Origin of the sequence: Variovorax soli (genome assembly GCF_031454625.1) — a bacterium.
GTDB lineage: Bacteria > Pseudomonadota > Gammaproteobacteria > Burkholderiales > Burkholderiaceae_C > Variovorax > Variovorax soli_A.
Map to the genome: position 1 here is coordinate 446055 of NZ_JAVDRF010000003.1, position 114848 is coordinate 560902.

98 protein-coding genes and 1 tRNA gene (2 of these 99 cut by a window edge) are annotated in these 114848 nt (G+C 68.1%); 55 read left to right on the top strand and 44 right to left on the bottom strand.

The genetic code is table 11. The features are described 5' to 3' along the window. From hslU to J2739_RS09345, 18 genes are all read left to right on the top strand, one after another. Nucleotides 1-1137: the 3' portion of an ATP-dependent protease ATPase subunit HslU gene (gene hslU, locus J2739_RS09260; RefSeq protein WP_309900751.1), read on the top strand. The gene continues 186 nt to the left of window position 1, outside the view; 1137 of the gene's 1323 nt are visible here — the last part of the coding sequence; the start codon falls outside the window, past its left edge; its stop codon occupies nt 1135-1137. A 261-nt stretch (nt 1138-1398) separates the two neighbouring features. Continuing rightward, nucleotides 1399-1827, top strand: coding sequence for a division/cell wall cluster transcriptional repressor MraZ (mraZ, locus tag J2739_RS09265; RefSeq protein WP_309900754.1), 429 nt, complete (start codon nt 1399-1401; stop codon nt 1825-1827). Nucleotides 1828-1835: 8 nt separating this feature from the next. Further along, nucleotides 1836-2759: a 16S rRNA (cytosine(1402)-N(4))-methyltransferase RsmH gene (gene rsmH, locus J2739_RS09270; protein WP_309900755.1), complete on the top strand. Its 924-nt coding sequence runs from the start codon at nt 1836-1838 to the stop codon at nt 2757-2759. A 2-nt stretch (nt 2760-2761) separates the two neighbouring features. Further along, nucleotides 2762-3124 (top strand): cell division protein FtsL, encoded by a 363-nt coding sequence (ftsL, locus tag J2739_RS09275; RefSeq protein ID WP_309900757.1) that lies wholly within the window; start codon nt 2762-2764, stop codon nt 3122-3124. Beyond that, the gene (locus tag J2739_RS09280) at nt 3121-4869 is read left to right on the top strand and encodes a peptidoglycan D,D-transpeptidase FtsI family protein (protein WP_309900759.1); all 1749 of its coding nucleotides are present in this window, start codon (nt 3121-3123) and stop codon (nt 4867-4869) included. The genes ftsL and J2739_RS09280 overlap by 4 nt, the downstream gene beginning before the upstream one ends. Continuing rightward, nucleotides 4869-6371, top strand: a complete 1503-nt coding sequence (locus J2739_RS09285; protein ID WP_309900761.1) for a UDP-N-acetylmuramoyl-L-alanyl-D-glutamate--2,6-diaminopimelate ligase — start codon at nt 4869-4871, stop codon at nt 6369-6371. The genes J2739_RS09280 and J2739_RS09285 overlap by 1 nt, the downstream gene beginning before the upstream one ends. A gap of 55 nt (nt 6372-6426) precedes the next feature. Next, nucleotides 6427-7881, top strand: coding sequence for a UDP-N-acetylmuramoyl-tripeptide--D-alanyl-D-alanine ligase (locus tag J2739_RS09290; protein ID WP_309900763.1), 1455 nt, complete (start codon nt 6427-6429; stop codon nt 7879-7881). 25 nt (nt 7882-7906) lie between these two features. Further along, nucleotides 7907-9085 carry a phospho-N-acetylmuramoyl-pentapeptide-transferase gene (gene mraY, locus J2739_RS09295; RefSeq protein WP_309900765.1) on the top strand — a complete coding sequence of 393 codons (1179 nt, stop codon included), beginning with the start codon at nt 7907-7909 and terminating at the stop codon, nt 9083-9085. Nucleotides 9086-9090: 5 nt separating this feature from the next. Next, entirely contained in the window at nt 9091-10932 is a 1842-nt protein-coding gene (locus J2739_RS09300) for a Mur ligase family protein (protein WP_309900767.1), read from the top strand. 61 nt (nt 10933-10993) lie between these two features. Further along, the gene (gene ftsW, locus J2739_RS09305; protein WP_309900770.1) at nt 10994-12289 is read left to right on the top strand and encodes a putative lipid II flippase FtsW; all 1296 of its coding nucleotides are present in this window, start codon (nt 10994-10996) and stop codon (nt 12287-12289) included. After that, nucleotides 12286-13392, top strand: coding sequence for an undecaprenyldiphospho-muramoylpentapeptide beta-N-acetylglucosaminyltransferase (gene murG / locus J2739_RS09310; protein WP_309900772.1), 1107 nt, complete (start codon nt 12286-12288; stop codon nt 13390-13392). The genes ftsW and murG overlap by 4 nt, the downstream gene beginning before the upstream one ends. Beyond that, nucleotides 13389-14837 (top strand): UDP-N-acetylmuramate--L-alanine ligase, encoded by a 1449-nt coding sequence (gene murC, locus J2739_RS09315; RefSeq protein WP_309900774.1) that lies wholly within the window; start codon nt 13389-13391, stop codon nt 14835-14837. Before murG ends, murC begins: the two co-directional genes overlap by 4 nt. Then, complete coding sequence (locus J2739_RS09320) at nt 14834-15805, top strand: D-alanine--D-alanine ligase (protein WP_309900776.1); 972 nt, start codon at nt 14834-14836, stop codon at nt 15803-15805. The genes murC and J2739_RS09320 overlap by 4 nt, the downstream gene beginning before the upstream one ends. Continuing rightward, nucleotides 15805-16596, top strand: a complete 792-nt coding sequence (locus tag J2739_RS09325) for a cell division protein FtsQ/DivIB (RefSeq protein ID WP_309900778.1) — start codon at nt 15805-15807, stop codon at nt 16594-16596. Before J2739_RS09320 ends, J2739_RS09325 begins: the two co-directional genes overlap by 1 nt. Nucleotides 16597-16612: 16 nt before the next feature. Then, complete coding sequence (ftsA, locus tag J2739_RS09330) at nt 16613-17842, top strand: cell division protein FtsA (protein WP_162578612.1); 1230 nt, start codon at nt 16613-16615, stop codon at nt 17840-17842. A 157-nt stretch (nt 17843-17999) separates the two neighbouring features. Next, a complete protein-coding gene (gene ftsZ / locus J2739_RS09335) occupies nt 18000-19205 on the top strand; it encodes a cell division protein FtsZ (RefSeq protein WP_309900780.1) in 1206 nt (401 codons plus the stop codon). Between the two features lie 117 nt (nt 19206-19322). Then, nucleotides 19323-20246: a UDP-3-O-acyl-N-acetylglucosamine deacetylase gene (gene lpxC, locus J2739_RS09340; RefSeq protein ID WP_309900782.1), complete on the top strand. Its 924-nt coding sequence runs from the start codon at nt 19323-19325 to the stop codon at nt 20244-20246. Nucleotides 20247-20261: 15 nt separating this feature from the next. Beyond that, the gene (locus tag J2739_RS09345) at nt 20262-20438 is read left to right on the top strand and encodes a hypothetical protein (protein WP_309900784.1); all 177 of its coding nucleotides are present in this window, start codon (nt 20262-20264) and stop codon (nt 20436-20438) included. Between the two features lie 30 nt (nt 20439-20468). Here J2739_RS09345 and ruvC read toward each other — a convergent pair whose 3' ends face one another. Genes ruvC through J2739_RS09360 form a run of 3 tightly spaced genes read right to left on the bottom strand, consistent with a single transcriptional unit; the run spans nt 20469 to nt 22883 of the window. Continuing rightward, entirely contained in the window at nt 20469-21017 is a 549-nt protein-coding gene (gene ruvC, locus J2739_RS09350; protein WP_309900786.1) for a crossover junction endodeoxyribonuclease RuvC, read from the bottom strand. A gap of 13 nt (nt 21018-21030) precedes the next feature. Beyond that, nucleotides 21031-22107, bottom strand: a complete 1077-nt coding sequence (locus tag J2739_RS09355; protein WP_309900788.1) for a phosphatidate cytidylyltransferase — start codon at nt 22105-22107, stop codon at nt 21031-21033. Further along, nucleotides 22104-22883 carry a lysophospholipid acyltransferase family protein gene (locus J2739_RS09360; RefSeq protein ID WP_309900791.1) on the bottom strand — a complete coding sequence of 260 codons (780 nt, stop codon included), beginning with the start codon at nt 22881-22883 and terminating at the stop codon, nt 22104-22106. Before J2739_RS09360 ends, J2739_RS09355 begins: the two co-directional genes overlap by 4 nt. Nucleotides 22884-22974: 91 nt before the next feature. Between J2739_RS09360 and J2739_RS09365 the strand changes: the two genes are divergently transcribed. Further along, a tRNA-Gly gene (locus tag J2739_RS09365) sits at nt 22975-23050 on the top strand. Nucleotides 23051-23086: 36 nt separating this feature from the next. On the opposite strand, the gene mtgA is transcribed toward J2739_RS09365, so the two are convergent. The 5 genes from mtgA to J2739_RS09390 are packed head-to-tail and all read right to left on the bottom strand — an operon-like array spanning nt 23087 to nt 28308. Next, entirely contained in the window at nt 23087-23887 is an 801-nt protein-coding gene (mtgA, locus tag J2739_RS09370; RefSeq protein WP_309900792.1) for a monofunctional biosynthetic peptidoglycan transglycosylase, read from the bottom strand. After that, nucleotides 23884-24726 (bottom strand): shikimate dehydrogenase, encoded by an 843-nt coding sequence (aroE, locus tag J2739_RS09375; protein ID WP_309900794.1) that lies wholly within the window; start codon nt 24724-24726, stop codon nt 23884-23886. The genes mtgA and aroE overlap by 4 nt, the downstream gene beginning before the upstream one ends. Before the next feature lie 19 nt (nt 24727-24745). Then, nucleotides 24746-25615 (bottom strand): energy transducer TonB, encoded by an 870-nt coding sequence (locus J2739_RS09380; protein WP_309900796.1) that lies wholly within the window; start codon nt 25613-25615, stop codon nt 24746-24748. Further along, entirely contained in the window at nt 25612-27672 is a 2061-nt protein-coding gene (locus J2739_RS09385; RefSeq protein ID WP_309900798.1) for a ribonuclease catalytic domain-containing protein, read from the bottom strand. Before J2739_RS09385 ends, J2739_RS09380 begins: the two co-directional genes overlap by 4 nt. 39 nt (nt 27673-27711) lie before the next feature. Continuing rightward, the gene (locus tag J2739_RS09390) at nt 27712-28308 is read right to left on the bottom strand and encodes a YqiA/YcfP family alpha/beta fold hydrolase (RefSeq protein ID WP_309900799.1); all 597 of its coding nucleotides are present in this window, start codon (nt 28306-28308) and stop codon (nt 27712-27714) included. Nucleotides 28309-28397: 89 nt separating this feature from the next. Between J2739_RS09390 and rodA the strand changes: the two genes are divergently transcribed. The 3 genes from rodA to J2739_RS09405 all read left to right on the top strand — a co-directional run bounded on the left by rodA (nt 28398) and on the right by J2739_RS09405 (nt 32445). Then, nucleotides 28398-29552, top strand: a complete 1155-nt coding sequence (gene rodA / locus J2739_RS09395) for a rod shape-determining protein RodA (RefSeq protein ID WP_309900801.1) — start codon at nt 28398-28400, stop codon at nt 29550-29552. A gap of 96 nt (nt 29553-29648) precedes the next feature. Continuing rightward, entirely contained in the window at nt 29649-31109 is a 1461-nt protein-coding gene (gene tldD / locus J2739_RS09400) for a metalloprotease TldD (protein WP_309900803.1), read from the top strand. Between the two features lie 217 nt (nt 31110-31326). Next, nucleotides 31327-32445, top strand: coding sequence for a 3-deoxy-7-phosphoheptulonate synthase (locus tag J2739_RS09405; RefSeq protein ID WP_309900804.1), 1119 nt, complete (start codon nt 31327-31329; stop codon nt 32443-32445). A gap of 6 nt (nt 32446-32451) precedes the next feature. Here the strand turns inward: J2739_RS09405 and J2739_RS09410 are convergent, their stop codons facing one another. Together J2739_RS09410 and mpl are read right to left on the bottom strand one after the other, a co-directional pair. Further along, complete coding sequence (locus J2739_RS09410) at nt 32452-32952, bottom strand: cupin domain-containing protein (protein ID WP_309900806.1); 501 nt, start codon at nt 32950-32952, stop codon at nt 32452-32454. 4 nt (nt 32953-32956) lie between these two features. Next, the gene (mpl, locus tag J2739_RS09415) at nt 32957-34360 is read right to left on the bottom strand and encodes a UDP-N-acetylmuramate:L-alanyl-gamma-D-glutamyl-meso-diaminopimelate ligase (RefSeq protein WP_309900808.1); all 1404 of its coding nucleotides are present in this window, start codon (nt 34358-34360) and stop codon (nt 32957-32959) included. A gap of 67 nt (nt 34361-34427) precedes the next feature. Between mpl and J2739_RS09420 the strand changes: the two genes are divergently transcribed. From J2739_RS09420 to J2739_RS09450, 7 genes are all read left to right on the top strand, one after another. After that, entirely contained in the window at nt 34428-35021 is a 594-nt protein-coding gene (locus J2739_RS09420; RefSeq protein WP_309900810.1) for a hypothetical protein, read from the top strand. Further along, nucleotides 35018-35548: a TlpA family protein disulfide reductase gene (locus tag J2739_RS09425; RefSeq protein WP_309900812.1), complete on the top strand. Its 531-nt coding sequence runs from the start codon at nt 35018-35020 to the stop codon at nt 35546-35548. The genes J2739_RS09420 and J2739_RS09425 overlap by 4 nt, the downstream gene beginning before the upstream one ends. Nucleotides 35549-35661: 113 nt before the next feature. Then, a complete protein-coding gene (accB, locus tag J2739_RS09430) occupies nt 35662-36126 on the top strand; it encodes an acetyl-CoA carboxylase biotin carboxyl carrier protein (protein ID WP_309900814.1) in 465 nt (154 codons plus the stop codon). A gap of 2 nt (nt 36127-36128) precedes the next feature. Further along, the gene (accC, locus tag J2739_RS09435; RefSeq protein WP_309900816.1) at nt 36129-37478 is read left to right on the top strand and encodes an acetyl-CoA carboxylase biotin carboxylase subunit; all 1350 of its coding nucleotides are present in this window, start codon (nt 36129-36131) and stop codon (nt 37476-37478) included. Between the two features lie 20 nt (nt 37479-37498). Then, nucleotides 37499-38383, top strand: coding sequence for a 50S ribosomal protein L11 methyltransferase (prmA, locus tag J2739_RS09440; protein ID WP_309900818.1), 885 nt, complete (start codon nt 37499-37501; stop codon nt 38381-38383). Nucleotides 38384-38456: 73 nt separating this feature from the next. Next, entirely contained in the window at nt 38457-39746 is a 1290-nt protein-coding gene (locus J2739_RS09445; protein ID WP_309900820.1) for a DUF3426 domain-containing protein, read from the top strand. A 42-nt stretch (nt 39747-39788) separates the two neighbouring features. After that, the gene (locus tag J2739_RS09450) at nt 39789-40691 is read left to right on the top strand and encodes a carbohydrate kinase family protein (protein ID WP_309900822.1); all 903 of its coding nucleotides are present in this window, start codon (nt 39789-39791) and stop codon (nt 40689-40691) included. A gap of 70 nt (nt 40692-40761) precedes the next feature. Here the strand turns inward: J2739_RS09450 and J2739_RS09455 are convergent, their stop codons facing one another. The 8 genes from J2739_RS09455 to J2739_RS09490 all read right to left on the bottom strand — a co-directional run bounded on the left by J2739_RS09455 (nt 40762) and on the right by J2739_RS09490 (nt 50969). Continuing rightward, a complete protein-coding gene (locus tag J2739_RS09455) occupies nt 40762-41238 on the bottom strand; it encodes a histone H1-like DNA-binding protein (protein ID WP_309900824.1) in 477 nt (158 codons plus the stop codon). A gap of 195 nt (nt 41239-41433) precedes the next feature. Further along, complete coding sequence (locus J2739_RS09460; RefSeq protein ID WP_309900825.1) at nt 41434-42657, bottom strand: ribonucleotide-diphosphate reductase subunit beta; 1224 nt, start codon at nt 42655-42657, stop codon at nt 41434-41436. Nucleotides 42658-42808: 151 nt separating this feature from the next. Continuing rightward, nucleotides 42809-45730, bottom strand: coding sequence for a ribonucleoside-diphosphate reductase subunit alpha (locus tag J2739_RS09465; RefSeq protein WP_309900827.1), 2922 nt, complete (start codon nt 45728-45730; stop codon nt 42809-42811). Nucleotides 45731-46097: 367 nt separating this feature from the next. Continuing rightward, a complete protein-coding gene (gene ampD / locus J2739_RS09470) occupies nt 46098-46706 on the bottom strand; it encodes a 1,6-anhydro-N-acetylmuramyl-L-alanine amidase AmpD (RefSeq protein WP_309900829.1) in 609 nt (202 codons plus the stop codon). Next, nucleotides 46684-48198, bottom strand: coding sequence for a sigma-54-dependent transcriptional regulator (locus tag J2739_RS09475; protein WP_309900831.1), 1515 nt, complete (start codon nt 48196-48198; stop codon nt 46684-46686). The genes ampD and J2739_RS09475 overlap by 23 nt, the downstream gene beginning before the upstream one ends. A gap of 4 nt (nt 48199-48202) precedes the next feature. Beyond that, the gene (locus J2739_RS09480; RefSeq protein ID WP_309900833.1) at nt 48203-49897 is read right to left on the bottom strand and encodes a two-component system sensor histidine kinase NtrB; all 1695 of its coding nucleotides are present in this window, start codon (nt 49895-49897) and stop codon (nt 48203-48205) included. Nucleotides 49898-49920: 23 nt separating this feature from the next. Further along, nucleotides 49921-50163: a PP0621 family protein gene (locus tag J2739_RS09485; protein ID WP_309900835.1), complete on the bottom strand. Its 243-nt coding sequence runs from the start codon at nt 50161-50163 to the stop codon at nt 49921-49923. Beyond that, nucleotides 50160-50969, bottom strand: coding sequence for a cytochrome C assembly family protein (locus tag J2739_RS09490; protein ID WP_309900837.1), 810 nt, complete (start codon nt 50967-50969; stop codon nt 50160-50162). Before J2739_RS09490 ends, J2739_RS09485 begins: the two co-directional genes overlap by 4 nt. A gap of 88 nt (nt 50970-51057) precedes the next feature. On the opposite strand from J2739_RS09490, the gene ffh reads away from it, so the two are divergent. Next, nucleotides 51058-52443 carry a signal recognition particle protein gene (gene ffh, locus J2739_RS09495; protein WP_309900839.1) on the top strand — a complete coding sequence of 462 codons (1386 nt, stop codon included), beginning with the start codon at nt 51058-51060 and terminating at the stop codon, nt 52441-52443. A 101-nt stretch (nt 52444-52544) separates the two neighbouring features. On the opposite strand, the gene mdoH is transcribed toward ffh, so the two are convergent. The 6 genes from mdoH to J2739_RS09525 all read right to left on the bottom strand — a co-directional run bounded on the left by mdoH (nt 52545) and on the right by J2739_RS09525 (nt 60445). Beyond that, nucleotides 52545-54536 carry a glucans biosynthesis glucosyltransferase MdoH gene (gene mdoH / locus J2739_RS09500; RefSeq protein WP_309900841.1) on the bottom strand — a complete coding sequence of 664 codons (1992 nt, stop codon included), beginning with the start codon at nt 54534-54536 and terminating at the stop codon, nt 52545-52547. Between the two features lie 392 nt (nt 54537-54928). Continuing rightward, nucleotides 54929-56353, bottom strand: a complete 1425-nt coding sequence (locus J2739_RS09505) for a sigma 54-interacting transcriptional regulator (protein ID WP_309900842.1) — start codon at nt 56351-56353, stop codon at nt 54929-54931. Continuing rightward, nucleotides 56350-56973 (bottom strand): hypothetical protein, encoded by a 624-nt coding sequence (locus J2739_RS09510; protein WP_309900844.1) that lies wholly within the window; start codon nt 56971-56973, stop codon nt 56350-56352. The genes J2739_RS09505 and J2739_RS09510 overlap by 4 nt, the downstream gene beginning before the upstream one ends. Before the next feature lie 72 nt (nt 56974-57045). Next, nucleotides 57046-58473 carry a sensor histidine kinase gene (locus tag J2739_RS09515; protein WP_309900846.1) on the bottom strand — a complete coding sequence of 476 codons (1428 nt, stop codon included), beginning with the start codon at nt 58471-58473 and terminating at the stop codon, nt 57046-57048. Then, nucleotides 58473-59840, bottom strand: a complete 1368-nt coding sequence (gene miaB, locus J2739_RS09520) for a tRNA (N6-isopentenyl adenosine(37)-C2)-methylthiotransferase MiaB (RefSeq protein WP_309900848.1) — start codon at nt 59838-59840, stop codon at nt 58473-58475. The genes J2739_RS09515 and miaB overlap by 1 nt, the downstream gene beginning before the upstream one ends. 131 nt (nt 59841-59971) lie before the next feature. After that, nucleotides 59972-60445 carry a hypothetical protein gene (locus J2739_RS09525; protein ID WP_309900850.1) on the bottom strand — a complete coding sequence of 158 codons (474 nt, stop codon included), beginning with the start codon at nt 60443-60445 and terminating at the stop codon, nt 59972-59974. Nucleotides 60446-60655: 210 nt separating this feature from the next. On the opposite strand from J2739_RS09525, the gene J2739_RS09530 reads away from it, so the two are divergent. Both J2739_RS09530 and J2739_RS09535 read left to right on the top strand, forming a co-directional pair. Then, the gene (locus J2739_RS09530) at nt 60656-61915 is read left to right on the top strand and encodes an efflux RND transporter periplasmic adaptor subunit (RefSeq protein WP_309900852.1); all 1260 of its coding nucleotides are present in this window, start codon (nt 60656-60658) and stop codon (nt 61913-61915) included. Further along, entirely contained in the window at nt 61912-65064 is a 3153-nt protein-coding gene (locus J2739_RS09535; protein WP_309900854.1) for an efflux RND transporter permease subunit, read from the top strand. Before J2739_RS09530 ends, J2739_RS09535 begins: the two co-directional genes overlap by 4 nt. A gap of 9 nt (nt 65065-65073) precedes the next feature. Here the strand turns inward: J2739_RS09535 and J2739_RS09540 are convergent, their stop codons facing one another. After that, nucleotides 65074-65517: a VOC family protein gene (locus J2739_RS09540; RefSeq protein WP_309900856.1), complete on the bottom strand. Its 444-nt coding sequence runs from the start codon at nt 65515-65517 to the stop codon at nt 65074-65076. Between the two features lie 98 nt (nt 65518-65615). Here J2739_RS09540 and J2739_RS09545 point away from each other — a divergent pair, with 98 nt between their 5' ends. Next, complete coding sequence (locus J2739_RS09545) at nt 65616-66509, top strand: LysR family transcriptional regulator (protein ID WP_309900858.1); 894 nt, start codon at nt 65616-65618, stop codon at nt 66507-66509. A 23-nt stretch (nt 66510-66532) separates the two neighbouring features. On the opposite strand, the gene J2739_RS09550 is transcribed toward J2739_RS09545, so the two are convergent. From J2739_RS09550 to J2739_RS09590, 9 genes are all read right to left on the bottom strand, one after another. After that, the gene (locus J2739_RS09550; protein WP_309900860.1) at nt 66533-67480 is read right to left on the bottom strand and encodes an alpha/beta fold hydrolase; all 948 of its coding nucleotides are present in this window, start codon (nt 67478-67480) and stop codon (nt 66533-66535) included. Then, the gene (locus tag J2739_RS09555) at nt 67473-68279 is read right to left on the bottom strand and encodes an alpha/beta hydrolase family protein (protein ID WP_309900862.1); all 807 of its coding nucleotides are present in this window, start codon (nt 68277-68279) and stop codon (nt 67473-67475) included. Before J2739_RS09555 ends, J2739_RS09550 begins: the two co-directional genes overlap by 8 nt. Beyond that, nucleotides 68276-68995 (bottom strand): 4'-phosphopantetheinyl transferase family protein, encoded by a 720-nt coding sequence (locus tag J2739_RS09560; RefSeq protein WP_309900865.1) that lies wholly within the window; start codon nt 68993-68995, stop codon nt 68276-68278. Before J2739_RS09560 ends, J2739_RS09555 begins: the two co-directional genes overlap by 4 nt. An 11-nt stretch (nt 68996-69006) precedes the next feature. After that, nucleotides 69007-74016 carry a non-ribosomal peptide synthetase gene (locus J2739_RS09565; protein WP_309900867.1) on the bottom strand — a complete coding sequence of 1670 codons (5010 nt, stop codon included), beginning with the start codon at nt 74014-74016 and terminating at the stop codon, nt 69007-69009. Continuing rightward, nucleotides 74013-81341, bottom strand: coding sequence for a polyketide synthase (locus tag J2739_RS09570; RefSeq protein ID WP_309900869.1), 7329 nt, complete (start codon nt 81339-81341; stop codon nt 74013-74015). Before J2739_RS09570 ends, J2739_RS09565 begins: the two co-directional genes overlap by 4 nt. A gap of 384 nt (nt 81342-81725) precedes the next feature. After that, nucleotides 81726-82367: a histidine phosphatase family protein gene (locus J2739_RS09575; protein WP_309901109.1), complete on the bottom strand. Its 642-nt coding sequence runs from the start codon at nt 82365-82367 to the stop codon at nt 81726-81728. A 7-nt stretch (nt 82368-82374) separates the two neighbouring features. Next, on the bottom strand, nt 82375-83313 hold the full coding sequence (ttcA, locus tag J2739_RS09580; protein ID WP_309900871.1) for a tRNA 2-thiocytidine(32) synthetase TtcA: 939 nt from the start codon (nt 83311-83313) through the stop codon (nt 82375-82377). A gap of 3 nt (nt 83314-83316) precedes the next feature. Beyond that, nucleotides 83317-83706, bottom strand: a complete 390-nt coding sequence (locus J2739_RS09585) for a dihydroneopterin aldolase (protein WP_309900873.1) — start codon at nt 83704-83706, stop codon at nt 83317-83319. Beyond that, on the bottom strand, nt 83703-84500 hold the full coding sequence (locus J2739_RS09590) for an SDR family oxidoreductase (protein WP_309900875.1): 798 nt from the start codon (nt 84498-84500) through the stop codon (nt 83703-83705). The genes J2739_RS09585 and J2739_RS09590 overlap by 4 nt, the downstream gene beginning before the upstream one ends. Nucleotides 84501-84619: 119 nt before the next feature. Here J2739_RS09590 and J2739_RS09595 point away from each other — a divergent pair, with 119 nt between their 5' ends. Next, on the top strand, nt 84620-85618 hold the full coding sequence (locus J2739_RS09595) for a class I SAM-dependent methyltransferase (RefSeq protein WP_405053863.1): 999 nt from the start codon (nt 84620-84622) through the stop codon (nt 85616-85618). An 88-nt stretch (nt 85619-85706) separates the two neighbouring features. Further along, entirely contained in the window at nt 85707-86591 is an 885-nt protein-coding gene (locus tag J2739_RS09600) for a TauD/TfdA dioxygenase family protein (RefSeq protein ID WP_309900879.1), read from the top strand. Nucleotides 86592-86597: 6 nt separating this feature from the next. Here J2739_RS09600 and J2739_RS09605 read toward each other — a convergent pair whose 3' ends face one another. Then, nucleotides 86598-86984 carry a DUF5329 family protein gene (locus J2739_RS09605; RefSeq protein WP_309900881.1) on the bottom strand — a complete coding sequence of 129 codons (387 nt, stop codon included), beginning with the start codon at nt 86982-86984 and terminating at the stop codon, nt 86598-86600. Nucleotides 86985-87111: 127 nt separating this feature from the next. Here J2739_RS09605 and hisN point away from each other — a divergent pair, with 127 nt between their 5' ends. Genes hisN through J2739_RS09620 form a run of 3 tightly spaced genes read left to right on the top strand, consistent with a single transcriptional unit; the run spans nt 87112 to nt 88552 of the window. Continuing rightward, nucleotides 87112-87894: a histidinol-phosphatase gene (hisN, locus tag J2739_RS09610; RefSeq protein WP_309900883.1), complete on the top strand. Its 783-nt coding sequence runs from the start codon at nt 87112-87114 to the stop codon at nt 87892-87894. A 17-nt stretch (nt 87895-87911) separates the two neighbouring features. Then, a complete protein-coding gene (locus J2739_RS09615) occupies nt 87912-88361 on the top strand; it encodes a helix-turn-helix transcriptional regulator (RefSeq protein ID WP_309900885.1) in 450 nt (149 codons plus the stop codon). Continuing rightward, complete coding sequence (locus tag J2739_RS09620) at nt 88358-88552, top strand: DUF2905 domain-containing protein (RefSeq protein ID WP_086924150.1); 195 nt, start codon at nt 88358-88360, stop codon at nt 88550-88552. Before J2739_RS09615 ends, J2739_RS09620 begins: the two co-directional genes overlap by 4 nt. A gap of 7 nt (nt 88553-88559) precedes the next feature. Here the strand turns inward: J2739_RS09620 and ilvA are convergent, their stop codons facing one another. Next, complete coding sequence (gene ilvA / locus J2739_RS09625; RefSeq protein ID WP_309900887.1) at nt 88560-90113, bottom strand: threonine ammonia-lyase, biosynthetic; 1554 nt, start codon at nt 90111-90113, stop codon at nt 88560-88562. 253 nt (nt 90114-90366) lie between these two features. Between ilvA and J2739_RS09630 the strand changes: the two genes are divergently transcribed. Beyond that, complete coding sequence (locus tag J2739_RS09630) at nt 90367-90816, top strand: OsmC family protein (RefSeq protein WP_309900889.1); 450 nt, start codon at nt 90367-90369, stop codon at nt 90814-90816. Nucleotides 90817-90833: 17 nt separating this feature from the next. On the opposite strand, the gene coq7 is transcribed toward J2739_RS09630, so the two are convergent. After that, nucleotides 90834-91463, bottom strand: coding sequence for a 2-polyprenyl-3-methyl-6-methoxy-1,4-benzoquinone monooxygenase (coq7, locus tag J2739_RS09635; protein ID WP_309900891.1), 630 nt, complete (start codon nt 91461-91463; stop codon nt 90834-90836). Between the two features lie 282 nt (nt 91464-91745). Here coq7 and J2739_RS09640 point away from each other — a divergent pair, with 282 nt between their 5' ends. The 7 genes from J2739_RS09640 to J2739_RS09670 all read left to right on the top strand — a co-directional run bounded on the left by J2739_RS09640 (nt 91746) and on the right by J2739_RS09670 (nt 100233). After that, a complete protein-coding gene (locus J2739_RS09640) occupies nt 91746-92987 on the top strand; it encodes a porin (protein ID WP_309900893.1) in 1242 nt (413 codons plus the stop codon). A gap of 276 nt (nt 92988-93263) precedes the next feature. Further along, nucleotides 93264-94244, top strand: coding sequence for an ABC transporter permease (locus J2739_RS09645; RefSeq protein WP_309900895.1), 981 nt, complete (start codon nt 93264-93266; stop codon nt 94242-94244). Further along, nucleotides 94244-95503, top strand: coding sequence for a M20 aminoacylase family protein (locus J2739_RS09650; RefSeq protein ID WP_309900897.1), 1260 nt, complete (start codon nt 94244-94246; stop codon nt 95501-95503). The genes J2739_RS09645 and J2739_RS09650 overlap by 1 nt, the downstream gene beginning before the upstream one ends. A gap of 26 nt (nt 95504-95529) precedes the next feature. Beyond that, a complete protein-coding gene (locus J2739_RS09655) occupies nt 95530-97128 on the top strand; it encodes an ABC transporter substrate-binding protein (protein ID WP_309900900.1) in 1599 nt (532 codons plus the stop codon). A 59-nt stretch (nt 97129-97187) separates the two neighbouring features. After that, complete coding sequence (locus tag J2739_RS09660; RefSeq protein ID WP_309900902.1) at nt 97188-98099, top strand: ABC transporter permease; 912 nt, start codon at nt 97188-97190, stop codon at nt 98097-98099. 18 nt (nt 98100-98117) lie between these two features. Then, nucleotides 98118-99110 carry an ABC transporter ATP-binding protein gene (locus J2739_RS09665; RefSeq protein ID WP_309900903.1) on the top strand — a complete coding sequence of 331 codons (993 nt, stop codon included), beginning with the start codon at nt 98118-98120 and terminating at the stop codon, nt 99108-99110. Between the two features lie 130 nt (nt 99111-99240). After that, nucleotides 99241-100233: an ABC transporter ATP-binding protein gene (locus tag J2739_RS09670; RefSeq protein ID WP_309900905.1), complete on the top strand. Its 993-nt coding sequence runs from the start codon at nt 99241-99243 to the stop codon at nt 100231-100233. An 81-nt stretch (nt 100234-100314) separates the two neighbouring features. Here the strand turns inward: J2739_RS09670 and zwf are convergent, their stop codons facing one another. After that, nucleotides 100315-101790, bottom strand: coding sequence for a glucose-6-phosphate dehydrogenase (gene zwf / locus J2739_RS09675; protein ID WP_309900908.1), 1476 nt, complete (start codon nt 101788-101790; stop codon nt 100315-100317). Nucleotides 101791-101928: 138 nt separating this feature from the next. Here zwf and J2739_RS09680 point away from each other — a divergent pair, with 138 nt between their 5' ends. Continuing rightward, nucleotides 101929-102594 carry an HAD-IA family hydrolase gene (locus tag J2739_RS09680; RefSeq protein WP_309900910.1) on the top strand — a complete coding sequence of 222 codons (666 nt, stop codon included), beginning with the start codon at nt 101929-101931 and terminating at the stop codon, nt 102592-102594. Here J2739_RS09680 and J2739_RS09685 read toward each other — a convergent pair. After that, nucleotides 102540-103214, bottom strand: a complete 675-nt coding sequence (locus tag J2739_RS09685) for a lipocalin family protein (protein ID WP_309900912.1) — start codon at nt 103212-103214, stop codon at nt 102540-102542. The two genes, J2739_RS09680 and J2739_RS09685, sit on opposite strands and share 55 nt — an antisense overlap. A 107-nt stretch (nt 103215-103321) precedes the next feature. On the opposite strand from J2739_RS09685, the gene tal reads away from it, so the two are divergent. The 3 genes from tal (at nt 103322) to J2739_RS09700 (ending at nt 106241) form a co-directional block, all read left to right on the top strand. After that, a complete protein-coding gene (gene tal, locus J2739_RS09690; RefSeq protein ID WP_309900914.1) occupies nt 103322-104275 on the top strand; it encodes a transaldolase in 954 nt (317 codons plus the stop codon). Beyond that, on the top strand, nt 104272-105819 hold the full coding sequence (pgi, locus tag J2739_RS09695) for a glucose-6-phosphate isomerase (protein WP_309900916.1): 1548 nt from the start codon (nt 104272-104274) through the stop codon (nt 105817-105819). Before tal ends, pgi begins: the two co-directional genes overlap by 4 nt. A gap of 83 nt (nt 105820-105902) precedes the next feature. Further along, nucleotides 105903-106241, top strand: coding sequence for a DUF805 domain-containing protein (locus tag J2739_RS09700; protein WP_309900918.1), 339 nt, complete (start codon nt 105903-105905; stop codon nt 106239-106241). Between the two features lie 78 nt (nt 106242-106319). On the opposite strand, the gene groL is transcribed toward J2739_RS09700, so the two are convergent. From groL to J2739_RS09715, 3 genes are all read right to left on the bottom strand, one after another. Beyond that, complete coding sequence (gene groL / locus J2739_RS09705) at nt 106320-107972, bottom strand: chaperonin GroEL (RefSeq protein ID WP_309900920.1); 1653 nt, start codon at nt 107970-107972, stop codon at nt 106320-106322. Nucleotides 107973-108056: 84 nt separating this feature from the next. Continuing rightward, nucleotides 108057-108350, bottom strand: coding sequence for a co-chaperone GroES (gene groES / locus J2739_RS09710; protein ID WP_309900922.1), 294 nt, complete (start codon nt 108348-108350; stop codon nt 108057-108059). A gap of 130 nt (nt 108351-108480) precedes the next feature. Then, nucleotides 108481-109353 (bottom strand): AraC family transcriptional regulator, encoded by an 873-nt coding sequence (locus tag J2739_RS09715; protein ID WP_309900924.1) that lies wholly within the window; start codon nt 109351-109353, stop codon nt 108481-108483. Between the two features lie 34 nt (nt 109354-109387). On the opposite strand from J2739_RS09715, the gene J2739_RS09720 reads away from it, so the two are divergent. Continuing rightward, complete coding sequence (locus tag J2739_RS09720; protein WP_309900926.1) at nt 109388-109924, top strand: peroxiredoxin-like family protein; 537 nt, start codon at nt 109388-109390, stop codon at nt 109922-109924. A 93-nt stretch (nt 109925-110017) separates the two neighbouring features. On the opposite strand, the gene J2739_RS09725 is transcribed toward J2739_RS09720, so the two are convergent. Beyond that, complete coding sequence (locus J2739_RS09725) at nt 110018-110422, bottom strand: hypothetical protein (protein WP_309900928.1); 405 nt, start codon at nt 110420-110422, stop codon at nt 110018-110020. A gap of 666 nt (nt 110423-111088) precedes the next feature. Further along, nucleotides 111089-112060, bottom strand: coding sequence for a LysR family transcriptional regulator (locus J2739_RS09730; protein ID WP_309900930.1), 972 nt, complete (start codon nt 112058-112060; stop codon nt 111089-111091). A 74-nt stretch (nt 112061-112134) separates the two neighbouring features. On the opposite strand from J2739_RS09730, the gene J2739_RS09735 reads away from it, so the two are divergent. The 4 genes in view from J2739_RS09735 to J2739_RS09750 are tightly spaced (at most 4 nt apart) and all read left to right on the top strand, a layout consistent with a single transcriptional unit that may run on beyond the window. Further along, on the top strand, nt 112135-112704 hold the full coding sequence (locus J2739_RS09735) for a GAF domain-containing protein (protein WP_309900932.1): 570 nt from the start codon (nt 112135-112137) through the stop codon (nt 112702-112704). A 2-nt stretch (nt 112705-112706) separates the two neighbouring features. Then, the gene (locus tag J2739_RS09740; RefSeq protein WP_309900934.1) at nt 112707-114308 is read left to right on the top strand and encodes an FAD-dependent monooxygenase; all 1602 of its coding nucleotides are present in this window, start codon (nt 112707-112709) and stop codon (nt 114306-114308) included. A gap of 4 nt (nt 114309-114312) precedes the next feature. After that, nucleotides 114313-114720 carry a VOC family protein gene (locus tag J2739_RS09745; protein WP_309900936.1) on the top strand — a complete coding sequence of 136 codons (408 nt, stop codon included), beginning with the start codon at nt 114313-114315 and terminating at the stop codon, nt 114718-114720. Further along, nucleotides 114717-114848, top strand: partial view of an alpha/beta fold hydrolase gene (locus J2739_RS09750; RefSeq protein ID WP_309900938.1) — the start only. 660 nt of this gene lie beyond the right edge of the window; only the first 132 of its 792 coding nucleotides appear in the window; its start codon is at nt 114717-114719; its stop codon lies off the right edge, out of view. Before J2739_RS09745 ends, J2739_RS09750 begins: the two co-directional genes overlap by 4 nt.

Below are 114848 nucleotides of genomic sequence, written 5' to 3' on the forward strand. Positions count from 1 at the left end.
ACCGAGATCGCGCGCCGTCTCGCGCGCCTGGCCGACGCACCCTTCATCAAGGTCGAGGCCACCAAGTTCACCGAGGTGGGCTACGTCGGCAAGGATGTGGACTCCATCGTCCGCGACCTGGCCGAGATGGCGGTCAAGCAGACGCGCGAGAGCGAGAGCGCCAAGGTCCGCATGCGCGCCGAGGACGGCGCCGAGGAGCGCATCCTCGACGTGCTGCTGCCCCCGGCCCGCACCGCCGACGGCTCCAACGCAGAGAGCAGCAATGCCACCCGCCAGGCCTTCCGCAAGAAGCTGCGCGAGCACCAGCTCGACGACAAAGAGATCGAGATCGAGCTGGCCGAGAACCGTGCCCCGCTCGAAATCATGGGCCCTGCCGGCATGGAGGACATGACCGAGCAGCTGCGCGGCATGTTCGGCCAGCTGACCCAGGGGCGGCGCAAGACGCGCAAGCTCAAGATCGGCGAGGCCATGCGCCTCCTGATCGACGAGGAGGCCGCCAAGCTGCTCAACGAGGACGAGATCCGCACCCAGGCGATCAACAACGCGGAGCAGAACGGCATCGTCTTCATCGACGAGATCGACAAGGTCGCCACCCGCAGCGAGACCCAGGGCGCCGACGTGTCGCGCCAGGGCGTGCAGCGCGACCTGCTGCCGCTGGTCGAGGGCACGGCGGTGAGCACCAAGTACGGCGTGGTGCGTACCGACCACATCCTCTTCATCGCCAGCGGCGCCTTCCACCTGAGCAAGCCGAGCGACCTGATCCCGGAGCTCCAGGGCCGCTTTCCCATCCGAGTCGAGCTGCAATCGCTGTCGGTGGCGGATTTCGAGAGCATCCTGACCCAGACGCGCGCCTCGCTGGTCAAGCAGTACCAGGCGCTGCTGGCGACTGAAGGCGTGACGCTGGAGTTCGCGCCCGATGGCATCACGCGGCTGGCCAGCATCGCCTACGAGGTCAACGAGCGCACCGAGAACATCGGCGCGCGGCGGCTCTCGACGGTGATGGAGCGGCTCCTGGACGAGGTGAGCTTCGACGCCACCAAGCTGGAGGGGCAGACCGTACGCATCGATGCGGCTTATGTCGACGCTCGCCTTTCGGCACTAAGTCACGACGAAGACCTTTCCCGATTCATTCTCTGAGCGGGGCTTTCGCACTCGAACGGTTCACGCAACACATTCATTGCGTGAGCTAAGTGCTTCATCTGCAACGGAATTCGATGTTTTTGAGACTTCAAAAACACTGCTAAGTCGTTGATTCCATTACAAAAAATAGCCGCGACGCCTGGTTGCAGGGTAGGTGTTTCCTGCTACAGTGCAAAAAAGTGCAGTTAAGTGGGAAAAAGTGTCCGATCGTGCCTCGCCGAGGTGCGCGGCGCCTTCCAAGACAGGGGTTTCGCGGTCGTGTTTCAAGGGGCTTCTTCGCTCAGTCTGGATGCCAAGGGGCGGCTCTCCGTGCCGACCCGGCATCGTGACGTGCTGAGCGCGACCGCGGCCGGCCAGCTCACGATCACGAAGCACCCCCATGGCTGCCTGATGGTGTTCCCCCGTCCGGAGTGGGAGAAATTCCGCGAGCGCATCGCGGCGCTTCCGATGTCGGCACAGTGGTGGAAGCGCGTCTTCCTGGGCAACGCCATGGACGTGGAAATGGACGGCACCGGCCGTGTCCTCATTTCGCCCGAGCTGCGAGCGGCGGCAGGCATCACGCGCGATGTTCTGCTCCTGGGCATGGGCAACAACTTCGAGCTCTGGGACAAGGCCACCTACGATGCCAAGGAGGCCGAGGCGACCCAGGGCGATATGCCCGATGTGTTCCAGGACTTCTCGTTCTGAGGCCCGCAGTGCAAACGCCATGGAGCCATACGACCGTGTTGTTGAAGGAGGCGGTGGAAGCCCTCCTTCCCGGGGACGCGCGCGGCTCCGGCACCTACGTCGATGCGACGTTCGGGCGCGGGGGGCATTCCCGGGCCATCCTGGAAAGACTGTCAGAAGCCGGCCGGCTGATCGCGTTCGACAAGGACGCGGAAGCGGTGGCCGAGGCAGCGCGCATCGAGGATGCGCGTTTTTCCATCCGGCACCAGAGCTTCGATCATCTGAGGGAACTGCCGCCGCGCAGCGTCGCCGGCCTTCTGATGGACCTCGGCGTGAGCTCCCCCCAGATCGACAACCCCGTACGGGGTTTTTCTTTTCGTTTCGACGGCCCGCTCGACATGCGCATGGACACCACGCGCGGCCAGAGCGTGGCCGAGTGGCTGGCAACGGCCGAAGTGCAGCAGATGGCGGAGGTGATTCGTGACTATGGCGAAGAACGGTTTGCTGTTCAGATTGCAAAGGCGATTGCAGCTCGCCGACAGGAACGGGGCCCAATTTCAACCACCGCCGAGCTGGCCGAGCTCGTGGCTGGCACGGTCAAAACCCGCGAGCCGGGCCAGAACCCTGCAACGCGCACATTTCAGGCTCTTCGGATTTTCATCAACGCCGAGCTTGAAGAGCTGCAACAGGCGCTAGAAGCGAGTCTTTCCGTGTTGCAACCCCGGGGCCGGCTCGCGGTGATCAGCTTCCATTCGCTCGAAGACCGCATCGTGAAGCAGTTCATCGCCAGGCACTCGCGCGAGGTCTACGACCGCCGCGCGCCCTTCGCTGCGCCGCGCGTGATGGCGCTGCGGGCCCTGGGCCGCATCAAGCCGTCGCAGGCCGAGGTGGAAGCCAATCCCCGGGCACGCAGCGCAATCCTGCGCATCGCCGAACGCACGGACGAGATCTGACCGTGGTGCGCCTCAACCTCCTCCTGCTCCTGGCTGTGCTGGCCTCGGCGATCTACCTGGTGCACACGCAGTACCTGTCGCGCCAGCTCTTCACGGAGCTGTACCGGGTGCAGAGCGAGACGCGCCGACTGGAGCTCGAGCACGATCGGCTGGAGGTGGAGAAGCGCGCCCAGGCCACGCCGCTGCGCGTGGAGCGGCTGGCGAAGGAGCAGCTGAAGATGCGCACCACCACGCCGGCGATCACGCAGTACGTGCGCGCCGACGGCACGGTGATCCCGGCTGTGGCGGCACCGACACCGGCCCCAGTGACAGGCACCGCAGCGCAACGTAGCGGCGCGCCGGCGACGCGAGGGCCGACGCCGTGAGCCGCCGCAGCGTCCAGTACACCACCAGCCCCTTGCTGGCGAGCAAGACGCCGGTCTGGCGCAGCAAGTTCATCGTCGGCGGCATCGCGTTCGGCTTCCTGGTGCTGGCCGGCCGCGCTGCCTATGTGCAGGTGTTCGACAACGCGTTCTTCCAACGCCAGGGCGAGGTCCGCTTCGCCCGCACGCTGGAACTGCCCGCCAACCGCGGCCGCATCCTGGACCGCAACGGCCTGCTGCTCGCCTCCAGCGTCGTGGCGCCCAGCATCTGGGCCATTCCCGAGGACATCGAGCGCGACGATCCCGAGGTCAAGGCCAAGCTGCGCCAGGTCGCGAAGCTGCTGGGCATGGCGCAGAAGGACTTCGACAAGAAGCTGGAGGACGAGGACAAGACCTTCGTCTGGATCCAGCGCCAGGTCGACGAGCCCATCGCCAAGCAGATCGCAGAGCTCAACATCAAGGGCCTCTACCAGCGCAAGGAATACAAGCGCCAGTATCCCGAGGGCGAGGCCGCCGCGCACGTGGTGGGCTTCACCAACGTCGAGGACAAGGGCCAGGAAGGCATCGAGCTTGCCTTCAACCAGGAGCTGGCCGGCCGGGCCGGCTCGAAGCGCGTGATCAAGGACCGCCTCGGCCGCGTGGTCGAGGGCATCGGCGAACAGGTACCGCCCGTGGATGGCAAGGACATCCAGCTCTCCGTGGACAGCAAGGTCCAGTTCTTCGCCTACCAGAAGCTGCGCGACGCGGTCACCACCAACAAGGCCAAGGCGGGCAGCGTGGTGGTGCTGGACGCCATCACCGGCGAGGTGCTGGCGTTGGCCAACTACCCGAGCTACGTGCCCGACAAGCGCCAGAACCTCACCGGCGAGCAGCTGCGCAACCGCGCGCTCACCGACACCTTCGAGCCGGGCTCGACCATGAAGCCCATCACGGTGGCGATGGCGCTGGAGGCGGGGCGCATCAAGCCGCAGACGCCGATCGACACCTCTCCGGGGCGCTACAGCATCGGCGGCTTCACCATCAGCGACACGCACAACTACGGCCTGCTGACGGTGGAGGGCGTGATCCAGAAGTCCAGCAACGTGGGCGCGCTCAAGATCGCCCAGAAGATGTCGCCGCACGAGATGTGGGACACCTACACCGCGCTCGGCTACGGCCAGAAGCCGCAGCTCCAGTTTCCCGGCGCCGTGACGGGGCGGCTGCGCCCGTGGAAGAGCTGGAAGCCGGTGGAGCAGGCCACCATGGCCTACGGCTACGGCCTGTCGGCCTCGTTGTTCCAGATGGCGCATTCCTACACCGCCTTCGCGCACGACGGCGACATCATTCCCGCCACCATCCTCAAGAATCCCGACCCCGCCGTGGGCGTGAAGGTGTTCTCGGCGCAGAACGCGCTGGCGGTGCGCAAGATGCTGCAGATGGCCGCGGGCCCCGGCGGCACGGGCCAGCGTGCGCAGACCATCGGCTATTCGGTGGGCGGCAAGTCGGGCACGGCGCACAAGCAGGTCGGGCGCGGCTATGCCAGCAACAAGTACCGCGCCTGGTTCACCGGCATGGCGCCGATCGAGAAGCCGCGCATCATCGTGGCGGTGATGATCGACGAGCCGAGCGCCGGCCAGTACTTCGGCGGCATGGTGGCGGCGCCCGTCTTCAGCGAGGTGGTGCAGCAGACGCTGCGCATGATGAACGTGCCGCCGGACCTGGCAGTCAAACCGCTGGTCGTCACCAATGGCGTGGAGGAGAGCTTCTGATGCTGGCGCTCCACAACCCCCTCGAAGCCTCGGCCTGGCTGAAGGCCCGCGTGCGCGGCGCGCTGCATGCCGACAGCCGGCCGGTGGGCGCGGGCGACGGCTTCGTCGCCTGGCCGGGCGCGGCGACCGATGGACGGCGCCACGTCGCGGCCGCACTGGCCCAGGGCGCAGCGGCCTGCCTGGTCGAGGCCGAGGGCGCCGAGGCCTTCGGCTTCGACGCGGGCGACGTGCGCATCGCCGGCTACGCCGGCCTGAAGGCCGCGACCGGACCGATCGCCGCCGCCTTCCACGACGACCCGTCGTCGCGCCTGGACGTGCTCGCCGTCACCGGCACCAACGGCAAGACTTCCACCGCCTGGTGGCTGGCACAGGCGCTGGCGGCGCACGACGCCACGCGCCCCTGCGCGGTGATGGGCACGCTCGGCATCGGCGTGCCGCCCGACCTCGCCTACACGGGCCTCACCACGCCCGACCCGGTGATGCTGCAACGCGAGCTGCGCGCCTTCGCCACGCGCGGCTTCGGTGCCTGCGCCATCGAAGCGTCCTCGATCGGCATCGCCGAGCGCCGCCTCGACGGCACGCGCATCGCGGTCGCCGTGTTCACCAACTTCACCCAGGACCACCTGGACTACCACGGCAGCATGGATGCCTACTGGCAGGCCAAGGCCGAGCTGTTCCGCTGGCCCGGCCTGCGCGCCGCGGTGGTCAACATCGACGACGTTCACGGTGCCAGCCTGGTGGGCAACCTGGTCGAGCGCGGCGAAAGTGCCCCGGATCTCTGGACCGTCTCGGCTGCCGGCGCGCCGGCCCGCCTCGCGGCGACGGAGGTCGGCTACGACGCCGAGGGCCTGCAGTTCACCGTGGCCGAGCGCGGCGTCGCGCCCGAGCGCCTGCGCACCCGCCTGATCGGCCAGTACAACGTGGCCAACCTGCTGGGCGTGCTCGGCACCCTGCGCGCGCTGGGCCTCACGCTGGCGCAGGCGGTGGCGGCCTGCGCCCGGCTGGACAGCGTGCCGGGCCGCATGGAGCGCGTGAGCCTGCCGGGACGGCCGTTGGCCGTGGTCGACTACGCCCACACGCCGGACGCACTGGACAAGGCCCTGGCCGGCCTGCGCCCGCTGGCGCGGCAGCGCGGCGGGCAGCTCTGGTGCATGTTCGGCTGCGGCGGCGACCGCGACCGCGCCAAGCGGCCGATGATGGCTGCGGTGGCCGAGAAGCAGGCCGACCGCGTGGTCCTGACCAGCGACAACCCGCGCAGCGAGAAGCCCGGCGCCATCATCAGCCAGATCCTGCTGGGACTGGCGCGCCCCGAGGCGGCCCAGGTCGAGCCCGACCGCGCCGAGGCCATCCGCCAGACCCTGGCCCAGGCCGCGCCCGAGGACGTGGTGCTGCTGGCGGGCCGCGGCCACGAAGCCTGGCAGGAGATCGCCGGCGAGCGCATCGCGTTCTCCGACCGGGCGCACGCCGTCGATGCACTGACGCGAAGGAGTGGGCAATCATGAGCCGCCGGGCCGTTCCCCAAGCGAACATCGCAGCGCACGTCGTGGAGGCGATCCAATGAGCGCGCCGCACGAAGAAGCACCGATGATGACGCTTCGCCAGGCGCTGGCCTGGATTCCCGGCGCGCGCCTGGTCGGCAATCCGGACGTGGCGGTCTCGCGCGTGCACACCGACACCCGCACCCTGGCGGCCGGCGACCTGTTCGTCGCGCTGAAGGGCGAGCGCTTCGACGCCAACGATTTCCTGGCCGATGCGCGGGCGCATGGCGCGTCCGCGGCCATCGCCCACCGCGGGCTCGAGGCAGCCGGCCTCCCGGGCCTGGAAGTGCCCGACACCCTGGCCGCCCTCGGGGCCCTGGCCGCGGGCTGGCGGTCCCGGTTCGACCTGCCGCTGGTGGCGGTCACCGGCAGCAACGGCAAGACGACGGTCACGCAGATGATCGCCTCCATCCTTCGGGCCGCAGGCGTGGACCGGGCGCTCGCCACCATCGGCAACCTCAACAACGAGATCGGCCTGCCGCTGACCCTGCTGCGCCTGCGCGAGCGCCACCAGCTGGCAGTGGTCGAGCTGGGCATGAACCATCCGGGCGAGATCGCTCGGCTTGCGGCGATCGCGCGTCCCACCATCGGGCTGGTCAACAACGCGCAGCGCGAGCACCAGGAGTTCATGGCCACGGTCGAGGCGGTGGCGCGCGAGAACGGCGCCGTGTTCGCCGCCCTGCCGGACAACGGCACCGCCGTCTTCCCCTACGGCGACGCCTTCAGTGCGCTGTGGAACGAGATGGCGCACGAGGGCGCGCCGCGGCGCTGCCTGAGCTTCGGCGAGCAGCCCGACGCCGACATCGCGCTCGGGCGTGCCGAGTGGAAGCATGGCGCCTGGCACTTCGAGGCCCGCACGCCGCTCGGTGAGATCCGGTCCACCCTGCGCATTGCCGGGCGCCATAACGTGGTGAACGCGCTGGCGGCCGTCGCCTGCGCACTGGCCTGCGGGGTGTCGGTGGAGAAGATCGCCGAAGGCCTCGCCGCCTTCGAGCCGGTCAAGGGTCGCTCGCGGGCGAGCGAGCTGCTGCTGGCGGACGGCCGGGCCATCACCGTGGTCGACGACACCTACAACGCCAATCCCGATTCCGTGCGCGCCGCCGTCGACGTGCTCAGCGGCCTGCCGGGTCCGCGCCTGCTGGTGCTGGGCGACATGGGCGAAGTCGGCGACCGCGGCCCGCAATTCCACGCCGAGGTCGGTGCCTGGGCGGCCGAGCGCGGCATCGAGTCGCTGTTCGCCCTGGGCGACGCATCGATGCACGCCGCCACCGCCTTCACGCGTGCCGGCGGGGCGGATGCGCGCCACTTCGGCGACATCGCTGCGCTCGATGCCGCGGTGCTCGCGCAGCTGCCGCGCATCGCCAGCGTGCTGGTCAAGGGCTCGCGCTTCATGCGGATGGAGCGCGTGGTCAACGCCATCGCCTCCGCTTCGGCACCTCGGAACAACGACAACAACAAGGAGGGCCGGCCGTGATCCATGTGCCGTGCGCGTTCGCACCATGCTGATGAGTCTCGCCCAATGGCTGCAGACGCTCTCGCCGGAACTCGGCTTCCTGCGCGTCTTCCAGTACCTCACCTTCCGCGCGCTGATGGCGGCACTGAGCGCGCTGCTGCTCGGGCTGGGTGCCGGGCCGTACGTGATCCGCCGGCTGGCGGCGCTCAAGATCGGCCAGCCGGTGCGCGGCTATGCCATGGAGACGCACCTGAGCAAGAGCGGCACGCCAACCATGGGCGGCGTGCTGGTGCTGTTCTCGATCGCCTTCGCGACCTTCCTGTGGTTCGACCTGTCGAACCGCTTCGTGTGGATCGTGCTGTGGGTCACGCTCGGCTTCGGCACGATCGGCTGGGTCGACGACTGGCGCAAGGTGGTGCGCAAGGACCCGGAGGGCATGCGCTCGCGCGAGAAGTACATCTGGCAGTCGGTGGTCGGCCTGGTCGCGGCCGTCTACCTGCTCTTCAGCATCTCCGAAAGCTCCAACTGGCGCGTGCTCGAACTGTTCTACGCCTGGGTGGGCTCGGGCTTCGCGCTGGACTTCCCGCCCAAGATCAACCTGCTGGTGCCCTTCTTCAAGGAAGTGAGCTATCCGCTCGGCGGCATCGGCTTCGTGATCCTCACCTACCTGGTGATCGTGGGCGCCAGCAACGCGGTGAACCTCACCGACGGCCTCGACGGCCTGGCGATCATGCCGGTGGTGATGGTCGGCTCCGCCCTGGGCGTGTTCGCCTACGTGACCGGCAGCGCGGTGTATTCGCGCTACCTGCTGTTCCCGCACATCCCGGGCTCGGGCGAGCTGCTGGTGTTCTGCTCGGCGATGGCCGGTGCGGGCCTGGCCTTCCTCTGGTTCAACACCCATCCGGCGCAGGTCTTCATGGGTGACGTCGGTGCGCTCGCGCTGGGCGGCGCGCTCGGCACCATCGCCGTCATCGTGCGCCAGGAGATCGTGTTCTTCGTCATGGGCGGCATCTTCGTGGTCGAGGCGATCTCGGTGATGGCGCAGGTGACCTACTTCAAGTACACCAAGAAGCGCTTCGGTGAAGGGCGGCGCGTGCTCAAGATGGCGCCGCTGCACCACCACTTCGAGAAGAGCGGCTGGCGCGAGACGCAGGTCGTGGTGCGCTTCTGGATCATCACCATGCTGCTGTGCCTGGTGGGCCTGTCGACCCTGAAGCTGCGGTGACGTCGATGCGGCATCTTCAAGACCAACACGTGCTGATCCTGGGCCTGGGCGCCTCGGGCCTGGCCATGGCGCGCTGGTGCGCGCGCCATGGAGCGAAGCTCACGGTGGCCGACACCCGCGAGGCGCCGCCGCAGCTCGAAGCGCTGCGCGCCGAGCTGCCCGATGCGGTCTTCATCGGCGGCCCCTTCTCGGCTGCGCTGGTCGAAGGCACGGGGGTGCGCGCGGTGTACCGCTCGCCGGGCTTGTCGCCGGCCTCGGTGGCCGTCGTGGTCGACGCTGCCAGGGCCGTGGGCCTGCCCGTGGGCGGCGAACTGGACCTCTTCGCGCGCGCGCTGGCGGATCTGCGCGTGGCCAAGCGCGCGGAGGACGCCGTGCCGTCGGCCGAGCCGGAAGCGGCGCAAACGGCGGCGGCGATGCCGCAGACCGCCGCCACGCCGGAAGCGCCGTCTGCCGAGGAGACCGCGGCCGCCAACGAGCCGCAGCTCGTCCCCGCGCCGGACCCCGTCGCCGTCGATGACGATGACGATGCCGAGGCCCCGCCGCCCCCGGCCGAGCCCGTTCCGCCGGCCCCCCAGGGCTACCAGCCCGCCGTGCTGGCCGTGACCGGCACCAACGGCAAGACCACCGTCACTGCGCTGACCGGCCAGCTGGTCGCGCGCGCCGGCAAGACGGTCGCCACGGCAGGCAACATCGGGCCCACCTTGCTCGACACGCTGGCCGCGCACATCGACGCCGGCACCCTGCCCGAGGTGTGGGTGCTCGAGCTCTCCAGTTTCCAGCTCGATGGCGTTCAGGGCTTCGAGCCGACCGCTGCCACCGTGCTGAACGTGACGCAGGACCACCTCGACTGGCATGGCGACATGGCCGCCTATGCCGCTGCCAAGGCGCGCATCTTCGGCAGCAAGAGCACCATGGTGCTCAACCGCGAGGACGAGGTGGTGATGGCGATGAGCGGCGCCGGGACGTCCCAAGCCGCAAAGGCCCTCTCCGGGAGCAGCGACGAAGCGTCGGCGCGAAGCGTGGGGAACAGGCGGCCTCCGACCGCCAAGCTGGCCAAGGGCCAGTCGCCGCGCCCGGTCGTGACCTTCGGCGCCGGCATGCCCCTGCGCCCCGGCGACTACGGCATCGAGCGCGTCCACGGCATGGCCTGGCTGGTGCGCGCCCTCGAAGCCGACGAAACGCAGAAGCGCAAGCGCGGCGCCGCGGTCGAGGAGGAAGAGATCCACATCCAGCGCCTGATGCCGGCCGACGCGCTGCGCATCCGCGGCCGGCACAACGCGCTCAACGCATTGGCCGCGCTCGCGCTCGCCACGGCCGCGGGTTGTCAGCTCGGGCCCATGCTCTACGGCCTGCGCGAATACCGCGGCGAGCCGCACCGCGTGGAGCCGATCGCCATCGTGGACGAGGTCGAGTACTTCGACGACAGCAAAGGCACGAACGTCGGCGCGACCGTCGCCGCGCTGAGCGGCCTGGGCGAGGAGCGCCGCGTGGTCGTGATCCTCGGCGGCGAAGGCAAGGGCCAGGATTTCGCGCCGCTGGCCGCGCCGGTGCGTCAGTACGCACGCGCCGTGGTGCTGATCGGCCGCGATGCGCCGTTGATCGAGGCGGCGCTCGCGTCCGCCGGCGTGCCGCTGCTGCACGCCGCGTCGATGCAAGAAGCCGTCAAGCTCGCGGCCGCGCAGGCCCGGCCGGGCGATGCGGTGCTGCTGTCGCCGGCCTGCGCCAGCTTCGACATGTTCAAGGACTACGCGCACCGGGCCGCGGTGTTCTGCGAGGCCGTGCAGGACTGGGCCGAGTCGCCGCGCGGCGCAGGCGTCGATGCCGGCCTGCCGGAGGGGGGCGCATGAGCCGCCGCCTGGCCGCTCCGAAGGGGGCTCGCACCGCAGCGCGCAGCGCGGAGGTCGCCCTATGAGCGCGAACGCCGCCGCCACGCCCAACAAGCGCCCCGTCTTCTGGCAAGGCTGGTTCAGCCGCGCCAAGAGCGGCATGGACGCCTTGCCCATGCACCTGCCGGTGCGCCTGGGCAATGCCGGCATGACGCAGACCAAGGCCGCGCCGGTGCGCGTGCTCGGCTTCGACCAGGCGCTGGCCTGGGTGACCGTCGCGCTGCTGGCCTGGGGGCTGGTGATGGTCTACTCGGCCTCCATCGCGCTGCCCGACAACCCGCGCTTCGCACGCGCCGGCTACAGCGCCAGCTACTTCCTGACACGGCACATCGCCTCGATCGTGATCGCCTTCGTCGCGGCGCTGCTGGCCTTCCAGGTGCCGATGCGCACCTGGGAGCGCGCCGCGCCCTGGCTCTTCGTGGCTTCGCTGCTGCTGCTGATGGCGGTGCTGATCCCGCACATCGGCATCAACGTCAACGGCGCGCGCCGCTGGCTGCCGATGGGCTTCATGCGCTTCCAGCCTTCGGAGCTGGCGAAGCTCGCGATGATCCTCTACGCCGCCAGCTACATGGTGCGCAAGATGGAGATCAAGGAGCGCTTCTTCCGCGCCGTGCTGCCCATGGGCGTCGCGGTGGTGGTGGTCGGCATGCTGGTGATGGCCGAGCCCGACATGGGCGCGTTCATGGTGATCGCCGTGATCGCGATGGGCATCCTGTTCCTCGGCGGCGTCAACGCGCGCATGTTCTTCCTGATCGCGGCGCTGGTGGTGGTGGCTTTCGGCACCATCGTGGCCAGCAGTCCATGGCGGCGCGAGCGCATCTTCGCCTACCTGGACCCGTGGAGCGAGGAGCACGCGCTGGGCAAGGGCTACCAGCTCTCGCATTCGCTGATCGCCATCGGCCGCGGCGAGATCTTCGGCGTCGGACTGGGCGGCAGCGTCGAGAAGCTGCACTGGCTGCCCGAGGCGCACACCGACTTCCTGATGGCGGTGATCGGCGAGGAGTTCGGGCTGGTCGGCGTGCTTCTGGCCATCGCCCTGTTCCTCTGGCTCACCCGCCGCATCATGCACATAGGCCGCCAGGCCATCGCATTGGACCGCGTCTTCGCCGGCCTGGTGGCACAGGGCGTCGGCATCTGGATCGGCTTCCAGACCTTCATCAACATGGGCGTGAACCTGGGTGCGCTGCCGACCAAGGGACTGACGCTGCCGCTGATGAGCTTCGGCGGCTCGGCCATCCTGATGAACGTCATCGCGCTGGCAGTGGTGCTGCGCATCGATTACGAGAACCGGGTTCTCATGCGTGGAGGCCGCGTATGAGCGCCGCGCAGGGCCGCCTCACCAGGACCGCGCTCGTCATGGCAGGCGGCACGGGCGGCCACATCTTCCCGGGCCTGGCCGTGGCCGAGGCCCTGCGAGAGCGTGGCTGGCGCGTGCACTGGCTGGGCGCGCCGGGCAGCATGGAAGAGAAGCTGGTGCCGCCGCGCGGCTTCGCCTTCGAACCCGTGCAGTTCGGCGGCGTGCGCGGCAAGGGGCCGATCACGCTGGCCCTGCTGCCCATGCGCCTGCTGCGCGCCTTCTGGCAGAGCCTGGCCGTGGTGCGCCGCGTGCGGCCGGACGTGGTGCTGGGACTCGGCGGCTACATCACTTTTCCCGGCGGCATGATGAGCGTGCTGCTCAACAAGCCGCTGGTGCTGCACGAGCAGAACTCGGTGGCCGGGCTCGCCAACAAGATCCTGGCCGGCGTCGCCGACCGCGTCTACACCGCCTTCCCGAACGTGATGAAGAAGGCGCAATGGATTGGCAATCCGCTGCGCGCGGCCTTCCTGGCGCAGCCCGATCCGGCCGCGCGCTTCGCCGGCCGCAGCGGCCCGCTCAAGCTGCTGGTGGTGGGCGGCAGCCTGGGCGCCAAGGCGCTCAATGCGGTGGTGCCGAGGGCCCTGGCACGCATCGCGCCGGAGCAGCGTCCGAGCGTCACCCACCAGAGCGGCGCCAGGCAGATCGACGAGCTGCGCGCCAACTACGCCGCCGCCGGCGTCGAAGGCGAGCTCACCCCCTTCATCGAAGACACCGCGCGCGCCTATGCCGACGCCGACCTGATCGTCGCGCGCGCCGGCGCGAGCACCGTCACCGAGATCGCGGCCGTCGGCGCGGCTGCGCTGTTCGTGCCTTTCCCTTCCGCCGTGGACGACCACCAGACCACCAACGCCCGCTTCCTGGTCGACGCGGGCGGCGGCTGGCTCGTTCAACAAACAGAACTGACGCCCGAATTGCTGGCCGATTTGCTACAGAAGACCGGGCGCCCCGCGCTCATGGAACGCGCCGTGAAGGCCAAGACGATGCAGAAGACCCAGGCCGTCGAGGTCATGGTGCAGGCTTGCGAGGAGCTGGTCGATGCTCCGGCGACTGGAGGCCGTGTATGAAGCATGCCATCAGGCACATCCACTTCGTCGGCGTGGGCGGCTCCGGCATGAGCGGCATCGCCGAGGTGCTGCTCAACCTGGGCTACCGGATCACCGGCTCCGACCTGGCCGACAGCGCCACGCTCAAGCGGCTCGCAGGCCTGGGCATCGGCACCTTCGTGGGCCACGACGCGTCGCATATCGCCGGTGCCGACGCGGTCGTCACCTCCACCGCCGTGCATGCCGGCAACCCCGAGGTGGTGGCGGCGCGCGAGAAGCGCATTCCCGTGGTGCCGCGCGCGCTGATGCTGGCCGAGCTGATGCGTCTCAAGCAGGGCGTGGCCATTGCCGGCACGCACGGCAAGACCACCACCACCAGCCTGGTGGCGAGCGTGCTGGCCGCCGCCGGGCTGGACCCGACCTTCGTCATCGGCGGCCGGCTCAACAGCGCCGGCGCCAATGCGCAGCTGGGCAGCGGCGACTACATCGTGGTGGAGGCCGACGAATCCGACGCCTCCTTCCTGAATTTGCTGCCGGTCATGGCGGTGGTCACGAACATCGACGCCGACCACATGGAGACCTACGGGCACGACTTCGCAAAGCTCAAGAAGGCCTTTGTCGATTTCCTGCACCGCATGCCCTTCTACGGCGTGGCGATCCTGTGCGTCGACGATCCGGCGGTGCGCGAGATCGTGCCCGAGGTCTCCTGCCCGGTCACCAGCTATGGTTTCCGCGAGGACGCCCAGGTGCGCGCGATCAACGTGCGCGCGGTGGGCCAGCAGATGCACTTCACGGCGCAGCGGCGAAACGGCGTCACGCTGCCCGACCTGGACATCGTGCTCAACCTGCCGGGCGAGCACAACGTGCGCAATGCGCTGGCGGTGATCGCGGTGGCGGTCGAGCTCAACGTGCCCGACGAGGCGGTGCAGCGCGGCCTGGCCGACTTCAAGGGCGTGGGGCGGCGCTTCCAGCGCTACGGCGACGTCAAGCTGCGCGGCGCCCAAGGCCTGGGCAGCTTCACGCTGATCGACGACTACGGCCACCACCCGGTCGAGATGGCGGCCACCATCGCCGCCGCGCGCGGCGCCTTTCCCGGCCGCCGCCTGGTGCTGGCCTTCCAGCCGCACCGCTACACGCGCACGCGCGACTGCTTCGAGGACTTCGTCAAGGTCATCGGCGGCGCCGATGCGGTGCTGCTGGGCGAGGTCTACGCCGCGGGCGAAGCGCCCATCGTGGCGGCCGACGCGCGCTCGCTGGCGCGGGCGATCCGCGTCGCCGGCAAGGTCGAGCCCGTCTTCGTCGACGACATCGCCGCCATGCCGCAGGCGATCCTGGACAACGCCCGCGACGGCGACGTCGTGATCTGCATGGGCGCGGGCTCCATCGGCGCCGTGCCGGCCAGGGTGGTCGAGCAGGGCGGTTCTGTTTCTACCGGGCACGCCATGGGCGAAGGGAGGTCCCAGTGAACCCGCAGGACTTCGGCAAGGTTGCGGTGCTGTTCGGCGGCACCTCGGCGGAGCGAGAGATTTCCATCATGTCGGGCACCGGCGTGCTCGAGGCGCTGCGCTCGCGCGGCGTCGATGCGCATGCCTTCGATCCGGCCGAGCGCGAGCTGGTCGAGCTCAAGCACGAGGGCTTCGCGCGTTGCTTCGTGGTGCTGCACGGCCGCCACGGCGAGGACGGCACGGTGCAAGGCGCGCTGGAGCTGCTGGGCATTCCCTACACCGGCTCGGGCGTCATGGCCTCGGCCGTGGCCATGGACAAGGTCATGACCAAGCGCATCTGGCAGGCCGACGGCCTGCCCACGCCGCGCTATGTGCGCCTGGCCTTCGACCAGCAGAGCCGCGAGCAGATCATGGCCGTGCCCGACGTACTGGGCCTGCCGCTGATCGTCAAGCCGCCGCGCGAGGGCTCCTCCATCGGCGTGACCAAGGTCCAGGGCCCGAACGACGTGGACAGGCAGATGCAGGACGCGGTGGCCCTGGCCGTGCGCTATGACACCGACGTCCTGTGCGAGGAGTTCATCGAGGGCGAGGAGGTCACCTGCGCCGTGCTGGGCAGCGGGCTGAATGCGCAGGCGCTGCCGGTGGTGCGCATCGCCGCGCCCGAGGGCGCCTACGACTACCAGAACAAGTACTTCACCGACGATGTGAAGTACCACTGCCCGAGCGGCCTGCCGGAGGCGGAGGAGCAGGAGATCCGGCGCATCTCGCTGGCGGCCTACCACCAGCTCGGCTGCCGCGGCTGGGGCCGCGCCGACCTGATGATCCGCGCCAGCGACCGCAAGCCCTTCCTGCTGGAAATGAACACCTCGCCGGGCATGACCAGCCATTCGCTGGTGCCGATGTCGGCGCGCGCGGCGGGCATCTCCTACGAGGATTTGTGCCTGCGCGTGCTGGCCTCTGCCACGCTCGACTCGAAGGCGGAGGTCTAGTGGCCGATAGCATCCCCGTGCCCTTCGACGTCAAGCTCATGAACGTGACCGCGACCCTGGTGTACGCGTTGTTCGCGCTCGTGCTGCTGGCGGCGGGTGCCTGGTGGGTGCTGCGCCAGCCCTTCTTCCCGCTCGCCGGTATCAAGGTCGATGGCGAGGTGACGCACAACAACGCGGTCACGCTGCGCGCCAACGTCGCGCCGCAGCTGGCGGGCAACTTCTTCACCGTCGACCTGGCCAAGGCGCGCGCTGCCTTCGAATCCGTGCCCTGGGTGCGCAAGGCAGTGGTGCGGCGCGAGTTCCCCAACAAGCTGCGCGCGACGCTGACCGAGCACGTGCCGGTCGCGCACTGGGGCGACGAGGCCGAGTCGCGGCTGATCAACGGCTTCGGCGAAGTCTTCGATGCGAACGTCGCGGAGGTCGACGACGACCTGCCGAGCCTCAGCGGTCCGCCCGAGCAGGCCAGCCAGGTGCTGGGCATGTACCGCGTGCTCCAGCCGCTGTTCGCGCCCTACGAGCTGGCGATCGATCAGCTGAAGCTGTCGAGCCGCGGCAGCTGGAGCGTGGTGCTCGATAGCGGCGCCGTGCTCGAACTGGGCCGCGGACGCAGCGAGGAAGTGGCGGCCCGCACGCAGCGCTTCCTGGTCACGGTCGCCCCGGTCGCCAGGCAATACGGGCGCACCGTCGCCGCCGTCGAGGGCGCCGACCTGCGGCACAACGAAGGCTATGCATTGCGGCTGCGCGGCGTCACCACGGTCACCACAGAGCCGCCACCACCCAGGAAGAAATAGAGAGCAGAGGAACTTCATGTCCAAGGAATACAAAGACCTGGTCGTCGGACTCGATATCGGCACCGCCAAGGTGATGGCGGTGGTGGCCGAGGTGCTGCCGACCGGCGAGCTCAAGCTGGCGGGGCTCGGCATCGCGCCCAGCAACGGGCTGAAGCGCGGCGTGGTGGTCAACATCGACGCCACGGTGCAGAGCATCCAGCAGGCGCTCAAGGAAGCGGAGCTGATGGCCGACTGCAAGATCAGCCGCGTCTACACCGGCATCACGGGCAGCCACATCCGCGGCATCAATTCGAGCGGCATGGTCGCGGTCAAGGACAAGGAAGTCACGCAGGCCGACGTGGCGCGCGTGGTGGAGACCGCACGCGCGATCAACATCTCCAGCGACCAGCGCCTGCTGCTGGTGGAGCCGCAGGAGTTCGTGATCGACGGCCAGGACGTGAAGGAGCCGATCGGCATGAGCGGCATGCGGCTCGAAGCCAAGGTGCACATCGTGACCGGCGCCCAGAGCGCGGCCGAGAACATCATCAAGTGCGTGCGCCGCTGCGGCCTGGAAGTCGACCAGCTGATGCTGAACCCGCTGGCCTCCAGCCAGGCGGTGCTGACCGAGGACGAGCGCGAGCTGGGCGTGGTGCTGGTCGACATCGGCGCCGGCACCACCGACGTGGCGATCTTCACCAATGGCGCGATCCGCCACACGGCGGTGATCCCGATCGCCGGCGATCTCATCACCAGCGACATCGCGATGGCGCTGCGCACGCCCACCAAGGACGCCGAGGACATCAAGGTCGAGAACGGCTATGCCAAGCAGCTGCTGGCCGACCCGGAGACGCAGGTCGAGGTGCCCGGCCTGGGCGACCGCGGCCCGCGCATGCTCAGCAAGCAGGCGCTGGCCGGCGTGATCGAGCCGCGCGTGGAAGAGATCTTCTCGCTGGTCCAGCAGGTGGTGCGCGAGTCGGGCTACGAGGAGGTGCTGTCCTCCGGCGTCGTGCTGACCGGCGGCAGCGCCGTGATGCCGGGCATGGTCGAGCTGGGCGAGGACATCTTCCTGAAGCCGGTGCGCCGCGGCATTCCCAAGTACTCGAGCGCGCTGTCGGACATGGTCGCGCAGCCGCGTGCCGCGACCGTGATGGGCCTGCTCGAGGAGGCGCGCTATGCACGGCTGCGCGGCTTCAAGGTCGCGCAGAAGAACGGGTCGGTGAAGACCGCCTTCGGGCGCTTCAAGGACTTCATCGTGGGGAACTTCTGACGATGAACAGCACACCACTTTGGCTCGTGCGGGGCAGTCCCCCTCGGCATTTCAACGAACGATGGCGGCGCACCGGACCGCCTGGGGAGCGAAGACAGTGACCCTCAAAACAACCCATTCGTACAAACAAGGCAACTGCAAATTGAAGGAGTCAGAAATGGCCATCGAAATGATCGAGATCGAAGAGTTCAACCAGGGCACCCAGATCAAGGTGATCGGCGTGGGCGGCGGCGGCGGCAACGCCGTCTCGCACATGATCGAACGCCGCGTCCAGGGGGTCGAGTTCATCTGCGCGAACACCGATGCGCAGGCGCTCCAGCGCAGCAACGCGCACAAGACCATCCAGCTCGGCACCAACGGCCTGGGCGCGGGCAGCAAGCCCGAGAAAGGCCGCGATGCGGCCGAGGCGGCGGTCGACGACATCCGCGGCGCCATCAACGGCGCCCACATGCTGTTCATCACCGCCGGCATGGGCGGCGGCACCGGCACCGGCGCGGCGCCCGTGATCGCGCGCGTGGCCAAGGAGATGGGCATCCTCACGGTGGGCGTGGTGACCAAGCCCTTCGACTGGGAAGGCGGCCGCCGCATGACCAACGCCGACGCCGGCCTGGCCGAGCTGGAGGCGAACGTCGACTCGCTGATCGTCGTGCTCAACGAGAAGCTGCTCGACGTGCTGGGGGAGGACGTCACGCAGGACGAGGCCTTCGCGCACGCCAACGACGTGCTGAAGAACGCGGTCGGCGGCATCTCCGAGATCATCAACGAGTACGGCGGCGTGAACGTCGACTTCGAGGATGTGCGCACCGTGATGGGCGAGCCCGGCAAGGCCATGATGGGCACGGCCGCGGCCTCGGGCCCCGACCGCGCGCGCATCGCGGCCGAGCAGGCGGTGGCCTGCCCGCTGCTCGAAGGCATCGACCTCTCGGGCGCCAAGGGCGTGCTGGTGCTGGTGACGGCCTCGAAGGGCTCGCTGAAGCTGAGCGAGTCGAAGCTGGCGATGACCACCATCCGCGCCTTCGCGGCGGAAGATGCGCACGTGATCTACGGTGCCGCCTACGACGACAGCCTGGGCGACGAGATGCGCGTGACCGTGGTCGCCACCGGCCTGTCGCGCGAGGAAGCGCGCCGCCAGGCACCGACGCTGGAAGTGATCCGCACCGGCACCGACAACATCCCGTTCAGTGTGCCGACGCTCGGCGGCACGGTGCAGGGCCACCCCAGCCAGCCCAACTACGACGGCATGGCCGTGCCCAGCGTGTGGCGCACCAACCGCACCATGGCCGCGGCCAAGGTGGATGCGCTGTCGACGGGCGGGATGGACGACATCGAGATCCCCGCTTTCCTGCGCAGGCAGGCCGATTGATGGCGCGTAGAGCGGTTGCGCGGCCCGATCCATCATCGTGATCCCAAGATGACGGCTATAGCGGAGATAGCGAGGCGCACGGCGCGCCGGATGCCTCGCGCTCCTAAAATCGCTGCCGTGCTCCAGCAACGAACCCTCAAATCCATCACCCGCGCCGTGGGCGTGGGGCTGCACAGCGGCCAGCGTGTCGAACTGACGCTCAGGCCGGCGCCGGTCGATGCGGGCATCGTGTTCCGCCGCATCGACCTGCCCGAGCCGGTCCAGATCCCGATGCGGGCCGAGGCCGTGACCGACACGCGGCTGGCTTCCACCGTGTCCACCAACGGCGCCAAGGTGCAGACCGTCGAGCACCTGATGTCGGCCTGCGCGGGCCTGGGCATCGACAACCTGATGATCGACATCACGGCCGACGAGGTGCCGATCCTCGACGGTTCCGCATCGTCCTTCGTGTTCCTGCTGCAGAGCGCGGGCATCGAGCTGCAGAACGCGCCGCGCCGCTTCATCCGCGTCACGCGGCCGGTCGAGGTGCGCGAGGGCGAGGGCCACGATCTCAAATGGGCGCGGCTCGTGCCCTACCACGGCTACAAGCTGAGCTTCGAGATCGATTTCGACCACCGCGTGGTCAACGCCAGCGGCCAGCGCTTCGAATTCGACCTGGGCTCGGGCTCCTACAGCCGCGACATCGCGCGCGCACGCACCTTCGGCTTCACCAAGGAAGTCGAATACATGCGCTCCAAGGGCCTGGCGCTGGGCGGCGGGCTCGACAACGCCATCGTGATGGACGACACGAAGGTGCTCAATGCCGGCGGGTTGCGCTACGACGACGAGTTCGTCAAGCACAAGATCCTCGACGCCATGGGCGACCTCTACGTCATCGGCCGCCCGCTGCTCGCGGCCTACAGCGCCTTCCGGTCGGGCCATGGGCTCAACAACAAGCTGCTGCGCGAGCTGCTGGCCCAGAAGGACGCCTACGAGATCGTCAGCTTCGACGACCAGCGGCAGGCGCCGGCCGGCTTCGCCGAAGTCGCGCGGGCCTGGTAGGCGCGACGAGCCGCGATGCTGCTGTTCCGCTGGGCCATCCTGCTGCTCCTGCTGGTGGCCGGCGCTTCTTTCGCCTTCTATGCCGGGACCGGCCAGCCCAAGTACAAGCGCTTCGGCTGGATCGTGCTCAAGTGGACGCTGCTGGCGGCCTTCGGCTTCTTCGCGGTGCTGATCGCCGAGCGGGTGCTCTGAAGGCTCGATCTCCGCATTCAGCAGCCACTGCTAGCGCGTCCGCCCCTTCCGATACATGCCGCTGGTGCTGCGCGTCAGCACCGCGGCCTGCCCGATCCGCGCCATGGAGCTGCCGACGTGCGCATGGGTGATCGCGATGCCCAGCGCGTCGGCCGCATCGCTGCCGGGCACGCCGGGCAGCGACAGCAGTCGCCGCACCATCTCCTGCACTTGCGCCTTCGCGGCGCGGCCATGGCCGGCGACGGCCTGCTTCATTTGCAGCGCCGTGTACTCGGCCACCGGCAGCGCGTGGGTCACCAGCGCCGTGAGACAGGCGCCGCGCGCCTGGCCGAGCAGCAGCGTGGATTGCGGATTGACGTTCACGAACACGATCTCGACCGCCGCCGCGTCGGGCTTGTAGCGCGCCACGATCTCGCCGATGCCGTCGTACAGCACCTTGAGCCGCGCCGGGAGCTCGCCCTGAACCACGCTTCGGGTGCTGATGGTGCCGCTGGCGACGTAACGCAGCGCATGGCCTTCCATGTCGACCACGCCGAAACCGGTGGTCTGCAGGCCGGGGTCGATGCCGAGAATGCGCATGCGGGTCCGTGCCTCAGGCGCCGAAATACCAGCGCACCGAATGGAAGAACACGGGCGCCGCGAAGCACAGTGCATCGACGCGGTCGAGCAGGCCGTTGGCACCCGTCACGCCCACGCCGCGGCGGCCCCAGTTGGGAATGCCGCGGTCGCGCTTGAGCGCCTTCATCACCAGGTGGCCCATGGAGCCGGCCACGCAGGCGAGCAGCGAGACGGCCAGCGCCTGGCCGAAGCGAAAGGGCGTGATGAAGGAGAACAGCGCGCCCACCACGCTGGCGATGGCCATGCCGATGGCCCAGCTGCGCCAGTTGAAGCTGCGGCTCACGTGCGGCGCGGCAGGCGCGTCCCTGAAGAGCCAGTGGCCGACGCGCTTGAGGTGCGCCCCGGATGCGCCGGCGTCCTCCGCTGCCGCCTTTTCTTCTTCGCCGGGCAGGCTCCCGCGCCGCGCGATCAGATGCTGCACCAGCACGCAGGTTTGCACCACGAACACCAGGAAGAACACGAGGAAGGCGCTCTTGCCTTCGTAGCCCGGAAAGGAGAGCAGCAGCAGCGCCGGCACATGGCTCATGCCGTAGACGCAGACCATGATGCCCCATTGCAGCTTGGCGTTGCGCTCGAGAAAGTGGTTCGGATCGTCGGCCAGAGCGCTCACCACCGGAATGGCGAGGAAGACATAGACCGGAATGAACACGGTGAAGAGGTCGAAGCGTGCCGTCGCCACCAGCCAGAACTGGATCGGCAGCACGATGAAGAAGGCCAGGATCAGGCTGCGGTGATCGCCGCGCCGCGTCGGCGACAGCGTGATGAACTCGCGCAGGGTGAAGAAGGAGATCAGCGCGAACAGCACGGTGGCCACGGTCTCGCCCAGGGCCCAGCCGATCCAGAAGATCACCGCCATGAACCAGGTGGTGCCCAGCAGCCGCCGGAAATGCGCAAGCTCGCGTTGCCACCGCTCGTCGCCCCGGGGATTGCGGCGCTCGCGAAAGGTCAGCAGGAACGCCGCGGTGCTCACGACCACGAGCAGGCCGAAGACGATGAAGAACAGTGCCGCGACCTGCTGCGTCGGCGAGAGCTGGCGAAGGTATTCGTTCATACGTGACGCAATGCGATCACCGCTTCGCGGGCGCGATCGAGGAAGGGGCGGCGCTCTTCGCCGTCCTCGAGGCGGATCGGCTCGCCGAAGGTGACCGAGCAGAGGATGGGCACGGGCACCACCTCGCCCTTGGGCATCACGCGCTGCACGTTGTCGATCCAGGCCGGCACCAGCACCGCCTCGGGGAACATCTGCGCCAGCGTGAAGAGGCCCGACTTGAATTTCTGCGGCTCGCCGGTGTGGCCGCGCGTGCCCTCGGGGAAGATGATGATCGAGTCGCCGCTTTGCAGCGCCTCGATCAGCGGCTGCAGCGGCACCAGCGCTTCGGCGCTGCCCGGCTGCGGCGAGGGCGGGGGATCGGCCGGCGGCGATGCCGGTTGTGATGCAAGTGGCAGCTCCCGTTGCAGGGCGTCGACCTGCATCGCCTCCTCGAACATGGGCTCGATGCGCTCGCGGGACGCGGCCGGCACAGGGGCGGCTGCGGGTACGGGGGCGCTGCCGCCGCGCTCCACGTAGATCGCGTTGAACACTTCGGTCGTGATCCAGCGCTTGAAAGGCGTCGTGGCCCAGTAGTCGCGCGCCGCGATCGGCCGCGTGATGCTGCGCAGCTCCTCGGGAAGCGCGGCCCAGATCATCACCAGGTCGAGGTGGCTTTGATGGTTGGCGAAGTAGATGCGCTGCTCGGCCTTGGGCGGGCAGCCCCACCAGCGCGCCTGCGCACCGGTGAGGAGCCGGATCAGGCCCAGCAGCACCCACCCCGTGAACTTTGCAAGCATGGCGGCGATGATACGGGCGGCGCATGCAGGTTTTTCTCCTCACGCGACCGAAGAGGGCACGCGAATCCGTTATGATTTGCACCCTTCAAACGCGGGAATAGCTCAGTTGGTAGAGCGCAACCTTGCCAAGGTTGAGGTCGAGAGTTCGAGACTCTTTTCCCGCTCCAGATTTCCCCCTCCAGCCCCAGCGCTGTCTTGACGAATCAAGGCAGATCGGCCGACGGCATGCGCGCCGCGATGGTGGCCGCGCGGCCTGCAAGATAGGCCGATTGGGGGCGCCGCTCGAAGAACTTCGGGCTGGGCAGCATCACCGCGAGTCGCGCCGCCTCGTTCGCACCGAGCCGCGAAGCGGGCTTCTTGAAGTAGTGCTGCGCGGCTGCCTCGGCGCCGAAGATGCCTTCGCCCCACTCCACGTTGTTGAGGTAGATCTCGAGGATGCGTTCCTTGTCCAGCAGCAGCTCCAGCGCGACGGCGAGCAGCAGTTCCTGGCCTTTGCGCAGCAGCGTGCGCTCGCCCGACAGCAGGAGGTTCTTCGCCAGTTGCTGGGTGATGGTCGAGCCGCCGCGCAACTGGACCGGGCGCGGCTCCTTGCCGCGTGCGCGCATTTGCGCCGCGCGCCGGGCCGCGATCTGCTCGGCCTTCGCATTGCGCTGGCGCGCGCGCTCGATCGCTTCCCACTCGACGCCGTTGTGATAGACGAATTCGCCGTCTTCGCTCGCGATGACCGCGCGCTTCAGGCTGTCGGCGATCTGCGCGTACGGAACCCATTCCTGCTTCCAATCCTCGAAGCGCCCACGTTCCCCACCGGCCTGTCCTCGCTGCCCGCCGTGAGGGCGCTCGCCGTTGCTGCGCCCTTCTGTCGCGAGCTGCCAGGCCTCCGAGCGCTGGAAGGCGGTGGACTGCGGATCGATCACCGCCATCGCTGCAATGCGGCCGATGAAGAAGACTTCGAGCGCGACCGCTGCGAACAGCAGGCACAGCACCCAGCGCAGCAGGGCCTTCACTTGCCTTCGACCAGCGCGCGCAGTTCGGCCAGCACCTGCGACGAAGGGGGCCGCACGCCGCGCCAGAGGGCGAAGGACTCGGCCGCCTGCTCGACCAGCATGCCGAGCCCGTCGCGCGGCACGGCACCGTGCGCGCGTGCCCAGTCCATGAAGCCCGCGGCGGCCGGCCCGTACATCATGTCGACGGCCAGTGCGCCGTGGCGGAGCACGCGGGCCGCCACCGGCACCTCGCCGCCGGCGAGGCTGGAGGCGGTGCCGTTCACCAGCACGTCGAATTCGCCCGGCACCGACGGCAGGGCATGCGCCTCCAGCGTGATGCCGTGCTGCAGCGCGAGCGCCGCATGGCGCTGCACCACGGCGATGGCCTTGGACAGCGTGCGGTTGGCCACCACCACGCGGCGCGGGCCGGCCTCCAGCAGCGGGCCCAGAACGCCGGCCGCCGCTCCGCCGGCGCCCAACAGCAGCAGCTCGCTGCCGGCCAGCGCCACGCCGGCATGCAGCGTGATGTCGGCGACGAGCCCGGCACCGTCCGTGTTGTCGCCATGAATGCCGTCGTCGTCGAAGCGGAGGGTGTTGACCGCGCGCGCGAGCATGGCCCGCGGGCTCAGGTGCTGCGCCAGCGCCGCTGCCTCGAACTTGAAGGGCACGGTGACGTTGCAGCCGCGCGCCGTGCCGGTTGTCTCGGCGCGGAAGGCGGCCACCGCGGCCTCGAAGCCGCCCAGCGGCACCAGGCGGCGGCTGTAGTCCAGCGCCTGGCCGGTGAGCTCGGCGAAGCGCGCATGTATCCACGGCGAGCGGCTGTGCTCGACCGGGTTGCCCATTACGCAGTAAAGGTCCATGGCGTCCGGCTCGGAAGGCTCAAGGCTTGGACGACGAGGAAGAGGAGACCTGGGTCTCGAGCGTCTCGTCACGGGTGAACTTGAAGCGCGAGGGCAGCACGATCTGGTCGGTCTGCCTGCGCATGGCGTCGGTGAATTTGCCGAAGTTGCCGATGCTGCGCACGATGGCTTGCGCGCGCCGGTCCAGCGTCGTGTTGCCCGAGCCCTCGATGATCTCGGTGCCGAGAATGGCGCCGTCGAAGTTGACGGTCACCAGCATCGTGAGCTCGCCGTAGAGCTTCTTGCCCGAGAGCACGGGGAAGTTTTCGGTGCCGCGGGCCTCGATCTTGCGGCGCAGTGCATCGACATAGACGGCATAGGTGGCCTCGCGCGTCGCGGGGCTGAGGTAGCGCTTCTTGGGCCGCGCGTTCTCCTCGTTCACCCGACGCTCGATCTCGGCCAGCATCTCGATCAGCTGGCGGCGCTTTTCCTCGCGCGCCGCGGCCTCGCTGGGGTTGCCCTTGTTGCGCGGGTCGGGCAGCGGCATCGCGGCGAGCTGCTGCTTGATCTGCGCGAGCAGCAGCATCTGCTGGGCCTGCATGGCCTCGACCTGGCGCTGGGCGTCTTCCATCGAGTCGCCGATGGTGGTGAAGGTGGAGGGCGGCAGCGGGCTGGTGGCGCGGCCGCGGTCGAGGTCGCCGCCGCCGGCCAGCGAGCTCTGGGCAATGGCCAGGGCCTTGTCGGGCCGCTCTTTGGTCTTGGCGTTGACCAGGATGACTTCGAGCGGGGACTCGGTGAAGACCCGGTTGAAGGACTCCGGGTCGGCGAAGCGGAACGCGAGCAGCAGGGCATGCGCGGCGACCGAGATGCCGAGCGCGATCTGCAGGCTGCTCAGGTCGCGCAGGTTCATGCGGGAACCTTCTCCGGAGGCGCAGCCTCGTCGCTGTCGGCCAGATCCACCGCAATGGCGATCGGCCCGGCGACCTCTTCTTCCTCGCCTTCGTCTTCCGAAGCCGCCTCGGCCGGCGCCGTGTCGAGGCGCTCGATGACGGTGCCGTGCACATCGAGCGCGATTTCGTCGACCTCGCCGAGCCTGACCCGCACGCGGGCCCCGCGCGCGAGCCCCTGGGTGCCCGTGACCTGGAACACCAGCGGGAGCGTGTCGGCACGCGCGAGGGCGCCGTTGGGCGCGTCCTTGATCAACGTGGCCTCGAGCTCGGTGATGTTCTCCTGCTCCAGGTACTTGAGCGTCCAGAAGCGCTCCATGCCGCCCTGGTGCGCGTTGTAGGCGGCGTAGGCGGCATCGAAGCCGGAGAGGATGGAGAACAGGTCGGCGTCCTTCGGCTTGAACGGCGCAGCCAGCGCGGCGGTCTTGCCGTGGCGTGCGGCCGCGATGATCTGCCACTGGTTCACCAGGTCGGTGTAGCGGCGCAGCGGAGAGGTGCTCCAGGCATAGCTCTTCACGCCGAGGCCGGCATGCGGCAGGGCTCGGGTGCCCATGCGCACCTTGATGCCCGGCGCGAGGCTGGCCTGGCTGCGGTAGAGCGCGGGCACGCCGAGCTCGCCGAGCCAGCCGCCCCAGCTGCTGTTGGCCAGGATCATCGCCTCCGACACGATCAGGTCCAGCGGCGCGCCGCGCTGCCGGGTCGTGATCTGGACCCGCTCGTTGCCGGTGGGTTCGCCCTGCGCGTCGGGCAGTCGGAAGTTGTAGTCGGGCCGGTTGAAGCTTTCGGGCTTGCCGCGCACCACCTCGCGCTGCGCCTTGAGCTGCTTCGCCAGGCGGAACAGGAAGGACAGCGGTTCGCGCAGCCGCACGGCGATCTCCGGCGTGCCCGCGTTGTCGACCGCGGTGTCCTCGAGCCAGGCCTGCGTGATGAAGCCGTCGAGCTGGTCGTGGCGCAGGTTGGCGACGATGGGCACGCGCTCGAGCCGGGTCTCGCTGGCCTTCAGCGCCAGCGTGGCCTCGTCGAAATCGGCATAGAGCGAGACGGCCGGGCAGTCGCGCCCTTCCTGCAGGGTGTAGGTCTCGACCACCTCGTCGGGCAGCATGGTGATCTTGTGGCCCGGCATGTAGACGGTGGACATTCGCGCGCGCGCGACCTGGTCGATCGGGCCGCCCGGCGCCAGCGCCAGGCCTGGCGCCGCAATGTGGATGCCGACGCGCACCGTGCCGCTGCCGAGGCCCGTGACCGAGAGCGCATCGTCGATCTCGGTGGTGTGCGAGTCGTCGACCGAGAAGGCCTGCACCGCGGCCAGCGGCAGCGCGTCGGCGATGGCGGGCGCCTTGAGTGCCGGGAAGCCTGTGCCCTTGGGGAAGTTCTCGAACAGGAAACGCCGCCAGTGGAACTGGTAAGGCGAGTCGATCGCGCCCGCGCGCTGCAGCAGCTCGAGGGGAGGGCGCTGCGTGGCGCGCGCCGCCTCGACGACGGCCTTGTACTCGGGCGCATTCTTGTCGGGCTTGAACAGGATCTTGTAGAGCTGCTCGCGCACCGGCGCCGGGCACTCGCCGGCGCCGAGCTGCTCGGCCCATTCGGCGATCTGGGCCTGCACTTGCTTTTTCTTCTCGATCGCGGCCAGCGCCTGCTGCACGATCTCGGCCGGTGCCTTCTTGAAACGCCCCTTGCCGGCCCGGCGGAAATAGTGCGGCGCCTCGAACAGCGCGAGCAGCGATGCGGCCTGCTGGGCCAGCGTGGGCTGGGCCTGGAAGTAGTCGGCGGCGAGCTCGTCGAAGGCGAATTCACCCTCGGGGGCGAATTCCCAGGCCAGGTCGAGGTCCATGCCGGCAGCGAGCGCGCGTGCCTCGTCCAGCAATGCCGCCGGTGCCGGCTTCTCGAAACGCAGCACGATGTTGGCTGCCTTGACCTTGACGCGCTTGCCGGAATCGAGCTCGACCTGTGCCGAGGCCTCGGCCTCCGACAGCACGCGCCCGCCCAGGTACTTGCCGGCTTCTTCGAACAAAACAAACATGAGGCGGATTGTCCCATGCGCCGCACTGCGCGCCGGCTCTCAGGCAGGGGCGATGAAGGCCATCACCTCGTCCAGGTGGTGACGCTCGAAGTCGGACAGCGCGTGGTCGCTGCCTTCCAGCAGCTTGATGCGGCTGCCAGGGTAGCGGGCCGACATTTCGCGCCAATCCAGCAGCTCGTCTCCCTTGGCGATCACCGCGAAGATGCGTTCCGGGCCTCCCAGCGGGCCCACCTCGAGTGCGCGCAGTTCGTCGATGTATTCGGGGCGGAAGTGGAAGTGCTCGGCCGGCTCGTGCCAGGACGTCTGCTCGCCGATGTGCTTCGCCAGGTCGCGCGCAGGGTGGACGGCCGGGTTCAGCAGCACGGCTCGGCAGCCGGTCATGCCGGCGACGTAGGTGGCATAGAAGCCGCCCAGGGAGGAGCCGACCACCGCCATCGTGTCGCGCGGCCACTGCGCAATGCCGCGCATGATCAGGTCGATCGCCTCGTGCGGGGAAGGCGGCAACTGCGGGCACCACCAGTGCAGCGCGGGGTGCCGCTCCCGGACGCGTCGTGCCACCTGCCGGGCCTTGGTCGACTGCGGCGACGAGCGAAAGCCGTGGAGGTACAACAGATGCGTCGCGGGTGGGGAGTTCATGCCTTTTGTCTTCACCGAGGACTTGCGGATGCTGCCGGGATTGTCCGTGAAGCTGGCGCAGCGCTGCCGCGGGCGGATAATTCGCGCCCATGTCTGCCGTGCTCCACCAGCCGTCCCTCGCGCGTCGCATCGCGCCCGTGTTCCAGGGCTTCGATGGCTTTCTCGCCTTCGCCGTGCTGCTGCTGGCCTGCGCCGGGCTGCTGACCATGTACTCGTCGGGCTACGACCACGGCACGCGCTTCACGGACCATGGCCGCAACATGCTCCTGGCCGGTTTCATCATGTTCGTGGTCGCGCAAGTGCCGCCGCAGCGGCTGATGTTCTTCGCCGTGCCGGTCTACGTCCTCGGCGTGTCGCTGCTGGTGGCGGTGATGCTGTTCGGCGTCACGAAGAAGGGGGCGACGCGCTGGATCAACGTCGGCGTGGTGATCCAGCCGAGCGAGATCCTGAAGATCGCAATGCCGCTGATGCTGGCCTGGTGGTTCCAGCGCCGGGAGGGCCAGCTGCGCACGCTCGACTACGTCGTGGCGACGGTGCTGCTGGCGGTGCCGGTGGGGCTGATCATGAAGCAGCCCGACCTGGGCACCGCGCTGCTGGTGCTGGCGGCCGGCCTGTCCGTGATTTTTTTCGCAGGGCTGTCGTGGAAGCTGATCGTGCCGCCCGTCATCATCGGGCTGGTCGCGGTGTCGCTGATCGTCGGCTTCGAGTCGCAGCTGTGCGCCGACGGCTTCGACTGGCGGGTCCTGCACGATTACCAGAAGCAGCGCATCTGCACCCTGCTCGACCCCACCAAGGACCCGCTGGGCAAGGGCTTTCACATCATCCAGGGCATGATCGCGATCGGTTCCGGCGGCGTGGGGGGCAAGGGCTTCATGCAGGGCACGCAGACGCACCTGGAGTTCATTCCCGAGCGCACCACCGATTTCATCTTCGCGGCCTACTCCGAGGAGTTCGGACTGGCCGGCAACCTGGCGCTGATCGCCGGCTTCATTTTCCTGATCTTCCGCGGACTGGCGATCGCGCTGGACGCGCCCACGCTGTTCTCGCGCCTGCTGGCCGGCGCGGTGACCATGATCTTCTTCACCTATGCCTTCGTGAACATGGGCATGGTCAGCGGCATCCTGCCCGTGGTGGGGGTGCCCTTGCCATTCATCAGCTACGGCGGCACGGCCATGGTGACGCTGGGGCTCGGGCTGGGCATCCTGATGTCGATCGCGCGGGCCAAGCGATTGATGCAGAGCTGAATTCGGAATTGCCCGGCCGTTGCTGTTACCCGCGGTGAGGGCTTGGCGAAGCGGCGCGAAGTACGCGCAGCCCTGGTGCGAGCCTAGAATCTCCCGATGATTTCCCGCGAACCCACCCTCGAGCGCCTCGCCACGGCGCAGCAGCTCCTGCTCACGCCCTTCGGCCTGGACGAATCGCATCTGCTGCGCGCCCTGGCGGAGATCACGGCCCACAAGGTGGATGACGCCGATCTCTACTTCCAGTACACCCGCAGCGAGGGCTGGAGCCTGGAGGAGGGCATCGTCAAGACCGGCAGCTTCAGCATCGACCAGGGTGTGGGCGTGCGGGCGGTCAGCGGCGAGAAGACGGCCTTCGCCTATTCGGACGACATTTCCGAGGCCTCCCTGCTCGATGCGGCGCGCACGGTCCGAACGATTTCCGCCGCTGGACGCCATGGCAGGGTCAAGGCGCCGTCGCGCAAGGTCGCGACCAGCCGCTCGCTCTATGGGGGCGTGGATCCGATCACGACACTCGACAGCACAGCCAAGGTCGAGCTGCTGGGCAAGGTCGAGAAGCTCGCGCGCTCGCGCGATCCGCGGGTGGCGCAGGTGATGGCGGGGCTGGCCAGCGAATACGACGTTGTGATGGTGGCGCGCGCCGACGGCACCCTGGCGGCCGACGTGCGGCCGCTGGTGCGTCTGTCCGTCACGGTGATCGCCGAGCAGAACGGCCGGCGGGAGATGGGGTCGAGCGGCGGCGGTGGCCGCTTCGGTCTTGCCTACTTCGACGAGGCGCGCATTTCTGAATTCGTCGACCAGGCGGTCCAGCAGGCGCTGACCAACCTCGATTCGCGTCCGGCGCCCGCGGGTGAAATGACCGTGGTGCTCGGCCCGGGCTGGCCCGGAATCCTGCTGCACGAGGCGATCGGCCACGGGCTCGAGGGCGATTTCAATCGCAAGGGGTCGAGCGCCTTCTCCGGCCGCATCGGCGAACGTGTCGCCGCCAAGGGCGTCACCGTGCTGGACGACGGCACCATCGCGGACCGCCGCGGCTCGCTCAATGTCGACGACGAGGGCAACGCCACCCAGCGCAACGTGCTGATCGAGGACGGCATCCTCAAGGGCTACATCCAGGACTCGCTCAATGCGCGGCTGATGAAGGTCAAGCCCACCGGCAACGGCCGGCGCGAGAGCTATGCACACGTGCCGATGCCGCGCATGACCAACACCTACATGCTGGGCGGCGACAAGGTGCCCGCGGAGATCGTCGCCAGCATCAAGAAAGGCCTCTATGCCACCAATTTCGGCGGCGGCCAGGTCGACATCACCAGCGGCAAGTTCGTGTTCTCGGCCAGCGAGGCCTTCTGGGTGGAGAACGGCAAGATCCAGTACCCGGTGAAGGGCGCGACCCTGGTCGGCAACGGTCCCGATGCGCTGACGCGCGTCACCATGATCGGCAACGACATGGCGCTCGATTCCGGTGTGGGCACCTGCGGCAAGGAGGGCCAGAGCGTGCCGGTCGGCGTCGGCCAACCCACGCTGCGCATCGACGGATTGACCGTCGGAGGCACTGCCTGAGGCCTCCTTCCACGGTTGTTTCGTTTTTCCTGTGCTACATTCGGCCCCTATGTCTTCGCGCATCGCCTTTTTCTTTTCGTACTTTTGGTTCCCGGACTCCGGCGGACGAGAGGCGAGCGCGTAAAGCACACTGAAACACCTCCCAAGACCGCCGGCGCCCCGAGCCCCGGCGGTTTTTTTATGCCCCGTTGAATTTCATCCCTTGAAGGAACGACCCATGAGCACGAGCAACGTCCCCGCCACCGAGAACTGGTATGCGAGCGTCGAAAAAACCAGCCGAACCGACGACGAACGCATCAAGGACATCACCGTGCTCCCCCCTCCCGAACACCTGATCCGCTTCTTCCCCATCCGCGGTACGCCGGTCGAGACACTCATCACCGGCACCCGCCGCGGCATCCACAACATCATGAGCGGCAAGGACGACCGGCTGCTGGTGGTGATGGGGCCCTGCTCGATCCACGACCCGACCGCGGCGCTCGAGTACGCCCGGCGCCTGAAGGCCGAGCGCGAGAAGTACGCCGGCACGCTGGAGATCGTGATGCGCGTCTATTTCGAGAAGCCGCGTACCACGGTTGGCTGGAAGGGGCTGATCAACGATCCCTACCTCGACGAAAGCTTCCGCATCGACGAAGGGCTGCGCATCGCGCGCCAGCTGCTGATCGAGATCAACCGGCTGGGACTGCCGGCCGGCAGCGAATTCCTCGACGTGATCTCTCCGCAATACATCGGCGACCTGATCGCATGGGGCGCGATCGGTGCGCGCACCACCGAGAGCCAGGTGCATCGCGAACTGGCCTCCGGGCTGTCGGCACCGATCGGCTTCAAGAATGGCACGGACGGCAACATCCGCATCGCCACCGATGCGATCCAGGCGGCGGCGCGCGGCCACCACTTCCTCTCGGTGCACAAGAACGGCCAGGTCGCCATCGTGCAGACCAACGGCAACAAGGACTGCCACGTGATCCTGCGCGGCGGCAAGGCACCCAACTACGACGCGGCCAGCGTGGCCGCCGCCTGCAAGGACCTCGAAGCCGCGAAGCTGCCGGCGACGCTGATGGTGGACTGCAGCCACGCCAACAGCAGCAAGCAGCATCAGAAGCAGATCGACGTGGCCAAGGACATCGCTGGGCAGATTGCGCACGGCAGCCGCAGCATCTTCGGCCTGATGGTCGAGAGCCACCTGAATGCCGGCGCCCAGAAATTCAGTGCCGGCAAGGACGACGTCGCCAACCTCGAGTACGGCAAGAGCATCACCGATGCCTGCCTCGGCTGGGATGATTCGGCGCAGGTACTGGAGCTGCTGTCGCAAGCCGTCAAGGCGCGCCGCGGCTGAAGCGATTCAGATCAGTTCGACCAGGGCAGGCCAGTGGTGACGCAGCAGCGAAGCCTCCTCGCCGTCAGGCTGCATGAACGAGAAGTCGCTGAAATCGAAGCCTGGACCGACAGTGCAATGCACCAGCGTGTAGTCGGGGCCGTCGGGCGCCAGCAGCGGCTTGGCTGCCTGCCAGTGGCCGGCCGGCACGGTGTGCTGCGGATGCGTGCCATGCACGTCGACCGGCCCGAGCCTGGTATGGGCAGGCGGCGTGCGCAGCGCAGCATCGCTGGTCCAGAGCGAGAGCGGGGCGCCTTCGAGGTGAACCCAGACTTCGTCGGAAAGCACCCGGTGCCAACGTGAATGCTGGCCGGCTTCCAGCAGGAAATAGATGGTCGTGAGCGCCTGCCGCGCCGACCGGCCATCGGCCGGCGAAACCTGGGCGGTCGAGCGGAACAGCTCGCGAAACCAGCCGCCCTCGGGATGAGGCGCCAACTGCAGGGTCTCGATGAGCTGTCGCGCGCGCATGGAACTATTGTGCCGCGCGCAGGGCCGACAGAAGCTTTTCGTGGACGCCGCCGAAACCGCCGTTGCTCATGCAGACGATGTGGTCGCCGGGCTGCACTGCGGCCACGATCTGCCCCACCAGCGTCTCGATCCCGCCGGCCACCCGTGCACGCCCGCCCATCGGCGCAAGCGCGGCCGCGGCGTCCCAGTCCAACCCTCCGCTATGGCAGAAGGCCAGGTCGGCCTGCTCCAGGCTCCAGGGCAACTGGGCCGCCATGGTGCCCAGCTTCATGGTGTTGCTGCGCGGCTCAAAGGCTGCCAGGATGCGCTCGCCGCGATGGCCGCCGGCGTCGAGCTTGCTGCGCAGGCCCTCGATCGTTGTGCGGATGGCGGTCGGGTGGTGGGCGAAGTCGTCGTAAACCGTGATCGGCCCACCGGACCGCTCGACCGTGCCGCGCACCTCCATTCGCCGGCGCACATTGCGAAAGCCTGCCAGCGCCGCCGCCGCTTCGGCCGGCGCCACACCGACGTGTTCCGCCGCGGCAATGGCGGCCAGGGCGTTCATCTGGTTGTGGAGCCCGGACAGCGCCCATGCGACCCGGCCGACGGCCTCGCCTTGCCGCAGCACGTCGAACGCGTCGTGCGTCCCCTGCGCCTGCCATTCGCCGCCGGCGCCGAAACGGGCCAGCTCGCTCCAGCAGCCTTGGGCCAGCACCCGCTGCAGGCTGTCTTCGGTCGCGTTGAGCACCACCCGGCCGCTGGCCGGCACCGTGCGCACCAGATGGTGGAACTGCCGTTCGATCGCCGCCAGGTCGTCGAAGATGTCGGCGTGGTCGTACTCCAGGTTGTTGAGGATCGCGGTGCGCGGACGGTAGTGGACGAACTTGCTGCGCTTGTCGAAGAAGGCGGTGTCGTACTCGTCTGCCTCGATGACAAAGAGCTTCTGGGTCCCGCCTCCCAGCCGCGCCGAAACGCCGAAGTCCAGCGGCACCCCGCCCACCAGGAAGCCCGGCGAGCGGCCGGCTCGCTCGAGAATCCAGGCCAGCATGGAGGTGGTGGTGGTCTTCCCGTGGGTGCCGGCCACGGCCAGCACATGCCGGCCCTGCAGCACCTGCTCGGCCAGCCATTGGGGGCCGCTGGTGTAGGGGGCACCGGCGTCGAGGATCGCTTCCATCAGCGGGAACTTGGGCCTTTCGTTCGCGAGCCGGACCCGCGACACCACGTTGCCGATGACGAAGACATCCGGCTGAAGTGCCATCTGATCGGCGCCGAAGCCCTCGATCAACTCGATGCCGAGCGCGCGCAACTGGTCGCTCATGGGCGGGTAGACGCCTGCATCGCAGCCGGTGACCCGATGCCCGGCCTCGCGCGCCAGGGCGGCCAGCCCGCCCATGAAGGTGCCGCAAATGCCGAGGATGTGGATGTGCATCCGGTCGATTCTAGGGACGCCCGAGCGTCGCTCTTCTGCGCACGCCTTCCTTTGTGCAAAATGGGCCATGGATGTGCCCAAGCAGGAAATCGCCGCCGCCGCCGCCCGCCTCATCGTCGAGGAGGGGCTGGAGTACGGTCCGGCCAAACGCCGCGCGCTGCGCGACCTGGGCTTGCCAGCGCGCACGCCGCTGCCGCACAACGACGAGGTCGAGAACGAGGTGCGGGACTACATTCAGCTCTATTGCGCCGACACGCAGCCGAAGGAGCTTCATGCCCTGCGCGTGCTGGCGCTCGAATGGATGGAGCACATGGCGGAGTACCGCCCACATATCGGCGGCGCCGTCTGGCATGGAACGGCCACCCGGCTCTCGGACATTTATATCCAGCTGTTCTGCGACGACCCGAAGTCGGCCGAGATCACGCTGATCGACCATCATGTCGACTATGAACCACGGATGGTGACCGGCTTTCATGGCGAGCAGGTCGAGGCGCTGAGCATCCATGTGGCGAGTCGCGCCCTCGGCGAGGAGATCGGAGTGCACCTCCTGATCTACGATCTCGACGATCTGCGGGGCGCCCTCAAGCCTGATACCCAGGGCCGCGCGCCGCGTGGCAACCTGGCCGCGCTGCGGCGGCTGATCGAAAAGGAAAGCGGATGACTTCGAAGCCAACGCGACGCAGCTGGCTCTACGGCGGCGTGGCTGCGGTGGCGGCGATGGCCGGACTCGGGGGTGCGGTCTGGCATCGGCGCGCCGATGGCGGCCGTGAGCAGCTGGACGCCGCTTTCTGGGGCCAGCGCTTCGAGCGGCCGGAGGGAGGGGAACTGCTTTTCGAATCGCTCCGAGGCAAGCCTCTGCTGATCAACTTCTGGGCCACGTGGTGTGCGCCCTGTGTGGAAGAGATGCCGCTGATCGACGCCTTTTTCCGCGAAAACGCTGCGAACAGCTGGCAAGTGGTCGGACTTGCCATCGACCAGCCCAGCGCAGTGCGGAAATTCCTGACCAAGACGCCCGTCAGCTATCCTATCGGGCTCGCCGGCCTCCAGGGCACGGAAATGGTCAAGAACCTGGGGAACACGGCTGGCGGCCTGCCGTTCAGCATCGTGGTGGATGCCGGGGGCGCGGTCGCGGCGCGTAAAATGGGCAAGATCGAGCCCAACGACCTCCAGGCGTGGCGCCGGGCATAGTTTTCCCAGCTAGAATTCGGCGCCCGATCGGGCATTTGACAGCCGAACGCCGAAGTACACCGCTTTTCAGGCGAAATAATCCTCAAAGCCGGCATGGCCGGCGCTGGAGTCCCATGGATCTGCGCAAGCTCAAGACACTGATCGATCTGGTGTCCGAATCGAATATTTCCGAACTGGAAATCACTGAAGCCGAGGGCAAGGTCCGCATCGTGAAAGGCGGAGTTGCAGCGCCGGTCCAGTATGTGCAGACCGTGGCGGCGCCGGTTCAGGGCGTCGCGACCGCGGCACCGGCAGGCCCCATTGCTGCGGCGCCGGCGGCGGCTCCAGCGGAGGCAGCACCATCCGGGCACGTCGTGAAGTCGCCCATGGTCGGCACTTTCTACCGCTCCTCGAGCCCCGGCGCTCCCGCCTTCGTCGAAGTGGGCAGCCAGGTGAAGGAGGGCGACACCATCTGCATCATCGAGGCGATGAAGATCCTCAACGAAATTGAGGCCGACAAGAGCGGCACCATCACACAGATCCTCGGCGAAAACGGTCAGGCGGTCGAATACGGCCAGCCGCTGTTCATCATCGAGTGATCATGTTCAAGAAGATTCTCGTTGCCAATCGCGGGGAAATTGCACTTCGTATCCAGAGGGCCTGCAGTGAACTGGGCATCAAGGCCGTCATGGTCTATTCGGAGGCCGACCGGGAAGCCAAGTATGTGAAGCTGGCCGAAGAGGCGGTGTGCATCGGCCCGGCATCGTCGTCCCAGAGCTATCTGAACATGCCGGCCATCATCTCGGCCGCCGAAGTGACCGACTCCGAGGCCATCCATCCCGGCTACGGCTTCCTGAGCGAGAACGCCAACTTTGCCGAACGGGTCGAGCAGAGCGGCTTTCAGTTCATCGGCCCCTCGCCCGAATCGATCCGGATCATGGGCGACAAGGTGTCGGCCAAGCAGGCCATGATCAAGGCCGGCGTGCCCTGCGTGCCGGGCTCCGAAGGTGAACTGTCCGACGATGCAGCCATCAACAAGCGCATCGCTCGCGCCATTGGCTACCCCGTCATCATCAAGGCCGCCGGCGGCGGCGGTGGGCGCGGCATGCGCGTGGTGCACACCGAGGCGGCGCTGGTCAATGCGATCCAGATGACCAAGGCGGAAGCCGGGGCGGCCTTCAACAATCCGTCGGTGTACATGGAGAAGTTTCTCCAGAACCCGCGCCACATCGAGATCCAGGTGCTGGCGGACAAGCACAAGAACGCGGTCTACCTGGGCGAGCGCGACTGCTCCATGCAGCGGCGCCACCAGAAGGTCATCGAGGAGTCGCCCGCGCCCGGCGTTCCGCGCAAACTGATCGAGAAGATCGGTGAACGCTGCGCCATGGCCTGCAAGAAGATCGGCTACCGGGGCGCCGGCACTTTCGAGTTCCTGTACGAGAACGGCGAGTTCTACTTCATCGAGATGAACACCCGCGTGCAGGTCGAGCATCCGGTCACCGAATTCACCACCGGCATCGACATCGTCAAGACGCAGATCATGGTCGCGGCCGGCGAGCGGCTGCCGTTCACGCAGCGCCAGATCGAGATGCGCGGCCATGCGATCGAGTGCCGCATCAATGCCGAGGACCCCTACAAGTTCACGCCGTCCCCGGGCCGCATCACCATGTGGCATCCGCCGGGCGGGCCGGGCGTGCGGGTCGACTCCCACGTCTATACCAACTATTTCGTGCCGCCCAACTACGATTCGATGATCGGCAAGATCATCGTGCACGGCGACACCCGCGAACAGGCGCTCGCACGCATGCGCACTGCGCTGAGTGAGACGGTCGTCGAGGGCATCCAGACCAACATCCCGCTGCACCGCGAACTGATGGTCGACGCGAAGTTCATGAGCGGCGGCACCAACATCCATTACCTCGAAGAGTGGCTTGCGGCGCACAAGCGCTGAGCAGCCAGGCGGCCTGCCCGATGTTCGAACTTCGTTTCCTGGTCCCGCAAGACCGTGTCGAGTCCGTCAGCGACGCGCTCGAGGCGCTGGACGCGCTGAGCGTTTCGGTCGAGGATGCCGACGCCCAGACCGATGCAGAGCAGGCGCTCTTCGGCGAGCCGGGAATGCCGCCGCCGAAGGAAGGTTGGCAGCGCTCGCGCGTGATCGGCCTGTTTGCCGAGGAGACGCAGGCGCGCGAAGCAGCGACCGTGTTGGCGGCGCAGGACTTTTTCGACGGCTGCCAGCTGCTGGGCATGGTCGACCTGCCGGAGCAGGACTGGGTGAGGCTCACGCAGTCGCAGTTCGCGCCGGTGGAGATCACCCCGCAGTTCTGGATCGTGCCCACCTGGCATGAGCCCCCGGCCGGGGCGCGGCAGGTGATCCGGCTGGATCCGGGGCTTGCCTTCGGCACCGGCACCCATCCGACCACGCGCATGTGCTTGCGCTGGATCGCCTCACGCGCGGAGCTGGCGGGCCAGCGCGTGCTGGACTATGGCTGCGGCTCCGGGATTTTGGCGATCGGGGCGGCAAAGTACGGCGCCGCGGAGGTGGATGCCGTCGACATCGACGAAGCCGCGGTCGAAGCGACCCGCCTCAACGCCGAGGCCAATGGGGTGCAGGTGAAGGCTGGGCTGAGCGAACTCGCCCAGGGCCGCTACGACATCGTGCTTGCGAACATCCTCGCCACCCCGCTCAAGGTGCTGGCGCCGCTGCTGTGCGAGCACGTGGCGCCGGGCGGGGCGCTGGTGCTGGCCGGCATCCTCGAGCGCCAGGCCGATGAGCTGAAGCTGGCCTATGCGCCGTACGCGGCGCTCGAAGTGAGCGACAGCGAAGACGGCTGGATCCTGATGACTGCTCGCTTCTAGGCCCGCTCTCGGGGGTCGCGCGCGCTTCCCCTGCCGACGCCCCAATGGCGAGCGCCAATACAATCGGCGCCTCATGAGCCTGGTCACCCGCTGCCCCGCGTGCGGCACCACCTTCAAGGTGGTGAGGGACCAGCTTCGCATCTCTGATGGCTGGGTGCGCTGCGGCCGCTGCAGTGAAGTCTTCGACGCAACCCTGGCGCTGCAGGAGGCGCCCCACTCGATCCCGGACTCCGGGCCGCCCGCGCCTATCGGCGCATCGGCAACCCCGCCCTCCCCATCACTGCCCAAGCAACATGCGGCTGCACCGCCTTCGGAAAATGCGGTAGTGGACATGGAGGAGACGGACTTCCTCGACGATGAGCACGAGCACGAGCACGAGCACGAATCGCAGCCGGCCGAACCGCAGGTCGACGCACCCGCGACGCCCGAGGCGCGACGGAAGCCTGAGCCGCTGCCCTTCGCCGGGATCGTCACCGACGAGCCTTGGCCGCAGGCGTCGAACTCGATCGTCGAGCCTGATTCGCACGTAGTACCGCCGTACCCGTCCTTCCCGCCCTTCCCGGATATCGACTTGAACCTCGCGGCCGCGTCGTCTGTCGGCGGCGGAGCGCTCCGGGCAGACTCGGCGCGGCCCGAGTCGAAGACCGCGTCCGCGACCCCGGCCGACGAGGACGCTGCCAATGTGCAGCTGCAGAAGGCCTTGCGCCGCGCGCGTGCCAAGTCCGCCAAGATCGCCCGAGCCAAGGCGCGCGGCGAAGAGCGCGCCGCCCGCGAGTCGGCCCCGGTCGTGCTCGCCGCCAGCGAGCCCGAGCCCGTGCCCGAGACCGCGCGGCGCCTCCCGCGCTTCGCTGCGGCCGCGGAAGGGGCGTCCTTCTGGGAACGCACCGGCGTGCGGCGCGCGCTGGTGGCGATGGCCGCGGCAGCGGCGCTCCTGCTGGTGTTGCAGGTGCTGCATCAGGAGCGCGACCTGATCGCGGCGCGCCAGCCTTCGTTGCGCCCGGTGCTCGCGGCCTTGTGTGGGCTGACGGGTTGCGAAGTCTCGGCCTTGCGGCAGATCGGCGACATCACGATCGACGGCGCCTCGTTCGCGCGCGAGAAGACCGGGGACGCCTACAGGCTGAACTTCACCTTGCGCAACGCGGCGCCTGTGCCGCTCGCGATGCCGGCCGTCGAGCTGTCCCTGCTCGACACCCAGGAGCGCGCCGTGGTCCGGCGCGTGCTTCTGCCTTCGGAGTTCGGCGCGCCGTCCGTGCTGCCGGCGCGCGCCGAGCGCGCGGCATCGCTGCCGCTCGCGCTCAGCGGCCCCGAAGCCTCGGCACTGCCACCGGTCGCCGGATTCCATCTGTTGGCCTTCTACCCCTGAAGCCGGCGCCTCGTTTTTTTCAACCCAACCAGTGGTTCATTCATGGCAGCAGTGATTTGCGGTTCTCTCGCGTTCGACACGATCATGACTTTCGAGGGCCGGTTCGCCGATCAGATCCTTCCTGATCAGCTGCATATCCTCAACGTGTCCTTTCTGGTCCCCGGCCTCCGGCGCGATTTCGGGGGCTGCGCCGGCAACATCGCCTACAGCCTCAACGCCCTGGGCGGCCGCGCGCTGCCGATGGCCACGGTCGGCAGTGACGGCGGCGACTATCTGGAGCGGCTGCGTTCGCTCGGCATCAGCACGGAATTCGTGCGGCAGGTCGACGACAGCTTCACCGCCCAGGCGATGATCATGAACGACCGCGACAACAACCAGATCACGGCCTTCCATCCCGGTGCGATGCAGCAGGCGCACATCACGCGCGTGACGGCGCGCGACGACATCCGGCTCGGCATCGTTGCGCCGGACGGGCGCGAGGCAATGTTGCAGCATGCCGAGCAGTTCAGGGCAGCGAACATCCCTTTCGTTTTCGATCCAGGCCAGGGGCTGCCAATGTTCGATGGCGAGGCGCTGCGGCATTTCGTGGAGCTGGCGAGCTGGGTCGTCGTCAACGATTACGAGGGCAAGATGCTCTCGCAGCGCACGGGGTGGAGCTTCGCCGAAATCTCCGAGCGCGTGCAGGGCCTGGTCGTCACTCTCGCGGCCGAGGGGTGCGAGGTATGGACGCGGGGCGAGCGCGAGCATGTGCTGCCCGTCAAGCCGACGGCGGTTGTCGAGCCCACCGGCTGCGGCGACGCGTGGCGCGGCGCGCTGCTGTACGGGCTGGAGCAGGGCTGGGCGCTGGCGCGCTGTGCCGCCCTGGGCAACCGACTCGGTGCGCTCAAGATCGCGCAGCGAGGCCCGCAGAACTACCAGGTGGATCGCCAGGCGCTCGGGCTCTGAGCCTGGATCTGCCAAGAAAAAAGCCCGGCACGAAAGTGCCGGGCTTTTGCCTTCAACGCTGCTGAGCGACTCAGGGCTTGCTGGCCGTGGGGAACGGCCAGGCTGCCTGGGGGTTCAGCGTCGTTTGCGCTGCGGGCGCAGGCGCAGCGGCAGCGGGCGCTTTCGCGGCCTTCTTGGCAGCAGGCTTCTTCGCTGCTTTCTTGGCGGCGGGCTTCTTTGCCGCAGCCTTTTTCGCCGGCGCCTTTTTCGCAGGCGCCTTCTTTGCTGCGGCCTTCTTCGCCGGCGCCTTCTTGGCTGCTGCCTTCTTGGCAGGCGCCTTCTTCGCTGCGGCCTTCTTCGCCGGTGCCTTCTTGGCTGCTGCCTTCTTGGCAGGAGCCTTCTTCGCTGCGGCCTTCTTCGCCGGCGCCTTCTTGGCCGCTACCTTCTTGGCAGGAGCCTTCTTCGCCGCGACCTTCTTGGCCGGTGCCTTCTTGGCAGCAGCGACCTTCTTGGCCGGGGCCTTCTTTGCTGCGGCCTTCTTAGCCGGCGCTTTCTTTGCAGTTGCCATTTCTCTTTTCTCCTTGATCAAGTTGAAAAAATCAACCTTTTGAAGCACTCCACGCATGTTGGTAGCGTGAAGCGATTCATGGCGTTGGATCGAGCTCCAGCGCCATGAACACCTGCGCCTTCACCGCCGCCGCACTCTCCGGTGCTGGGTCGTGGTGAGAGCTATTCTTGAATTCACTTTTCTTGTCGGAACAATTCAATCCCAGGAGAGCGCGCCACCCGATTGATACTCGATCACACGGGTCTCGAAAAAATTGCGCTCCTTCTTCAGGTCGATCATTTCGCTCATCCAGGGGAACGGGTTTTCCTCGTTCGGGAAGAGCGTTTCCAGGCCGATCTGCTGCGCGCGCCGGTTGGCGATGTAGCGCAGGTAGCCCTTGAACATGGAGGCATTCATGCCGAGCACGCCGCGAGGCATGGTGTCTTCGGCATAGCGATACTCGAGCTCAACGGCCTTCAGGAAGAGGGCCTTGATCTCCGCCTTGAACTCGGCAGTCCAGAGGTGCGGATTCTCGAGCTTCAGCTGGTTGATCAGGTCGATACCGAAATTGCAGTGCATCGACTCGTCGCGCAGGATGTATTGGTACTGCTCGGCAGCCCCGGTCATCTTGTTCTGGCGGCCCAGCGCGAGGATCTGCGTGAAGCCGACATAGAAGAACAGGCCTTCCATCAGGCAGGCGAAGACGATCAGCGATTTGAGCAGCTTTTGGTCGTTCTCGTGCGTGCCGGTGTGGAAGTGCGGGTCGCTGATGGCGTCGATGAAGGGGATCAGGAACTGGTCCTTCTCGCGGATCGACGGCACCTCGTTATAGGCGTTGAAAATCTCGCTCTCGTCCAGGCCCAGCGACTCGACGATGTACTGGTAGGCGTGCGTATGAATCGCTTCCTCGAAGGCCTGGCGCAGCAGGAACTGGCGGCATTCCGGCGCCGTGATGTGGCGGTAGGTGCCCAGCACGATGTTGTTGGCGGCGAGCGAATCGGCCGTCACGAAGAAGCCGAGATTGCGCTTGACGATGCGGCGCTCGTCTTCGCTCAGGCCGTTCGGGTCTTTCCAGAGCGCGATGTCGCGCGTCATGTTCACTTCCTGCGGCATCCAGTGATTGGCGCAGGTGGCCAGGTACTTCTCCCAGGCCCACTTGTACTTGAAGGGGACGAGCTGGTTGACGTCGGTCTGGCCGTTGATGATGCGCTTGTCGGCGGCCTTGACGCGGCGGCCGGCTGGCATCGCCGATGCAGCCGGCTGCGGCGCGGGGGTGGCAGCGCCGTCATCCAGCACGCGTGGATGGGCCGTGGGGGCTGTTTGCGAAGTCGGGAACTCCAGCGAGCGGCCCGCTTGCGCGTCGCTGTTCGATGGCTGCCGCATGCCTTGTTGAAGATCCTTTGGCAAGGAGGGCTTGACTTCTTCGTCCCAGGTCAACATAGAAAAATCCAATGCTCAAATTATGTGAGCAACGATGTGAGTTGCAAAGTGCTCTTCACATCGCGCTCCTATTTATGTTGCCGTTATGTTGTTCGCATGCATCGCCATTTGTCGGGCGATGCCGCGAATCGCTCTCGTCTTCAAGCCGACATCACTGGCACGCTTCGCAGGTCGGATCGTCGACGCCGCAGAAGGCGATGTCGGTTGCAGGCATCGCGCCGAGTTGCGCCTGCGCAGCCGCCGCGGCTGCTTCGAGCGCGCTCATGCCCGATGAAGACGCATCGTTCGAACCCGAGGACACCGCGTTGAGCCGGCCCGATTGCACCGTCGACTTCTCGGCGTGCGTGGCGCTCTGCGTGCGCAGGTAGTAAGTGGTCTTCAGGCCGCGCAGCCAGGCGAGCTTGTAGGTGTCGTCGAGCTTCTTGCCCGAGGCGCCGGCCATGTAGATGTTCAGCGACTGCGCCTGGTCGATCCACTTCTGGCGACGCGCGGCGGCTTCGACCAGCCAGGTGGTCTCGATCTCGAAGGCGGTCGCGTAGAGCGCCTTCACATCCTGCGGGACGCGGTCGATCGGGCGCAGCGAGCCGTCGAAGTGCTTGAGGTCCATCACCATCACGTCGTCCCACAGGCCCAGGCGCTTGAGGTCGCGTACGAGGTAGTGGTTGATGACGGTGAACTCGCCCGACAGGTTGGACTTGACCGAGAGGTTGCCGAAGCAGGGCTCGATCGAAGCGTCCACGCCGATGATGTTGGAGATGGTGGCCGTCGGGGCGATGGCGACGCAGTTGGAATTGCGCATGCCGTCGGTTTTGATCTTCTGGCGCAGCGCGTCCCAGTCCAGCGTCGACGAGCGGTCCACCTCGACGTAGCCGCCGCGCGCCTTCTCGAGCAGGTCCAGCGTGTCGGGCGGCAGCAAGCCCTTGTCCCACAGCGAGCCCTTGTAGCTGGAATAGCGCCCGCGCTCGCGTGCCAGCTCGGTCGAGGCCCAGTAGGCGTGGTAGCAGATCGCTTCCATCGACTCGTCGGCGAACTGCACGGCCTCCTGCGAGGCGTAGGGGATGCGCAGCTCGTACAGCGCGTCCTGGAAGCCCATCAGGCCCAGGCCGACGGGGCGGTGGCGCAGGTTGGAGTCGCGCGCCTTCTTGACCGCGTAGTAGTTGATGTCGATCACGTTGTCGAGCATGCGCATCGCGGTCGACACGGTGCGCTGCAGCTTCTCCTGGTCGACCTTGCCATCCTTCAGGTGCTGCAGCAGGTTGACCGAGCCGAGATTGCAGACGGCGGTCTCGGTGTCGCTGGTGTTGAGCGTGATCTCGGTGCAGAGGTTGGACGAGTGGACGACGCCGGCGTGCTGCTGGGGCGAGCGAACGTTGCAGGCGTCCTTGAAGGTGATCCAGGGATGGCCGGTCTCGAACAGCATCGTCAGCATCTTGCGCCAGAGATCGGTGGCCTGGACCGTGCGGCTGGGCTTGATGTCGCCGCGCGCGGCCTTTTCTTCGTAGGCCACATAGGCGGTTTCGAAGTCGGCACCGAACTTGTCGTGCAGGTCCGGCACGCTGGACGGCGAGAACAGCGTCCAGCTGCCCTTTTCCATCACGCGGCGCATGAACAGGTCGGGGATCCAGTTGGCCGTGTTCATGTCGTGCGTGCGGCGACGGTCGTCGCCGGTGTTCTTGCGCAGCTCCAGGAACTCCTCGATGTCGAGGTGCCAGCTTTCCAGGTAGGTGCAGACCGCGCCCTTGCGCTTGCCGCCCTGGTTGACCGCGACGGCGGTGTCGTTCACCACCTTGAGGAAGGGCACCACGCCCTGCGATTCGCCGTTGGTGCCTTTGATGTGGCTGCCCAGCGCGCGCACGCGGGTCCAGTCGTTGCCGAGGCCGCCCGCGAACTTCGAGAGCAGGGCGTTTTCCTTGATCGACTCGTAGATGCCGTCCAGGTCGTCGGGCACGGTGGTCAGGTAGCAGCTGGAGAGCTGCGAGCGCAGCGTACCGCTGTTGAACAGCGTGGGCGTGCTCGACATGAAATCGAAGGACGACAGCACCTCGTAGAACTCGATGGCGCGCGCCTCGCGGTCGATCTCGTTCAGCGCCAGGCCCATGGCCACGCGCATGAAGAAGGCCTGCGGCAGCTCGATGCGGGTCTTGCGCACGTGCAGGAAGTAGCGGTCGTAGAGGGTCTGCAGGCCGAGGTAGTCGAACTGCAGGTCGCGCTCGGGCTTGAGCGCGGCGCCGAGGCGGCCCAGGTCGTACTGCAGCAGCTTCTCGTCCAGCAGCTCGTTGTCGACGCCCTTCTTGATGAACAGCGGGAAGTAGTCGGCGTAAGCCTGGGCCCGCTCCGCGGCCGGCACTTCGCGGCCGGCGACTTCCTTGAAGATCGTGTGCAGCAGCAGGCGTGCGGTGGCGAAGGTGTAGTCGGGGTCTTTCTCGATCAGCGTGCGGGCGGCCAGGATCGAGGCTTTGTAGACCTCGTCCAGCGGCACGCCGTCATAGAGGTTGCGCATGGTTTCGGCCACGATCGGGCCCGCCGTGATGCTCTCGCCCAGGCCGGAGCAGGCGGATTCGATGAGGCCCTTGAGCTCGCTGAGATCGAGCGCCACGCGCTCGCCGCGGTCGATCACGTGCAGCGTGGAGACGGCGATCGGGGCTTCGAGCTCGCCTTGCTTGGAGCGTTCCTGGGCGCGGCGCTCGCGGTACAGCACATAGGCACGCGCGATTTCGTGATGGCCGCCGCGCATCAGGCCCAGCTCGACCTGGTCCTGCACGTCCTCGATGTGGAAGGTGCCGCCCCCCGGACGCGAGCGCAGCATGGCGCGCACCACGCCCTGGGTCAGGGTGTCGACCGTCTCGCGCACGCTGGCAGAGGCCGCGCCCTGCGTGCCGTGCACAGCGAGGAAGGCCTTCATCATTGCGATCGCGATCTTGTTTGGCTCGAAGGGAACGACGGCGCCGTTGCGGCGGATGATCTGGTAGTTGGCGAGCGCATGGCCGGCGGGCGAGCCGGCCTTGTCTCCGTGGCGTTGCGGCGTCGAGGCTACGGCGCGAGACGTGTCGGTGTAATTCAGGGCAGTTTGCATTCGATCCTCTGTTGGCAAATTCTTGTTGGGGGCGCCGGTGCCGCACTGGGCCGGTTGCATGGCTCGAAGCACCGGAGGCCAGGGCACACTATATCTGGGGTCCAGGAGGGCTACAACCCACTAGATATAGTGTTTTCCTTGTAGATCAATGGTCCCAACCGCTGCGAGGAGGGCACTCGATCGGCGGGTTTGCCGCGCCGTTGCTGAATCACCATAGCGGGTGCCGCTGTTCATGCGCCTCGCGCGAGTTTTTGGGCCTGGAAGGCGCATGGTTGCTGCATGGTTGCTGCAAGGAACGAGTGCACAAGCATCGCCGGCTCGGCCGTGGCGCCCGCGCATCAGCGGCTCCACGGCGATCTAAAAAAATTCAGCGCGCAACGATTGTGTCCGGGAACATCGTGCGTGGCCACGCCAACTGCTGTTGCAGCAGAAGCCAGTCGAAGCCGCTGCCGGGGTCCGCCTTGCGGCCCGGCGCGATGTGCTCGTGTCCCGCGACGAAGGCGATCGCATAACGCTGCGCAATCGCAGGGCAGAGACTGGCCAGCGTTTCGTATTGCGCGAGCTCGAAGCGATCGCCTTCCAGGCCTTCGAGCTCGATGCCGATCGAATCGTCATTGCAGTTGGCACGACCTCGCCAGAAAGATGGGCCGGCATGCCACGCGCGGTCATCGCAACTCACGAACTGCCAGAGCTCGCCATTGCGGCGCACGTAGAAGTGTGCCGAGACCTCGATGCCACGGATGCTCCCGAAGTACGGATCGGCATTCCAGTCCAGCTGGTTCGTGAAGAGCCGCTGCACCTGGTCGCCGCCATAGCGGCCCGGCGGCAGGCTGATGGAATGCAGAACGATCAGGTCGATCTGCGCACCGGCCGGCCGCGGTCCGAAGTTCGGCGAGCGCAGCGATCGGGCGAAACGGTACCAGCCGTCCTGCCAGAGGTCGGCGCCCGTTTCTTTACTCGTCGGCAGCGTTGCCATGGGCGTCGTCGCCGCCCGGCGTTGCAATGCCCAGGCGTGCGATGCGATAGCGGATCTGCCGCAGGCTCAGGCCCAGCCGCGCCGCGGCGGCGGTGCGGTTGAAGCCGCTTTCCTGCAGCGCCCGCACGAGGATCTCTCGCTCCTGCTGATCCAAATAGCTTTGCAGATCGCTGGGTACCGCAGCGGCGGGCCGCGTCGCGGCAGGCGCGGCCTGCGGCTGCTCCGCCGCCTGCGCTGCGGCAACCGGCGGCGCGCTCGCGTGCTCGAGCGGTGCCGCGGCGCTCGAGACGTCGATGTGCAGCACATCGCCATCGCTCAGGGCGACGGCGCGGTGCAGCAGGTTCTCCAGCTCGCGCACGTTGCCGTGCAAGGGATGCTGCGACAGCCGCTGCAGCACCTCGGGCGACAGCGCGGGAATCGGCATGCCGGCGTCACGCGCGATGCGCGCCAGCAGCGCCTCGCAAAGGGCCGGCAGGTCCTCGCGACGCTCGCGCAGCGCCGGCACCGCGATCTCGATCACGTTGAGGCGATAGAACAGGTCCTGTCGGAAGCGGCCGGCCTGCACCTCGGCCTGCAGGTCCTTGTGCGTGGCGCTCACGATGCGCACGTCGACGGCGTCTTCCTGGGTCGAGCCGATCGGCCGCACGCTGCGCTCCTGGATCGCGCGCAGCAGCTTGGACTGCATGGGCAAGGGGAGATCGCCGATCTCGTCGAGGAAGAGCGTGCCGCCGCGTGCGGCCTGGAAGTAGCCATCGCGGTCCTGCGAGGAGCCGGTGTAGGAGCCTTTTCTCGCGCCGAAGAACTCGGCTTCGAGCAGGTTCTCGGGGATGGCACCGCAATTGACGGCGACGAAGGGTCCATCGCTGCGCTGGCTGCACGCGTGCACCGCGCGCGCCGCCAGTTCCTTGCCGGTGCCCGACTCGCCACGCACGAGCACCGGCGCCATGCCGCGCGCCACCTTGGCAATGCGGGACTTGACCAGGCGCATCGGCTCGGAGCCGCCGACCAGCCGTTCGAGCGCCGCCATGCCGGCGTTACTCGTAGTGGCGGCCAGTTTGCTGCCGCTGTCCTCCGCCTGGCGCGCCGGACGCGCGGGGGCGGCCTGTGCCTGCACTGCCGAAGCCACGACGCTGCGGAACTGCTTCAGGTCCACCGGCTTGGTGAGGTAGTCGAAGGCACCCGCCTTCAGGGCCTCGACCGCGTTCTCGGCCGAGCCGTAGGCCGTCATGACCACGCAGCGCTCGCTGCGCTGGTCCTGCTGAATGCGCTGCAGGATCTCCATGCCGAGCCCGTCGGGCAGCCGCATGTCGGTGATCACGGCATCGAAGCGGCCCGCATCCAGGTGCTCGCGCGCCTCCGACACGCTGCCGGCCGCTTCGACGCGATAGCCCTCGCGCAGCAGCGTGAGCTCGTAGAGCGTGCGCAAGTCGGGCTCGTCGTCGACGACCAGGATCTGAGCGGGGCGCGGGGCGGACGGATTGGAACTGCTCACGGCACTATTGTGTCAGCCCGCCTTCGCCCGGCATGAAGGCGACCGCGAATTCGTTGCCCTCCGGCTCGCCTGCACCCAGGCTGCGGCGCTCGTAGCCGATGGTGGCGCCGTGGCGTTCGCACAGCTCCCGGCACAGGTAGAGGCCGAGCCCGCTGGAGCGGCTTTCGGACGAGAAGAAGGGCTCGAACAGGTGGCGCTGCACCGCGGGCTCGAGCGGCGCGCCGTCGCTCCACACCTGCAGGGTGGCGCGGCCGGCGGCGTTCAGCCGGGTCGTCACCTGGATCGAGCCCTCGCGCGCGCCCGCGTAGCGCGCGGCGTTGTCGAGCAGGTTCACCAGGATGCGGCGCAGGTGCTCGATATCGAAGCGCACCACGCTGCCGGCCGCTTCCAATACCAGCAGCACGCCCTGGCGCTGCGTTTGTCGCACCCATTCCTCGGCCAGCGTGCGCACGGTCGGATCGAGCACCAGCTGCTCGCCCATCGGAAGCACGCGCTGCTGGCGGGCGCGGGCGACGTCGAGCACGTCGTCGACGATGCGCGACAGGCGCTGCGCATTCTGCTGGACCATGGTCGTCAGCCGGCGATGGGCCGGATCGACCAAGTCCTCGCCCAGCAGTGCGCTGGCCTGGGTGATCGCGGCCAAGGGGTTGCGGATCTCGTGTGCGACCGCCGCGGACATGCGGCCCATGGCCGCCAGCTTCTCGGTGCGAATGCGCGCCTCCAGTTCTCGCAGGTCCTGCAGGAACATCACGCACAGGCTGTCGATGCCGCGTTCGGCGGCGCGTGTGAGGCGGGTCCGCACGCGTACTTCGCGCGGCGCGCCCTGGGCTTGCGCGATCGGAATTTCGCGTGCCTGCGAGGCGCGCCGTGCGAAGGTGTTGCGCGCGATGGCCGCCAGCGGCGCCCAGGCGGGGTGCGCGCTCAGGGCGAATGGCAGTGCGAGCTGCGCCAGGCCCTGGCCGAGGATCGCGTCGGCCGCCGGGTTGGCCGCGTGCACCTGGCCCTGGGCGTCGACCACCAGCACGCCTTCGCTGAGCGTCTCGATCACCAGGTCGTTCACCAGGGCATGCATCTGCGCCGCGCCGCGGTTGCTCTGCGCCAGCGCCTCCTCGCGCATGAGGCGCCGGGCCAGCTCGTGCGCCAGCAGCGCCACCACGAAGAGACCGGTGCCGGTGAGCGCTGCCTGCACGAAGCGCGCCGAGGGCTCGGCCTGCTGCTGCAGCCAATACCAGCCGGCGTGCGCCAGCAACAGCAGCGTGACCATTGCCGTGGTGCCCAGGCCGACCGCGCCGGTGCCCAGTACGGCCCCCATCAGCACCGGCAATGCGAACAACGGCGTGTAGTTGATGCTGCCCACTTGCAGCAGTTGCAGCGTGCTGAAGACCACCAGGTCGACGCCGATGGTCGACAGCCAGGCCGTGCCGAAGCGCCGCACCGGCGGCTGGAACAGCGAGAAGCGCGCGGTGAGCAGAGTGACGACCAGGTAGCCGCCCGTCAGCGCGACCACGATCGGCTGCAGCACTTGGCCAAGCGCCAGCACCACGGCCTGGAGCAGCAGCAGCACGACGGCGATGAAGCCGCGCGCGGTCATGAAGCCGCGCCACAGGCGCAGCAGTGCCGAGCTTTCGCGGCCGGCCGCCCGATCGAGGGGCGTCCAGTCGGTCCCGGGCTCGGCACGCGACCAGAGGAAGGTGCTCATTGGCGGGTCTCGCTCGTGCCTTCTCAGTGCGTGGCGGCCTGGCGGTGCGCCACGCTGCAATACACCGTGCCGTCGCGGCCGCGCACCGCGTCCGCAGCCGGGAGGTGCAGCCCGCAATGGGCGCAGCGCAGCATGGCCTGCGGCGGCTCAAGCGTGCCCGGTGCTGGAGGCGGCGGCGGCGTACGAGACTGCAGCTCTTCGCGGCGCGCCTTGCGCCAGAGCCAGATCGCCACCAGGACGACCGCGAGGACGAGCAGGTATTTCATGCCGCCACGCGCCCTAGTACCACCTCGAGCACGAAGCGCGAGCCCACATACGCCAGCAGCAGCAGGCCCGCGCCGGCGTAGAGCACGCGTCGCGCGGTGCGGCCGCGCCAGCCGAAGCGTGCGCGCCCGATCAGCAGCACCGCGAAGCTGATCCAGGCCAGCACCGAGAACACCGTCTTGTGGTCCCATTTCCAGCCGCGCGCACTGGCACCGTACAGCTGCTCGCTGAACAGCAGGCCGGCCAGCAGGGTGGCCGACAGCAGCACGAAGCCGGCGGTCACGAAGCGGAAGGTCAGCCGCTCCATGGTGAGCAGGGGCACGCCGGCCTGCGGTTCGGCCGCGAGCCGGATCTGCTTCTCGGCGCGGGTCATGAGCCAGGCATGGATCACCGCCGCGCCGAACAGCCCGTAGGAGGCAATGCCCAGCGCGAGGTGCAGCGGCAGCCAGGGCGAGGCAGACACATGCAGGGGCGTGCCCGGAAAGACCAGCGCCAGCACCACGGCCGCGGCGCCGAGTGCCGCGAGCATGCGGCGCACCTTGAGCTGCGGATACAGGCGGCTCTCGATGGCGTACACCGTCATCACCAGCCATGCGGTGACCGACAAGGCGGGCGCGAAGCCGAAGCGCGGTTCGCCGCCGGCCAGCGCCCAGGCCAGCACGCAGGCGTGCAGCACCCAGGCGAGACCCAGCGTCCATTGCGTGGAAGGCCTTCCGAGCCAGGAGGCCGCGGCGGCCGTCGCGGCGTAGGCGGCGGCGGTGGCGATGCCCAGCGCCACGCCGAGCGGGGAGGGGATCGCTAAAATCATCGCTCGGAGTTTAGCGTCTCGCCCTTGCGTGCTCCTTCGCGAAGGCGCCCCTGCTCCCCACCTACCAGTCCCGTCCGCGGGAAGCACCATGGCCAGCGCCCTCACCGAAAAATTCTCACGCCTCGTCAAGCAGGTCAGCGGCCAGGCCCGCATCACCGAAAGCAATGTGCAGGACATGCTGCGTGAAGTACGCATGGCCTTGCTCGAAGCCGACGTTGCCCTGCCCGTCGTACGCGACTTCGTCGCCCGGGTCAAGGACAAGGCGATGGGCCAGGAAGTGCTGGGCTCGCTCAAGCCCGGTCAGGCGCTGGTCGGCATCGTCAACCGAGAGCTGGCTGCGACCATGGGCGAGGGCGTGGCCGACATCAACCTCGTGGCCCAGCCACCCGCCGTGATCCTGATGGCCGGCCTGCAGGGCGCCGGCAAGACCACCACCACCGCCAAGCTGGCCAAGCACCTGATCGAGAAGCGCAAGAAGAAGGTGCTCACCGTCTCGGGCGACGTCTACCGGCCGGCGGCCATCGAGCAGCTCAAGACCGTCACGAAGCAAGCCGGCGCCGAGTGGTTCCCCAGCACGCCGGACCAGAAGCCGCTGGACATCGCCCGCGCCGCGCTCGATCACGCCAAGCGCCATTTCTTCGATGTGCTGCTGGTCGACACCGCCGGCCGCCTCGCCATCGACGAAGTGCTGATGAACGAGATCCAGCAACTGCACGCAGCGCTGAATCCGGTGGAGACCCTGTTCGTGGTCGATGCAATGCAGGGCCAGGATGCGATCAACACCGCCAAGGCCTTCAAGGACGCGCTGCCGCTGACCGGCATCATCCTCACCAAGACCGACGGCGACTCGCGCGGCGGCGCAGCACTGTCGGTGCGGCAGGTGACCGGAGTGCCGATCAAGTTTGCCGGCACCAGCGAGAAGATCGATGGCCTCGAGGTGTTCGACGCCGAGCGCCACGCCGGCCGCATCCTCGGCATGGGCGACATCGTGGCGCTGGTCGAGCAGGTCACGGCGGGCGTCGACGTGGCGGCGGCGCAGAAACTGGCGGCCAAGGTCAAGAGCGGCGCTGGCTTCGACCTCAACGACTTCCTCGGGCAGCTGCAGCAGATGAAGCAGATGGGCGGGCTCTCCAGCATCATGGACAAGCTGCCGACGCAACTTGCCGCGAAGGCCACCGACGCCGACATGAGCCGCGCCGAGCGGGACATCCGGCGCAAGGAGGGCATCATCAACAGCATGACGCCGCTGGAGCGGCGCAAGCCGGAGCTGCTCAAGGCGACGCGCAAACGCCGCATCGCAGCGGGCGCGGGGGTTCAGGTTCAGGAAGTGAACCGGCTGCTCAACGAGTTCGAGCAGATGCAGCAGATGATGAAGAAGATGAAGGGCGGCGGCCTGATGAAGATGATGAAGCGCATGGGGGGCATGAAAGGTCTGCCCGGGATGGGCGGCGGAGGAGGAATGCCGCGGTTCTGACGAATCGAACTTCCGATGCCCCGACCCTGGCCCTTCCCCGGAGGGGACGGGAAAAGAAAAAAGCCCGCTCATCGAGCGGGCTTTTTCGTGGTGGCAAACCGTCAGGACCGCGCGAGGCGCACCGCGTGCATCCAAGCCCTGCGCAGCACTGCCGGCGAACGTGACTCTTCCGGAATCACGAGGAAGCCCCGATCGCGCATCGCGTTGCCCAGCGAGATCTGGCTGGTCAGCACGGTCAGCGGGATCGCCAGCAGCAGCGGCAGCCCCACCGGCATCAGCCAGGCCAGCGCGCCAACATCGATCAGCGCGATGCCTACCGCCAGCAAGGCGATGACCAAGGTCATCGGCGCCAGCTGAGTGAAGGCGATGCGCCAAGGCACGGCAGCGGCTTCCCGCGGAGGCGACTTCCAGTCCAGCTTGATGCCGGTCAGCGCCACCACCACGAACAGCGAGTGGGCCAGCATGCGCACAGGGGCCTGCACGATCGCCAGGGTGCTCTCCAGCGCGGCGCTCTTGAGCAGGCCGCCGACGCCGCCGTACTGGCGCTGCTCGCGGCGCATCACCACGGCCGCGATGCCCAGGATGCGCGGCAGGAACAGGAGGCACAGCGTCCACAGCCACAGGCCGGCGAGTTCCATCGGCATCACCAGCCAGTGCGCCATCACGCTCGAGCCGGTGAGCCACAGGGCCGTGCCCAGCGTCAGGAAAGCCAGCCACAGCGGCGCCGAGGCGTATGCCATGGTGCCGGTGGCGAACATGGCCCGGTGCACCGGGTGCAGGCCGGGCTCCGCCATCAGACGGGCATTCTGCAGGTTGCCCTGACACCAGCGGCGGTCGCGTTGCAGCTCGGCCAGCAGGTCCGGCGGCTGCTGCTCGTAGCTGCCCACCAGGTCGGCCACCAGCCACACGTGGTAGCCGGCACGGCGCATCAGCGCGGCCTCGACGAAGTCGTGCGACATGATGCCGCCCGACATGCCGCCGGTGCCCTTGATCGGCGCCAAAGCGCAGTGCTGCATGAAGGGCTCGATGCGGATGATCGCGTTGTGGCCCCAGTAGTGCGACTCGCCGAGCTGCCAGAACTGCATGCCGAGCGTGAACAGGCGGCCTGTCACGCGCGAGGCGAACTGCTGGGCGCGGGCGTGCAGCGTGACGTGGCCGATGGCCTGCGTCGCGGTCTGGACGATGCCGGCCGTCGGATTGGCTTCCATCAGTTTGACCATCGAGGTCAGGCAGTCGCCGCTCATCACGCTGTCGGCATCGAGCACCACCATGTAGCGGTAATCCTTGCCCCAGCGGCGGCAGAAGTCGGCCACGTTGCCGGCCTTCCGGTGGGTGCGGCGCTTGCGCAGGCGGTAGTAGACCTCGACCTGCGGCTGGTTCGGGCTGTCGGCCAGCGCGGCACGCAGGTCTTCCCACGCTGCGCGCTCGGCCGCGGCGACCTCGGGCGTGTAGCTGTCGGACAGCACGAAAACGTCGAACTGCTTCGCATGGCCGGTCGCCGCGACCGATTCGCAGGTGGCGCGCAGGCCGGCGAACACCGTGGCCACGTCCTCGTTGCAGATCGGCATGATGATCGCCGTGCGCGCTTCAGGGTTCATCGGATGGTGGGCCACCTGTTTGGCCGACAGCGCATGCTTGTCGCCGCGCACCGACACATAGAAACCCATCAGCGCAGTCACGAAGCCGGTCACCACCCAGCCCGAGAGCAGACCGTAGAGGGCGATCTGGCCATATTCGAGCCAGAGGTTGTCGTAGTCGGGCTGCACGCGGGCGAACAGCGTGGAGGCGATGACCGTGCTGAATACGGTGAGCGCCATGAAAGCCATGCGCCGCTGCTGGGCGGCCCGTTGCCAGGCCTGCGTGGGCTGCGGTGTACGCGACGCCCGGGTCGCCTTGCCGCCGGCGCCGAGCTTGACGAGCAGCGCCGTGCCGATGCTGTTCCAGAAGCCGCGCCAGGGGCGGGGGGTCATCGAGCCGCGGTTGATGGGCGGCGCCGTGACGGAGTTGGGATGGCGTTCCTCACGCAGGATGCTGCGGCGGGAGAAGTCCGCTTCGGTGAGAACGTTGAGCTGGGAGAAGTCGTTGGGCTTCATGCGTGACTCACCACCGTTGCTTTTCGATGGAAGGCGTGTCGCCAATTGCCGGAAGACGCTTGAAGACGCAGTCCGGTGCCGCGCCGCCGGCGCTGGCGAGACCGGCCGGCGGATGACCCGCGGCACGCGACCGCGAGAGGGAAAACTGCTTTTGACGCAGGCCGTCGCGCTGCGGACGCAGTGCGAAAGATGGGCTGGTAAGTGCTGTCATGCCCTTCTAAGGGCAAACCCCGTGCCAGGGCGAAAAATCCTTTGCAGATCAACCGCTTAGCGAGGTCCCGCGCTGCTTGGGCCAGCCTTTGAGGTCTAAAGACCTCCAAAACCACTGAATTTGTCGCCGGAGCCCGACAAGCCTTGTGAACGGCAGGTCAATCTCTAATGAAATCAACAACTTAGGGCCGTCGCCCCTCGGCGACAGGATCGCCGCCCGGCGACGCGGCGTCGGATTTGAAGTGCCCCGGCGTGAGCCCGTGCTTCTGCAGCAGGCGGTAGAACTCGGTGCGATTGCGGTCCGCCAGGCGGGCCGCGTCGGCCACGTTACCGTCCGTCAGCTTGAGCAGGCCCACCAGGTATTCGCGCTCGAAGCGCTGCTTGGCCTCGGCATAGGTCTGGACCTCGACGCTGGGCGAACGCAGCGCCCGCTGCACCAGGGCCAGGGGGATCAACGGCGAGCTGGACAGGGCACAGACCTGCTCGACCACGTTGAACAGCTGGCGGACGTTGCCCGGCCAGGGTGCGGTGGTCAGCGCCTTCAGTGCCTCCGGCGCGAAGCCCGAGAGCCGTTTGCCGTACTTGCTCGAGAGCCGGTGCAGGAAATGATTGGCCAGGAGCGGGATGTCCTCGCGCCGTGCCGACAGGGGCGGCAGGTGGAGTGTCACCACATTGAGCCGGTAGTAGAGGTCCTCGCGGAACTGCCCGGCCTCCATCGCGGCATCAAGGTCGCGGTGGGTGGCGGAGATGATCCGAACGTCCACGGCGATCGATTGCGTCGAGCCCACCGGGCGCACCGCGTGCTCCTGCAGCACCCGCAGCAGCTTGACCTGCAGAGCCGGCGGCATGTCGCCGATTTCATCGAGCAGCAGGGTGCCGCCGTCGGCCTGCTGGAAAAGGCCCTTGTGGTTGGCGACCGCGTCGGTGAAGGCGCCCTTCACATGGCCGAACAGCTCCGACTCCAGCAGAGCCTCCGGAATGGCGCCGCAATTGACCCCCACGAAGGGCTTGTCGGCGCGCGCACTTGCGCGGTGGATGGCGCGGGCCAGGAGTTCCTTGCCGGCACCGCTGTCGCCGCGCAGCAGAACGCTGGCGTCCGACTTGGCCACCATCCGGGCCTCAGCCAGCACCTCGGCCATGCGGTTGCTGCGGCTGACGATCTCCGCGCGCCAGCTCTCGTCGCCCACCTTGCCGCCGCTGGGCGCGGGCGAACCCAGCGCCAGCGCCTGCGCGATCTTGTCGAGCAGCTCGCGAGCGTCGTAGGGCTTGGTGAGGTAGGTGAAGACGCCTCGCGCGGTGGCTTCGACCGCGTCGGGGATGGTGCCGTGCGCGGTCAGCAGGATCACCGGCAGCGTGGGATGGCGCTTGCGGATCTCGTCGAAGAGCTGCAGGCCATCGCGGCCGGGCAGCCGCACGTCGCTCAGCACCAGCTGCGGGTGCTCGATCTCGAGCTGCGTGAGAGCCGATTCGGCCGAGGTCACGGCCGTCACCTGGTAGCCCGCGCCCGTGAGCCGCATCGACAGCAGGCGCAGCATGTCCGCATCGTCGTCCACCACCAGCAGGCGGGCGCCCGGCGGGTCTTTCGCGGCGTCGGGGGTGGCGTTCATGGCGCGGGCTTCGGGGCTGCCGGCGCGACGGGCGGCGGCGGGTTGTTCGGACGCGCGAAGCTGCGCTCGATGGCCCGCAGCGCCTCGATGCGGTCGCTCAACTGTTCGATGCGGCGCTGGCTGTCGCGCAGCTGCTGCGCCTGCCGGTCGCGCTCGTCCTCGACGCGGCGCTGCTCCTGGTAGCGCGCGGCCAGCAGCCGGGCCAGCGGATGCAGGGGCTGAGCGTCGTTCGAGGAGTTGGCGATCACGCGCTGCAACAGGCCGAGCGCGCGCGCGAGGTCGGCCGACGAGCGGGTCTGCGACAGCACCAGCGCCAGCTGCATCTGGACCAGGGGCTGCTCGCCGGGCTCGCCCAGGCGTGAAATTTCATTGGCGAGTTCGTTGCCGCCCAGCGGGCGGACCTTGTCGGCGTACCCGAGCAGGGCCGCCACGGGGCCTTGGGTGAGCTGCGTGAAGACCAACGCCGGCTGCGTCGCCGGCGCCATCGGCTCGGCCTCGACAGGCTGCACCGGCGGCGGGGGAGGAGGTGGAGGGGGCGTCTGCACGGCCACGGCTTCGGCCGGCGGCTTGGGCGGAGCGGCGCATGCAGCCAACAGCAGCGGCATGACGATGGCCGTCATGGCGAATGCGGATCTGCGAGCGATCGAGGGGAAGAACATGGGTCGGGAGAAAACGCTTGGAGCGGGCGATGGTCAGGCGGAGCGCGGCAGCTCGATGCGAAAGCGCGCGCCCGGCCCCTCGGGCAGCAGCGTGATGCGACCGCCATGGGCTGCAATGTACTCCTGCACGATGGACAGCCCGATGCCGGTGCCCTTGACCGTATGCTGGGGTTGGCGCTCACCACGGTAGAAAGGCTCGAAGATGCGGTCGCGGTCGCTCTCGGCGATGCCGGGCCCGGCGTCCTGGATCTCGATGCAGGCGAGGTCGGGCGTGCTCGACACGGTGATCGCGATGGCCCCGCCGCGTGCCGAATAGCGGATCGCGTTGGACAGCAGGTTGGCCAGCGCGGTGCCCAGCTTCACCGGGTCCACCACCAGGGTGAGCGGCTCGCCCTCGGCCCGTACCGTCAGGCCGTTGGCCTGCCATTGCAGGCGTTGGCTCTCGATCTGCTCCTCGATCAGCGGCAGCAGCGGCGTGCGCTGGCGGCGCAGCTCTCGCGCCTCGAAGGCCGCCGCGTTGAAGCGCAGCAGCGCCTCGATCTGGCCTTGCAGCGCGACCGTGTTCTGCTGCAGGATCTGCGCCACCTCGCGCTGCGCCGGATTGAGGGCACCGGTCACGCCATCCTCCAGCAGCGAGACGCCTTCTCGCAGCGCGGCCAGCGGGGTCTTGAGCTCGTGCGAGACATGGCGAAGGAAGCGCGCCTTGTCGGCGTCCAGCTCGGTCAGCCGCAGCCGCAGCCATTCAAGTTGCTGCGAAATGCGGCGCACGTCGGTTGGACCGCCGATGTCGATCGGTTCGTCAAGCCGGTTCTCGCCCAGTCCTACGATGGCGCGTTGCAGCCGCTTGAAAGGCCGTGCCAGCCAGACGCCGAACGCCAGCGCCAGCGCAACGGCCAGCGTGCTCGCGGCCAGCACTTCGCGCATCAGCCGCCGGCGCGCGTTCTCGATGCGCTGCGCCAGCGCATTGTTCTGCGCCTCGATCAGGATCTGCGCCTGCTGCGCGATGTTGGTGTTGAGTGCGTCGAGGTCGCGGAACTGCATCGCCATCGAGCTCTCGCGTGCGAGCGCGGTTTCGGGCGCGCCGCTCATGAGTCCCTCGATCACGGCGAGCTGGGCCCGCCACAGGTCGAGACCGGTGGAGGGCAAGCCATTCGCGCCCAGGCGGTCGAGCGCGTGATGGGCGTCGCGCGCCGCATCGTCGAAGCGTCGGCGCAGCACTGCGTCGTTGAGCACCAGCGACTGGCGCCCGGCGCGTTCCATGGCGGCGCTGCGCTCGGCCAAAGACTGCGCCGCGCCCGAGAGCGTCAGCGCGCGGCCTGCGGCATTGCGGCTCTGGGTCATCAGCACGTCGTACTGGAACACCGAGCGCAGCGCCACGCCCACCAGCAGCGCGGTGATCAGCAGGAACGCGAACAGCAGCAGTTGCTGAAACGAGCCGCGCGCCGATTTCAGGCTCGCCATCAGGCGGCCGGCGCGGCAAGAACTGCCGATGACGCGGTCGATTCCGCCGTGGGGACCTCGCCGCGCAGCGTGTAGGCCATCGAGCGGGTGATGTTCACCTCGATCATCTGCCCGACCAGCCGCGGGTCGCCTTCGAAGTTGACCACGCGATTGCACTCGGTGCGGCCCATCAGCTCGCTCGCATCCTTGCGCGAGCGGCCTTCGACCAGCACACGCCGGGCGGTGCCCACGAGCGCCTGGCCGAAGCGCTTCACGTTGCCGTCGATCGCCGCCTGCAGCTGCTGCAGCCGCGCCAGCTTGACCGCGTGCGGGGTGTCATCGTGCAACTGCGCGGCTGGCGTGCCCGGACGCGGGCTGAAGATGAAGCTGAAGCTGTTGTCGAATTCCAGCTCGTCGATGAGCTTCATCATCTTTTCGAAGTCGGCCTGGGTTTCCCCCGGGAAGCCGACGATGAAGTCGCTGCTCAGCGAGAGCTCCGGCCGTATGGCGCGCAGCTTGCGCACCGTGCTCTTGTATTCCATCGCCGTGTAGCCGCGCTTCATCGCCATCAGGATGCGGTCGCTGCCGTGCTGCACCGGCAGGTGCAGGTGGCTCACCAGCTTGGGCACGCGGGCGTAGGCCTCGATCAGCCGCGGCGTGAACTCGTTGGGATGGCTGGTGGTGTAGCGGATGCGCTCGATGCCGGGGATCTCGGCGACGTACTCGATGAGCAGCGCGAAATCGGCGATCTCGGCCGTGTCGCCCATGCGGCCGCGGTAGGCATTGACGTTCTGACCCAGCAGCGTGACCTCGCGCACGCCCTGGTCGGCCAGCCCGGCGATCTCGACGAGCACGTCGTCCAGCGGCCGGTTCACCTCCTCGCCGCGGGTGTACGGCACCACGCAGTAGCTGCAGTACTTGGAGCAGCCTTCCATGATCGAAACGAAGGCGGTCGCGCCCTCCACCCGTGCCGGTGGGAGCTTGTCGAACTTCTCGATCTCCGGGAAGCTGATGTCGACCTGTGGCCGGCCCGCGCGCTCGCGCTCGTGCAGCAGCTCGGGAAGACGGTGCAGGGTCTGGGGGCCGAAGACCACGTCGACGTACGGCGCGCGCGCGATGATCGCCGCGCCTTCCTGGCTGGCCACGCAGCCCCCGACGCCGATCTTCACACCGCGCGCCTTGAGGTGCTTGACGCGGCCGAGGTCGGAGAACACCTTCTCCTGCGCCTTCTCGCGCACCGAACAAGTGTTGAAGAGGATCAGGTCGGCCTCTTCCACGTCGGTGGTCGGCTCGTAGCCCTCGGCGGCGCGCAGCACGTCGGCCATCTTGTCCGAGTCGTACTCGTTCATCTGGCAGCCGAAGGTCTTGATGAAAACTTTGGGGGTCATGGGGAGGCTCCGTGGAGGTGCCGTCGAAAAGCGGACGCCCGGACGCAAAGGATCCGCGAAGGACGCAAGAAAACAAGAAAAGTCGACGGATGCCTTTCGCGACCGGCGCGCCCGGTATCCGAATTCGACCGCTACTGGCCGTACCTCGGCAACTGGTCGAACGGTGTCTTGCCGTCGTCCCGCGGCCCGGTGTCCGCCACGAAGGGCCAGAAATTCAGGAGCGGCCTCTCGGCGGTCTCGCGCTTGGCCTGGGCTTCCTCGGGCGTCAGGACCCAGACCTCGCTCACCATCCCGGCGGCGTCGCGCTTGTAGTTCACCAGCAGGTTCTGGCCGGTGAGGGCCGCCGGCATCACCAGCATCTGCTGCGCGCTGCGGATGCGGGCGCCCGGCGAGAGCCGTTCGGCCTGCCCATCGAGCTGAATTTCGGGCGCATTCACGACCATGAAGCGGCCGCGCAGCGTGCCGATGGGGAAGTTGCGGCCGCCGAGCGCGGCCTCGTTCTGGGTCTGGACCGGCTCCTGGGCGGCAGCCGGCGCCAGAACGGCGCAAAGTGCTACCAAAACGAGAGCGGACCAGGGGGTGTTGCAGCGGTTCATGGTGTTCATCCAGAGGCTGTGAGGCAGCGGCGATTCTAGCGGCCGCCTCCTGCACGAGCCGGAGAAGGCGGCGCCTACCGTGCGGTGCTTCATATCTGCTTTACTTATCTTTACGGCACCGATGGACGGCAGTCCACGACCCCTGCTCCAATAGCTGTTGTCAGGCAAAAGTGCGCCTCGAAGAACCGTGGCTGGCTTCTACCCAATCCAAAAGCGCTCATGAACAAGAAACTCGTCCTTGCCCTCGCGGGTGTGCTGATCCTGACCGCAGCCGCCGCGTGGCGCTGGGCCGGGAACAGGCCCCAAGGCATGGCGCAATCGGGCACACCGGCGGCGGGCAGCACCGCCGCGCCGGGCGCGGGTGCGAAGCCGGGTGCCGGCGCACGGGCCCTGGTCACCCTGGCAGCGGCGCAGAAGCAGGACGTCCCGATCACGGTCCAGGTCAACGGCAACGTCGTCTCGCTCAACAGCGTCGAACTGCGCCCGCAGGTGACGAACACGGTGCGCGAGGTTCATGTGAAGGAGGGGCAGTTCGTCAAGGAAGGACAGCTGCTCTTCACGCTCGACGACCGCCCCGACCAGGCCAATCTCGCCAAGGCCCGCGCCCAGCAGCAGAAGGACGAAGCCACGATGGCAGACCTGGAGCGCCAGTACCGGCGCAGCCAGGAGCTGGTGGCGCAGAACTTCATCGCCAAGGCGGCCGCCGATGCCACGCTGTCGCAGCTCGAAGCTCAGCGCGCGGCGGTGGCGGCCGACAAGGCCGCGGTGCAGTCGGCGCAGGTCGCCTTGGGCTACGCGACCCTGCGCGCGCCGATCGCCGGCCGCATCGGCGCCGTCAACATCTACCCCGGCACCCTGGTCCAGCCCAGCCTGACGCTGGTGACCATCACCCAGCTCGATCCGATCGCGGTGAGCTTCCCCGTGCCCGAAGGCAAGCTGCAGGACCTGCTGGCCGCGGCGCGCTCGCACACGCCGGTCGAGGCGCTGGTAGCCGGGCGCAAGGCGCCGTTGAAGGGCACGCTGAATTTCGTCGACAACACCGTCGATCCGCTGATCGGCACCGTGCGCGCCAAGGCCGTGTTCGACAACGCGGACCAGGCTCTGTGGCCCGGCCAGTTCGTCGAGACCCGCGTGACCGTGCGCACGCTCGAGGGCGCCACCGTGATTCCCGCGGCCGCCATCATGATGCTGGCCGAGGGCAGCTCGGTCTACGTGGTCGGCGCCGACCAAACCGCGGCGCGTCGCAAGGTCCAGGCGCTGCACACCTTCGGGACGCAGGTCGCGGTGCGCGGCGTCGAGCCCGGCGAGCAGGTCGTCATCGAAGGTAAGCAGAACGTGCGCCCGGGCGGCAAGGTGCGGCTCGACAGTGCCGCCCAGCCTCAGCGCTCCAACGGCAATGCGCCCGAAACAACGCCGGGCAGCGCCGCCTCCGCCACGCCCGGCACCGCCAGCGTGATCGCGGAGCGGGAGCGCACATGAACATTTCCGAGCTCTGCATCCGTCGTCCCGCGATGACGGTGCTGCTCTCTGCCGCCGCGGTGGTGGCCGGCATCTTCGCGTACTTCCAGATTCCGGTCGCGGCCTTGCCGAGCTACAACACGCCGGTCATCAACGTCAATGCGCAGCTGCCGGGCGCCAGCCCGGACACCATGGCCTCCTCGGTCGCGCTGCCGCTGGAGAAGCAGTTCTCCACCATTCCCGGGCTGCAGACCATCAGCTCGGTCAACACCCAGGGCGTGAGCTCGATCACGCTCGAATTCGTCAGCAGCCGCGACATCGACGCCGCCGCGGTCGACGTGCAGGCGGCGCTGCTGCGCGCGCAGCGCCAGCTGCCGGTCGAGCTGACGCAGATGCCTTCGTACCGCAAGGTCAACCCGGCCGATGCGCCGGTGCTGTTCATCTCGCTGGTCTCGCCCTCGATGACGCCGGCGGAGCTCAACGACTACGCCGAGAACCTGATCTCCCCGACGCTCTCCACCATCGATGGCGTGGCCCAGGTGGCGGTCTACGGCCGCAAGGCCTTCGCGGTGCGCGTGAAGGCCGACGCCGATCTCCTCAACGCCCGCAACATCACCCTCGACGAGCTGGCCAATGCGGTGCGCCTGGCCAATGCCAACACGCCGGTGGGCGTGCTCGACGGCCCGCGCCAGACGCTCACCATCCAGGCCAACGAGCAGATGCTCAAGGCGGCCGACTTCGCCAAGGTGATCGTCGGCCAGCGCAACGGCGCCCCGGTGCGCCTCGACGAAGTGGCCACCATCGAGGACAGCTTCGAGTCGGTCAAGACCGCCAGCAGCTTCAACGGCCAGAGCTCGATCTCGCTGGCCGTGCTGCGCCAGCCCAACGCCAACACGGTGCAGGTGGTGGACGCGGTGCGCGCGCTGATGCCGCGCTTCCGCGACGAGCTGCCCCAGTCGGTCGAGATCAACATGGTGAACGACCGCTCAATCTCGATCCGCGAGGCGGTCCACGACGTGCAGCTCACGCTGCTGGGCACGGTGCTGCTGGTGGTGCTGGTGATCTTCCTGTTCCTGCACCGCGTGGTGGCCACGCTGATCCCAGCGGCCACCATCCCGATCTCGCTGATCGGCGCCGTGGCGCTGCTCTACGCCTTCGGCTACAGCCTCGACAACGTCTCGCTGCTGGGCATCACGTTGGCCGTGGGCCTGGTGGTCGACGACGCCATCGTGGTGCTCGAAAACATCATGCGCTACGTCGAAAAGGGCATGGAGCCGATGGCCGCCGCGCTGCGTGGGGCGCGCGAGGTGGGCTTCACCATCATCTCGATCTCGATCTCGCTGGTGGCGGTGTTCATCCCGATCTTCTTCATGCCCGGCGTGATCGGCCTGCTGTTCCACGAGTTCGCGGTGGTGGTGGGCCTGGCGGTGCTGGTGTCGGCGGTCGTGTCGCTCACCCTGGTGCCGATGCTCGCCAGCCGCCTGGTGCGGCACACGCCGCGCGCCGACGGCGCCGACGACCACGAGGACGGCCACCCCGAGCCCGGCACCGCGATCGGCCGCGGCTTCGAGCGCGGCTACCGCTGGGTGCACGGCGGCTACATGCGCACGCTCGACTGGACGCTGCACCATCGCCACACGATGCTGCTGGTCGCGGCCGCGACCTTCGCGCTCACGGCCTGGATGTTCATCACCATCCCGAAGGGCTTTTTCCCCGAGGAGGACATCGGGCAGATCCAGATCACGACCGAGGCCGCCGAGGACATTTCCTTCCCCGCGATGAACGCCCTGCAGAACCGCGTCTCCGATGCGCTGCAGGCCGACCCGAGCGTGGCCTACGTGAACTCCTTCATCGGCGTCGGCGGCCCCACCGCCACGCAGAACGCCGGCCGCCTGTTCGCAGTGCTCAAGCCGCGCGCCGAGCGCCCGCCGATGCCGCAGGTGCTGGAGCAGCTGCGCAAGCGCTTCCGCGAAATCCCCGGCATCGCCGTCTACATGCAGCCCGTGCAGAACCTTCGCCTGGGCGGCCGCCAGAGCAAGGCGCGCTTCCAGTACACGTTGCAGAGCGTGAACGCCGGCGCCACCACGGAGTGGGCCGAGAAGCTCATGGAGCGCATGCGCGCCGACGCGGACTTCCGCGACGTCACCAGCGACTCGCAGAACCGCGGCTTGCAGGCCACGCTGGAGATCGACCGCGACAAGGCCGGCGTGCTCGGCGTCGCGGTCGGCGACTTGCGCACCGCGCTCTACAACGCCTACGGCGACCGCCAGATCGGCAGCATCTACGCGCCCAGCAACACCTACCAGGTGATCCTCTCGGCGGCCGACAACGACCGCCAGTTCGAGGAGGACATGTCGCGCCTGTCCGTGCGCAACAAGGCCGGCCAGCTGGTGCCGCTGTCGGCCTTCTCGACCGTCAAGCGCACGGTGGGCCCGACCTCGGTCAACCACCAGGGGCAGCTGCAGGCGGTGACGGTCTCCTTCAACCTGGCGCCCGATGTGCCACTGGGCAACGCGACCGCGAAGATCGACCGTTTCAAGGCCGAGCTCAAGATCCCGCCCTCGATCATCACCAGCTATGGCGGCGACGCGGCGGTGTTCCAGAGCTCGCAGGGCAGCCAGGCGGTGCTGCTGATCCTGGCGGTGCTGGTGATCTACGTGCTGCTCGGCGTGCTCTACGAAAGCTACATCCACCCGCTCACCATCCTCGCCGGCCTGCCCTCGGCGGCGGTGGGCGCTCTGCTGTCGCTCAAGCTCTTCGGCTTCGACCTGACGCTCATCGCGACCATCGGCATCCTGCTGCTGATCGGCATCGTCAAGAAGAACGCGATCATGATGATCGACTTCGCGCTGGACGCCCAGCGCACGCAGGGCCTGCAGCCCGTGGACGCGATCCGCGAGGCCTGCCGCCTGCGCTTCCGCCCGATCCTGATGACCACGCTGGCCGCATTGATGGGCGCGCTGCCGCTCGCGCTGGGCCTGGGTGCCGGCGCCGAGCTGCGCCAGCCGCTGGGCGTCGCGGTGGTGGGCGGCCTGCTCTTCTCGCAGGTGATCACGCTCTACATCACGCCGGCCATCTACCTCGCGCTGGACCGCTACAGCGGCACCGGGCCGATGCAGGAACTGCCGGACGAGAAGATCACGCACGCGGTGCCGGGCACGGCCGGCTGACCCCCGCGCCTACTTCGCGAACAGCCGGCCGATATCGGCGAAGGCCTTGAGCTCCAGGGCGTTGCCGGAGGGATCGAGGAAGAACATCGTCGCCTGCTCGCCGGGCTCGCCCTTGAAGCGGATGTAGGGCTCGATCACGAATGCCACCCCGTGCGCCTTCAGGCGCGCCGCCATGGCCTCCCAGTCGGCCATCGGCAGCACGATGCCGAAGTGCCGCACCGGCACGCCGTGGCCGTCGACCGCGTTGCGCTGCGTCGCGCCGGTTTCGCCGGGCGCGAGATGCGCCACGATCTGGTGCCCGTAGAAGTTGAAGTCCACCCAGTCGTCGGCGCTGCGGCCCTCGGGGCAGCCCAGCAGCTCGCCGTAGAACCGGCGGGCCTGCGTCAGGTCGTGCACCGGGAAGGCCAGGTGGAAGGGGGACAGCAGGGCGGGGTTGGTGGTGGGGAAGATCATCGCAAGGCCGGTCCGGAATGAGGAGGCGCGATCCTAGGCCTGGATGAGAGAAAGAAAAATCAATATATTTTTGCCATGAGCATCAACAGAATTTGTGAATGATCCGCGAGCTCAGAACGCTCGTCGCCGTCGCCCGCGAAGGCACCTTCGCCGCGGCCGGCCAGAAGATCGGGCTGACGCAGGCGGCGGTCAGCGCGCAGATGCAGCGGCTGGAGACCGAGCTCGGCTTTTCCCTGTTCGACCGCAGCGCCCGTGCGGCTCGTTTGAACGCGGCCGGGCAGGAGACACTGGCCCGTGCCACGGAGCTGATCCGGCTCTATGGCGAACTGGGCTCGCGGCACGCGGCCTCGGGCGCCGCGATGCCGCTCGATATCGGCGCGATCGCATCCGCCCAGCGGGTGCTCCTGGCCGAGGCGCTGGCCAGCTTCCATCGGCAATCGCCGGGCTGCCGCACGCGCGTGATGCCCGGCGTCTCCATGGAGCTGCTCAACCGCGTGGACGCCGGCGAGCTCGAGATGGCCGTCATCATCCGCCCGCCCTTCGCGCTGCAGAGCGACCTGCGCTGGACCACGCTGGCGCACGAGCCCTTCCGCCTGCTGGTGCCGCGGCAATTGCCGGGCAGCGACTGGGTCGAACTGCTGTCCAGCCATCCCTTCGTGCGCTACGACCGCGCCTCGTTCGGCGGGCGGCAGGTGGACCGCTTCCTGCGCGCCACGCACCTGGTCGTGCGGGATGTCTGCGAGCTCGACGAACTGGACGCGATCGTGAGCCTGGTCGCCAAGGGTCTGGGCGTCGCACTGGTGCCGCAGACCGCGACCCACCGGCGCTGGCCCGCCGCGGTGCGCGCCATCGACCTGGGCCGCCACACCTTCCACCGCGACATCGGGCTGGTGCATCGCGGCAGCCGCTCGCCCGCCGGGCCCGCGGGGCTGCTGGCGCGGCAGATCCGCGCCGCCTATGAAAGCCTGGGAAAGACCACGGGCGCGGTGTGAACGGGTCCGTCGTCCACGACAGCTCAGATCACCGGATCCCGCTGCAACGCCACCGCCTGTCTGCTACTGGCGAACTGCCCGCTGGTGCGTGCTGCCGGCGCAGCATGCGGCGAAGAAGCCACCGCCGTGCCCTGCACCACCCGCAGCGCCCAGTCGCACACCACCTCCATGAAGGTTCGCTGCGATTCCATCGAGGTGAGGCTGTGGTCGATGTCGCCGATGAAACGGTACTCGAAACGCTGCGTGAAGGGCTCGCTGGCGAAGGGGCCGAGCTGGTCGCGGCCGCGGTCGACCACGTGCATGGTGCCGGTGTAGAACAGCAGGACCGCGACATTGCGCTCCGCGACCTGCGTCATCGAGCGGCGGAACACCGCGGCCGTGACTTCCGGCGGGTCGGACTCGAAGATGTGCGGCGCGGCGGCGGCGGCGGCCTTGGCGGAGAACTTGCGCTGCAGCCAGCGCGCCGTCTTGCCGATCACCGCCGGGTTGGTCGGCGCGGCGAGCGCGCGGCGGATCTGGCGCTCCAGCTGCACGCGCCGGCCGGGGAAGGCATAGCCGTCGAACATCAGGAGGCCCACCACGCGGGGGTCGGCCACGGCCAGCGACAAGCCATTGGTGGCGCCGGAGCACAGGCCGATCACGATGAAGCGGCGCACGCCCAGCATGGTCTGGATCAGGTTCATGGCCGCCTGCAGGTCCAGCACGGCCTGCGTGAGGAAGTGTTCGGCGCCGCTCGCCGGCCCGCTGTCGCCCAGGCCGGCGAGGTCCATGCGGATGCAGCTGATGCCGCGGCCCGCCATCTCGCGCGCCAGCTTGACGTTGATGCGCCGGGGTCCGATGCGGTGGTTGGCGCCCATGTTGAGCATCAGGCACGCCACCGGCGCCAGCGGCCCCTCGGCTGGCGTGGTGATGATGCCGATCAGCGAACCGTCGGGCCCGAACTGGACGGGTGTCTCTTTGTAGTCACTCATGTATGACCGCCAGCAATCGCTGCAGCGCCTCCGTGGGAACCATCGCATTATTAGGGTGGGGGTCGGACGTCCATATCAGGGGATGCTCGAACGCCGAAGCCCGCACCGGCATGTTGCGCGCGGCCTCCTGAGCCGCCCACTGATGAGCAGCCTGGTCCTCAGCATCGGCCAGGACCACCGTCTCGTGCAGCGCCGTGAGCTGCAGGCTGGCCGGCGCCAGCGCGCGCAATTGATCCCGCATCAGCGGCGACACGCCGAATCCGAAGATCTCCCCGGTGAATGCGTCAGGGTCCCGGGCCAGCTGGCGGCGCCAGGCCGGGTCGGGCACGCAGAAAGAACGCTCCAGCGCATCGACATGGCCGGCGCGCAGCGTCTCGAGGTAGCGCGCGCCGTCCACGATCGGGTCCCACAGGATCAGCCGCGCCGGATCGCAGCGGCCGCTCTTGGCCGCCATCACGGCCAGCGCCGCACCCAGGCGCGCACCGAGCCAGATGATGCGCCGGGCGCCGGTGCGCCGCCGCAGCTCTTCGTGCGCGGTGCAGACGTCGCGCCGCCAGCCTTCGAGGTCGCCGTCGGTGTCTTCGCCGGGCGAGTCGCCGCTGCCGTGGTAGTCGAAGCGAAGCACCGCCACGCCGGCCCGCGCGAGCCGGTCGGACAGCACGCGAAACAGCCGGTGGCCGCGCACGGCCTCCTGGCCGAAGGGCATGCAGATCAGAACCGCGAGCTTGCCTTGGCGCTCGGGTGCGTGGAACAGCCCGAACAGCTGCCTGGAGGCCGGGCCGAAGAGCATCGGGGTCATGCGCAGATCTCTTGGGGGGCCAGGGGCCGGCACGCTGCCGCGGCCGGCTCGCGCGCCAGCACGCGGGCCACGGCGCACAGCGCTCCCTGGACATCGTGGAAGGAAGACAGCGCCAGGCGAGCGCGGCCGTCCGCTGTATCGATCGCTACTTCACGCGCGTCGGGCGAGACGCCCACCTCGAAGCCGCGCGTGTCCACCGACAGGCCGATGCCGGTGGCCTTGAGGCAGGCCTCCTTGCGCGTCCAACAGCAGAGGAAGGCGCGGTCGCGTGCCTCGGGAGCGAGTGCGGCCAGCGCGCGCCGCTCGGCCGGGGTGAAGTAGGTCTCGGCCAGGGCCTCGGCGTCCGGCATCGGGCGCAGCAGCTCGACGTCCGCGCCCACCTCGCCGTCATCGCAGACGGCGATCAAGGCGAGCGACTGGCTGTGGCTGAGGTTGAAGTGCAGGCCATCGTGCTCGACGAGCCTGGGCTTGCCGAAGGGGCCCAGCGCGAACTCCAGCATCGAGGCCGGGATGCCGCATTGGGTGGAGAGCGTCTCGCGCAAGGCAGCATGCGCGGCGATGAAGCGGTTGCGATCGCGCTTGAAGACGAAGCGCCGTGCGCGCTCCCATTCCGCTTCCGAGAGACACGCCACGGCCTGCGGTGCCGGCGTGGCGTCCAGGTCCACCTGCCACAGGCGGCAGCAGTGCGTCGAGGCGGGGAGCTGCACGGTCGTCATGGCGCCTCTCCTCAGCTCTTGCGGCCCCAGCCCAGCACGCGACCGAGCAGGCCTCCACGCTTCGTGCCGCTGTTGGCCGACCCGGCCGCCGCTTCCACCGGGGCGCCGGCGGCGGCCGAGGCCAGCTGTCCCAGGCTCTCGAACACATAGCGCCGGGGCTCCACGCGGAAGCCCATCACCTGCTCGGCCTGCTGCACCACGCGCATCGCCAGCAGCGAGTCGCCGCCCAGGTCGAAGAAATTGTCGTTGGCGCGGATGTCGTTGACGTCGATGGCGAGTGCGCTGGCCCAGATCTGCGCCAGCTTGGCCTGCTCAGGCAGCAGCAGCACCGGCTGTGCCTGCGCCGGGCGCGCGGCCACGGCCTCGGCTGCGCTGGGCGCCGGGGCTGCGCCGGCCGCAAGGCGCTGCAGGTAGATCGCGCTCTCCGAGCCTTCCGGCGCGGAGAGCGCCGCCAGGGTCGCATCGGGCTGCTGGGCCACCTTGCGCAGCAGTTCCAGGTAGCGCTCCTTGAAGGCGGCACCGGTCTCGCGCTGATAGATGTCGGCGTTGTAGACCACGGCGCCTTCGAGGCCCTGCGGCTTGTCCATCAGCCAGATGCCGAGGTCGTCGGTCGCGCCGCGCTGCGGCAGGTGCATCTGCCGGTGCGCGAGGCCGCCGATGTCGCGCGGCCGCTCGCGTGCATCCTGGAAGGAGAACAGCGCCTGGTACAGCCCCACGCCCTGCGCCCGCTCCGCGAACTCGGGCTCGCTCACCAGGCGCTCGAAGGGGATCTGCTGATGGCTCATCACGGCGATCAGCTCCTGCTTCACGTAGCGCATGAACTCGCCGAAGCGCAGGCCCGGATCGACCTGGAAGGACAGCGGCAGGACGTTGTTGAAGAAGCCCATCACCGGCTCCAGCTCGGGCGCCTCGCGGCCGCGCACCGGCGTTGCGATGACGATCGCGCGGCTGTCGATGATGCTGCTCATCATCACGATATAGATGCCCAGCGTCAGCATGTTGAGCGTGACGTCGTTGCGCTGGCCGATCTCGCGCAGCCGCTCGGTGAGCGCCTTGTCGACGTTGATCCAGTGCGCGCCGCCCTGGCCGCTCATGCCGGCCTTGCGCGGCATGTCGGTGCGCGGCGCCTTGGGCGTGGGCGAGTTGGCGAAGCGGTCCTTCCAATAGCGCAGTTGCGACTCGAACTCGGGCTCGGTCAGCCACTTCGCATACCAGTCGGCGTAGTCGCCGTGGGTCACGGCCAGCTCGGGCAGGCCGTGCGGCTCGCCGCGTACCAACGCGCCGTAGATCGTCGAGAGCTCGCTCTGCAGCACGTCGAAGGACCAGCCGTCCCAGATCAGGTGGTGCGGCACGAAGACGAAGGCGTGGTCGTCCTCGGCGATGCGGAACAGCGCCGCGTGGAACAGGGGCGCCCGATGGATGTCGATGGGCCGGGCGGCCAGCGCGTGCATGCGCTCGACCAGCTCGGCCTCGCGCTGGTCCTCGGGCAGCGCGCCCAGGTCGAAGACGGGCAGCTCGTAGGCCAGCTTTTCCGCGATCAGCGCGGCGGGCTCGCCCGTGGCAGGGTCGGGACCGACGGCGGTGCGCAGCGAGGGCTGGCGCTCGATGATCATGGCCAGCGCCGCCTTGAACTTCTGCACGTCCAGCGGGCCGCCGAGTCGATGCGCCGAGGGCGCGTTGTAAGTCGGCCGGCCCGGATGCAGCTCCTCGACGAAGCGGATGCGCTCCTGCATCGGCGTGAGCGGGGCGCTGCGGCGATCGGCCACATGCGCAATCGGCGCGCTGCGCGGCGCGTTGCTGCCGTCCAGGCCTTCGATGGCGGCGGCCAGCCGCTCGGCGGTCGGCGCCTCGAAGAGCAGGCGCAGCGGCACCGTGCGCTCGAACTCTCGGCTCAGCAGCGTCGTCAGCCGCGCCGCCAGCAGCGAATGGCCGCCCAGCGAGAAGAAGTCGTCGCGGATGCCCAGGCCCGGCAGGTTGAGCACGCGCTCCATGGTCTGCAGCACGATGCGTTCGCGCTCGTTGCGCGGCGCCAGGCGCTCGGCCGCGTCCTGGTGCGTGGCGCTGGGCTTGGGCAGGGCCTTGCGGTCGACCTTGCCGTTGGGCAGCAGCGGGATGGCATCCAGCAGGACCACGTGCTGCGGAAGCATGTACTGCGGCAGGCGGGCGCGGAGGTGGCTGTCGAGTGCGGCCAGGTCCACCGTGGCGCCTGGCGAAGCGGCCAGGTAGGCCACGAGGCGCACGTCGCCCGGCTGGTCCTCGCGCGTGATCACCACGCTGCGTGCGACGCCGTCGACCTCGTTGCAACCGGCCTCGATCTCGCCGAGCTCGATGCGGTAGCCCCGCACCTTCACCTGGAAGTCGAAGCGGCCCATGTGCTCCAGCAGGCCGTCGTTGCGCCAGCGGCCGCGGTCGCCGGTGCGGTAGACGAGTGTTCGCTCGCCGTCGATGGGCGTGGTGACGAAGCGCTCGGCCGTCAGCTCGGGCCGATCGAGGTAGCCCAGGGTCACGCCCAGGCCACTGATGCAGATCTCGCCCGGCACGCCGATCGGGCAGGGCTGCAGGTTGGCGTCGAGGATCCAGACGCCGGTATTGGCCATCGGCTTGCCGATGGAGACGCCGCGCGCCGCGACGATCGGGCGCTCCATGCGCCAGACGGTGGACCAGACGGTGGTCTCGGTCGGGCCGTAGAGGTTCCAGAGCTCGCTGGTCCGGTCCATCAGCTCGAGCGCGAGGTCGGCCGGCACCGGCTCGGCGCCGATCCATGCGCGGAAGCCGCGCGGGCCCGACCATTGCGCATCGAGCAGCAGCCGCCACATGCCGGGCGTGGCCTGCAGGATGGTGACGGCTTCGGATTCGAGCAGCGCGCGCAGCCGGTTGCCATCCATCGCGACCTCGCGCTGCACGATCACGATCTCGGCGCCGGCGGCCAGCGGCAGCATGACCTCGGGCACCGCCATGTCGAAGGACAGGGTCGTGACCGCAGCCAGCCGGTCCCCGGGGCCGATGCCGGGCTCGCGCTGCATGGTCAGCAGCAGGTTGGCGACCGCGCGGTGCGGCACGCACACGCCCTTGGGCTTGCCGGTGGACCCGGAGGTGTAGATCACGTAGGCCGTGTCTTCGGCCTGCGCGTCCTGCGCGCTGGCGGGCAGGGCGGTGGCGGGCTGATCCAGCCAGGCGGTGTCGCGGTCCAGCAGCAGCACGCGCTCGGCGGCGTCCTCGCGCCAGGCATGGGGCGCGGCGGCGATGGCGGAGGAAGTCAGCAGCAGGCCGAGCTTTGCATCCTCGGCGTAGTAATCCAGCCGGGCTTGCGGGAAGGCCGGATCCAGCGGCGCGTAGGCCGCGCCGCTCTTGAGCACCGCGAGCAGGGCGACGAACATGTCGAAGCCGCGGTCCAGGCACAGGCCGACGCGTTCGCCGCGGCCCATGCCGCGCGCACGCAGCGCATGGGCCAGGCGGTTGGAGCGTTCGTCGAGCTCGCGGTAGTTCAGGCGCTGGGTGCCGTCGCGCAAGGCGGGGCGTTCGGGCTGCGCCGCCGCCTGCGCCAGGAACCCGGCATGCATCAGCGGCGCGCCTTCGATCGGCGTCGGCGCCGGCTGCAGGGCCGCGAGCTCGTGCACCTGCGCGTCCGACATCAGCGTGAGCCGGCCCACTTGCTGCGCGGGCTGCCGCACCACGTCGCGCAGCAGCTGCTCGTACATGCCGAGCCAGCGGCGCACGGTCGCATCGTCGTAGAGGTCGGCGTTGTACTGGGCCTCCATCTGCATGCCGCCCACCACGGGCGTGATGTTCAGGAACAGCTCGAAGTTCTCGTAGCGCCGGCCGATGGTGCTCTGCTCGACCTTGAGATCGGGGAAGTTGCCGTCGTTGGGCGCCGCATCGCGGTCGACGTTGAACAGCACGTTCACCAGCGGCAGGCGGCTGGGATCGCGCGGCACCGGCAGCTTCTTGAGCAGCGCGCCGTAGGTCAGGGTCTGGTGCTCGAAGGCATCGAGCAGCGTGCTGCCGCATGCGCGCGCCAGCTTGTCGAAGGGCGCCTGCGCATCGACCGCGACCCGGATCGGCAGCAGGTTGACGCAGTGGCCCACCAGCGAAGGCATGTCGCTCGGCATCTGGCCGGCGGCGGCGATGCCGACCACCAGGTCGTCCTGCGCGGTGAGCCGGTGCAGCATGGCGGCGAAGGCGCTGAACATGGTGGCGAACAGGCTGGTGCCGGCGGTGGCGCCGAACTTGCGCAGGCCGTCGATCAGGCCCTGGTCCAGCACGTGGTCGATGCGGTAGGCATTGAAGGTGCGCACCGGCGGGCGCGGACGGTCCAGCGGAAGCTCCAGCACCGGCAGGCTGCCGCCGGCATAGCGCGAGAGCCAGTAGCCGGTGTGGGCGTCCATCTCGGGGCTGTTGGCCTCCTGGATTTCCCAGGCGGCGTAGTCGGAGTACTGCGCGGCCGGCTCCAGCGACGGGCCGGCGCCGATCTGCTCGGCATAGAGCGCGCCCAGGTCCTGGCTGATCACGCCCCAGGACCAGCCGTCGCAGATCGCGTGATGGGCGCTCAGCACCAGCACATGGTCGCTCGGCGAGAGCCGGTAGAGCGCTGCGCGGAACAGCGGCCCCTGCTCGAGGTTGAAGCGCTCGAGCACCACGGCCACGCCGTCGTCCTCCAGGCGGCGCTTCTGGGCGGCCGGATCGAGCGTGCCCAGGTCATGCTCCACCAGCGCGACCGGGGCCGGCTCGCCGATCAGCAGCTGCGTGCCGTCCGGCGAGATGGTGGCGCGCAGCGACTCGTGGCGCGCCACCAGGCGGTCCAGCGCCAAGGTCAGCGCGGGCGTGTCCAGCGGGCCTTTCAGGCGCAGCCGCATCGATTCGTTGTAGGCCAGCGACGCCTCGGGACTCAGACGGTCGCCGAGCCAGACCTCGCGCTGCGCCTCAGTGGTGGGGACGATGCGCTCGATCAGGCCCGTGGCGAAGGGATCGAAGTCCTCGGCAGCGTCCTCGGCGGACAGGATGGCGACGGCAGCGTTGCTCATGCTTGGTACTTGGTGAACTTGCCTTGGGCCTTCGGATCGGGAACGAACCAGGCCGGCTGCCCGTCTTTGTCGCGTCCCAGGCGGGCATTCGGCGTAGGAGGATGTGCCGGATCGAGCGCCATCTTCGGCGCGGCGCGGCGCGGCAGCAGCTCGGCTTCCTGCATCTCGGCGATGGACTCCTTGAAGGCCGACTTGATGGTCGCGATGTCCTGCTGCGTATGCGCGGTGGTCATGAAGCAGGGGAAGTTGTCCAGGATGTGCACGCCGCGGCTGCGCATCATCGCGAACAGCAGGTCCTGCAGCGGATGGTCTTCCAGCCAGCTCACGCGCCACAGCGACGAGAAGTAGCGGATCTCCAGCGGCGCGCCGACCTCGCGGCAGAAGGCCGTGAGCTCGTCGGCCATGGCCGCTGTGTGCAGGTTGAGCTGCGTCTGCAGCTTGTTGTTGTCCTGCTTGAGGTGCTCCAGCGCGGCCTTGGAGGCGGCCAGCGCCAGCGGATGCCGCACGAAGGTGCCTGCGAAGTAGGTCACCCCCACGGTGGGCACGGAGTCGTCCCCGTACTGCCAGGGGCCGCCGTCCAGCGCATCCATGTAGGTGCGCTTGCCGGCGATCACGCCGACCGGGAAGCCGCCGCCCAGCACCTTGCCGTAGGTGGCGAGGTCGGCGCGGATGCCGAACAGCGCCTGCGCGCCGCCCAGGTCGCAGCGGAAGCCGGTGATGACCTCGTCGAAGATCAGGCAGGTCTCGGACTTCTCGGTGATGGCGCGCACCTCGCGCAGGAACTCGCGCGGCTGGAAGTCGGGCCGGCGGCTCTGCACCGGCTCGACCAGCACGGCGGCCAGGTCGTCGGCGTTGGTGCGGATGAATTCGAGCGCCTCGGGCGTTCCGTAGTCGAGCACCCGCACATCGCCGAACATGCCCTGCAGCACGCCGGGCGCGGCCGACATGCCCTTGCCATTGCGGCCGGCGCGCACCAGCACCTCGTCGAAGGTGCCATGGTAGGAGCCGGTGAACAGCACCACGGTGCTGCGGCCGGTGACCGTGCGCGCGATACGCAGCGCCGCCATCACGGCCTCGGAGCCGGTGTTGCACAGGGCCGCGCGGTCGAAGCCGGTGAGCTCGCACAGGAGCCGGGTCACGTCGGCCGCCAGCGGATGCTGCGGGCCGATCTCGTAGCCGAGGTCGAGCTGCTTCTTCACCGCTTCGTTGATGAAGTCGGGCGTCCATCCGAACAGGTTCATGCCGAAACCGTTGAGCGTGTCGACGTACTCGTTGCCGTCGATGTCCCACATGCGCGAGCCCTTGGAGCGCTCGACCACGATCTGGTAGGTGATCTCCTTGGTGGCAGGGCGGAAGCCATTGACCACGCGCGGGTCGGCCATGTGCGGGCGGTTGCGCTCGGTGAAGGCCTTGCTCTTTTGCGTGCGCTCCACGTAGCGCCGCATGAAGGCGGCCAGCCGCGCCTTCTGGCGCTCGGTCGGTTCCTTGCTTTGGGTGTGGATGCGGGCGATCGCGCCGAAGGCCTTCTTGACGTCGTACTTCGGCGCCGGGACCGGCTCCTCGGCCGTCGCCGGCTCAGGGGTGTTGGACGCCGTGGCCGCGGCGGTGGCCATGGGCGTGGGTTGCTCCACCGACGGGACCGGCAGCACAGGGCTGGCCGGCACCATCGGCGCCGCCGACAGCAATGCGAGTTGCTGTTGCATCAGTTGCATCTGTTGCGCGATGACCTGCTGGACTAGGCTGCCGCCGGCCGCCGTGGCCATGGCCAGGGGCTGCAGGACCTGCACCGCCGGCATTGCCTGTGCAGGCACGGGCGTCACCGCCATCGCCTGCTGCGGCGCCACGGCCGCGGGCATGGCCACAGCGGCAGGTGCCGCGGGCGCCGCCTCGGGCGGCAGCGTGGCATCGAGGAACTCGGCCAACGCATCGAAGCTGCGATAGCTCTCCATCAGCTGGCGGAAGCTCAGGTTGACCTTGAAGGTCTTCTTCACCTGCAGCGCGGCCTGCGTGAGCGTGAGCGAGTCCAGCCCGATCTCGACGAAGGGCGCGGACCCGTCGACCTCGGCCATGTCGGCACCGGAGAGGTTCTCGAACAGCTCGCGCAGGCGGGTGACGAGCGAGGCGCGGCGCGCGGGCGGCGCGGAAGTGGCGGCTGCAGCAGACATTGGAGACTCCGGAATCAGGGGGCTCGGTGCGACGGGAAGGGAAGAAGAAGCGAGCGCAGGCGCGACCGATGCCGACGATGCGATGTCGACCCAGAAGCGCTTGCGCTCGAAGGGGGTGGTGGGCAGGCGCACGCGGTGCTTGCGCGCGCGCCGGTCCAGCGGAGCGAGATCGATCTCGGCGCCCTGCGCCCAGAGCCGGCCGGCGGCCAGGCGCCAGGCGGCGCATTCGCTCGCCGGCTGGTCGGCCAGCAGCGAGACGGCGGGCGCGGGCAGGGCCTTGGTCGCGTGCTGGCGCACCAGCGTGGCCAGGGTGTTGCGCGGTCCGAGTTCGATGAAGAGCGGATGGGCGAGCTGGGCCAGCACTTCGCGCACGGCGGGCGAGAAGCGCACCGTTTCGCGCAGGTGCCGGGCCCAGTAGCGCGGGTCGGTCGCTTCCTCGGCGCTCAGCAGGCGGCCGGTCAGTGTCGAGTAGATCGGCAGGCGCGGCGCCGAGAGCGTGAGTTCGCCGACCAGCGCCTCGAAGGGCGCGACGGCGGGTTCCATCATCGCGGAATGGAAGGCATGCGAGGTCTGCAGCGCCTTGGCGACGATGCCCTTGGCTTCCAGCGCGGCGCGCAGCTGCTCGATGGCCTCGGCCGGACCGGCGGCGACCGAGACGGCCGGGCCGTTGTCTGCGGCCAGCGAGATGCCTTCGGGCAGCAGCGGCAGGAGCTCGGCGGCGGCCAGGCGCACCGAGAGCATGATGCCCGCCGGCTGCGCCTGCATGAGGGCGCCGCGGCGCGCGACCAGCCGGGCCGCGTCTTCCAGGCGCATCACGCCGGCCAGCACCGCGGCGGCGAATTCGCCCACGCTGTGGCCGATCATGGCCGCGGGCGTCACGCCCAGCGACATCAGCTGGCGGGCCAGCGCGTATTCGAGCGCGAAGGTGGCGGGCTGCGTGACCGAGGTCGGGGACAGCGCGGCCGCGTCCGTCGAGGCGATGCGCTCGCGCAGGTCGAAGTCCAGCACGCCTTCGAAGGCGGCGAGGCATTCGTCGAAGGCGGCGCGGAACACGGGCTCGGCCGCATGCAACGCCAGACCCATGCCGGCGTACTGCGCGCCTTGGCCGGGGAACATGAAGACCGGCTGCGGCACCCATGCCGCAGCGGCGGCGCCGGCGCGCGCCGGGGAGTCCGCGCTGCGCAGGGCGGCCACGGCCTGATCGATGGATTCGGCCACCACGCAGGCGCGCTGGGCAAAGGCCTTGCGGCCGACGCGCAGCGTGTGGGCGACGTCGGCCAGCGAGAGATCGCGGTGGGTGTCGAGATGGTCGGCCAGCTGGACCGCGGCGGTCGCGAGCGCGGCCGGCGAGCGCGCCGACAGCATCAGCAGCTGCGGGCCGGTGGCGGGCTCGGAGGGCTCGCGCGGCGGCGCCTCTTCGACGATCACGTGCGCGTTGGTGCCGCCCACGCCGAAGGCGCTGACGCCCGCGCGGCGCGGCTCGGCGCCGCGCGGCCACGGGCGCAGTTCGCTGTTGACGCTGAAGGGCGTGGCGGCGAAATCGATGGCCGGATTCGGCGCTTCGTAGTGCAGGCTGGCCGGGATCGCTTCGCAGTGCAGCGCGAGCGCGGTCTTGATCAGCCCCGCCGCACCGGCCGCCGTGACCATGTGGCCGACGTTGCTCTTGACCGAACCGATCGTGCAGAAGCCCTTGTCGGCCGTGTGCGCCGCATAGGCGCGCACCAGGCCCTCGACCTCGATCGGGTCGCCCATCGGCGTCGCGGTGCCGTGCGTCTCGACATAGGAGATGCTGCGCGCGGCCACGCCGGACTGCGCGAGCGCGGCCTCGATCACTGCCGCCTGGCCGTCCACGCTGGGCGCGGTGAAGCTGGCCTTGGCGCCCCCGTCGTTGTTGACGGCCGCGCCGCGCAGCACGGCGTAGATGGTGTCGCCGTCGGCGATCGCATCCGACAGGCGCTTGAGCAGCACCACCGTCGCGCCATCGCTGAAGACGGTGCCCTTGGCCTTGGCATCGAAGCTGCGCGTGTGGCCGTCGGGCGAGAGCATCGAGCCCTCGTTGTAGAGATAACCGCTCCTCGGCGGGCAGGTGACCGAGGCGCCGCCGGCCAGCGCCATGCGGCATTGGCCGGTGCGCAGCGCATGGAAGGCCTGCGCCACCGCCACCAGCGAGGTCGAGCAGGCGGTGTGCACGCTGACGGCCGGGCCGGTGAGGTTGAGCTTGTTCGCAACGCGGGTGGTGATGTAGTCCTTCTCGTTGGCCAGCATCACCTGGAATTCGCCCACCATCTCCACCAGATCGGGCCGCGTGGCGACGTGGCGCTGGAAGTAGGTGGCGTTGTACATGCCGGCGTACACGCCGACCGGGCCGGGCGCCTGGTCCGGCGCATAGCCGCCGCGCTCCAGGCATTCCCAGCAGATCTCGAGAAAGACGCGCTGCTGCGGGTCCATCAGCTCGGCTTCCTTCGGGTTGATGCCGAAGAAGGCGGCATCGAAGTTCTCGATGCCGTCGAGCACGCCGCGGGCACGCACATAGAGCGGGTCGGCACGCAATGCCGCGCTCACGCCGGCATCCAGCGCGGCATCGTCGAAGAAGCTGATCGACTCGCGACCGGCCATGAGGTTGTCCCAGAACTGCTCCACGTCCGCGGCGCCCGGGAAGCGGCCGGCCATCGCCACCAGGGCGACGGCTTCGCTGTCGCTGCGGGCAGCGGGCCGGGCGGGCGCGCGTTCGGCGGAAATCGCGACCGGCGCCTCGGCGGCCTGCATGTCGGCGGCCAGCGCAGCCGGCGTCGGCTGGCGGAAGAACAGGTTGGTGCCGAGACGCCGCGCGCTGCCCTGCTGCAGGTCCTTGAGCACGCGCAGCACCAGCAGCGAATCGCCGCCCAGGTCAAAGAAGTTGTCGTCGCGCCCGACCAGGTCGATGCCCAGCGCGCGGGCGAAGGCGGCGCAGACGCGGCGCTCCGCCTCGTTGCGCGCTTCCGCATAGGGCTGCGCGAGTTCGGGCCGCTCTCGCGCGGGCTCGGGCAGGGCGCGGCGGTCCAGCTTGCCGTTGGTGGTAACGGGCAGCTGCGCCAGCCAGACGGCCGCCGAGGGGATCATGGCCTCCGGCAGGTGCTCGGCCAAGTGCTGGCGCAGCGCGCTCCAGGGCAGCTCGGCGCCGCGGGAAACCAGGTAGGCCACCAGGCGCAGGCGGCCGGCCGCGTCCTTCTGCGGCACGACGGCGCAGGACTTGAGCGCGGGGTGGGCCAGCAGCGCCGCCTCGATCTCGCCGGTCTCGATGCGGTGGCCGCGGATCTTCACCTGGCCGTCGATGCGGCCGATGTACTCGATGGTGCCGTCCGGCAGCCAGCGCACCTGGTCACCGGTGCGGTAGAGGCGCTCGCCGGGGACGAAGGGGTCGGCCACGAAGCGCGCGGCCGTGAGCTCGGGGCTTTGCAGGTAGCCGCGCGCCAGGCCGCGGCCGCCGATGCACAGCTCGCCGACCAGTCCGGCGGGCAGCAGCGCCATCGAGGGGCTCAGCACGCGCAGCACGGTCTCATTGATGGGGCGGCCGATGGGCACCGAGCGCGCATCCGCCGGCAGGTCGCGCGGAATGCGGTGGGTGGCGGCGAAGGTGGTGCACTCGGTCGGGCCGTAGCCGTTGATCAGCGTGGTGCCCGGCAGGGCGGCCAGCGCGCGCCGCACATGCGGCACGGACAGCGCCTCGCCGCCGGTCAGCAGATGGCGCAATCCGGCGAGTTGGGCCGGGTCGTCGTCGACGATGGCGTTGAAGAGTCCGGCCGTCAGCCAGGCGGTCTTCACCCGGTGGCGGGCGATGGTGCGCGCGAGGCCGGCGCCGCTGGGCACTTTCTCGTCGTGCACCACGCAGACACCGCCGTTGAGGAGCGGGCCCCAGATCTCCAGGGTCGAGGCATCGAAGCCCAGCGGCGCTGCGTGCAGCATGGCCTCGCCGGGGGGCAGCTCGACGTAGTTCGCCTCCATCACCAGCCGCAGGATCGAGCGGTGGCAGATCTCGATGCCCTTGGGCGTGCCGGTCGAGCCCGAGGTGTACATCACGTAGGCGACCGATTCGCCATCCGCTGCGGCCGGCGCGAAGGGCGGCAACGTGGCTTCGGCGGCCGCGGGCGCCTCGTCGATCACGAGCGCGGGCCGCTCGGCGGGCACCAGCGCCGTATAGGCAGCCTGCGTCAGGACCAGGCCGACGTCGGAATGGGCCAGCATGAAGGCAATGCGCTCGGCCGGGAAATCCGGCTGCACCGGCACATAGGCCGCGCCGGCCTTCAGGATGCCGAGCAGCGCCACCACGGCGGCGCTCGAGCGGTCGAGCAGCACGCCCACGGTGTCGCCGGCGCGCACGCCCCGGGCCTGGAGGCGGCGGGCCAGGCGGTCGGCCTCCTGGTTCAAAGCCCGGTAGCTCAGCGCACCGGTTTCGCCGATCAGCGCGACTGCTTCGCCGCGTGCGGCCACCTGGCGTTCGAACAGGGCGTGGACGGTCAGCGCCGGGTCGAAGGTGCCGGGCGCGGCGTTCCAGGCGTCGAGCTGCCGTTGCCGGTCGACAGCGGCCAGGGTGCGGATCTCGCGCAGGCGGGACTCGGGGCGGTCGAGCAGGTCGGCGGCGGCTTCGGCCAGCGCCAGCAGCAGGCCGGTCTCGAGCGCACTGTCCGTCAGGGAGGCGGCACCGGACAGCCGCAGCGAGGCCGGCTCCTGGAAGCCCAGCTGGAGCATGGCCGGCGCGCCGGCGTCATGGGCCGCGCCGGCGCGCAGCCAGCGCGCAAAAGGGAGCTCGGAGGTCCCGGCCGGCCGGGCCTCCCGGCGAGCGCGGTCGACCTGGGCAATCCATTGCCAGGCCGAGTTGTCGGGGTCGCAATGCAGTTCGAGCCGGGTCGAGGCCCCGGCACCCAGCGACTCATGGAATTCCACCGATGGCGTGCCCAGCCAGCGGGATTGCAGCAGCACCCAGGCCGCGGCGAACAGCGTGTCCGGGAGGTAGCCACCTTGCCGGGCCTCCGTCGCCCACAGCGAGGCCAGGGAGGGCGGGACGTCCAGGCTGGAGGCCTGCACCGCGTCCTGCGCGGGCTTGCCGGCACGTGGCGCGAACAGGTCGGCCAGCGAAAGCATGGCGGGCTCGTTCGACGAGGAGGGCAGAGGTTCGTGCTCCATGAACTGTTGATTCCGCATTGAACTAGCCCTTCCCGTCGTAGCCCCGTGTGTGTGTCGATGTCGCCACGTTCGCCCGGCAACACATGTATCCGTCCCCACGGCGAGTAATTACAAAGCATTCAAAACCGCTCGGGGCCGATATTGCTCTCTGGCGGCGTATTTCGCCACCGTACGAAAGCCATGCCGGTTGCCTATGCCATTCGGAAGCTCTGCAACATTCGACGCATCTGGTTGCGGATCAGGGCGTCGCCCGGAAGCCCGTGCGGACACGATTCTGCCCGTCTTTTTACAATTTGAATACAAACGGGCTACCGCAATGCCTTGAAAGCGGTAGGAACTCATAGAAAAGTTCTATTTAGGAGGCCTCCATGGGCCGGCGCCGAGTCAAGCCGTCGCTTCGTCCAGCGAACCCTGATCGAGGTGCCCGGTATCGCCCCAGCCGACGAGCGTGAAACCCTGGGGGGTCCAGAGAAGGCGGTTGATGGCGGCATTGCCCAGGTGCCAGGTGCGCGGCGCTTGCAATTCCTGGCCGGTGGCAGCGCGGTAGAGCACGTCCATCACGCCGCCGTGCGCCACCAGCGCCACCAGCTCGCCCGGGTGGCGCGCCGCCAGCTGCGCCGCGACGTCGGTAACGCGCGCCCTGAAATCCAACAGCGATTCGCCGCCTTCCGGCGCGAACGCCGGATCGCGGGTGCGCCAGAGCCGGGCCTGCTCGGGCAGGGTGGCGTCGATGTCGGCGAAGGTGCGGCCCTCGAAATGGCCGAAGGCGCGCTCGCGCAGCCTGGGCTCGGCCTGGACCTCGATGCCGAGCGGGCGTGCGATCTCGAGCGCGGTCTGCCAGGCACGGGCCAGGTCGCTGGCATAGATGGCGGCGATCGGCTCCTCCGCCAGCGCCTCCCCGACGCGCCGGGCTTGCCACAGTCCGGTCGCGTTGAGGGCGATGTCGAGCTGTCCCTGGATGCGGGTGTCGACGTTCCAGGCGGTTTCGCCGTGACGCACGGCGATGAGTCGGGTGACCTCCATCAGGGAAATTCTAGGGAGAACCTGGCCCGGACATCCGTACGCCAAGGGCGCGAAGCGGCGACGGTGCCGGGAAGTCGGGCGGGTCGAAGGCCTTGTCGCCCTCCTCGTCGGCAACGCCGGTCGCCTTCAGCCCCTTGAAGTCGAACGACGTTCCGTCCAGCAGATGCGAGGGCACCACGTTCTGCAGCGCATTGAACATGTTCTCGATGCGCCCCGGGTGCTTGCGCTCCCATTCGCGCAGCATCTCGCCGACCTGCTTGCGCTGAAGGTTCTCCTGGCTGCCGCAGAGGGTGCAGGGAATGATGGGGAAGGCACGGTGCCGGGCCCAGCGCACCAGGTCCTTCTCGGCCACGTAGGCCAGGGGCCGGATCACGACGTGCCGGCCGTCATCGCTAACCAGCTTCGGCGGCATGGACTTGAGCTTGCCGGCGAAGAACATGTTCAGGAAGAAGGTCTGCAGCATGTCGTCGCGGTGATGGCCCAGCGCGACCTTGGTGGCGCCCAGTTCGTCGGCCACGCGATAGAGGATGCCGCGGCGCAGCCGGCTGCACAGGCCGCAGGTGGTCTTTCCCTCGGGAACGACCCGCTTGACGATCGAGTAGGTGTCCTGCTCCTCGATATGGAAAGGCACGCCCAGCGCCTTCAGGTAGGTGGGCAGCACCTCCTCGGGAAAGCCGGGCTGCTTCTGGTCAAGGTTGACTGCGACGATATCGACATGCACCGGCGCGCGGGCGCGCAACTTGAGCAGGATGTCGAGCAGCGCATAACTGTCCTTGCCGCCCGAGACGCAGACCATGACCTTGTCGCCGTCCTCGATCATGTTGTAGTCGAAGATGGCGCGGCCCACCTCGCGGCACAGCCGCTTTTCGAGCTTGTGGTTCTCGCGCTCGATCTTCAGGCTGTTGTTGCTGGACGAGGATGCTTCGTCATCGATCCATACGGCACTCATGGCTCATTTGCTCCGGAAAACTTCGACACCCACCGCGTCGCAGTCGGGGTACACGTCGGGCTTGGCGGTCGACACCCGCGCCGCCTGCACCTTGGGATGCGCGAGCACCTGCTCGAGGATGTCGTCGCACAGCGTTTCCTGCAAGTGGATGTGGCCCTTGGAGAGGCGCGTGGCGACGGTGCGTCGGATGAAGTCGTAGTCGACCACCTCATCGAGCTCGTCGGACTTGGGCGTCGAGACATCCAGCGGGACATAGAGGTCGACATTGATGATCACGCGCTGCTCCGCGCGCTTCTCGAACTCATGGACGCCGATGTTGATCCACACCTCGTAGTCGCGCAGGAAGAGACGCCGGCATGTGGCGAGCAGCGGGTCGATGGGGGGATGGCTCATGGCGTGGGGCCTTTCAGCAGCTCGTCGACGACGAACATGATGTCGCGCGGCAGCGGAACCAGATGCTGGCCGTTGTCCACGCTGAGGGTGGTGCCGGTCACGCTGGGCGTGCCGGCGAGAAAGACGCAGGCGCGCGCGACGTCGGCGGGGTCGATGGGCCGGCGCATCGGGTTGGCGCGTGCGGCCTGCAGGAAGTTGGCCTCGTCCTGCGGCCCGCTCTGGAAGAGGATGCCCGGGGCCACGCCGCACACCCGCACGGCCGGCGCCAGCGCCTGCGCCTGCAACGCCACTGTGCGCTCCAGGGCCAGCTTGGACACGGTGTAGGAGAAATAGTCGGGGTTCAGGTTGTAGACCTTCTGATCGAGGATGTGGAGCGCGCAGCGGTCGATGCCGTCGCCCTCTGCGGCGTGCCGCGCCAGCAGGCGCGCGAAGTCCAGCGGTGCAATCAGATTCAGGCCGATCTGGCGCAACGCCGTGGCCTCGTCGAAATCCAGTCCGGTGTCGGGCTCGAAGCCCGAGGCGTTGTTGACGATGCAGCCCAGCGGACCTTCGGCGCAGAGCCGGTCGACCAGCGCGCGCCGCCTGGCCTCGCTGGCGATGTCGGCCTCCACCGCATTGGCGCTGTGGCCCTCGCCCCGCAGCCGCTCGCACAAGGCCTCGGCTTCTTCGCGCGAGGCGTAGTACTGGCACCACACCGGCCAGCCCGCGCGCGCGAAGGCTTCGCAGAGCGCGGCGCCGAGCCGTCGGCCGCCGCCGGTCACGAGCACGCCGGGTCGTGGGGTGGGTTCGCGCATGCTGATAGATTTCCTGTCTTATGAACGAGGAGCCGGGCGCCGAGCGCGCCAACCCCCTGATCCGGATTATCGATGCCGCCTTGCAGCGCGACGGTGGCTGGCTGCCCTTCGACCGCTTCATGGCCCTGGCCTTGTACGCGCCGGGCCTGGGCTATTACGCCAACGCGAGCCGCAAGTTCGGCCACATGCCCGAATCCGGCAGCGACTTCGTCACGGCGCCCGAGCTCACGCCGCTGTTCGGCCGGACGCTGGCGCTGCAGCTCGCCGAGGCGCTGGCGCACACCGGCACCGACGAGATCTGGGAATTCGGCGCCGGCTCGGGCGCGCTGGCCGCGCAGCTGCTCGGGGCACTGGGCGAGCGCGTCGTGCGCTACCGCATCGTCGACCTGTCCGGCACGCTGCGCGAGCGCCAGCAGCAGGCGCTCGCGCCCTGGGCCGCCAAGGTCGAATGGCTGTCGGAGCTGCCGCCGCGCATGCGCGGCGTGGTGGTGGGCAACGAGGTGCTCGATGCAATGCCGGTGCAGCTGCTGGCGCGGCGCGGCGGGCAATGGTTCGAGCGCGGCGTGGTCGCGCAGGGTGCTGGCTTTGCCTGGGACGATCGGCCTACGGCCCTGCGTCCGCCGCAGGAGATCGCCGGCGCGCACGACTACCTGACCGAGATCCACCCACAGGTCCGCGCCTTCATCGCCACGCTGGCGGAGCGCCTGCAGCAGGGCGCCGCCTTCTTCATCGACTACGGCTTTCCCGAGGCCGAGTACTACCACCCGCAGCGCCATATGGGCACCGTCATGTGCCATCGCGGCCACCGGGCCGACGCCGATCCGCTGGCCGACGTGGGCATCAAGGACATCACCGCCCACGTCGATTTCACCGGCATCGCGCTGGCCGGTCAGGATGCAGGGCTGGCGGTGCTGGGGTACACCAGCCAGGCGAGATTCCTGCTCAATGCCGGCATCCTGCCCATGATGGAAGCGGCATCGCTGGCCGAGCGCACGCTCGCCGCGCGGCTGATCCACGAGCACGAGATGGGCGAGCTGTTCAAGGTGATCGGCTTCGCGGTCGGCGAGGGCTGGACGGCCTTGGGCTTCGCCGAGGGCGATCGCAGCCATACGCTGTGAGTCCGGGGCAACCGGTCGGCAAGCAACGATTCCTTGGCAATCGCCCATGACGCTCCTACAGTGGTCGGCTCCTCGATGAATCCTTCGAATGACAGCCACCTCTGACACCACGCCGGCCCAGGACTTCGAGATCCGCCGCTTGGACGCGCCGGTCGGCGCCGAGGTGCTCGGCCTGGATATCGGCAAGCCCATCAACACGGCGGACTTCGCGCGCATCCACCGCGCGCACCTGGACCACCATGTGCTGGTGTTCCGCGACCAGCGCGTCACGCCCGAAGCCCATATCGCCTTCAGCCGCCGGTTCGGCCCTCTCGAGATCCATGTGCTGCACCAGTTTCACCTGGCGGGGCATCCGGAGATCCTGATCGTTTCCAACATCAAGAAGCCCGACGGCGAGCCGCTGGGGCTGGGCGATGCCGGCGCCTACTGGCATTCGGACCTCTCGTACAAGCCCAAGCCCAGCCTGGGCTCGCTGCTGCATGCGCAGGAGCTGCCCAGCGAGGGCGGCGACACGCTGTTCGCCGACCAGCACCTGGCCTGGGAAGGCCTTTCGTCCGCATTGCAGCAGCGCATCCTGCCGATGAAGGCCGAGCACAGCTATCTGGCGAAGTACGAGGAGTTGCGCGCGAAAAATCCCTGGCGCCCGAAGCTCTCGCAGGCGCAAGTCGACCAGGTTGCACCGTCCGTGCACCCGGTGGTGCGCACCCATCCCGAGACCGGACGCAGGGCCCTGTTCGTCAGCGAGCACTTCACGACTCGCATCGTCGGGTTGCCGCAGGGCGAGGGCGATGCGCTGTTGGGCGAACTGTTCGCGCACAGCGTCCGGCCCGAGTACGTGTACCGCCACCGCTGGGCGCCGCACGACCTGGTGTTCTGGGACAACCGTTCGCTGATGCACCTCGCAGCGGGCACACCCGACCACCTGCGGCGCAAGCTCTACCGCACCACCATCGAGGGCGATGCGCCTTTCTGAGGCTTCTCAGCCCTTGACCTGCCGCCTCACCTGGCGGAGCTCGTCGTGCAGGAATTCGGCAGAGTCGCGCGTGCCCGAGCTCGCGGTGCGGACCTTGTAGGGGGCCTTCGTCACTTCGGAGCGCGTGCCGCAAAGCCTGATGAAGTCCTCCGCGGTCACGATCCTCTCCTTGAAATGGTCGTACTTGGCGCGCAGGTGCCGGGCGGCTTCGGCTGCGTCGTGCTCCTCGCCGTTGCGCATGAAGGTCATCGACTTGTGATCGGCGACGCGCTCGATCAGCGTCTCGATGACCTTCTGCTCGGAAGCCGACGGGGTGGCGTACGCCGGGCCCGCTGCGCAGAGGGCGACGGCGGTTGCGGCCAGCAGGCGTTGCAGGAAACGAATCAGGTTCATGGCGTGAACTCCGGGAAGGTGAATGCCCATTGCGGCGATTGGACCCGACGCCGGCGCAGCCCTGCGTGGGGCGCCGAGGCCGCCTGGCGTCAGGTTTAATCTGATCTTTGCCTTGTGTTCTCGCGCCATGAGCTCTTCCGACACGCCTCAAGACCCGCTGCGCATCGCCAACGCGCTCGCCGACGCCGCAGCCGCCCATTCGCTGCGCCTGTTCCGCACACCGCTGGAAGTGGTCGCCAAAGCCGATGAAAGCCCGGTCACGCAGGCCGACCGCGCTGCCGAGGCCGCGATGCGCGAGATTCTGGGCCGGGAACGCCCGGCCGATGGCATCTACGGTGAGGAGCACGGCCTGGAGCGCGTCGACGCTGCCGACGTCTGGGTGCTGGACCCGATCGACGGCACGCGCAGCTTCATCACCGGCTCACCACTGTGGGGCACGTTGATCGCCCTGGTGCGCGGCGGCCGCGTCGAGTTGGGGATGGTGGACATGCCGGTGCTGGGCGAGCGCTGGGTGGGCCAGCTTGGCCTCGGCGCGCAGCGCAACGGCCAGGCGGTGCGCGTGAGCGCCTGCAGTGCCGTCGCGGCGGCGCGCATCTTCACCACCTCGCCGGACATCTTCGGCGCCACTGACTGGAAGGCCTTCGACCGGCTGAGCCGGCGCTGCGCGATGCGCCGTTTCGGCGGCGACTGCTACAGCTACGCCCAATTGGCCGGCGGCACCATCGACCTGGTGGTGGAGGCCGGCCTTCAGCCCTACGACTACCTGGGCCCTGCCGGCCTGATCGAGGCTGCGGGCGGCGTCATCACCGACTGGGAAGGCCGCGCGCTGGACCTGGGCTCCGACGGGCGCGTCGTCGCCGCGGCCACGCCTGCGCTGCACCGGGAGGCGCTGGCGATCCTGAACGCCTGAGGCCATGATCGGGACGGATGTCCCGTTCCGCGCGCCCTGCCGAGGCCTGGCCGGCCCGAAAACAGGATCGGCGCACCGGAGGCAGCCGGCGCCCGGCCATCAACAATCGAAGCTCCACTCATGTTTACTCGAGAACGGCATCGGCGAGCGCCGCCCGCTGGCCCCCGCAGGCCGAGCGCGTGGCGGCGGCGACGTCGCTGCCGGAGGCGCCCGAACTGTCTGTCGATGAGCTGGCCCGCCAGCATCGCGTGAGCCGTCGCGAGCTGGAGCGCGACTTTCGCCGCTGGCTGGGCATCGCGCCGGCCGGTTGTGCGCGGCTGGTGCGCTTCCAGTGCGCGGCCCGCGCAATCGCCGATGGACGTGTTCATCGCCTGGGTCGGATGCGCTCATCGATGTCCCGCCCGCGGCGCTTTGCGTCTTCCAGATTTGCGGCGCGCCAGCTGCGCTGGACTAGACTGTTCCAATGATCCGCTGGCTGATCGTCGTCGTCCTCGCACTGCTCCTCATGAGCGGTCTGACGCAATGGCTGCGGCGCTTCGGCTTCGGGCGCCTGCCCGGAGACTTCGAGTTCCGCGCTTTCGGCCGCGAGTGGCAGCTGCCCATCGGCAGCACCGTGGTGCTCAGCCTGATCGCGGCCTTGATCGCACGATGGATCTAGCGGCCGCTCAGGCCTGCAGGAACAGGCGGTAGACGGGATTGGCGGTTTCCTCCACGAACGGATAGTCGAGGGTTCGCAGGAACTCCTCGAAAGCCCCATGGTCGGCCGCGGGAACCTGCAGACCGACCAGGATGCGGCCATAGTCCGCGCCCTGGTTGCGATAGTGGAAGAGGCTGATGTTCCAGGTAGGCCGCATGAGACTCAGGAACTTGAGCAGCGCGCCGGGCCGCTCGGGGAAGACGAAGCGCAGCAGCCGCTCGTCGTGTGCCAGGCCGCTTCGGCCGCCGACCAGGTGGCGGATGTGCTCCTTCGCGAGCTCGTCGTGCGTGAGGTCGATGGCGCCGTAACCGTGGGCGAGGAAAGTCTCGGTGATGGTCTTCGACTCGCCGCGCGTCTGGGTCGTCAGCCCCACGAACACATGCGCCTCCTTCGCATCGCTGATCCGGTAATTGAACTCGGTGACGCTGCGCGACGCGCCCGGCAACTGGCCCACCAGCTCGCAGAACCGGCGGAAGCTGCCGCGTTCCTCGGGAATGGTGACGGCAAACAGGGCTTCGCGTTCCTCGCCCACCTCGGCGCGCTCTGCCACGAAGCGCAGCCGGTCGAAGTTCATGTTGGCGCCGCAGAGGATGGCCGCATAGGTCTGGCCCCGCGTGCCGTGCGCCTCGACGTATTGCTTGATCGCCGCCACTGCGAGTGCGCCGGCGGGCTCGACGATGCTGCGAGTGTCGACGAACACGTCCTTGATGCCGGCGCAGACGGCGTCGGTATCGACAGTGATGAACTCATCCACGAGCTCGCGGGAGATGCGGAAAGTTTCCTCGCCGACCAGCTTGACCGCGGTGCCGTCGGAGAACAGGCCGACGTCGGGCAGCGTCACCCGTTCGCGCGCGGCGACCGAGCGCATCATCGCGTCGGAGTCGTTCATCTGGACGCCGATCACCTTGATCTCGGGCCGCACGGCCTTGATGTAATTGGCAACCCCGGAGATCAGTCCGCCGCCGCCGATGGCGACGAAGACCGCATCGAGAGGGCCCTGGTGCTGCCGCAGGATCTCCATCGCGATCGTCCCCTGGCCCGCGATCACGTCGGGGTCATCGAAGGGGTGCACGAAGGTGAGGCCGTGCAGCTTCTGCTGCTCCAGCGCGTAGCCATAGGCGTCGGAGTAGCTGTCGCCGTGCAGCTGCACCTCGCCGCCGAACGCCCGAACCGCGTCGATCTTCAGCTGCGGCGTGGTCACCGGCATCACGATCACGGCGCGTGTGCCGAGCTTGCGCGCGCTCAGCGCCACGCCCTGGGCATGGTTGCCGGCCGATGCGCAGATCACGCCCTTGGCGAGCTGCTCCGGGCTGAGTTGCGCCATCTTGTTGTAGGCACCGCGCAACTTGAAGCTGAAGACTTCCTGTTGGTCCTCCCGCTTGAGCAACACGGTGTTGCCCAGGCGAGCGCTCAGCGCCTGCGCCGGTTCCAACGCGGACTCGACCGCCACGTCGTAGACGCGTGCCGTGAGGATCTTTTTCAGGTAGTCGGCGGGCGAAAGCGGTGCGGAGGGTGTGGACATAGGGCCGCGATCATAGGCCCGCCGTGCTCGCCCAATACGGGCCCAAGAAAAAAGCCCCGGGCCTTGCGGCTCGGGGCTAAATCCACCAATTGGGAGGGTGGAGGAGACAACTGGTGCACACGTATTCGTGTGCGATGAAATAAAGTATACCGGCTCATTGTTGCGATGCAACAAGCGAGTGACGCTTTTCCAACACAAATCGACGCCTGCGTGATTTTTCTGCCGCGCGTCACGACTTATGGAGCCTCCGAGGATGGAATGCACAGTGAGCTGGACCGGCAACGCGGGAGCGCGATCGGCCATGGGCTTCGTCGCAGAGACCGGCAGCGGCCACGTCCTAATGATGGATGGGGCGCCGGACCCTGCGAAACCTGAGAACGGCGGCCAGAACCTTGCTGCGAGACCCATGGAAACCGTGCTGGCCGGCACGGGCGGCTGCACGGCCTATGACGTGGTACTGATCCTCAAACGTGGCCGGCATCAGGTCGAGCGGGTCAGCGTCAAACTGAGCAGCGATCGCGCAGAGAAAGACCCGAAGGTCTTCACCAAGATCCACATGCACTTCACGGTAGCGGGCAAGGGCATTCCGGCCGCCGCCGTCGAGCGTGCGATCGCCCTGAGTCACGACACCTACTGCTCGGCCAGCGTGATGCTGGCGAAGACGGCCGAGATCACGACCAGCTTCGACCTGATCGAGACCTGAGCGCGGCCGGACCTCGCTCAAATGCGATGAGCGACCGTGGTCATCACACGAGCAGCAAGGCGCATCAGGGCCTTCGCCGGCGCCGGCAGTTCGTGCGCCCCGGCACTCCAGGCTTGCGCCGCATGGCGCGCTTCGTCCAGCTTCATCTGATTGACAACTGCCCGCGAGGCCGTATCGCCGGCTGGAAGCCGGTCGAGATGTCCATCCAGATGGGCCTCGACCTGCCGCTCGGTCTCCGCCACGAAGCCCAAGCTCAGCGGATCGCCGAGCCGCCCGGCCACGAGGCCAAGCCCGAAGGCGCCGAGGTACCACAGCGGATTGAGCACCGACGGGTGCGCGCCCAGTTCCTCGAGCCGCTGCTGCGTCCAGGCCAGGTGATCGGTTTCCTCGCGCGCAGCCTCGTCGAAGTGCGCCCGCAGCTTCGGATCTCGCGCGACTGCCGACTGCGCCGTATACAAGGCTTGGGCGCACACCTCCCCCACGTGGTTCACCCGCATCAATGCACCGGCTTCCCGGCGCTCGGCTTCACTCAGCTCCCCGGCCGGGGCGGCTGGGGGAGGTGCGGCGCGAGTCGCATGGGGCCTGGCAAATAGCGTGCGCAGGGCTGCATCCGCGGTGCCCAGGACAGTGTCGAGCAAGGGGGTCATGGACCGATTGGAACCGATGCGCAATAGGTCACTTGCACGGCAGGTCTTGTTTCATATTGCGAGATCTCGCAGGCGCCCGGTGCTTTGTTGCAAAGCTGCAACGAAAGGGCGGAGCGGGCCGCGTTTTCGGGCGAATTGTTTTGCCCAGACGAAGCCGCTCTGGTGCAATAGCGACAACTTCCCAAAAGGAGGTTGGCCCGGGGTCCGGTGGGTGCACAGAAGTGCCAGTCACGGTGAGCCCTTCGCACCGGAGCCCTATGTTTAACCTTGGAGAAACTTGCAATGAAAAAATCTCTAGTTGCCCTGGCTGCTCTGGCTGTTGCCGGTGTTGCCTCGGCCCAGTCGTCCGTGACGCTGTTCGGCGTGGTTGACGCTGGTGTCAGCAGCTACTCGAACAAGTCGGACCTCGCTGTTCCGTCCCTGACCGCCCCCTTCCTGCCGGGCAGCGTCAAGGTGAGCCGCACCGCATTGTCGAACTCGGGTTACAACTCCAGCCGTATCGGCTTCCGTGGTACGGAAGATCTCGGTGGCGGCCTGGCTGCCAGCTTCTGGCTCGAAGCCCCGATCTCCAACGACGACGGCCAACAAGGTATTGCGACCTTTGCTCGTCGCTCGACCGTGAGCCTGTCGGGCGGTTTCGGTGAAATCCGTCTGGGCCGTGACTACACCCCGACGTTCTGGAACGACACCGTGTTCGATCCGTTCGGCACCAACGGCGTTGGCACCAACCTGATCAGCACTGCCAACACCAGCTTCGGCACTTGGCTCGGCGGCGGCACGACCAGCGTCCCCGGCTTCACCAACGTGACCGGCAGCAACTACGTTCGCGCCAGCAACTCCGTCGGCTACTTCCTGCCCCCGAACCTCGGTGGCTTCTACGGCCAGCTGATGTACGCTTTCAACGAGCGTGACAAGTACGATCCGGGCGCAGCCACGCCCACCGCGCTCAACACGCAGCGCACCGGTCGTTACGTCGGCGGCCGCTTCGGTTACGCCAACGGCCCGCTGGACGTTGCTGCCTCCTATGGCAACAGCACCATCGGCGACAACTTCTTCGTCGGCACCACGACCTCGGTCAAGACCTTCAACCTGGGCGCTTCCTACGACTTCGGCGTCGTGAAGCTGTTCGGCGAATACTCGAAGGCAAAGAACGAAGTTGACGTCGAAAACGCCTTCCTCGTCGCCGCTCCTGACGTCGACCTGAAGGGTTGGCTGCTGGGTGCGACCGTGCCTGTCGGCCCGGGCCTGATCCGCGTTGCGTACTCGGCTGTCAAGTACGACTTCAACCTGCCGACCACTCCGTTCTTCACCACCGACGATCCGAAGGCCAACAAGTTCGCCATCGGCTACGTGCACAACCTGTCGAAGCGTACGGCTCTGTACGCGACGGTGGCTCGCGTTCGCAACAAGAACGGTGCTGGCCTGAACCTGGGTGGCCCGGCCTTCGTGACCACCCTCAGCGGTGCGGCCTACGCGCCGAAGACCTCGACGGGTTACGACTTCGGTATCCGTCACGCTTTCTGATCTTGAAGCTGGCGTGAGCCAGCTTTGAATGGGAAGTTCTTGAAAGCCGTCCGACGAAAGTCGGGCGGCTTTTTTCTTTTCCTGCTTTCACGAACAGGGTTCCTGGATCTGCGCTGAGCCGGGCACTTGCGATGGGTGCCTCAGCAAGGTGAATTGAGCCACGGCGAGACCGTGCAGTCTGCGGCCGAGTCTCGGGCTGGGCCGCAACCCCCGGGGAACCACCTCTTGGGCATGCGGCTTGCTCTGCTAGCATCGTTTGAACACGTGCCCTGCTGAATGATTGCCTTCGTACTGCGTCGCCTCATCCAGGCCGTGATCGTCATGGTCGCGGTCGCTTTCATCGCCTTTCTCCTGTTCCAGTACGTGGGCGATCCAGTGGTGTTCCTGCTCGGGCAGGATGCAACGCCCGATCAGATCCGGGAACTCCGTGTCGGCCTTGGGCTGGACAAGCCCTTCTTCGTGCAGTTCTGGCACTTCCTGGTCAACGCCTCGCAAGGCGAGTTCGGTCTGAGCCTGCGGCAGGGCAGCAAGGTCTCGCGCCTGATCGGCGAGCGCTTCCCGGCAACGCTCGAGCTGTCACTGGTCGCCGCCTTCCTGGCGCTGGTGGTCGGCATCCCGATGGGGGTCTATACAGCGCTGCGGCGGGGCACCTTCATGAGCCAAGTGTTCATGATGATCTCGCTGCTCGGCGTCTCGCTGCCCACTTTCCTGATCGGCATCCTGCTGATCCTGGTCTTTGCCGTGCTGCTCGGCTGGTTTCCCAGCTTCGGACGCGGCGAGACCGTGCAACTGGGCTGGTGGAGCACCGGCCTGCTGCGCGCCGACGGCTGGATGCACATCGTGCTGCCGGCCATCACGCTCGCCATCTTCCAACTCACGCTGATCATGCGGCTCGTGCGCGCCGAAATGCTGGAGGTGCTGCGCACCGACTACATCAAGTTCGCCCGGGCACGAGGCCTGTCGGACCGCGCCATCCATTTCGGCCATGCACTTAAGAACACGCTGGTGCCCGTCATGACCATCACCGGCCTTCAACTCGGCGGCCTGATCGCCTTCGCCATCATCACCGAGTCGGTCTTTCAGTGGCCGGGCATGGGCCTGCTCTTCATCCAGGCCGTGACCTTCGCCGACATTCCGGTGATGGCCGCCTACCTGTGCCTGATTGCACTCATTTTCGTGGTCATCAACCTGGTCGTGGACCTCCTGTATTTCGTGGTCGATCCGCGGCTGCGCATCGGAAGGGCAGGAGGGCATTGATGGCGGACAGCAATCCCCGCTTCCAGGCTTCGGGACGCGCCTTCGCGCACATCGCGCGCTTCCATCCCGAGATCACCGCATTCCGGCGCGACCTGCACGCGCACCCCGAGCTCGGCTTCGAGGAAATCTACACCTCCGGCCGCGTGCAGGAGTCGCTTCGGGCCTGCGGCGTCGACGAGATCCACCCCGGCATCGGCAGGACCGGCGTGGTCGGCGTGATTCACGGCCGCTCCACAGCCAGCGGCCGCATGATCGGCCTGCGCGCCGATATGGACGCGCTGCCGATGTGCGAGGAGAACGATTTCAATTGGCGCTCCGCGAAGAAGGGCCTGATGCATGGTTGCGGCCATGACGGCCACACGGCCATGCTAATCGGCGCCGCGCGCTACCTCGCCGAGACCCGCGACTTCGACGGCACCGCCGTGCTGATCTTCCAGCCTGGCGAGGAAGGCTTCGCCGGCGCGCGCGCAATGATCGAAGACGGTTTGTTCGACCGCTTCCCTGTCAGCTCCGTCTACGCGATGCACAACTGGCCCGGCCTGCCCGCGGGTACCGTGGGCATCAACCGTGGCGCCATGATGGCGGCGGCCGACCGCATCACCATCGAGATCACGGGAAAGGGTGGCCACGGTGCGCACGCGTACCTCACCGTCGACCCCGTGCTCGTGTCCGCCCACATCATCACGGCGGTGCAGAGCATCGTCTCTCGCAACGTGCGGCCCATTGACGCCGCGGTGATCAGCATCTGCGCAGTCCAGGCTGGCGACACCGGCGCCATGAGCGTGGTGCCCGGCAAGGCGACACTGGTGGGCACCGTGCGCACCTTCAGCATCCGTGTGCAGGCGCAAGTCGAGCAACGGCTGGTGGAGCTGTGCTCCGCGGTGGCGGCCGGCTTCGGCGCCACGGCGCAGGTCAGGTTCGAGCGTATCTATCCCGCCACCATCAACACCGCACCGGAGGCCCTGTTCGCCGGCGACGTCGCGCAGTCCCTGGTGGGCGCGCACAACGTCGAGCGCAACATGGAGCCGAGCATGGGCGCCGAGGACTTCTCCTTCATGCTGCAGAAAAAGGCCGGCGCCTACCTGCGCATCGGCCAGGACGCCCGCGGCGGCGCCTTCCTGCACAACAGCCGCTACGACTTCAACGACGAGATCCTGCCGCTCGGCGCCGCATTGCATGCCGGCCTGATCGAGCAGGGCATGCCCCTGGATGCCGTGGACCGGCCCGCCAAGAGCGCGGCTGCATCGGTAGCGTCCTGAATCTTTCCAACCCGAGGAGTGCTTCCATGAACCTGAAAAACAAGCTGGCTGCGATGGCCGTCATGTCTGCATTGGGCACGCTCTGCCTGTCGGTGGACGCGCAAACCATCCGTGTCGCGAATCAAGGGGATGCGCTGTCGCTCGATCCGCACTCGCTCAACGAGTCGCTGCAGCTCTCGGTCGATCTCAACGTGTACGACGCGCTCACCGATCGCAACAAGGACCTGAGCCTTGCGCCCTCGCTGGCCACCTCCTGGCGGCAGACGTCGCCGACGGTCTGGCGCTTCGAACTGCGCAAGAACGTCAAGTTTCACGACGGCACGCCCTTCACCGCGGATGACGTGCTCTTCAGCATCACGCGTGCTGCCGGCGACGGCTCGGACGTGAAGGCCAAGGTGAACGACATCAAGGACGTGCGCAAGGTCAACGATTACGCGGTCGACATCGAGACCAAGGGGCCGTTCCCGATCCTGCCCGACGTGCTGTCGGACCTCGCGATCATGAGCAAGAAGTGGTGCGAGGAGAACAAGGCAGAGAAGCCTGTCGATCGCCGCAAGGGCATCGAGAACACCGCCTCGTTCAAGGCCAACGGCACCGGGCCTTTCCGCGTGCGCGAACGCCAGCCCAATGTGCGCACGGTGTTCGTGCGCAACGGCACCTATTGGGGCAAGATCGACGGCAATGTGCAGGAGGTGATCTTCACCCCCATCGCCAATCCGGCGACACGCGTGGCGGCGCTGGTGTCGGGCGAGATCGACGTGATGGAGCCGGTGCCGGTGCAGGACATCGCCCGCATCAATGCCAGCCCGAATGCGCAGGTGGTGGTCGGCCCCGAGCTCCGCACCATCTTCCTGGGCATGGACCAGAAGCGCGATGAGCTGCTGTACTCGAGCGTCAAGGGCAAGAACCCCTTCAAGGACAAGCGCGTTCGCCAGGCCTTCTACCAGGCCATCGACATCAACGGCATCCAGCGCACCGTCATGCGCGGCGCCTCGCGGCCCACGGCCCTGATGGTCGGGCCCGGCATCAATGGCTGGACTGCCGAGCAAGACAAGCGACTGCCTTACGACGTGGACGCCGCCAAGAAGTTGCTGTCCGATGCCGGCTATCCGAACGGCTTCGAGGTGACGATGAACTGCCCCAACGACCGCTACGTCAACGACGCGCAAATCTGCCAGGCGGTCGCCGCCAACCTGGCACGCATCGGCGTCAAGATCAACCTCGCGGCCGAGACCAAGGGCACGTATTTCCCCAAGATCCTGCGCCGCGACACCAGCTTCTACTTGCTCGGCTGGACGCCGACCACCTACGACGCGCACAACGCGCTGGACGCGCTGATGCGCTGCCCCGACGACAAGACGGGCGACGGCCAGTTCAATCTCGGCTCGTACTGCAACCCCAAGCTCGACGAACTGATCGGAAAGATCAAGTCGAGCACCGACAAGAACGAGCGCATGGCAATGATCAAGGAAGCCTTCACGATCCACGCGGACGATATCGGGCACCTGCCGTTGCACCAGCAGTCACTGGCCTGGGGCGTGAGCAAGAAGGTCGCGCTGACGCAGCGGGCCGACAACTTCATGCCCTTCAAGTGGATGAGCATCCAGGCGCCCGCCAAGCCTTGAAGCTTGACGCCCCATGACTTCGAGGGGCCTGCGATGCAGGCCCGCTCTTCAGGCTCCCGATGAAAAAAACACTGGCTCGCTGGCTCGACAGCGACGTCGGCCACAGCTTCCGCACTTCGCCGGTCGCATTGCTCGCGGCGTCGATCGCCTTCGTCTGCATCTTCTGTTCGGTCTTCGCCGGATGGGTATCACCGCACAACCCTTTCGACCTGGCCGCGCTCGAGCTCGGCGATGCACGCCTGCCGCCCGCCTGGGCGGCCGGAGGCACGAGCAAGTACCTGCTGGGCACCGACGACCAGGGACGCGACATCCTCTCGGCGCTGATCTACGGCGCCCGCATCTCGCTGGTCGTCGGCGTGGTCTCGGTGGTGCTGTCGGTGCTCATCGGCGTGCTGCTGGGCCTGCTGGCCGGCTTCTGGGGCGGATGGCTCGACGCCTTCCTGATGCGCGTGTGCGACGTGATGCTGTCCTTCCCGCCCATTCTGGTGGCGCTGCTGATCGCCGGCGTCGGGCGCGCGCTGTTCCCCAACGCGCACGACACGGTGGCCTTCGGCGTGCTGATCATCTCGATCTCGCTCACCGGATGGGTGCAGTACGCGCGCACGGTGCGTGGCTCGACCCTGGTCGAGCGCAACAAGGAGTACGTGATGGCGGCGCGCGTGACCGGCGTCGCGCCGCTTCGCATCATGCGCCGCCACGTGCTGCCCAATGTGCTGGGCCCGGTGCTGGTGCTGGCCACCATCCAGGTCGCGACCGCGATCATCACCGAGGCGACGCTGTCCTTCCTGGGCGTCGGCGTGCCGCCCACCTCGCCCTCGCTGGGCACCCTCATCCGGGTCGGCAACGACTATCTGTTCTCGGGCGAATGGTGGATCACCGTCTTCCCCGGCTTGATGCTGGTCCTGATCGCATTGAGCGTGAACCTCCTGGGCGACTGGCTGCGCGATGCCCTCAATCCGCGGCTGCGCTGAAGACAGGGAGCACACCGAATGAGTCTTCTGCAAGTCCGAAACCTGATGGTCGAGTTCCCGCATCGTCGCGGCACGCTGCGGGCGCTGGACGACATCAGCTTCGAGATCGCGCCGGGCGAGATCCTCGGCGTGGTGGGCGAATCGGGCGCGGGCAAGTCCCTCACGGGCGCGGCCATCATCGGCCTCCTGGAGCCGCCCGGGCGGGTGGCCGCCGGCCAGATCCTGCTGGAAGGCCAGCGTATCGACAACCTGGGCCACGAGGCCATGCGCCACATCCGCGGGCGCAAGATCGGCGCCATCTTCCAGGACCCACTGACCTCGCTCAATCCGCTCTACACCATCGGCCGGCAGTTGACCGAGACCATCCGCACCCACCTGCCCGTGAGCGAGCAGGAGGCGCGTCGCCGCGCGATCGGCCTCCTGCAGGACACCGGCATTCCCGGCGCCGCGCAGCGCATCGACCACTACCCGCACCAGTTCTCCGGCGGCATGCGCCAGCGGGTGGTGATCGCCCTGGCGCTAGCCGCGGAGCCCAAGCTGATCGTGGCCGACGAGCCGACCACCGCACTGGACGTCTCGATCCAGGCGCAGATCATCACGCTGCTCAAGCGCATCTGCAAAGAGCGCGGCGCGGCGGTGATGCTGATCACCCACGACATGGGCGTGATTGCCGAGACCTGCGACCGCGTGGCCGTGATGTACGCGGGCCGCATTGCCGAGATCGGCCCCGTGCAGGAGGTGATCCACCAGCCCGCCCATCCCTACACCTCGGGATTGATGGCCGCCATCCCCGACATGACGATGGACCGCGAACGCCTCAACCAGATCGACGGCGCCATGCCGCGCCTGAACGCCATTCCGCCCGGCTGTGCCTACAACCCGCGCTGCCCGCGCGTCTTCGACCGCTGCCTGGTCGAGCGGCCCGACCTGCTCAATGCCGGCGCGACCCGGGCCGCGTGCTGGCTGCACGATGCACACAGCCTGAGCTCGACGGCGGGGATCGCCGCATGAGCCGCAGGCCCGCTCCCGAGGGGAATCGCACCGTCGCAGACGGCGAAGGTACTCCAGTGAAGCGCATGCGCCGCAGGGCCGACGCCGTTGCGACGGCGAGTGCCGCAACGCGATGCGCGGAGGTGATCGCATGAATGCCCTGGTGCAGGCCAATGATCTGGCCAAGGTCTTCGACGTCTCCCCGCCCTGGCTCAACCGCGTGCTCGAACGCAAGCCGCGGCTGCTGCTGCACGCGGTGGATGGCGTGAGCTTCTCCATCGAGCGCGGCAAGACACTGGCCCTGGTCGGCGAATCCGGATGCGGAAAGAGCACCGTCGCGCGCCTGCTCGTCGGCCTGTACGAGCCCACGCGCGGCGGCATGCACTTCGATGGCCAGGACGCCCATGCCGCCTTCAAGAGTGCGGGGGGGCGCAAGCTGCGCCGGCGCATCCAGATGATCTTCCAGGACCCCTACGCCAGCCTCAACCCCCGCTGGCTGGTGCAGGACATCGTCGGTGAGCCCTTGCGCGAGCACGAGATCCTGAAAGAGGGGCCGGCGCTCAAGACCCGGGTGGGCGAGTTGCTGCAGTCCGTCGGCCTGAGCCCGCTGGACATGGCCAAGTACCCCCACCAGTTCTCCGGGGGTCAGCGCCAGCGCATCTCCATCGCCCGCGCCCTGGCCACCCAGCCGGAGTTCCTGGTGTGCGACGAGCCCACCTCCGCCCTCGACGTGAGCGTACAGGCCCAGGTGCTCAACATCATGAAGGACCTGCAGCGCGAGCGCGGCCTGACCTATCTCTTCATCTCCCACAACCTTGCCGTGGTGCGCCACGTGGCCGACCAGGTCGGCGTGATGTATCTCGGGCGCCTGGTGGAGGTGGCGGACAAAGCGAAGCTCTTCGTGTCGCCGCAGCACCCCTACACCCGCATGCTGCTGGCGGCGATCCCGAAGATGAAGCACGCCGGCGAGGCGCGCACCCCGGTGCAGGGCGAGGTCCCCAACCCGCTCGACCCGCCCACCGGCTGCACGTTCCATCCGCGCTGCCCGCATGCCAACGCGCGCTGCGTGGCGGAGCGCCCGCCGCTGCAGATGCTGCGCGGCATTCAGGTGGCATGCCACGCAGTGGAGGAGGGGCGGATCTGAAGACGGGCATCCGTGCGCGAAGGGCGCGAAAGAATGCGTGCTTCGCGCCCCCTTCGCGCCCTCTGCGTACGGCGTCCGTATCTACTGCTCTTCGCTCCAGGCGAACCCATCGCGCGCAATCATGGCGCTCGATGCACTCGGCCCCCACGTGCCCGCCGCATACGGGCGGGGCGGGCCATCTGCGGCCCAGCTGTCGATCAGCGGCTCGACCCAGCGCCAGGCTTCTTCCTGCTCGTCGCTGCGCACGAAGAGATTGAGCCGGCCGTCGATCACGTCCAGCAGCAGGCGCTCGTAGGCGCCCACGCGCTCGGAGCCGAAGCGCTTGTCGAAGTCGAGGTCCAGTTGCACCGGCGCCAGCTGCGGACCGGCGTAGCGGTGGCCGTTGCTGCTGCGTTGGCGGCCGTCCTGCGCCTGCGCGAGCATGTGCAGCTCCAGGCCGTCCCGGGGTTGCAGGTTGATCACCAGCTTGTTGAAGGCATTGGTCGGCGCCCGGAAGATCGCATGCGGCGTCGGCTTGAAGTTGACCGCGATGTGGGCATCGCGCGACGCCAGCCGCTTGCCGGTGCGGATGTAAAGCGGCACGCCGGCCCAGCGCCAGTTGGCGATCTCGGTGCGCAGCGCGACGAAGGTCTCGGTGCGGCTGTCCGGGTCCACGCCGGACTCCTCGCGGTAGCCCGGCACGCGCTGGCCGTAGGCCGTGCCGGCGGTGTACTGGCCGCGGATCGCGTGCAGCCCGATCGATTCGGCCGTCCATGGCTTGAGCGCGCGCAGCACCTTGAGCTTCTCGTCGCGGATGGCGTCGGCATGAGCGTTGATCGGCGGCTCCATTCCGATCGCGCAGACCAGCTGCAGCGCATGGTTCTGCACCATGTCGCGCAGCGCGCCGGTCTGGTCGTAGAAGGCGCCGCGCTTCTCGACGCCCAGGTCCTCGGCGATCGTGATCTCGATGTTGGCGATGTGCTCGCGGCGCCAGATAGGCTCGAACAGCGCATTGCCGAAGCGCATCGCGAACAGGTTCTGCACCGAGGGCTTGCCCAGGTAGTGGTCGATGCGGAACACCTGGTGCTCGGCCAGGACCTTGCACACGGCCTTGTTGATGGCGCGGTTGGAGGCCAGGTCGTGGCCCAGCGGCTTCTCGAGCACCACCCGCGTCTTCGGGCCGTTGAGCCCGGCTGCGGCAATCTGCTCCACCACCTGCGTGAAGAGGGCCGGCGCCGTGGCGAGGTACATCACGACCGTGCCCGCGTCGCGCTGCTTGAGCAGGCCGGCGAGCTTGGCATAGTCCTGCGCCTTCGACAGGTCCATGCGCAGGTAGTACAGCATGGCGGCGAACTTCTTGAACTCCTCCGGCGTCGGCCGCTTGGCGCCCTCGACCGCGGCGAAGCGCGACTGGATCAGCTCTCGGTACCCGTCGTCGGACAGTTCGTCGCGCGCCACGCCGATGATGCGGCCGTCCTCGGGCAGGCTGCCGTGCCGGAAGGCCTGAAACAATGCCGGCATCAGCTTGCGCCATGCAAGGTCGCCGGTGCCGCCAAAGAGGACGAGATCGAAACTCATGAATGAACCTGTGTTGTCGTAGTGATGTTCCGTGCTTGAAAGCCCGCCTGCGAATGTTAACGGACGCTGTCGCGCCGGCGACTTCGCTTAAGCTTCGGGCCGGTCCCCGGGGACCTTTTTCTTTTTGAACGAGCAGGCATGAAGAACGTTGTGTTCGATCTCGGCGCGGTGCTGCTGAGCTGGGAGCCGGTATCGCTGGTGCATGCGGTGCTGGCGCCCCACACGCCCACGGCGCAGGCGGCGCACGCCCTGGCGCGCGAGATGTTCCACCACGAGGACTGGCTGGGCTTCGACCGCGGCACGCACAGCCTGGAGGACGCCATCGGCCGCATGGCGCTGCGCCTGTCGCTGCCGGTGGAGCGGCTCAACAGCATGCTCGCGCCGATGGGCGAGCGCCTCGAACCCATCGCCGTGACCTTGGAGCTGCTGGACGCGCTGTGCGAGCGCCGCGATGCCGGCGAGCCGCTGCGGCTCTATTACCTGTCCAACATGCCCGCGCCCTATGCGCGGGTGCTCGAGCAGCGGCACGCCTTCCTGCGCTGGTTCGACGGCGGCATCTTCTCGGGCGACGTGCGCATGCTCAAACCGCAGCCCGAGATCTACCAGCTGCTCGCGACGCGCCATGGCCTCGAGGCATCCGAGACCGTGTTCATCGACGACTCGGCCGCCAATGTGGCGGCAGCGCGGGCGCTGGGTTGGCAGGCCATCCACTGCGAGGCGCCGAGCGCGCTGCCGGCGCAGCTCGCGGCTTACCTGCCGGTGCGTTCGATCTTGTCGACCTCGAAGCCCAGCGAACGCGCGTAGTCCAGTTCGGCCTCCAGCGCAGCGTCGTCCAGCCGCGGTTCGCGCGACAGCACCCACAGGCAGCGGCGGTCCGGCGTGCCGACCAGGGCCACCTGGTAATCCCGGTCGAGCCGGAGGATCCAGTAATCGCCCCAGGCCAGCGGCAACCAGCGCAGCCATTCCGGGGCGAAGGATACTTCGAGCCGGCCGGCACCGGGCTGCCCGGCGACCGGTGCGACGCGCGCCACGCCGGCCGATTCCTCGAAGCGGCCGCTCGGCAGCCTGCAGCGGTTGAGCACGTGCAGGCCGCTGCCGTCCTCCATCAGCGTGTATTCGGCCGTGACCGGACCGGCGCAGCCTTTCTCGAAGCGGTTGGGCAGGCGCGCCTGCTCGTGCCACAGGCCCGCATAGCGCTGCAGGTCCACCGGCGCGACCACCTGCAGCGGCGCGCGCATGAGCGGCGCCCCATCGGCCGGGCCGGCCAGGCGTGCGCTGCGGGAAGCGCGGACGGTATTGAACGCCAGCAAGGTCAGCACGCCGCCGACGCAGAAGGCCGTGGCGAGGGTGCCGATCGAGGCGCTGTGGACGCGGTCGTCGAAGACGACGCGGGTTCCCGATTCGGGCAGTGGACGGCGGGGCATGGGCATTCCTTCGATTCGGTCGAAGTCCGAACGTAGCCGGGGGCGTTCGCCGGCTCCGTCAGCCAGGGACCACACGAACTGTAGTTTTGCGGCGGGATAATGGCCGCATGAACCAACTCGATGCACTCCGACAGTGGACCACCGTGGTGGCCGACACCGGCGATTTCCGCCAGCTGGCCCAGTTCAAGCCCCAGGACGCGACGACGAATCCCTCGCTCATCCTCAAGGCGGTGCAGAAAGCCGAGTACCGGCCCCTGCTCGACGAGGCGGTGAAGAAGCACGGCAGCCTCGCGACGGACGAGATCATCGACCGCTTGCTGGTGCGCTTCGGTACCGAGATCCTCTCGCTCATTCCGGGGCGCGTCTCGACCGAGGTGGACGCGCGGCTCAGCTTCGACACGGCGGCTACCGTTGCAAGGGCCGAGCGCATCGTGGCGCTCTACCGTGCCGCGGACATCGACACCGAAAAGCGCGTGCTGATCAAGATCGCCGCCACCTGGGAAGGCATCGAGGCGGCGCGCCGGCTGGAGCAGAAGGGCATCCACACCAACCTGACGCTGCTCTTCTCCTTCGCACAGGCGGTGGCCTGCGGCGCGGCGGGCGTGCAGCTGATCTCGCCCTTCGTCGGCCGCATCTACGACTGGCATAAGAAGGCAGCCGGAAGCGCCTGGGACGAAGCAGCCCGCGCCGGCGCCAACGACCCCGGCGTCAGGTCGGTGCGTCAGATCTTCGACTACTACAAGAAGCACGGCATCCGGACCGAGGTGATGGGCGCGAGCTTCCGCAACATGGGCCAGATCGCAGCGCTGGCGGGTTGCGACCTGCTGACCATCAGCCCCGAGCTCCTGGCCGAGCTCGCTGCCAGCGAGGCACCGCTGGCGCATGCGCTGGACGCCGACGCTGCGCAGGCCCTCGACATCCCGAAGCTGGTGCTGGACGAGCCGGCCTTCCGCTTCGCGCTCAATGAGGACGCGATGGCCACGGAGAAACTGGCCGAGGGCATCCGCGCCTTCGCGGCCGACGCGGTCAAGCTGGAAACCTTGATGGAGGAGGTCGCATGACGCGAACACGCTGCGATCGCACGCCGGCATGGGGCCGGCTTCAGGCGCACTACGAGGCGGCGGGTCGCAATTTCGACCTCCGCCAGGCTTTTGCCGCCGATGCGCAGCGCTTCGGCGCTTTCAGCCAGTCGGCGCCGCATCTCTTCGCCGATCTGTCCAAGAACCTGATCGACGCGAAGACCGAGGACCTGCTCCTGGCGCTGGCCCGCGAGACCGGACTCGAAGCCCATCGCGACGCGATGTTCGCCGGCGAGCACATCAATGCGACCGAGGACCGCGCCGTGCTCCACACCCTGCTGCGCGCACCGGCTTCGATGAACGTGCCGCCATCCCTCGCGGGTGAGCTGGCCCAGGTGCACGCCACGCTCGACGCCATGCTGGCCTATGCCGAGCAGGTGCGCACCGACCACACCATCACCGACGTGGTCAACATCGGCATCGGCGGTTCGGACCTCGGGCCCCAAATGGCCGTGCGCGCCCTCGATGCCTACGTGGCGCCTGGCAAGCGCTTTCATTTCGTTTCCAACGTGGATGGCCACGAGCTCGCCGGCGTGCTGCGGGGGCTGGCGCCCGAACACACGTTGTTCCTGGTGGCCTCCAAGACCTTCACCACGGCAGAGACCATGGCCAACGCGCATTCGGCCAAACGCTGGTTCGAGCAGTCCGGCAACGTCGACATCGCCCACCATTTCGCCGCGCTCACCACCAACGTCGAAGCCGCGCGCGCCTTCGGCATCGAGACCACCTTCGGCTTCTGGGACTGGGTGGGCGGACGTTATTCGCTGTGGTCCTCCATCGGCCTGCCGATCGCGCTGGCCATCGGGGCCGAGGGCTTCCGCCGTCTCCTGGCCGGGGCCCACGCGATGGACGAGCATTTCCGCAGCGCCCCGCTCGCCCGGAACCTGCCGGTGCGACTGGGGCTGCTCGATGTCTGGTACCGCAACTTCCATGGCTTCACGAGCCGCAGCATTGCGCCCTATCACAGCGCGCTGCAACGTCTGCCGGCCTACCTGCAACAGCTGGAGATGGAGAGCAACGGCAAGCAGGTCGACGCCAGCGGCGCCACGCTGCCGCTGGGCACCTCGCCGGTGCTGTGGGGCGAGCCCGGCACCAACGGGCAGCATGCCTATTTCCAGATGCTGCACCAGGGCACGGACGTGATTCCGCTGGAGTTTCTCGCCGTGCGCGAGCCCGCGCACGACCTGGAGGGCCACCATTCCAAGCTGCTGGCCAATGCGCTCGCGCAGGCGCAGGCGCTGATGATCGGCCAGCAAGATGCCGGCGGGCACCGCAACTTCCCGGGCAACCGGCCCAGCAGCTTCTTCGTCTTCGACCAGCTGAACCCGGAGGCGCTGGGGGCCTTCCTCGCGATGTACGAGCACCGGGTGTTCACCAGCGGCGCGCTCTGGGGCATCAACAGCTTCGACCAGTGGGGCGTGGAACTCGGCAAGGTGCTGGCCAAGGACATCGAGCCGCGGCTGGCCTCCGGCGACACGGCCGGCCTGGACGCCTCCACGGCCGGCCTGCTGGCCCGGCTGCGCTAGCGCATCGTCATCAAGAGCTGGTGGACCCCCCCTATGATGGCCGCGGGAGTTTTCCCGTGGGAACTATCTAGAGGAGTTGTTCGATGAATTTTCAAGAAGCCGTCAAGACCTGCTTCAGCAAATACGTGGACTTCAGCGGCCGCGCCTCGCGGTCCGAGTATTGGTGGTTCGTGCTGGCTTACGTGATCACCGCGATCGTGGCCGGCTTCATTCACCAGGTCGTCTACGGCCTCGTCGTTCTCGCCTTCCTGCTGCCGCTGCTGGCGGCCGGCGCGCGCCGGCTGCACGACATCGGCAAGAGCGGGTGGTGGCTGTTGCTGGGCCTGATCCCGCTCGTGAACCTGGTGCTGTTGTACTTCACCGTGCAGCCGAGCCAGACCGACAGCAATGAATACGGCGCACCGCCTCTCGCGACAGCCTGAGCCTTTCGGGCGGCCCCAAATAAAAAAACCCCGCGGTTTGCGCCGCGGGGTTTTTGTTGGCGAAAGCGCCGGGCCTTCTTACATGCCCATGCCGCCCATGCCACCCATGCCGCCCATGTCGGGCATGCCGCCGCCGGCAGGCGCTTCGTCCTTCGGCGCTTCGGCGACCATGGCTTCGGTCGTCAGCAGCAGCGAGGCCACGGAAGCAGCATTCTGCAGTGCGGTGCGGGTGACCTTCGTCGGGTCCAGGATGCCCAGCTCGAGCATGTCGCCATAGGTGTCGTTCTGCGCATTGAAGCCGTAGTTGCCCTTGCCGGCCAGCACCGCGTTCACCACCACGCTGGCTTCGCCGCCGGCGTTGAACACGATCTCGCGCAGCGGCGCTTCGATGGCCTTGAGCACCAGGCGGATGCCGGCGTCCTGGTCAGCGTTGTCGCCCTTGAGCTTGTCGCCCACGGCTTGCTTGGCACGCAGCAGCGCCACGCCGCCGCCGGCCACCACGCCTTCTTCCACCGCAGCGCGGGTGGCGTGCAGGGCGTCTTCGACGCGGGCCTTCTTTTCCTTCATCTCGACTTCAGTGGCGGCACCGACCTTGATCACTGCCACGCCGCCGGCCAGCTTGGCCACGCGCTCTTGCAGCTTCTCGCGGTCGTAGTCGCTGGTGGCTTCCTCGATCTGCACGCGGATCTGCTTCACGCGGGCTTCGATATCGCCTGCAGCGCCGGCGCCGTCGATGATGATGGTGTTTTCCTTGCCCACTTCGATGCGCTTGGCCTGGCCCAGGTCAGCCAGCGTCACCTTCTCGAGCGTCAGGCCCACTTCTTCGGCGATGACCTTGCCGCCCGTCAGGATGGCGATGTCTTCCAGCATGGCCTTGCGGCGGTCGCCGAAGCCGGGCGCCTTGACGGCCACGACCTTCAGGATGCCGCGGATGGTGTTCACCACCAGCGTGGCCAGGGCTTCACCTTCGACTTCTTCCGCGATGATCAGCAGCGGGCGGCCAGCCTTGGCGACTTGTTCCAGCGTCGGCAGCAGGTCGCGGATGTTGCTGATCTTCTTGTCGAACAGCAGCACGAACGGGTTCTCGAGAATCGCGCTCTGCTTGTCGGGGTTGTTGATGAAGTAGGGCGACAGGTAGCCGCGGTCGAACTGCATGCCTTCGACGACTTCCAGCTCGCTGTCCAGCGACTTGCCGTCTTCGACGGTGATCACGCCTTCCTTGCCGACCTTGTCCATCGCGTCAGCGATGATCTTGCCGATCGTCTCGTCGCTGTTGGCCGAAATAGAGCCGACCTGCGCGATTTCCTTCGAGGTGGTGGTGGCCTTCGAGGCCTTCTTCAGCTCCTCGACCAGCGAGGTGACCGCCTTGTCGATGCCGCGCTTCAGGTCCATCGGGTTCATGCCGGCGGCCACGTACTTGAAGCCTTCGCGCACGATGGCCTGGGCCAGCACGGTCGCGGTGGTGGTGCCGTCACCGGCGTTGTCCGAGGTCTTGGAGGCCACTTCCTTCACGAGCTGGGCGCCCATGTTCTGGAGCTTGTCCTTGAGTTCGATTTCCTTGGCGACCGACACGCCGTCCTTGGTGACGGTGGGAGCGCCGAAGGAGCGCTCGAGCACCACGTTGCGGCCCTTGGGGCCCAGGGTGACCTTGACCGCGTTGGCCAGGATGTTCACGCCTTCGACCATGCGGGCGCGGGCTTCGCCGCCGAAGACTACGTCTTTTGCTGCCATGAGATTTCTCCGAAAAAATGTTGACTAGTCAGTGGAGGACGGAGCGGGCCAGCGCTTTGCGCTGGCCGCGTCCATCCCACAAGATCACTTCGCTTCGACGACTGCGAACAGGTCGTCTTCCTTCATGACCAGAAGCTCGTCGCCATCGACCTTGACGGTCTGGCCGCTGTACTTGCCGAACAGGACGCGGTCGCCGACCTTGACGCTCATCGCGGCCAGATCGCCCTTGTCGGTCTTCTTGCCAGGACCGACCGCCAGCACTTCACCCTGGTCGGGCTTCTCGGCGGCGTTGTCGGGGATCACGATGCCCGAGGCGGTCTTGGTTTCGCTTTCAATGCGCTTGACGATCACGCGATCGTGCAAAGGACGAAGTTTCATTGCATCTCCTGGATAAGAAACGGGGGGGTCGGTTCGAGCGGCGACCTGCGGCCGACTGCTCAGCCACTGGAAGGGTGTTGTTAGCACTCCTGTCCAGCGAGTGCTAATCATAAGGGCAAATCTGACGCTTTCAAGCGGGAAAGGCGCCTTCGCTCTCGCTTTTCAACTTACCTGGAATTTCTTGTCGCCCGGGTCGCGACGATCTCGCCGACCTCGGCGCAGATCCATGCGCGCGAGCGTACGCGCGCGAAAACGCGGCGGCGCTACCGAAGCCGGCGCGCCGGGCCACGGACTTGACGGTGTCGCCGGCCTGAAGTTGGCGACGTGCCAAGGTCATGCGCCAAGCCGTGAGATAGGCCATGGGGGTCGTGCCGACCACCGCGTGGAACAACGCCATGAAGTGACTGCGGGACATTCCGGCCTGCATGGCGAGGTCGTCGACCCTCCAGGCGCGCGACGGCATGTCGTGGATCGAGACCAGGGCTCGATGCAGCGACGGATGGGCAAGCGCTGCAAGCAGGCCCGACTCGGTTGTGCCCGAATCAATTGCCCTTCTCAGCACCATCAGCACGATCACCTCGGCCAGCCGGTCCAGTGCGGCGGTACGCCCGCACCGGCTGCCGAAGGCTTCGGCCAGGAAAGCAGCCACGGTGGCCCGAAGCGCAGGCACCTCATCCAGTTGGATCGAGACCTCCTCTGGCATCGCATTCATCAACGGGTTCGTGTCATTGTCGAATTCGACCTGCACGGCGACCAGCCCGTCCTGCGGAAATCGGTCGAACCCTTCCGATCGGAAAACCACCCGGCCCAAGCGCCCGTCTGCCGTGCCGGCGACGACGAGCGCCGGCCCTCTCGCCACCATCGGCAGTGGGACGACCGTGGCCGCCAGCTTGAAGGTCTGAACGAAGGCCGTGAGCCGGTCGACCTTTCGACTCGATTGCGGATTCTGGATCATGTACTGTGGAGCATTGATTCCCCAAAGTATGAAATCCTCGGCGCTCATCTGCAACTTTGCGACCCACGCTGAGGGACATTCAATGCTCATTCCCCGACAACCAGCTCCCGCGCTGGCGCTCGACACGCTGGAGCACGGCCGTTTCGACCTCGCTGAAGAACGTCCGAACTTCATGACGCTCGTCTGCTTCTACAGAGGGCTGCACTGCCCGATCTGTGCCAACTACCTGAAGGAACTGGAGCGGCAGACCGCTGCATTCGCGCAGCGCGGCGTTACCACCATCGCCATCAGTTCAGACGAAGAACCGCGCGCCCGGGCCATGGCAGAAAAGGTGGGCGCCAAGGACCTGCGCATTGGATGGGGCCTGAGCCTGGCCGACGCGAGGAAATGGGGGCTCTACATTTCCGCATCTCGGGGCAAGACGTCCATTGGCATCGAGGAACCGGCCCTGTTTTCGGAACCTGGTGTGTTCCTGGTCCAACCCGACCGCACCATCTACTACTTGTCCGTGCAGTCGATGCCATTCGTGCGCCCGAACTTCGGGGAGATGGTCCAGGCTATTGATTTCATCATCAAGAACGACTATCCGGCACGTGGCGAGTATGTCGGCGCTGTGTGAACCACAGCTTGCAAGGGGCAAGTGGCGCAGGCCCGGAGAGCGGCAAGTCGAGCCGCAGCTCCGAAGCCCGCCAACGATCAGTGACGGCAGCGCTTACTGCCAATGGCCATTGATCCACACCCAATCGTTGCCTGCGAAGTTCCAGTAGCCCGGCACCCAACGTGCACCCGACTGTGGCGGCGACGGTGGCGTTTCTTCGCGCATGGGCGGCATGGCGCGTATGGTGCCGGTTCGCCATTGGCCGGACTCCCACTGCCAGCCGCCGTTGCGCCAGACGTAGTGCCCAGGCACCCAGCTATAGCCGCTGGGGGCGGGAGCGGGCGGCACCGTCTCTTGCGGAGGCGGCGGTGGCTGGACGATCGCGACGCGTTCGACCACGGTCGATTGCGGCTGCACGATGGGTTGTTCGCGCACGACTTCGTGGGTGACGCGGGTGGAGCATGCGGCAAGGACCGTGGCCGCTGCGGCAAGACCGATGACGTTCAAGATGGCTTTCATGAAGACCTCCAGTAGTGCATCCGCACACAAGACAGGGTTTGTCGCCCCGTCCAGCCGACCAGTCGGTGCGTTCGAGACGATGCGGTAGGACGCTGGCCGCAGTCGGCGAAGGACATCTTCTGGCCGGGGTTTCTCCTACGAATCGCTACCGTTTTTGCCCACTGTCACGGTCACCGACGCGAACGACACTCACGAGTTCGAGCATCGCAAAGGAACTCAAATGAAACTGCATCAACGGCTTGTTGCCCCCGCGCTCATTGCAATCTTTCTGGGTGCCAGCATGGTGCCCTCGGTTTACGCCGCCGGCGGCGGCGGTGGTGGCGGGGGAGGTGGCGGAGCGGGCGCAGGCAGCGGTTCCGGCGGCGGAGCTGGAAGCGGCACCGGGGGTGCGGCTGGAGCCAGCGCTGCTTCCGGAAACGGCCCTGGAAACTCTGCAAGCTCCAATGCCAGCGCCACCGGCTCGGCCAACGCCGCCACGCCTGCGACACCCGCAACCCCAGCGACGCCGGCCAGCCCTGCCACGGCAACCACGCCAGCAGTTCCTGCCACACCGGCCACACCGGCAACGCCCGCAACGCCGTCGGCCGCATCGACGAAGAAATAGCCTGGCATCGCGCCCTGGGCCCCTGCCTCGGTTCAGCTATCGGCCTCGGGATGAACGAACCGTCATCCCACCTTCCGCTGCATTCCCCGCGCCGTCGCCACCACCACGGCCCGCAGCGACTGCACCATCGGATGCCCTTCCAGCTCCTTCAGCGTGAAGAAGCTCACCGGAGGTAGGTTCCAGCTCAGGCGATACGGCAGCGCTGCCCAGTGTCCGGCCTGTTCCATCTCGGCCACCACATCGCGCGCCAGGATGGAAATCGCGTTCGGCTCCGTTCGCAGCACTGTCTCCATGCTGCGGATGGAGGTCGTCTCTAGCATCGGCACCGGGGGCTGCACGCCGGCGCCGACGAAGATCGCGTTGTAGGTCCGGCGCATCGGCGTGTTCGGCGGCGGCAGGATCCAGTCGAGTTCGGCCAGCCGCGCCCAGTCCAGGGGGCCGCGCGACAGCCGCTTGACGCTCTTCGCAGCCACCACCAGGCAGGGCTCCTGCTCGTGGATCGCCTCTTGCACCAGGCCCGTCGCATCGCCGTCGTAAGAGCGTCCGATCGCGCAATCGAGCTCGCGCGCGACGAGGCCGGCGACGAGTTCGTCCGTCGTCCCCTCGCGCGTCATCACGGCCATGCGTGGCGTCCGGTCCAGCAGATGCGTGAGCGCCGCGGACAGGAGCCGCTGCGGGACCTGCTGCGTCAGCCCCAGGCGCAGGCGTCCGCTGCGGCCGGCCTCCAGCGACGTGAGCACGCGCGTGGTGGCCTCCAGTTCCGCAAGCCAGCGCTGCGCATAGCGAAGCACCGCCTCACCCGCCGGCGTGGGCACCAAGCCACGGCTGGTGCGCTCGAAGAGCCTGCCGCCGAAGATATCTTCCACCTCGCGCAGCGCCTTCGTGATCGCCGGTTGGCTGAGGCGCATCTCGGCGGCCACGCGCCCCAGGGTTCGATGCCGGTCGACGGCTTGAAGCAGCGAGAGCTGGCGCAGCCGCAAGCGGGTGAGCAGCGCGTGCTGCAGGTCGGCGGCGGGGTCTCGTGCGGTCGGCAAGGCCATAACTCCACGGTTATCGGGTCATCAGAATTTAGTCGAAATTGGTGAATTGCGGCGCCTAGACTTTCTCCATGCCCGCAGCCACCGCATCGACGCTCACGGCCCTCGTGGCCAACTTCCTGGACGTGCTCGCCGAGGCACCCAGCGCCGACGCTGCACTGCGCCAGGTCGACCTCGTCCGGCGCGTGATCGCCGGCGGCGGCATCTTCAGCATCCAGCAGAACGTGACCACGGAGTGCGACCCGGCCGACGAAATCCGCCTCTGCCGCTTCTACTCGTCCGAAGGCGGGCGCTACCCGGTCAACGGCACCAAGCGCAAGACGCTCACGCCGTGGACCGAATGCATCTTCCTGCGGGGCCGCGTGTTCGTCGGCGAGGGCAAGGAAGCGCTGGCGCGCCATTTCGACGACTTCGAGGACATGCGCATTCATGGCTTGCAGAGCGTGGTCAACGTGCCGCTGCTCCAGGGCGGGCTCTGCTACGCGACCTTCAACGTCTTCGGCACGCGCCCGCAGTGGCTGCCGCACGAAATCCTTGGCATCCGCCTGCTGGCCCTGGCGGCGGCGCGCTGGGTGCCGGCTGCGCCCGGCCTGGCGTACCGCTTCACGGCCGCGTCCCTCACTTCGCCCCTGGAGGCTTGACCATGCAAAGCAAAGTCCCTGTCGTGATCGTCGGGGGTGGCCCGGTGGGCCTCTCGATGGCGATCCTGCTGCAGCGCTTCGGCATCGATTTCGTGCTGCTCGAACGCAGTCCGACGACCACCGATCATCCGAAGGCGCGCGGCACCTACACCCGCACCATGGAGATCTTCCGCCAGTGGGGCATCGACGGCCTCATGAAGCGCCACGCGCTGCCCGACGGCGCCGACTTCTTCGCCTTCTGCGAATCCATGACAGGGCACGAGTGGGGCCGCACCAACCCCGAGCCGAACATCGGCCACTCGCCGTGCTGGAAGATCATCCAGTCGCAGGACACCGTCGAACTCGAGCTGCTGGCTCATGCACGCAAGAGCGAGCTCGGCCGCATTTTGTATGGCCACGAGTTCTTGCACTATGACGAAGGTGCGATCGGCATCGCCGTGACCAGCCGCCAGCTCGACACCGGCGAGACCACCACCTGGCAGGCCCAGTACCTGATCGCCGCGGACGGCGCCGCCAGCGCGGTGCGTCGGCAGGCAGACATCGAGATGCGCGGCCCGGCGACCTTGGCGGTGATGGCCAACGAGTTCTGGCAGGCCGACCTCTCGCACGTGCGCGATGCCGCCACCTGCGCCGGCTGGCGTGTGTACGCGAAGGATTCGCCGTACCCGATCACCACCGTGCTCAACACCAACGGCAAGGACCGGTGGCTGAACCTCCTGCCCGTGGGCCGCGAGACGGACGAGCGCGTCGGCGAGCGAACCGACGACGAGGTGGTGCGGCTCGCCCGCACCGTCGCCGGCGTGCCCAACCTCGAGGTCAAGGTCATCAACCGCTCGGTGTGGCGCATGAGCCGACAGGTCGCCGCGCGCTTCCGCAAGGGCCGCGTGCTCCTGGTGGGCGACTCGGCGCATCGCTTTCCGCCGAACGGCGGCTACGGCATGAACTCCGGCATCCAGGACGCGCACAACCTCGCATGGAAGCTGGCCTTCGTGCTGACGGGGCGCGCCGGCCCGCGCCTGTTGGACAGCTACGAACGCGAGCGCCGCCCCGTCGCCGAGTCGAACGCCGACTTCAGCCTGCACAACGCGGCGCGCTTCGTCCAGTGCGACGAGGCGCTGCGTTCCGGCAACGCGGACCGGATCGACTTCTGGATCCGCGACAGCGACAACCACATCCACAGCATCGGGCAGTCCTTGGGCTTCTGCTATGAAGACGGCGCGGTGATCGACGATGGGACCGGCCGGCACGTGATGCGGGCGCGCTGGTACGAGCCCACCGATCGGCCCGGTGCGCGCTTTCCGCATCTCTGGCTGGACCGGGCGCGCCGCCACACCACCCTCGACTGGTTCGACAAGGCGTTCGTGCTGGTCGCGGGGCCGAAGGCCGATGCGTGGATGGAGGCGGCGCATGCCGTTTCCGGCCGGAACGGGCGCGTCGTGCAGGCACGCCAGCTGGAGGACTCGCACGAGAAGGACGGCCTCCTGCTCGGCCTGCGCGGCGCAGTGCTCGTGCGGCCGGACGGGCACGTCGCCTTCCGCATGCCATGGACGCCCCCGGACCCCGCGGCCGAGCTGTCCGCCGTGCTCGCCAGGCTGCTGGATTGATGCCATGCCCGTCAACGCACTGCATCACTTCACGATCCGCTGCACGCCGGACGAGCTGCCGCCGCTGGTCGACTTCTACACGCGCGTGATGCGCCTGCAGGCCGGCGCGCGGCCGGAGATCCCCGCGCCCGGCGCCTGGCTCTATGCGGACGGCCAGCCGATCGTGCATCTGTATGCGCACCTTGCAAGGCCTGACGCGGCGATGCAGCCAGCCACCGGCCACGTGGACCACATTTCGTTCCGCGCGCGAGGCCTGAGGGAGATGCGCGAGCACCTCGCGGCGCTGGGCGTGCCGTTCAGCGAGGCGCCGATTCCGGGCTGGGGTATCCATCAGCTGTTCCTGCACGACCCCCGGGGACTGAAGATCGAGATGACCTTCTGGATGAGCGAGGAAGAAGGGGGCGCGCCATGACCGACTTCGTGCAGGCCGGCGAGGTGCGCGTCGCCTTCGACCGCGAAGGCAGCGGCCCGGCGCTGCTGCTGATGCACGGCGCGGAGGCCACGCGCCAGATGTTCCGCGCGCTGGTGCCCTGCCTCGCC

Coding starts and splice junctions, on each gene's coding strand:
- J2739_RS09285 (WP_309900761.1), top strand. CDS start 4,869: ATGCTGGCGCTCCACAACCCCCTCGAAGCCTCGGCCTGGCTGAAGGCC.
- J2739_RS09290 (WP_309900763.1), top strand. CDS start 6,427: ATGAGCGCGCCGCACGAAGAAGCACCGATGATGACGCTTCGCCAGGCG.
- mraY (WP_309900765.1), top strand. CDS start 7,907: ATGCTGATGAGTCTCGCCCAATGGCTGCAGACGCTCTCGCCGGAACTC.
- J2739_RS09300 (WP_309900767.1), top strand. CDS start 9,091: ATGCGGCATCTTCAAGACCAACACGTGCTGATCCTGGGCCTGGGCGCC.
- ftsW (WP_309900770.1), top strand. CDS start 10,994: ATGAGCGCGAACGCCGCCGCCACGCCCAACAAGCGCCCCGTCTTCTGG.
- murG (WP_309900772.1), top strand. CDS start 12,286: ATGAGCGCCGCGCAGGGCCGCCTCACCAGGACCGCGCTCGTCATGGCA.
- murC (WP_309900774.1), top strand. CDS start 13,389: ATGAAGCATGCCATCAGGCACATCCACTTCGTCGGCGTGGGCGGCTCC.
- ftsA (WP_162578612.1), top strand. CDS start 16,613: ATGTCCAAGGAATACAAAGACCTGGTCGTCGGACTCGATATCGGCACC.
- ftsZ (WP_309900780.1), top strand. CDS start 18,000: ATGGCCATCGAAATGATCGAGATCGAAGAGTTCAACCAGGGCACCCAG.
- J2739_RS09345 (WP_309900784.1), top strand. CDS start 20,262: ATGCTGCTGTTCCGCTGGGCCATCCTGCTGCTCCTGCTGGTGGCCGGC.
- ruvC (WP_309900786.1), bottom strand. CDS start 21,017: ATGCGCATTCTCGGCATCGACCCCGGCCTGCAGACCACCGGTTTCGGC.
- J2739_RS09355 (WP_309900788.1), bottom strand. CDS start 22,107: ATGAACGAATACCTTCGCCAGCTCTCGCCGACGCAGCAGGTCGCGGCA.
- J2739_RS09360 (WP_309900791.1), bottom strand. CDS start 22,883: ATGCTTGCAAAGTTCACGGGGTGGGTGCTGCTGGGCCTGATCCGGCTC.
- aroE (WP_309900794.1), bottom strand. CDS start 24,726: ATGGACCTTTACTGCGTAATGGGCAACCCGGTCGAGCACAGCCGCTCG.
- J2739_RS09380 (WP_309900796.1), bottom strand. CDS start 25,615: ATGAACCTGCGCGACCTGAGCAGCCTGCAGATCGCGCTCGGCATCTCG.
- J2739_RS09385 (WP_309900798.1), bottom strand. CDS start 27,672: ATGTTTGTTTTGTTCGAAGAAGCCGGCAAGTACCTGGGCGGGCGCGTG.
- J2739_RS09390 (WP_309900799.1), bottom strand. CDS start 28,308: ATGAACTCCCCACCCGCGACGCATCTGTTGTACCTCCACGGCTTTCGC.
- rodA (WP_309900801.1), top strand. CDS start 28,398: ATGTCTGCCGTGCTCCACCAGCCGTCCCTCGCGCGTCGCATCGCGCCC.
- tldD (WP_309900803.1), top strand. CDS start 29,649: ATGATTTCCCGCGAACCCACCCTCGAGCGCCTCGCCACGGCGCAGCAG.
- J2739_RS09405 (WP_309900804.1), top strand. CDS start 31,327: ATGAGCACGAGCAACGTCCCCGCCACCGAGAACTGGTATGCGAGCGTC.
- J2739_RS09410 (WP_309900806.1), bottom strand. CDS start 32,952: ATGCGCGCGCGACAGCTCATCGAGACCCTGCAGTTGGCGCCTCATCCC.
- mpl (WP_309900808.1), bottom strand. CDS start 34,360: ATGCACATCCACATCCTCGGCATTTGCGGCACCTTCATGGGCGGGCTG.
- J2739_RS09420 (WP_309900810.1), top strand. CDS start 34,428: ATGGATGTGCCCAAGCAGGAAATCGCCGCCGCCGCCGCCCGCCTCATC.
- J2739_RS09425 (WP_309900812.1), top strand. CDS start 35,018: ATGACTTCGAAGCCAACGCGACGCAGCTGGCTCTACGGCGGCGTGGCT.
- accB (WP_309900814.1), top strand. CDS start 35,662: ATGGATCTGCGCAAGCTCAAGACACTGATCGATCTGGTGTCCGAATCG.
- accC (WP_309900816.1), top strand. CDS start 36,129: ATGTTCAAGAAGATTCTCGTTGCCAATCGCGGGGAAATTGCACTTCGT.
- prmA (WP_309900818.1), top strand. CDS start 37,499: ATGTTCGAACTTCGTTTCCTGGTCCCGCAAGACCGTGTCGAGTCCGTC.
- J2739_RS09445 (WP_309900820.1), top strand. CDS start 38,457: ATGAGCCTGGTCACCCGCTGCCCCGCGTGCGGCACCACCTTCAAGGTG.
- J2739_RS09450 (WP_309900822.1), top strand. CDS start 39,789: ATGGCAGCAGTGATTTGCGGTTCTCTCGCGTTCGACACGATCATGACT.
- J2739_RS09455 (WP_309900824.1), bottom strand. CDS start 41,238: ATGGCAACTGCAAAGAAAGCGCCGGCTAAGAAGGCCGCAGCAAAGAAG.
- J2739_RS09460 (WP_309900825.1), bottom strand. CDS start 42,657: ATGTTGACCTGGGACGAAGAAGTCAAGCCCTCCTTGCCAAAGGATCTT.
- J2739_RS09465 (WP_309900827.1), bottom strand. CDS start 45,730: ATGCAAACTGCCCTGAATTACACCGACACGTCTCGCGCCGTAGCCTCG.
- ampD (WP_309900829.1), bottom strand. CDS start 46,706: ATGGCAACGCTGCCGACGAGTAAAGAAACGGGCGCCGACCTCTGGCAG.
- J2739_RS09480 (WP_309900833.1), bottom strand. CDS start 49,897: ATGAGCACCTTCCTCTGGTCGCGTGCCGAGCCCGGGACCGACTGGACG.
- J2739_RS09485 (WP_309900835.1), bottom strand. CDS start 50,163: ATGAAATACCTGCTCGTCCTCGCGGTCGTCCTGGTGGCGATCTGGCTC.
- J2739_RS09490 (WP_309900837.1), bottom strand. CDS start 50,969: ATGATTTTAGCGATCCCCTCCCCGCTCGGCGTGGCGCTGGGCATCGCC.
- ffh (WP_309900839.1), top strand. CDS start 51,058: ATGGCCAGCGCCCTCACCGAAAAATTCTCACGCCTCGTCAAGCAGGTC.
- mdoH (WP_309900841.1), bottom strand. CDS start 54,536: ATGAAGCCCAACGACTTCTCCCAGCTCAACGTTCTCACCGAAGCGGAC.
- J2739_RS09505 (WP_309900842.1), bottom strand. CDS start 56,353: ATGAACGCCACCCCCGACGCCGCGAAAGACCCGCCGGGCGCCCGCCTG.
- J2739_RS09510 (WP_309900844.1), bottom strand. CDS start 56,973: ATGACGGCCATCGTCATGCCGCTGCTGTTGGCTGCATGCGCCGCTCCG.
- J2739_RS09515 (WP_309900846.1), bottom strand. CDS start 58,473: ATGGCGAGCCTGAAATCGGCGCGCGGCTCGTTTCAGCAACTGCTGCTG.
- miaB (WP_309900848.1), bottom strand. CDS start 59,840: ATGACCCCCAAAGTTTTCATCAAGACCTTCGGCTGCCAGATGAACGAG.
- J2739_RS09525 (WP_309900850.1), bottom strand. CDS start 60,445: ATGAACACCATGAACCGCTGCAACACCCCCTGGTCCGCTCTCGTTTTG.
- J2739_RS09530 (WP_309900852.1), top strand. CDS start 60,656: ATGAACAAGAAACTCGTCCTTGCCCTCGCGGGTGTGCTGATCCTGACC.
- J2739_RS09535 (WP_309900854.1), top strand. CDS start 61,912: ATGAACATTTCCGAGCTCTGCATCCGTCGTCCCGCGATGACGGTGCTG.
- J2739_RS09540 (WP_309900856.1), bottom strand. CDS start 65,517: ATGATCTTCCCCACCACCAACCCCGCCCTGCTGTCCCCCTTCCACCTG.
- J2739_RS09545 (WP_309900858.1), top strand. CDS start 65,616: ATGATCCGCGAGCTCAGAACGCTCGTCGCCGTCGCCCGCGAAGGCACC.
- J2739_RS09550 (WP_309900860.1), bottom strand. CDS start 67,480: ATGAGTGACTACAAAGAGACACCCGTCCAGTTCGGGCCCGACGGTTCG.
- J2739_RS09555 (WP_309900862.1), bottom strand. CDS start 68,279: ATGACCCCGATGCTCTTCGGCCCGGCCTCCAGGCAGCTGTTCGGGCTG.
- J2739_RS09560 (WP_309900865.1), bottom strand. CDS start 68,995: ATGACGACCGTGCAGCTCCCCGCCTCGACGCACTGCTGCCGCCTGTGG.
- J2739_RS09565 (WP_309900867.1), bottom strand. CDS start 74,016: ATGAGCAACGCTGCCGTCGCCATCCTGTCCGCCGAGGACGCTGCCGAG.
- J2739_RS09570 (WP_309900869.1), bottom strand. CDS start 81,341: ATGGAGCACGAACCTCTGCCCTCCTCGTCGAACGAGCCCGCCATGCTT.
- ttcA (WP_309900871.1), bottom strand. CDS start 83,313: ATGAGTGCCGTATGGATCGATGACGAAGCATCCTCGTCCAGCAACAAC.
- J2739_RS09585 (WP_309900873.1), bottom strand. CDS start 83,706: ATGAGCCATCCCCCCATCGACCCGCTGCTCGCCACATGCCGGCGTCTC.
- J2739_RS09590 (WP_309900875.1), bottom strand. CDS start 84,500: ATGCGCGAACCCACCCCACGACCCGGCGTGCTCGTGACCGGCGGCGGC.
- J2739_RS09595 (WP_405053863.1), top strand. CDS start 84,620: ATGGCCCTGGCCTTGTACGCGCCGGGCCTGGGCTATTACGCCAACGCG.
- J2739_RS09600 (WP_309900879.1), top strand. CDS start 85,707: ATGACAGCCACCTCTGACACCACGCCGGCCCAGGACTTCGAGATCCGC.
- J2739_RS09605 (WP_309900881.1), bottom strand. CDS start 86,984: ATGAACCTGATTCGTTTCCTGCAACGCCTGCTGGCCGCAACCGCCGTC.
- hisN (WP_309900883.1), top strand. CDS start 87,112: ATGAGCTCTTCCGACACGCCTCAAGACCCGCTGCGCATCGCCAACGCG.
- J2739_RS09615 (WP_309900885.1), top strand. CDS start 87,912: ATGTCCCGTTCCGCGCGCCCTGCCGAGGCCTGGCCGGCCCGAAAACAG.
- J2739_RS09620 (WP_086924150.1), top strand. CDS start 88,358: ATGATCCGCTGGCTGATCGTCGTCGTCCTCGCACTGCTCCTCATGAGC.
- ilvA (WP_309900887.1), bottom strand. CDS start 90,113: ATGTCCACACCCTCCGCACCGCTTTCGCCCGCCGACTACCTGAAAAAG.
- J2739_RS09630 (WP_309900889.1), top strand. CDS start 90,367: ATGGAATGCACAGTGAGCTGGACCGGCAACGCGGGAGCGCGATCGGCC.
- coq7 (WP_309900891.1), bottom strand. CDS start 91,463: ATGACCCCCTTGCTCGACACTGTCCTGGGCACCGCGGATGCAGCCCTG.
- J2739_RS09640 (WP_309900893.1), top strand. CDS start 91,746: ATGAAAAAATCTCTAGTTGCCCTGGCTGCTCTGGCTGTTGCCGGTGTT.
- J2739_RS09645 (WP_309900895.1), top strand. CDS start 93,264: ATGATTGCCTTCGTACTGCGTCGCCTCATCCAGGCCGTGATCGTCATG.
- J2739_RS09650 (WP_309900897.1), top strand. CDS start 94,244: ATGGCGGACAGCAATCCCCGCTTCCAGGCTTCGGGACGCGCCTTCGCG.
- J2739_RS09655 (WP_309900900.1), top strand. CDS start 95,530: ATGAACCTGAAAAACAAGCTGGCTGCGATGGCCGTCATGTCTGCATTG.
- J2739_RS09660 (WP_309900902.1), top strand. CDS start 97,188: ATGAAAAAAACACTGGCTCGCTGGCTCGACAGCGACGTCGGCCACAGC.
- J2739_RS09665 (WP_309900903.1), top strand. CDS start 98,118: ATGAGTCTTCTGCAAGTCCGAAACCTGATGGTCGAGTTCCCGCATCGT.
- J2739_RS09670 (WP_309900905.1), top strand. CDS start 99,241: ATGAATGCCCTGGTGCAGGCCAATGATCTGGCCAAGGTCTTCGACGTC.
- zwf (WP_309900908.1), bottom strand. CDS start 101,790: ATGAGTTTCGATCTCGTCCTCTTTGGCGGCACCGGCGACCTTGCATGG.
- J2739_RS09680 (WP_309900910.1), top strand. CDS start 101,929: ATGAAGAACGTTGTGTTCGATCTCGGCGCGGTGCTGCTGAGCTGGGAG.
- J2739_RS09685 (WP_309900912.1), bottom strand. CDS start 103,214: ATGCCCCGCCGTCCACTGCCCGAATCGGGAACCCGCGTCGTCTTCGAC.
- tal (WP_309900914.1), top strand. CDS start 103,322: ATGAACCAACTCGATGCACTCCGACAGTGGACCACCGTGGTGGCCGAC.
- pgi (WP_309900916.1), top strand. CDS start 104,272: ATGACGCGAACACGCTGCGATCGCACGCCGGCATGGGGCCGGCTTCAG.
- J2739_RS09700 (WP_309900918.1), top strand. CDS start 105,903: ATGAATTTTCAAGAAGCCGTCAAGACCTGCTTCAGCAAATACGTGGAC.
- groL (WP_309900920.1), bottom strand. CDS start 107,972: ATGGCAGCAAAAGACGTAGTCTTCGGCGGCGAAGCCCGCGCCCGCATG.
- groES (WP_309900922.1), bottom strand. CDS start 108,350: ATGAAACTTCGTCCTTTGCACGATCGCGTGATCGTCAAGCGCATTGAA.
- J2739_RS09715 (WP_309900924.1), bottom strand. CDS start 109,353: ATGAGCGCCGAGGATTTCATACTTTGGGGAATCAATGCTCCACAGTAC.
- J2739_RS09720 (WP_309900926.1), top strand. CDS start 109,388: ATGCTCATTCCCCGACAACCAGCTCCCGCGCTGGCGCTCGACACGCTG.
- J2739_RS09725 (WP_309900928.1), bottom strand. CDS start 110,422: ATGAAAGCCATCTTGAACGTCATCGGTCTTGCCGCAGCGGCCACGGTC.
- J2739_RS09735 (WP_309900932.1), top strand. CDS start 112,135: ATGCCCGCAGCCACCGCATCGACGCTCACGGCCCTCGTGGCCAACTTC.
- J2739_RS09740 (WP_309900934.1), top strand. CDS start 112,707: ATGCAAAGCAAAGTCCCTGTCGTGATCGTCGGGGGTGGCCCGGTGGGC.
- J2739_RS09745 (WP_309900936.1), top strand. CDS start 114,313: ATGCCCGTCAACGCACTGCATCACTTCACGATCCGCTGCACGCCGGAC.